111 protein-coding genes and 6 pseudogenes (1 of these 117 cut by a window edge) are annotated in these 112,723 nt (G+C 67.4%); 74 read left to right on the top strand and 43 right to left on the bottom strand.

Going from position 1 to position 112,723, the window contains the following annotated elements; translation table 11 throughout:
* Positions 1-1,331: the 3' portion of a [protein-PII] uridylyltransferase gene (locus AC5Y4F_RS23850; RefSeq protein ID WP_082947499.1), read on the top strand. It extends 1,141 nt beyond the left edge of the window; only the last 1,331 of its 2,472 coding nucleotides appear in the window; its start codon lies beyond the left edge, outside the window; it ends in the stop codon at positions 1,329-1,331.
* Positions 1,332-1,365: 34 nt separating this feature from the next.
* Here the strand turns inward: AC5Y4F_RS23850 and AC5Y4F_RS23845 are convergent, their stop codons facing one another.
* Positions 1,366-3,114, bottom strand: a complete 1,749-nt coding sequence (locus AC5Y4F_RS23845) for a DEAD/DEAH box helicase (protein WP_231986297.1) — start codon at positions 3,112-3,114, stop codon at positions 1,366-1,368.
* A gap of 107 nt (positions 3,115-3,221) precedes the next feature.
* Positions 3,222-4,016: an alpha/beta hydrolase gene (locus tag AC5Y4F_RS23840; RefSeq protein WP_067931947.1), complete on the bottom strand. Its 795-nt coding sequence runs from the start codon at positions 4,014-4,016 to the stop codon at positions 3,222-3,224.
* A 133-nt stretch (positions 4,017-4,149) separates the two neighbouring features.
* Between AC5Y4F_RS23840 and ffh the strand changes: the two genes are divergently transcribed.
* From ffh to AC5Y4F_RS23815, 5 genes and pseudogenes are all read left to right on the top strand, one after another.
* Positions 4,150-5,727 carry a signal recognition particle protein gene (ffh, locus tag AC5Y4F_RS23835; protein WP_067931945.1) on the top strand — a complete coding sequence of 526 codons (1,578 nt, stop codon included), beginning with the start codon at positions 4,150-4,152 and terminating at the stop codon, positions 5,725-5,727.
* Positions 5,724-5,819, top strand: a pseudogene (locus tag AC5Y4F_RS23830) (2-isopropylmalate synthase); the annotation flags it as partial. The gene ffh and the pseudogene AC5Y4F_RS23830, both read left to right, overlap by 4 nt.
* Before the next feature lie 34 nt (positions 5,820-5,853).
* Entirely contained in the window at positions 5,854-6,930 is a 1,077-nt protein-coding gene (locus AC5Y4F_RS23825) for a metal-dependent hydrolase family protein (RefSeq protein ID WP_156749955.1), read from the top strand.
* Between the two features lie 150 nt (positions 6,931-7,080).
* A pseudogene (locus tag AC5Y4F_RS23820) lies at positions 7,081-8,926 on the top strand (N-acyl-D-amino-acid deacylase family protein).
* Position 8,927: 1 nt separating this feature from the next.
* Positions 8,928-9,530: a TetR/AcrR family transcriptional regulator gene (locus AC5Y4F_RS23815; protein ID WP_067937353.1), complete on the top strand. Its 603-nt coding sequence runs from the start codon at positions 8,928-8,930 to the stop codon at positions 9,528-9,530.
* 7 nt (positions 9,531-9,537) lie between these two features.
* On the opposite strand, the gene AC5Y4F_RS23810 is transcribed toward AC5Y4F_RS23815, so the two are convergent.
* Both AC5Y4F_RS23810 and AC5Y4F_RS23805 read right to left on the bottom strand, forming a co-directional pair.
* Positions 9,538-10,419 (bottom strand): D-alanyl-D-alanine carboxypeptidase family protein, encoded by an 882-nt coding sequence (locus AC5Y4F_RS23810; protein WP_067937355.1) that lies wholly within the window; start codon positions 10,417-10,419, stop codon positions 9,538-9,540.
* Positions 10,420-10,474: 55 nt separating this feature from the next.
* Entirely contained in the window at positions 10,475-12,262 is a 1,788-nt protein-coding gene (locus AC5Y4F_RS23805) for an N-acyl-D-amino-acid deacylase family protein (protein WP_499999031.1), read from the bottom strand.
* A 93-nt stretch (positions 12,263-12,355) separates the two neighbouring features.
* Between AC5Y4F_RS23805 and AC5Y4F_RS23800 the strand changes: the two genes are divergently transcribed.
* From AC5Y4F_RS23800 to trmD, 7 genes are all read left to right on the top strand, one after another.
* On the top strand, positions 12,356-13,378 hold the full coding sequence (locus AC5Y4F_RS23800; protein WP_499999029.1) for an AraC family transcriptional regulator: 1,023 nt from the start codon (positions 12,356-12,358) through the stop codon (positions 13,376-13,378).
* Entirely contained in the window at positions 13,372-13,791 is a 420-nt protein-coding gene (locus AC5Y4F_RS23795; RefSeq protein ID WP_499999027.1) for a nuclear transport factor 2 family protein, read from the top strand. The genes AC5Y4F_RS23800 and AC5Y4F_RS23795 overlap by 7 nt, the downstream gene beginning before the upstream one ends.
* Positions 13,792-13,962: a hypothetical protein gene (locus AC5Y4F_RS23790; RefSeq protein ID WP_499999025.1), complete on the top strand. Its 171-nt coding sequence runs from the start codon at positions 13,792-13,794 to the stop codon at positions 13,960-13,962.
* A 124-nt stretch (positions 13,963-14,086) separates the two neighbouring features.
* On the top strand, positions 14,087-14,620 hold the full coding sequence (gene rpsP / locus AC5Y4F_RS23785) for a 30S ribosomal protein S16 (protein WP_067930555.1): 534 nt from the start codon (positions 14,087-14,089) through the stop codon (positions 14,618-14,620).
* 8 nt (positions 14,621-14,628) lie between these two features.
* On the top strand, positions 14,629-14,871 hold the full coding sequence (locus AC5Y4F_RS23780) for an RNA-binding protein (RefSeq protein WP_003878715.1): 243 nt from the start codon (positions 14,629-14,631) through the stop codon (positions 14,869-14,871).
* 24 nt (positions 14,872-14,895) lie between these two features.
* Positions 14,896-15,423: a ribosome maturation factor RimM gene (rimM, locus tag AC5Y4F_RS23775; RefSeq protein WP_499999023.1), complete on the top strand. Its 528-nt coding sequence runs from the start codon at positions 14,896-14,898 to the stop codon at positions 15,421-15,423.
* 14 nt (positions 15,424-15,437) lie between these two features.
* A complete protein-coding gene (gene trmD / locus AC5Y4F_RS23770; protein WP_067930549.1) occupies positions 15,438-16,145 on the top strand; it encodes a tRNA (guanosine(37)-N1)-methyltransferase TrmD in 708 nt (235 codons plus the stop codon).
* Positions 16,146-16,260: 115 nt separating this feature from the next.
* Here trmD and AC5Y4F_RS23765 read toward each other — a convergent pair whose 3' ends face one another.
* Complete coding sequence (locus tag AC5Y4F_RS23765) at positions 16,261-17,232, bottom strand: serine hydrolase (protein WP_067930546.1); 972 nt, start codon at positions 17,230-17,232, stop codon at positions 16,261-16,263.
* 341 nt (positions 17,233-17,573) lie between these two features.
* Between AC5Y4F_RS23765 and rplS the strand changes: the two genes are divergently transcribed.
* From rplS to AC5Y4F_RS23745, 4 genes and pseudogenes are all read left to right on the top strand, one after another.
* Positions 17,574-17,915, top strand: a complete 342-nt coding sequence (rplS, locus tag AC5Y4F_RS23760; protein WP_067304506.1) for a 50S ribosomal protein L19 — start codon at positions 17,574-17,576, stop codon at positions 17,913-17,915.
* Between the two features lie 207 nt (positions 17,916-18,122).
* Positions 18,123-18,914: a signal peptidase I gene (gene lepB, locus AC5Y4F_RS23755; RefSeq protein ID WP_369829664.1), complete on the top strand. Its 792-nt coding sequence runs from the start codon at positions 18,123-18,125 to the stop codon at positions 18,912-18,914.
* Positions 18,915-18,916: 2 nt separating this feature from the next.
* Positions 18,917-19,724 (top strand): annotated as a pseudogene (locus AC5Y4F_RS23750) (ribonuclease HII).
* Positions 19,725-19,728: 4 nt separating this feature from the next.
* The gene (locus AC5Y4F_RS23745) at positions 19,729-20,034 is read left to right on the top strand and encodes a DUF2469 domain-containing protein (protein ID WP_003875077.1); all 306 of its coding nucleotides are present in this window, start codon (positions 19,729-19,731) and stop codon (positions 20,032-20,034) included.
* Positions 20,035-20,040: 6 nt separating this feature from the next.
* Here the strand turns inward: AC5Y4F_RS23745 and AC5Y4F_RS23740 are convergent, their stop codons facing one another.
* Positions 20,041-20,811 (bottom strand): GAF and ANTAR domain-containing protein, encoded by a 771-nt coding sequence (locus AC5Y4F_RS23740; RefSeq protein ID WP_067930538.1) that lies wholly within the window; start codon positions 20,809-20,811, stop codon positions 20,041-20,043.
* 294 nt (positions 20,812-21,105) lie between these two features.
* Here AC5Y4F_RS23740 and AC5Y4F_RS23735 point away from each other — a divergent pair, with 294 nt between their 5' ends.
* The 7 genes from AC5Y4F_RS23735 to AC5Y4F_RS23705 all read left to right on the top strand — a co-directional run bounded on the left by AC5Y4F_RS23735 (position 21,106) and on the right by AC5Y4F_RS23705 (position 28,491).
* Entirely contained in the window at positions 21,106-22,086 is a 981-nt protein-coding gene (locus AC5Y4F_RS23735; RefSeq protein WP_067930532.1) for an NAD-dependent epimerase/dehydratase family protein, read from the top strand.
* A gap of 155 nt (positions 22,087-22,241) precedes the next feature.
* Entirely contained in the window at positions 22,242-22,619 is a 378-nt protein-coding gene (locus tag AC5Y4F_RS23730; protein WP_067930529.1) for a YraN family protein, read from the top strand.
* Complete coding sequence (locus AC5Y4F_RS23725; protein WP_067930526.1) at positions 22,619-24,130, top strand: YifB family Mg chelatase-like AAA ATPase; 1,512 nt, start codon at positions 22,619-22,621, stop codon at positions 24,128-24,130. The genes AC5Y4F_RS23730 and AC5Y4F_RS23725 overlap by 1 nt, the downstream gene beginning before the upstream one ends.
* Positions 24,131-24,308: 178 nt before the next feature.
* Positions 24,309-25,484: a DNA-processing protein DprA gene (gene dprA / locus AC5Y4F_RS23720; protein ID WP_067930523.1), complete on the top strand. Its 1,176-nt coding sequence runs from the start codon at positions 24,309-24,311 to the stop codon at positions 25,482-25,484.
* 34 nt (positions 25,485-25,518) lie between these two features.
* A complete protein-coding gene (locus AC5Y4F_RS23715; protein ID WP_499999018.1) occupies positions 25,519-26,376 on the top strand; it encodes a siderophore-interacting protein in 858 nt (285 codons plus the stop codon).
* A 24-nt stretch (positions 26,377-26,400) separates the two neighbouring features.
* The gene (locus AC5Y4F_RS23710) at positions 26,401-27,561 is read left to right on the top strand and encodes a lactate 2-monooxygenase (protein ID WP_067936172.1); all 1,161 of its coding nucleotides are present in this window, start codon (positions 26,401-26,403) and stop codon (positions 27,559-27,561) included.
* A gap of 33 nt (positions 27,562-27,594) precedes the next feature.
* Complete coding sequence (locus tag AC5Y4F_RS23705; RefSeq protein WP_067936169.1) at positions 27,595-28,491, top strand: tyrosine recombinase XerC; 897 nt, start codon at positions 27,595-27,597, stop codon at positions 28,489-28,491.
* 89 nt (positions 28,492-28,580) lie between these two features.
* Here the strand turns inward: AC5Y4F_RS23705 and AC5Y4F_RS23700 are convergent.
* Positions 28,581-29,051: pseudogene (locus tag AC5Y4F_RS23700) on the bottom strand (M23 family metallopeptidase); the annotation flags it as partial.
* A gap of 316 nt (positions 29,052-29,367) precedes the next feature.
* Between AC5Y4F_RS23700 and rpsB the strand changes: the two are divergent.
* From rpsB to AC5Y4F_RS23685, 3 genes are all read left to right on the top strand, one after another.
* Positions 29,368-30,201 (top strand): 30S ribosomal protein S2, encoded by an 834-nt coding sequence (rpsB, locus tag AC5Y4F_RS23695; protein WP_067936164.1) that lies wholly within the window; start codon positions 29,368-29,370, stop codon positions 30,199-30,201.
* Between the two features lie 12 nt (positions 30,202-30,213).
* Positions 30,214-31,029, top strand: coding sequence for a translation elongation factor Ts (gene tsf, locus AC5Y4F_RS23690; RefSeq protein ID WP_499999014.1), 816 nt, complete (start codon positions 30,214-30,216; stop codon positions 31,027-31,029).
* A 66-nt stretch (positions 31,030-31,095) separates the two neighbouring features.
* Positions 31,096-32,502 carry an amidase gene (locus tag AC5Y4F_RS23685; RefSeq protein WP_067936159.1) on the top strand — a complete coding sequence of 469 codons (1,407 nt, stop codon included), beginning with the start codon at positions 31,096-31,098 and terminating at the stop codon, positions 32,500-32,502.
* Between the two features lie 46 nt (positions 32,503-32,548).
* On the opposite strand, the gene AC5Y4F_RS23680 is transcribed toward AC5Y4F_RS23685, so the two are convergent.
* Entirely contained in the window at positions 32,549-32,968 is a 420-nt protein-coding gene (locus AC5Y4F_RS23680) for a MarR family winged helix-turn-helix transcriptional regulator (protein ID WP_067936264.1), read from the bottom strand.
* Positions 32,969-33,089: 121 nt separating this feature from the next.
* Here AC5Y4F_RS23680 and AC5Y4F_RS23675 point away from each other — a divergent pair, with 121 nt between their 5' ends.
* Complete coding sequence (locus tag AC5Y4F_RS23675; protein WP_067936156.1) at positions 33,090-33,503, top strand: ChaB family protein; 414 nt, start codon at positions 33,090-33,092, stop codon at positions 33,501-33,503.
* A gap of 166 nt (positions 33,504-33,669) precedes the next feature.
* Here the strand turns inward: AC5Y4F_RS23675 and AC5Y4F_RS23670 are convergent.
* Positions 33,670-33,817: pseudogene (locus AC5Y4F_RS23670) on the bottom strand (NAD(P)-dependent oxidoreductase); the annotation flags it as partial.
* A 12-nt stretch (positions 33,818-33,829) separates the two neighbouring features.
* Positions 33,830-34,006: a hypothetical protein gene (locus tag AC5Y4F_RS23665; protein ID WP_197520592.1), complete on the bottom strand. Its 177-nt coding sequence runs from the start codon at positions 34,004-34,006 to the stop codon at positions 33,830-33,832.
* Positions 34,007-34,290: 284 nt separating this feature from the next.
* On the opposite strand from AC5Y4F_RS23665, the gene AC5Y4F_RS23660 reads away from it, so the two are divergent.
* Together AC5Y4F_RS23660 and AC5Y4F_RS23655 are read left to right on the top strand one after the other, a co-directional pair.
* The gene (locus AC5Y4F_RS23660; protein WP_067936153.1) at positions 34,291-34,851 is read left to right on the top strand and encodes an MPT63 family protein; all 561 of its coding nucleotides are present in this window, start codon (positions 34,291-34,293) and stop codon (positions 34,849-34,851) included.
* A 93-nt stretch (positions 34,852-34,944) separates the two neighbouring features.
* Positions 34,945-35,883 carry a lysophospholipid acyltransferase family protein gene (locus AC5Y4F_RS23655; protein WP_067936150.1) on the top strand — a complete coding sequence of 313 codons (939 nt, stop codon included), beginning with the start codon at positions 34,945-34,947 and terminating at the stop codon, positions 35,881-35,883.
* 26 nt (positions 35,884-35,909) lie between these two features.
* Here AC5Y4F_RS23655 and AC5Y4F_RS23650 read toward each other — a convergent pair whose 3' ends face one another.
* Positions 35,910-36,665: a winged helix-turn-helix transcriptional regulator gene (locus AC5Y4F_RS23650; RefSeq protein WP_067936147.1), complete on the bottom strand. Its 756-nt coding sequence runs from the start codon at positions 36,663-36,665 to the stop codon at positions 35,910-35,912.
* A 193-nt stretch (positions 36,666-36,858) separates the two neighbouring features.
* Positions 36,859-37,098 (bottom strand): microaggregate-binding protein 1, encoded by a 240-nt coding sequence (mbp1, locus tag AC5Y4F_RS23645; protein ID WP_499999008.1) that lies wholly within the window; start codon positions 37,096-37,098, stop codon positions 36,859-36,861.
* Positions 37,099-37,436: 338 nt separating this feature from the next.
* On the opposite strand from mbp1, the gene pyrH reads away from it, so the two are divergent.
* The 6 genes from pyrH to AC5Y4F_RS23615 all read left to right on the top strand — a co-directional run bounded on the left by pyrH (position 37,437) and on the right by AC5Y4F_RS23615 (position 42,632).
* Entirely contained in the window at positions 37,437-38,270 is an 834-nt protein-coding gene (pyrH, locus tag AC5Y4F_RS23640; RefSeq protein WP_067936143.1) for a UMP kinase, read from the top strand.
* Positions 38,271-38,441: 171 nt separating this feature from the next.
* The gene (frr, locus tag AC5Y4F_RS23635) at positions 38,442-38,999 is read left to right on the top strand and encodes a ribosome recycling factor (RefSeq protein WP_499999004.1); all 558 of its coding nucleotides are present in this window, start codon (positions 38,442-38,444) and stop codon (positions 38,997-38,999) included.
* Between the two features lie 98 nt (positions 39,000-39,097).
* A complete protein-coding gene (locus tag AC5Y4F_RS23630) occupies positions 39,098-39,961 on the top strand; it encodes a phosphatidate cytidylyltransferase (RefSeq protein ID WP_197520598.1) in 864 nt (287 codons plus the stop codon).
* A gap of 33 nt (positions 39,962-39,994) precedes the next feature.
* Positions 39,995-41,089 carry a dual-specificity RNA methyltransferase RlmN gene (rlmN, locus tag AC5Y4F_RS23625; protein WP_067936134.1) on the top strand — a complete coding sequence of 365 codons (1,095 nt, stop codon included), beginning with the start codon at positions 39,995-39,997 and terminating at the stop codon, positions 41,087-41,089.
* A 171-nt stretch (positions 41,090-41,260) separates the two neighbouring features.
* The gene (dsbE, locus tag AC5Y4F_RS23620) at positions 41,261-41,770 is read left to right on the top strand and encodes a disulfide bond-forming protein DsbE (protein WP_067936133.1); all 510 of its coding nucleotides are present in this window, start codon (positions 41,261-41,263) and stop codon (positions 41,768-41,770) included.
* Position 41,771: 1 nt separating this feature from the next.
* Positions 41,772-42,632: a cytochrome c biogenesis CcdA family protein gene (locus AC5Y4F_RS23615; protein ID WP_067936132.1), complete on the top strand. Its 861-nt coding sequence runs from the start codon at positions 41,772-41,774 to the stop codon at positions 42,630-42,632.
* Between the two features lie 16 nt (positions 42,633-42,648).
* Here the strand turns inward: AC5Y4F_RS23615 and AC5Y4F_RS23610 are convergent, their stop codons facing one another.
* Positions 42,649-42,903 (bottom strand): DUF2631 domain-containing protein, encoded by a 255-nt coding sequence (locus tag AC5Y4F_RS23610; protein WP_067936130.1) that lies wholly within the window; start codon positions 42,901-42,903, stop codon positions 42,649-42,651.
* Positions 42,904-42,987: 84 nt separating this feature from the next.
* Between AC5Y4F_RS23610 and dxr the strand changes: the two genes are divergently transcribed.
* The 13 genes from dxr (at position 42,988) to AC5Y4F_RS23545 (ending at position 57,673) form a co-directional block, all read left to right on the top strand.
* Complete coding sequence (gene dxr / locus AC5Y4F_RS23605) at positions 42,988-44,235, top strand: 1-deoxy-D-xylulose-5-phosphate reductoisomerase (protein ID WP_499999001.1); 1,248 nt, start codon at positions 42,988-42,990, stop codon at positions 44,233-44,235.
* A 20-nt stretch (positions 44,236-44,255) separates the two neighbouring features.
* Complete coding sequence (locus tag AC5Y4F_RS23600; protein WP_067936261.1) at positions 44,256-45,479, top strand: M50 family metallopeptidase; 1,224 nt, start codon at positions 44,256-44,258, stop codon at positions 45,477-45,479.
* 20 nt (positions 45,480-45,499) lie between these two features.
* Positions 45,500-46,678 carry a flavodoxin-dependent (E)-4-hydroxy-3-methylbut-2-enyl-diphosphate synthase gene (gene ispG, locus AC5Y4F_RS23595; protein WP_067936124.1) on the top strand — a complete coding sequence of 393 codons (1,179 nt, stop codon included), beginning with the start codon at positions 45,500-45,502 and terminating at the stop codon, positions 46,676-46,678.
* 49 nt (positions 46,679-46,727) lie between these two features.
* Positions 46,728-47,582, top strand: a complete 855-nt coding sequence (locus AC5Y4F_RS23590) for a GNAT family N-acetyltransferase (protein ID WP_067936123.1) — start codon at positions 46,728-46,730, stop codon at positions 47,580-47,582.
* A gap of 174 nt (positions 47,583-47,756) precedes the next feature.
* Positions 47,757-49,571: a penicillin-binding transpeptidase domain-containing protein gene (locus AC5Y4F_RS23585; RefSeq protein ID WP_067936259.1), complete on the top strand. Its 1,815-nt coding sequence runs from the start codon at positions 47,757-47,759 to the stop codon at positions 49,569-49,571.
* Positions 49,572-49,606: 35 nt separating this feature from the next.
* Complete coding sequence (locus AC5Y4F_RS23580) at positions 49,607-50,191, top strand: DUF1707 SHOCT-like domain-containing protein (RefSeq protein WP_067936120.1); 585 nt, start codon at positions 49,607-49,609, stop codon at positions 50,189-50,191.
* A gap of 135 nt (positions 50,192-50,326) precedes the next feature.
* Positions 50,327-51,184, top strand: coding sequence for a type I methionyl aminopeptidase (gene map / locus AC5Y4F_RS23575; RefSeq protein ID WP_067936117.1), 858 nt, complete (start codon positions 50,327-50,329; stop codon positions 51,182-51,184).
* A 10-nt stretch (positions 51,185-51,194) separates the two neighbouring features.
* Positions 51,195-52,700 (top strand): cobyric acid synthase, encoded by a 1,506-nt coding sequence (locus AC5Y4F_RS23570; RefSeq protein WP_499998998.1) that lies wholly within the window; start codon positions 51,195-51,197, stop codon positions 52,698-52,700.
* A 130-nt stretch (positions 52,701-52,830) separates the two neighbouring features.
* Entirely contained in the window at positions 52,831-53,382 is a 552-nt protein-coding gene (locus tag AC5Y4F_RS23565) for an alpha/beta hydrolase (protein ID WP_067936111.1), read from the top strand.
* Between the two features lie 20 nt (positions 53,383-53,402).
* Entirely contained in the window at positions 53,403-54,797 is a 1,395-nt protein-coding gene (locus AC5Y4F_RS23560) for a glutamine synthetase family protein (protein WP_499998996.1), read from the top strand.
* Positions 54,763-55,524 carry a gamma-glutamyl-gamma-aminobutyrate hydrolase family protein gene (locus tag AC5Y4F_RS23555; protein WP_231986390.1) on the top strand — a complete coding sequence of 254 codons (762 nt, stop codon included), beginning with the start codon at positions 54,763-54,765 and terminating at the stop codon, positions 55,522-55,524. The genes AC5Y4F_RS23560 and AC5Y4F_RS23555 overlap by 35 nt, the downstream gene beginning before the upstream one ends.
* Position 55,525: 1 nt before the next feature.
* Positions 55,526-56,890, top strand: a complete 1,365-nt coding sequence (locus AC5Y4F_RS23550; protein ID WP_499998994.1) for an aldehyde dehydrogenase family protein — start codon at positions 55,526-55,528, stop codon at positions 56,888-56,890.
* 3 nt (positions 56,891-56,893) lie between these two features.
* Positions 56,894-57,673 carry a 3-oxoacyl-ACP reductase gene (locus tag AC5Y4F_RS23545; protein WP_067936256.1) on the top strand — a complete coding sequence of 260 codons (780 nt, stop codon included), beginning with the start codon at positions 56,894-56,896 and terminating at the stop codon, positions 57,671-57,673.
* On the opposite strand, the gene AC5Y4F_RS23540 is transcribed toward AC5Y4F_RS23545, so the two are convergent.
* From AC5Y4F_RS23540 to nicT, 22 genes and pseudogenes are all read right to left on the bottom strand, one after another.
* Complete coding sequence (locus AC5Y4F_RS23540; protein ID WP_156750097.1) at positions 57,670-58,623, bottom strand: PPE family protein; 954 nt, start codon at positions 58,621-58,623, stop codon at positions 57,670-57,672. The two genes, AC5Y4F_RS23545 and AC5Y4F_RS23540, sit on opposite strands and share 4 nt — an antisense overlap.
* A gap of 155 nt (positions 58,624-58,778) precedes the next feature.
* Complete coding sequence (locus AC5Y4F_RS23535) at positions 58,779-59,057, bottom strand: hypothetical protein (protein WP_499998991.1); 279 nt, start codon at positions 59,055-59,057, stop codon at positions 58,779-58,781.
* Positions 59,058-59,323: 266 nt separating this feature from the next.
* Positions 59,324-60,448 carry an alkaline phosphatase family protein gene (locus AC5Y4F_RS23530; protein WP_499998989.1) on the bottom strand — a complete coding sequence of 375 codons (1,125 nt, stop codon included), beginning with the start codon at positions 60,446-60,448 and terminating at the stop codon, positions 59,324-59,326.
* Positions 60,449-60,469: 21 nt separating this feature from the next.
* Positions 60,470-61,216 (bottom strand): DUF6390 family protein, encoded by a 747-nt coding sequence (locus AC5Y4F_RS23525; RefSeq protein ID WP_499998987.1) that lies wholly within the window; start codon positions 61,214-61,216, stop codon positions 60,470-60,472.
* Positions 61,213-62,343: a hydrogenase formation protein HypD gene (gene hypD / locus AC5Y4F_RS23520; RefSeq protein ID WP_067936097.1), complete on the bottom strand. Its 1,131-nt coding sequence runs from the start codon at positions 62,341-62,343 to the stop codon at positions 61,213-61,215. The genes AC5Y4F_RS23525 and hypD overlap by 4 nt, the downstream gene beginning before the upstream one ends.
* Positions 62,344-62,355: 12 nt before the next feature.
* Positions 62,356-62,628, bottom strand: a complete 273-nt coding sequence (locus AC5Y4F_RS23515; protein WP_067936095.1) for a HypC/HybG/HupF family hydrogenase formation chaperone — start codon at positions 62,626-62,628, stop codon at positions 62,356-62,358.
* A 65-nt stretch (positions 62,629-62,693) separates the two neighbouring features.
* Entirely contained in the window at positions 62,694-63,806 is a 1,113-nt protein-coding gene (hypE, locus tag AC5Y4F_RS23510; RefSeq protein WP_067936092.1) for a hydrogenase expression/formation protein HypE, read from the bottom strand.
* On the bottom strand, positions 63,806-64,480 hold the full coding sequence (locus AC5Y4F_RS23505) for a D-sedoheptulose-7-phosphate isomerase (RefSeq protein WP_067936091.1): 675 nt from the start codon (positions 64,478-64,480) through the stop codon (positions 63,806-63,808). Before AC5Y4F_RS23505 ends, hypE begins: the two co-directional genes overlap by 1 nt.
* A complete protein-coding gene (locus AC5Y4F_RS23500; protein WP_067936088.1) occupies positions 64,477-65,208 on the bottom strand; it encodes a HypC/HybG/HupF family hydrogenase formation chaperone in 732 nt (243 codons plus the stop codon). Before AC5Y4F_RS23500 ends, AC5Y4F_RS23505 begins: the two co-directional genes overlap by 4 nt.
* Positions 65,205-67,574 (bottom strand): carbamoyltransferase HypF, encoded by a 2,370-nt coding sequence (gene hypF / locus AC5Y4F_RS23495; RefSeq protein WP_067936085.1) that lies wholly within the window; start codon positions 67,572-67,574, stop codon positions 65,205-65,207. The genes AC5Y4F_RS23500 and hypF overlap by 4 nt, the downstream gene beginning before the upstream one ends.
* A gap of 1 nt (position 67,575) precedes the next feature.
* The gene (locus tag AC5Y4F_RS23490) at positions 67,576-67,842 is read right to left on the bottom strand and encodes a HypC/HybG/HupF family hydrogenase formation chaperone (protein WP_067936083.1); all 267 of its coding nucleotides are present in this window, start codon (positions 67,840-67,842) and stop codon (positions 67,576-67,578) included.
* A gap of 3 nt (positions 67,843-67,845) precedes the next feature.
* The gene (locus tag AC5Y4F_RS23485; RefSeq protein WP_499998983.1) at positions 67,846-68,340 is read right to left on the bottom strand and encodes a hydrogenase maturation protease; all 495 of its coding nucleotides are present in this window, start codon (positions 68,338-68,340) and stop codon (positions 67,846-67,848) included.
* A gap of 17 nt (positions 68,341-68,357) precedes the next feature.
* Positions 68,358-68,477 (bottom strand): DUF6893 family small protein, encoded by a 120-nt coding sequence (locus AC5Y4F_RS23480; protein WP_499998980.1) that lies wholly within the window; start codon positions 68,475-68,477, stop codon positions 68,358-68,360.
* Positions 68,465-69,821 (bottom strand): annotated as a pseudogene (locus tag AC5Y4F_RS23475) (hypothetical protein). Before AC5Y4F_RS23475 ends, AC5Y4F_RS23480 begins: the two are co-directional and overlap by 13 nt.
* Positions 69,818-70,459 carry a DUF6084 family protein gene (locus AC5Y4F_RS23470; RefSeq protein ID WP_499998978.1) on the bottom strand — a complete coding sequence of 214 codons (642 nt, stop codon included), beginning with the start codon at positions 70,457-70,459 and terminating at the stop codon, positions 69,818-69,820. Before AC5Y4F_RS23470 ends, AC5Y4F_RS23475 begins: the two are co-directional and overlap by 4 nt.
* An 11-nt stretch (positions 70,460-70,470) precedes the next feature.
* The gene (locus AC5Y4F_RS23465) at positions 70,471-71,115 is read right to left on the bottom strand and encodes a DUF5947 family protein (RefSeq protein WP_067936079.1); all 645 of its coding nucleotides are present in this window, start codon (positions 71,113-71,115) and stop codon (positions 70,471-70,473) included.
* Entirely contained in the window at positions 71,112-72,044 is a 933-nt protein-coding gene (locus AC5Y4F_RS23460) for a NifU family protein (protein WP_067936074.1), read from the bottom strand. The genes AC5Y4F_RS23465 and AC5Y4F_RS23460 overlap by 4 nt, the downstream gene beginning before the upstream one ends.
* Positions 72,045-72,047: 3 nt before the next feature.
* Complete coding sequence (locus tag AC5Y4F_RS23455; protein WP_067936071.1) at positions 72,048-73,847, bottom strand: nickel-dependent hydrogenase large subunit; 1,800 nt, start codon at positions 73,845-73,847, stop codon at positions 72,048-72,050.
* 103 nt (positions 73,848-73,950) lie between these two features.
* Complete coding sequence (locus AC5Y4F_RS23450; RefSeq protein WP_067936068.1) at positions 73,951-75,006, bottom strand: NADH-quinone oxidoreductase subunit B family protein; 1,056 nt, start codon at positions 75,004-75,006, stop codon at positions 73,951-73,953.
* A 264-nt stretch (positions 75,007-75,270) separates the two neighbouring features.
* Positions 75,271-76,044, bottom strand: coding sequence for a hydrogenase nickel incorporation protein HypB (gene hypB, locus AC5Y4F_RS23445; protein WP_067936065.1), 774 nt, complete (start codon positions 76,042-76,044; stop codon positions 75,271-75,273).
* A 12-nt stretch (positions 76,045-76,056) separates the two neighbouring features.
* Positions 76,057-76,392 carry a hydrogenase maturation nickel metallochaperone HypA gene (locus AC5Y4F_RS23440; RefSeq protein WP_067936062.1) on the bottom strand — a complete coding sequence of 112 codons (336 nt, stop codon included), beginning with the start codon at positions 76,390-76,392 and terminating at the stop codon, positions 76,057-76,059.
* A gap of 102 nt (positions 76,393-76,494) precedes the next feature.
* The gene (gene nicT, locus AC5Y4F_RS23435) at positions 76,495-77,607 is read right to left on the bottom strand and encodes a Nickel transporter NicT (RefSeq protein ID WP_499998973.1); all 1,113 of its coding nucleotides are present in this window, start codon (positions 77,605-77,607) and stop codon (positions 76,495-76,497) included.
* Between the two features lie 158 nt (positions 77,608-77,765).
* On the opposite strand from nicT, the gene AC5Y4F_RS23430 reads away from it, so the two are divergent.
* On the top strand, positions 77,766-78,257 hold the full coding sequence (locus AC5Y4F_RS23430) for a Fur family transcriptional regulator (protein ID WP_499998971.1): 492 nt from the start codon (positions 77,766-77,768) through the stop codon (positions 78,255-78,257).
* Between the two features lie 2 nt (positions 78,258-78,259).
* Here AC5Y4F_RS23430 and mtr read toward each other — a convergent pair whose 3' ends face one another.
* Positions 78,260-79,639 carry a mycothione reductase gene (gene mtr / locus AC5Y4F_RS23425; RefSeq protein WP_067936057.1) on the bottom strand — a complete coding sequence of 460 codons (1,380 nt, stop codon included), beginning with the start codon at positions 79,637-79,639 and terminating at the stop codon, positions 78,260-78,262.
* Positions 79,640-79,643: 4 nt separating this feature from the next.
* Positions 79,644-80,657 carry an alpha/beta hydrolase gene (locus AC5Y4F_RS23420; protein ID WP_499999049.1) on the bottom strand — a complete coding sequence of 338 codons (1,014 nt, stop codon included), beginning with the start codon at positions 80,655-80,657 and terminating at the stop codon, positions 79,644-79,646.
* A gap of 146 nt (positions 80,658-80,803) precedes the next feature.
* Between AC5Y4F_RS23420 and mqo the strand changes: the two genes are divergently transcribed.
* From mqo to AC5Y4F_RS23380, 8 genes are all read left to right on the top strand, one after another.
* Positions 80,804-82,294, top strand: coding sequence for a malate dehydrogenase (quinone) (mqo, locus tag AC5Y4F_RS23415; protein WP_499998969.1), 1,491 nt, complete (start codon positions 80,804-80,806; stop codon positions 82,292-82,294).
* A gap of 155 nt (positions 82,295-82,449) precedes the next feature.
* On the top strand, positions 82,450-82,920 hold the full coding sequence (locus AC5Y4F_RS23410) for a GNAT family N-acetyltransferase (RefSeq protein WP_067936052.1): 471 nt from the start codon (positions 82,450-82,452) through the stop codon (positions 82,918-82,920).
* Positions 82,917-84,758: a magnesium chelatase subunit D family protein gene (locus AC5Y4F_RS23405; protein WP_499998966.1), complete on the top strand. Its 1,842-nt coding sequence runs from the start codon at positions 82,917-82,919 to the stop codon at positions 84,756-84,758. The genes AC5Y4F_RS23410 and AC5Y4F_RS23405 overlap by 4 nt, the downstream gene beginning before the upstream one ends.
* 19 nt (positions 84,759-84,777) lie before the next feature.
* Positions 84,778-85,392 carry a cob(I)yrinic acid a,c-diamide adenosyltransferase gene (gene cobO, locus AC5Y4F_RS23400; protein ID WP_067936046.1) on the top strand — a complete coding sequence of 205 codons (615 nt, stop codon included), beginning with the start codon at positions 84,778-84,780 and terminating at the stop codon, positions 85,390-85,392.
* On the top strand, positions 85,389-86,816 hold the full coding sequence (locus tag AC5Y4F_RS23395) for a cobyrinic acid a,c-diamide synthase CobB (protein ID WP_499998964.1): 1,428 nt from the start codon (positions 85,389-85,391) through the stop codon (positions 86,814-86,816). The genes cobO and AC5Y4F_RS23395 overlap by 4 nt, the downstream gene beginning before the upstream one ends.
* Positions 86,817-86,825: 9 nt before the next feature.
* Entirely contained in the window at positions 86,826-88,031 is a 1,206-nt protein-coding gene (gene cobA, locus AC5Y4F_RS23390; RefSeq protein WP_067936039.1) for a uroporphyrinogen-III C-methyltransferase, read from the top strand.
* A gap of 33 nt (positions 88,032-88,064) precedes the next feature.
* Positions 88,065-89,681 (top strand): MFS transporter, encoded by a 1,617-nt coding sequence (locus tag AC5Y4F_RS23385; protein ID WP_067936036.1) that lies wholly within the window; start codon positions 88,065-88,067, stop codon positions 89,679-89,681.
* Positions 89,682-89,727: 46 nt separating this feature from the next.
* Entirely contained in the window at positions 89,728-91,476 is a 1,749-nt protein-coding gene (locus AC5Y4F_RS23380) for a proline--tRNA ligase (RefSeq protein WP_067936030.1), read from the top strand.
* A 164-nt stretch (positions 91,477-91,640) separates the two neighbouring features.
* On the opposite strand, the gene AC5Y4F_RS23375 is transcribed toward AC5Y4F_RS23380, so the two are convergent.
* Together AC5Y4F_RS23375 and AC5Y4F_RS23370 are read right to left on the bottom strand one after the other, a co-directional pair.
* Positions 91,641-92,087 carry a ferritin-like domain-containing protein gene (locus AC5Y4F_RS23375; protein WP_067936024.1) on the bottom strand — a complete coding sequence of 149 codons (447 nt, stop codon included), beginning with the start codon at positions 92,085-92,087 and terminating at the stop codon, positions 91,641-91,643.
* Positions 92,084-92,614 (bottom strand): hypothetical protein, encoded by a 531-nt coding sequence (locus AC5Y4F_RS23370; RefSeq protein ID WP_067936021.1) that lies wholly within the window; start codon positions 92,612-92,614, stop codon positions 92,084-92,086. The genes AC5Y4F_RS23375 and AC5Y4F_RS23370 overlap by 4 nt, the downstream gene beginning before the upstream one ends.
* A 216-nt stretch (positions 92,615-92,830) precedes the next feature.
* On the opposite strand from AC5Y4F_RS23370, the gene rimP reads away from it, so the two are divergent.
* From rimP to AC5Y4F_RS23340, 6 genes are all read left to right on the top strand, one after another.
* On the top strand, positions 92,831-93,364 hold the full coding sequence (gene rimP, locus AC5Y4F_RS23365; RefSeq protein ID WP_067936019.1) for a ribosome maturation factor RimP: 534 nt from the start codon (positions 92,831-92,833) through the stop codon (positions 93,362-93,364).
* Positions 93,361-94,416 carry a transcription termination factor NusA gene (gene nusA / locus AC5Y4F_RS23360; protein ID WP_067936016.1) on the top strand — a complete coding sequence of 352 codons (1,056 nt, stop codon included), beginning with the start codon at positions 93,361-93,363 and terminating at the stop codon, positions 94,414-94,416. Before rimP ends, nusA begins: the two co-directional genes overlap by 4 nt.
* Before the next feature lie 129 nt (positions 94,417-94,545).
* Complete coding sequence (locus tag AC5Y4F_RS23355) at positions 94,546-94,848, top strand: YlxR family protein (RefSeq protein WP_499998960.1); 303 nt, start codon at positions 94,546-94,548, stop codon at positions 94,846-94,848.
* Positions 94,849-94,933: 85 nt separating this feature from the next.
* The gene (gene infB, locus AC5Y4F_RS23350; protein WP_067936012.1) at positions 94,934-97,669 is read left to right on the top strand and encodes a translation initiation factor IF-2; all 2,736 of its coding nucleotides are present in this window, start codon (positions 94,934-94,936) and stop codon (positions 97,667-97,669) included.
* Positions 97,669-98,157, top strand: a complete 489-nt coding sequence (rbfA, locus tag AC5Y4F_RS23345) for a 30S ribosome-binding factor RbfA (RefSeq protein WP_067936009.1) — start codon at positions 97,669-97,671, stop codon at positions 98,155-98,157. Before infB ends, rbfA begins: the two co-directional genes overlap by 1 nt.
* Positions 98,132-99,142, top strand: coding sequence for a DHH family phosphoesterase (locus AC5Y4F_RS23340; protein WP_499998956.1), 1,011 nt, complete (start codon positions 98,132-98,134; stop codon positions 99,140-99,142). Before rbfA ends, AC5Y4F_RS23340 begins: the two co-directional genes overlap by 26 nt.
* A gap of 121 nt (positions 99,143-99,263) precedes the next feature.
* On the opposite strand, the gene AC5Y4F_RS23335 is transcribed toward AC5Y4F_RS23340, so the two are convergent.
* Both AC5Y4F_RS23335 and AC5Y4F_RS23330 read right to left on the bottom strand, forming a co-directional pair.
* The gene (locus AC5Y4F_RS23335) at positions 99,264-99,845 is read right to left on the bottom strand and encodes a hypothetical protein (protein WP_067936005.1); all 582 of its coding nucleotides are present in this window, start codon (positions 99,843-99,845) and stop codon (positions 99,264-99,266) included.
* 58 nt (positions 99,846-99,903) lie between these two features.
* Positions 99,904-100,653, bottom strand: coding sequence for an enoyl-CoA hydratase (locus AC5Y4F_RS23330; protein WP_067936000.1), 750 nt, complete (start codon positions 100,651-100,653; stop codon positions 99,904-99,906).
* Between the two features lie 101 nt (positions 100,654-100,754).
* Between AC5Y4F_RS23330 and AC5Y4F_RS23325 the strand changes: the two genes are divergently transcribed.
* Complete coding sequence (locus AC5Y4F_RS23325; protein WP_499998953.1) at positions 100,755-101,024, top strand: DUF2277 domain-containing protein; 270 nt, start codon at positions 100,755-100,757, stop codon at positions 101,022-101,024.
* Positions 101,021-101,590, top strand: a complete 570-nt coding sequence (locus tag AC5Y4F_RS23320; RefSeq protein ID WP_067935995.1) for a DUF1802 family protein — start codon at positions 101,021-101,023, stop codon at positions 101,588-101,590. The genes AC5Y4F_RS23325 and AC5Y4F_RS23320 overlap by 4 nt, the downstream gene beginning before the upstream one ends.
* Positions 101,591-101,617: 27 nt before the next feature.
* Here AC5Y4F_RS23320 and AC5Y4F_RS23315 read toward each other — a convergent pair whose 3' ends face one another.
* Positions 101,618-102,205, bottom strand: a complete 588-nt coding sequence (locus AC5Y4F_RS23315) for a DUF3558 domain-containing protein (protein ID WP_067935992.1) — start codon at positions 102,203-102,205, stop codon at positions 101,618-101,620.
* Between the two features lie 159 nt (positions 102,206-102,364).
* On the opposite strand from AC5Y4F_RS23315, the gene pptH reads away from it, so the two are divergent.
* The 5 genes from pptH to AC5Y4F_RS23290 all read left to right on the top strand — a co-directional run bounded on the left by pptH (position 102,365) and on the right by AC5Y4F_RS23290 (position 107,521).
* Entirely contained in the window at positions 102,365-103,342 is a 978-nt protein-coding gene (gene pptH / locus AC5Y4F_RS23310; RefSeq protein ID WP_067935989.1) for an ACP phosphodiesterase PptH, read from the top strand.
* Positions 103,339-104,019, top strand: a complete 681-nt coding sequence (gene pptT, locus AC5Y4F_RS23305) for a 4'-phosphopantetheinyl transferase PptT (protein ID WP_499998949.1) — start codon at positions 103,339-103,341, stop codon at positions 104,017-104,019. The genes pptH and pptT overlap by 4 nt, the downstream gene beginning before the upstream one ends.
* Positions 104,016-104,933 carry a tRNA pseudouridine(55) synthase TruB gene (truB, locus tag AC5Y4F_RS23300; protein WP_499998946.1) on the top strand — a complete coding sequence of 306 codons (918 nt, stop codon included), beginning with the start codon at positions 104,016-104,018 and terminating at the stop codon, positions 104,931-104,933. The genes pptT and truB overlap by 4 nt, the downstream gene beginning before the upstream one ends.
* Before the next feature lie 115 nt (positions 104,934-105,048).
* Positions 105,049-106,251, top strand: coding sequence for a lipid-transfer protein (locus tag AC5Y4F_RS23295; protein ID WP_499998944.1), 1,203 nt, complete (start codon positions 105,049-105,051; stop codon positions 106,249-106,251).
* Positions 106,252-106,258: 7 nt separating this feature from the next.
* The gene (locus AC5Y4F_RS23290) at positions 106,259-107,521 is read left to right on the top strand and encodes an acyl-CoA dehydrogenase family protein (RefSeq protein WP_499998942.1); all 1,263 of its coding nucleotides are present in this window, start codon (positions 106,259-106,261) and stop codon (positions 107,519-107,521) included.
* Positions 107,522-107,613: 92 nt separating this feature from the next.
* On the opposite strand, the gene mntR is transcribed toward AC5Y4F_RS23290, so the two are convergent.
* Entirely contained in the window at positions 107,614-108,306 is a 693-nt protein-coding gene (gene mntR / locus AC5Y4F_RS23285; RefSeq protein WP_067935978.1) for a manganese-binding transcriptional regulator MntR, read from the bottom strand.
* Between the two features lie 110 nt (positions 108,307-108,416).
* Between mntR and AC5Y4F_RS23280 the strand changes: the two genes are divergently transcribed.
* The 3 genes from AC5Y4F_RS23280 (at position 108,417) to AC5Y4F_RS23270 (ending at position 112,705) form a co-directional block, all read left to right on the top strand.
* Positions 108,417-109,391, top strand: a complete 975-nt coding sequence (locus tag AC5Y4F_RS23280) for a bifunctional riboflavin kinase/FAD synthetase (RefSeq protein ID WP_067935976.1) — start codon at positions 108,417-108,419, stop codon at positions 109,389-109,391.
* Positions 109,392-109,782: 391 nt separating this feature from the next.
* Positions 109,783-110,052, top strand: a complete 270-nt coding sequence (gene rpsO / locus AC5Y4F_RS23275; RefSeq protein ID WP_007775081.1) for a 30S ribosomal protein S15 — start codon at positions 109,783-109,785, stop codon at positions 110,050-110,052.
* Between the two features lie 397 nt (positions 110,053-110,449).
* The gene (locus AC5Y4F_RS23270; RefSeq protein ID WP_197520589.1) at positions 110,450-112,705 is read left to right on the top strand and encodes a polyribonucleotide nucleotidyltransferase; all 2,256 of its coding nucleotides are present in this window, start codon (positions 110,450-110,452) and stop codon (positions 112,703-112,705) included.
* The last annotated feature ends 18 nt before the right edge of the window (positions 112,706-112,723 follow it).

Below are 112,723 nucleotides of genomic sequence, written 5' to 3'. Positions count from 1 at the left end.
AGATGCCGGTGCCGTGGCCGCGAGAGTCGTTGGACGACTTGCTCGTTGTGCTGTCCGCTGGGCCGACGACAGTGGCGACGATCGAGGCGCTCGACCGCACCGGGCTGTGGGGCCGACTGCTACCCGAATGGGACGCCATCCGCGACCTGCCGCCCCGCGACGTCGCGCACAAATGGACGGTGGACCGCCACGTGATCGAGACGACCGTCAACGCCGCGCCGCTGTCCACCCGGGTGGCGCGGCCCGACCTGCTCGCGCTCGGCGCTCTGCTGCACGACATCGGCAAAGGCCGCGGCGTCGACCACAGCGTGCTCGGTGCGGGCCTGGCGCTCGAGATCGGGCCGAGGCTGGGCATGCCGCCGGCCGAGGCCGAGTTGCTCGCCCAACTGGTCCGCCACCATCTGCTGTTGCCGATGGTGGCCACCCGCAGCGACCTCAACGATCCCAATACCATTGAGCGCGTGGTGAAATCGCTGAGCGGGGACGCGCTACTGCTGGAAGTCCTGCACGCGCTGACCGAGGCGGACTCGAAGGCCACCGGCCCCGGAGTGTGGAGCGAGTGGAAGGCGTCGTTGATCGACGACCTGGTCCGCAGATGCCGGCTGGTGATGGCCGGCGAGCCCCTGCCCGAGGCCGAACCCGCTGCGCCGCAATATCTCTCGCTCGCCACCGATCGCGGCGTGCATGTGGACATCAAGCCCGGCGGTGGCGAACGCGTGGATGTGGTGATGGCCGCACCGGATCAGCGGGGGCTGGTGTCCAAAGCCGCCGCGGTGCTGGCGCTGAACTCGCTGCGCATCCATTCGGCCTCGGCCAGCACTCACGAGGGATTCGCGATCGTCGAGTTCGTGGTGTCGCCGTTATTCGGTTCACCGCCGGAGGCCGGCCTGCTGCGCCAGCAGTTCAACGGCGCGCTCGCCGGCGACGTCGACGTGCTGGGCACCTTGGAGAAGCGCGACGGCGACGCCGTCAGCGTCCCAACCAGCCGCGCCGGCGAGGTACAGGTCGGGGTGCCCGTCACGCGGTCGAGCGCACCGCCGCGCATCCTGTGGGTCGACTCGGCCTCACCCGACCAGTTGATCGTCGAAGTCCGCGCCACGGACCGCCTGGGGCTGCTCGCGCTGCTGACCCGCGCGCTGGAGCGCGCGGGCACCGACATCGTCTGGGCGAAGGTCAACACCTTCGGGTCGACGGCGGCGGATGTCTTCTGTGTGACGGTGCCGGCCGACGCCGACGCCGGGCACCGGGCGCGCGACGGGGTCGAGCAGAGCCTGCTGGCCGTGTTGGGCGGGCCGGCGGTCGAGGTGCTCGAGGAACCGGTCGGCGACTAGGGCTCAGCGCGCCGACCCGGCGCGCCGCGCTGGCTCAAGAATGCTCGGCATTGAGCCGGCGCACGGCGTCGATGCGCGCGCGCAGCTGCTCGCGGCTCGCCGCGGCGATCGGGGGGCCGCCGCAGCGGCGGCGCAGTTCGCTGTGGATCCAGCCGTGCGGCTTTCCGGTGCGGTGATGGGCGATCGAGACGAGGGTGTTCAGCTCGCGGCGCAACTCCCGGAGCTGGCCCTGCACGGTCGCCGGAGGTGTGCCGACGCCCGACAACAAGCCGCCTGCCTTTTGCAACTGGGCCCGCTTCTGCAGCTGTTCGTCCTGGCGCTGGTGCAGCAGGGTGCGCATCTGATCGGCATCGAGCAGCCCCGGGATCTCGAGGTAGTCCGCTTCCTCGTCGCTGCCGGCCGGAGCGGCGGTGCCAAACGATGATCCGTCGAAGATGAGCTGATCGAGTTCCGCGTCGGCACCCAACGAGGTGAACCCCTTGTCGAGGTCGCTCTTCTCGTCCTGCGCCTTGGTGGCGGGATCGCTCTCGAGCGGGTCACCCTCTAAGACGCGGTGCGGCTCGCCGAGCACGTGGTTGCGCTGGGCCTCCAGCTCACTGGCCAGCTGCAGCAGGTTGGGCACCGACGGCACGAAGATGCTTGCGATTTCCCCCGGACGACGCGACCGCACGAACCGGCCGACGGCCTGCGCGAAGAACAGCGGCGTCGAGGCGCTGGTGGCGTAGATCCCGACCGACAGCCGCGGCACGTCGACGCCTTCGGAGACCATGCGCACCGCGACCAGCCAGCGGCTGGTGCTCGCGGCGAATTCGCTGATCCGCGCCGACGATCCGGGATCGTCGGAGAGCACCAGCGTCGGCGTCTCGCCGGTCAGCTTCGTCAGGAGGGCGGCATAGGCGCGCGCCGCCGTCTGATCCGAAGCGATGATCATTGCGCCGGCATCGGGTATGTGCGTGCGCAGTTGGCGCAGCCGCAGATCCGCGGCCCTGATCACCGCGGGCATCCATTCGCCGGCCGGATCCAGCGCCGTGCGCCACGCGCGCGCCGTCTGCTCGGCCGACAGCGGCTCGCCGAGGCGCGCCGAGTGCTCCTCCCCGGCGCTGTCGCGCCACCGCGCCTCCCCGGAATAGGCGAGGAACACCACGGGACGGACCACGCCGTCGGCGAGCGCGTCGGTGTAGCCGTAGGTGTGGTCGGCTCGCGAACGCCGTATCCCGTCGGGACCGGCCTCGTAGGTCACGAACGGGATGGGGCTGTCGTCGCTACGAAAGGGCGTTCCCGTCAGGGCGAGTCGGCGGGTGGCGTCCGCGAAGGCTTCGCGGATGGCATCGCCCCACGTTTTGGCGTCACCGCCGTGGTGTATCTCGTCGAAGATGACCAGCGTTTTGCGTTGCTCGGTGCGCACCCGGTGCAACGTCGGGTGCGCTGCGATCTGCGCGTAGGTGACCATCACCCCGTGATACTCCGGCGCGATCCGCGGGTTGCCATTGGAGAACCTCGGGTCCAGGGCCAGGCCGTAACGCTGCGCGGCCTGCGCCCACTGCACCTTCAGGTGTTCGGTGGGCACGACGACGGTGACGTGCTCGACGGCCCGTTGGCCCAGCAGTTCGACCGCCACCCGCAAGGCGAAGGTCGTTTTCCCCGAGCCCGGCGTGGCCACCGCCAGGAAATCGCGCGGCTGACCGGCGAGGTAGCGCACCAGCGCCCTGCGCTGCCAGCCGCGCAGCACGCCGGTGTCGCTGGGATCGCTGTCGGCCCGCGCCTGGATGTCGCTGAGCGGCATCGACACAGGCCCCCCGTTCGTTGCTCGTCGACGCGGCTGACTCGATTGAGTCGCGGCTGTGAAATCTAGCACGCCAACGCTTTTCGGCGCACCAACGACTCGACTGGCTATCGTTTCGGGCTCACCGTTTCGCGGGTCTGGAGCCATTCGTGGATGCGCCCGGCAACGTCGGCCCAGCCCGGTTCGAGCATCATGTTGTGGCCCATGGAGAAGAATTCCGGCTCGGTGCGGTAGGCGCGCGCGGTGTTGCACACCTCACGGACACTGACGAAGCCGTCGTACTCGGCGCCCAGGACCAAGATCGGTGTGGTCACCCGCTTGGTTCTGACGCGGCGGACGATCGGGTCGGTCATGGCCGCGCGAACGCTCTCGGCCCCGGCGCGTTGCCGACAGGATTCGACGACGGCCTCGGGAGTGTCGGCGCAGAACAGGTACTCGCGGGCCAGCGCCGGGGTGGCGAGAAACTTCAGCAGCGTGGGATCGCTCCACGATTCCATCGTCATCGACGGTCGCCGCCGCCAGACCCGCAACGCCAGGGTGAGCACGCCCTGCGGCGGCACGGAGCCCACCAGCACCGCCGCCGGAGCGCTTCGATCCTCGAGGTAGCGCTGGATCACGAAACCGCCCAGGGAATGGCCGATCAGCACCGGCCCACCGCCCAGGTCGTCCGCCACGGAACGGACGTCGTCGATGTAGTCGGCGATGGACACCTTCGGCAGCGGTTTGGACGTGGGGCTCGCGCCGTGTCCGCGCAGGCTCATCGCGACCGCGCGGTAGCCGGCATCGGCGAAGAAGTCCAGAAAGTGTTCCCAGCACCATGCGCCGTGCCAGCCGCCGTGCACGAAGAGCAGAGGCACCGGATGCGCTTCGGTGCACGACCCCCTGTCGATCACCTCGAGCATGAGCCTGACCTTCCGCCGTCGACTTGCCGAAACATAAGCCACGAGGACGTCCTCCGGCGTGTCTTCTGCGTCATTTATGCGTCGCCGAACCTGCGCCGGGCGAGCAGCCTGAGCCCACCACTAGGCTGGCGGGGTGTTTGAATCGCTGTCCGACCGCTTGACCGGTGCCCTCGCAGGGCTACGCGGCAAGGGTCGTTTGACCGACGCTGATATCGAGGCCACCACCCGCGAAATCCGGTTGGCCCTGCTGGAAGCCGACGTGTCGCTACCGGTGGTGCGCGCTTTCGTCACCCGGATCAAGGACCGCGCCAAGGGCGCCGAGGTGTCCAGCGCTCTCAACCCGGCCCAACAGGTCGTCAAGATCGTCAACGAGGAACTGATCGGCATCCTGGGCGGCGAAACCCGCCAGCTGGCGTTCGCGAAGACGCCGCCGACCGTGGTGATGCTCGCCGGACTGCAGGGTTCCGGTAAGACGTCGCTGGCCGGGAAGCTGGCCGCCTGGCTGCGCGGACAGGGACACACCCCGCTGCTGGTGGCCTGCGACCTGCAACGCCCCGCCGCGGTGAACCAGCTGCAGGTCGTCGGGCAGCGCGCCGGGGTACCGGTCTTCGCGCCGCATCCCGGCACCCCCCCTTCCGGCCCGGATGCCGGTTCCGTCGGGGACCCGGTCGCCGTCGCGGCGGCCGGCCTCGCCGAGGCGCAGGCCAAGCATTTCGACGTCGTCATCGTCGACACCGCGGGCCGGCTGGGTATCGACGACGAGTTGATGGCGCAGGCCGCGGCCATCCGCGAGGCGATAAATCCCGACGAAGTCCTGTTCGTGCTCGACGCGATGATCGGTCAGGACGCCGTCACCACCGCGGAGGCGTTTCGCGAGGGCGTCGGCTTCACCGGGGCGGTGCTGACCAAGCTCGACGGTGACGCCCGCGGTGGCGCGGCGCTCTCGGTCCGCGAGGTGACCGGTGTCCCAATCCTTTTCGCGTCCACCGGCGAGAAGCTGGAGGACTTCGACGTCTTCCACCCGGACCGGATGTCCAGCCGCATCCTGGGCATGGGCGACGTGCTGAGCCTAATCGAGCAGGCCGAACAGGTCTTCGACGCCGAACAGGCCGAGGCCGCCGCCGTGAAGATCGGCACCGGCGAGCTCACGCTCGAGGACTTCCTGGAACAGATGCTGGCCATCCGCAAGATGGGCCCGATCGGCAACCTGCTGGGCATGTTGCCGGGCGCCGGGCAGATGAAGGACGCGCTGGCCCAGGTCGACGACCGCCAGCTCGACCGCCTGCAGGCCATCATTCGCGGCATGACGCCTGCAGAGCGTGCCGATCCGAAGATCATCAACGCGTCGCGGCGGCTGCGCATCGCCAACGGGTCGGGCGTCACCGTGTCCGAGGTCAACCAGCTGGTGGACCGCTTCTTCGAGGCCCGCAAGATGATGTCGTCGATGCTCGGTGGCATGGGCATCCCGGGCATCGGTCGCAAGTCCGCGACGCGAAAGTCCAAGGGGGCGAAGGGCAAGGCCGGCAAAAAGGGCAAGAAGGGCGGACGCGGGCCGACACCGCCGAAGGCGCGCAACCCCCTGGGAGCCGGGGTGCCGGGCATGCCGGTCGGGTTCCCCGACCTGTCGCAGATGCCCGAAGGGCTCAACGAGCTGCCGCCGGGGCTGGCCGACTTCGATCTGTCCAAGCTGAAGTTCCCGGGCAAGTCGTGACGATCGCGAGCGCGGCGGAGCCGGGCGAAGCGGGTCGTCACCATTGGGGCGCGATCGCGAGCGCGGCGGAGCCGGGCGAAGCGGGTCGTCACCATTGGGCCGGAAGCAGGTAGCCGCCCGGTGCGCATGCACGTGCGGGGCGTGGGGCTGCCCGACGAAACCAAGATCGAACTGTGGATAGTCGACGGCCGCATCAGCGCCGAACCCGTCGCGGGCGCCGAGACGGTCTTCGACGGCGGCTGGATCGTGCCCGGGCTGGTCGATGCCCACTGCCACGTCGGCCTGGGTGATCACGGCGAGATCCCGCTGGACGACGCAATCGCCCAGGCCGAGATCGAACGCGATGTCGGCGCGCTGCTGTTGCGGGACTGCGGGTCCCCGACCGACACCCGCAGCCTCGACGACCGCGACGATCTGCCCCGAATCATTCGGGCCGGAAAGCATCTGGCCAGACCCAAGCGGTATGCCGCGGGCTTCTCGCGTGAGCTCGAAGACGAATGGCAACTGCCGCAGGCGGTGGCCGAGGAGGCCAAGCGGGGCGACGGCTGGATCAAGCTGGTCGGCGACTGGATCGACCGCAGCGTCGGCGATCTGGCCCCACTGTGGTCCGACGACGTGCTCAAGGCCGCGATCGAAACCGCGCATGTCCACGGCGCCCGGGTCACCGCGCACGTCTTCAGTGAGGACGCGTTGCCCGGGCTGATCAGCGCCGGCATCGACTGCATCGAGCACGGGACCGGCGTGGACGACGACACCATTGAGCTGATGGTCGAGCATGGGACCGTCCTGGTCCCGACGCTGGTCAACATCGTGGAGAACTTTCCCGGGATCGCCGACGCCGCCTCGAAGTATCCCGCGTATGCCGCGCACATGCGTGATCTGCATGCGCGTGGGCTGTCCCGGATCGCGGCGGCCCGCGAGGCGGGCGTGCCGATCTACGCCGGCAGCGATGCCGGCACCATGGTCGCGCCCGGGCGCATCGCCGACGAGGTCGAAGCGCTCAAGAGCATCGGGATGAGCCCGACCGAAGCGCTGGGCGCGGCGTGCTGGGACGCGCGCCGCTGGCTCGGCCGGCCAGGGCTGGATCACGGCGCCTCGGCGGACTTGCTGTGCTACTCGACCGACCCGCGTTCGGGCGCCGCCATATTGAACAGTCCCGACCTGATCATGCTGCGCGGCAACATCTTCCGGTCACCGGCCTAGCCGCGCACTTGCGGGACGTCGCAGTGCTGCCCCGCCGCGCCGAGGTCAGCGCGATTGCGGCCGCGGCGCGGCGCAATGCCGCACACTAACCACCAACGCCGAATATTTCTCAACGTTCCGCGCCAAAAAGATTGCGAGTGCTTGCTATCTATGTTAGCGTTCCGCCATCAACGACATGGAGGAAACCATGGCCTACGACGTGATCATCCGCGACGGATTGTGGTTCGACGGGACGGGCTGCCCGCCCCTGACGCGCACGCTCGGCATTCGCGACGGCGTCGTGGCCACCGTGTCCACCCAGTCGCTGGATGAGACCGGGTGCCCCGAGGTGATCGACGCGGCCGGCAAGTGGGTGGTGCCCGGCTTCCTCGACGTACACACCCACTACGACGCCGAGGTGCTGCTGGATCCCGGGCTACGCGAGTCGGTGCGCCACGGCGTCACCACGGTGCTGCTGGGCAACTGCTCGTTGTCGACGGTCTACGCTGATTCCCAAGACGCCGCCGACCTGTTCAGCCGCGTGGAGGCGGTGCCGCACGAATACGTCTTCGGCGCACTGGATTCCAACCGAACGTGGTCGACGGCCGCGGAGTACATCAAGGCGATCGACGCCCTGCCGCTGGGTCCCAATATCGGTTCACTGCTTGGTCATTCGGACCTGCGGACCGCGGTGCTGGGACTTGATCGGGCCACCGACGCCGCGGTGCGGCCCACCGAGGCCGAGCTGGAGAAGATGGCCGAACTGCTGGACGAGGCCCTGGACGCCGGTGTCCTCGGCATGTCCGGAATGGACGCCCCCATAGACAAACTAGACGGCGAACGGTTCCGCTCCCGCGCCCTGCCGTCCACTTTCGCGACGTGGCGGGAGCGGCGCAAGCTGATCAAGGTCCTGCGCAAGCGCGGCCGAATTCTGCAAAGCGCCCCCAACGTGGCAAGGCCGTCGACCGGAATGCTCTTCTTCCTGGCCAGCAGCCGGCTACTCAACTGGGGCAAGGGCGTTCGGATGAGCATGCTGGTATCCGCCGACGCCAAGTCGATGCCGCTGTCGGTTTACGTGTTCGGCCCGGGGACTCGTCTGCTGAACAAGCTACTGGGCGCCAGCGTGCGGTTTCAGCACCTGCCGGTGCCATTCGAGTTGTACTCCGATGGAATCGACCTGCCGGTCTTCGAGGAGTTCGGCGCCGGAACGGCCGCCCTGCACTTGCGAGACCAGTTGGAGCGCAACGCATTACTGGCGAACAAGGAATACCGCCGCAAGTTCCGGCGCGAGTTCGACCGCATCAAGCTCGGGCCGTCGCTGTGGCACCGCGACTTCCACGACGCGGTCATCGTCGAATGCCCGGACCGCTCGTTGATCGGGAAGAGCTTTGGCGCGATCGCCAACGAGCGCAAGCTGCACCCGCTCGACGCATTCCTGGACGTGCTCGTCGAAAACGGTGAACGCAACGTCCGGTGGACGACCGTCGTCGCCAACCATCGGCCCAAGCTACTGAACGCGCTCGCCAACGAAGGCAGCGTGCACATGGGTTTTTCGGATGCCGGAGCGCACCTGCGCAACATGGCCTTCTACAACTTCGGATTGCGTATGCTCAAGCGCGCCCGCGATGCCTACCGGGCCGGCGCGCCCTTCATGTCGATCGAGCACGCGGTCTATCGGCTCACCGGTGAACTGGCGGAATGGTTCGGCGTCGACGCCGGCACGCTACGGCAGGGCGATCGTGCGGACTTTGTGGTGATCGATCCCGTCGGCCTCAACGATGCCGTCGATGCCTACCACGAGGAAGCCGTGCCGTTCTACGGTGGCCTGCGACGCATGGTCAACCGCAACGACGACGCAGTAGTCGCCACCGGTGTCGGCGGCGTGGTCGTCTTCGGCGGAAGTCACTCGAAAGGCGAATTTCGGGACGGCTACGGACAATCCGTGCGGTCGGGCCGTTACCTGCGGGCGGGGGAGCACGACCGCCGGGAGCGCAGCGCGGTGGGCGTCACCGCCTGACATGGCCAGGACCCAGCAGCAGCGCCGCGAGGAGACCGTCGGGCGGCTCATCGATGCGTGCATCGCCACCATCATCGAGGTCGGCTACGCCCGGGCGTCGGCCGCGGTGATTGCCAAACGGGCCGGGATGTCGGTGGGTGCGCTGTTCCGGCACTTCGACACCATGGGCGATTTCATGGCCGCGACGGCCTCGGAGGTGCTACGACGACAGCTGGAGTCGTTCACCAAGGGAGTCGCCGAAATACCGGCCGACCGACCGGCGCTGCAAGCGGTGCTGGAGATCCTGCGAGACATCACCGGCGGCCCCACCAACACTGTGATCTACGAGTTGACGATTGCCGCGCGTACCGACGAAAAGCTCAGGGACACCTTGCAACACGAGCTGGGACAATACGCCGCGAAGATCGACGACGTGGCGCGGGCGCTGCCCGGCGTCGAGGCCTTCCCCGAGGACACCCTCCTGGTTTTGGTGGCGCTGATGCGCAACGTGTTCGACGGAGCCGCGGTGATCGAGGGGGTCTTGCCGCAGCCGGAGATCGCGGCGCAGCGGATTCCGGTGCTGATGGCACTGCTGACCGCGGCGCTGCCGGACGCGGACTCCTGACGAATAGCTACAGCGAGCCGATGCTGGACTGCGGGCTCTGCGCGAATCCCCAGTCGAACAATGTCGCCGCCTGATCCCAGTACGTCGGTCCGCCCTCTTTGATCAGCCCGTACATCATGGCGATCACCAGCCGGCGGCCACCGCGCGCCGCGGCCCCGACGAAGGTCTTGCGGGCGGCGTTGGTGAAGCCGGTCTTGCCACCGATCGCGCCGGGATAACGCTGCAGTAGTTCGTCCTGGTTGGTGATCGGGTGATCGCCGTTGTCGCCGGGGAACATCGCCGACGGCTCGGCGGTGATCTGCGCGAACACCGGGTTGGCCATCGCCGCGCGAAAGATGACCGCCAGGTCGTGCGCCGTCGAGGAGCCCGAGCCCCCGGGGCCGTCCAGGCCGGACGGCGTCGCCGCGTGGGTGTTGGTGGCGCCCAGCGAGGCGGCCTTGGCGTTCATCTTGGCGACGGCGACCTCCGGCCCGCCCAGCATGTGTGCCAACGTGTTGGCGGCGTCGTTACCCGAGACCAGCAGCAGGCCATCGAGGAGTTGGCGTGCGGTGTAGGTCCGGCCCGGTTTGATGCCGACGCAGTTGCACTCCACCTGGGTGTCGGCGACGTCGGCGACGACGGTCGAGTCGAGGCTCACCGAGTCCAGGACGACCTGGGCCAACAGCGTCTTGATGGTGCTCGCCGGCGGGTGCGCCACATTCTGGTCCCGGCCGGCCAGCACCTGACCGCTGTCGAGATCGGCGATGATCCAGGTCTGCGCGGGGCCGTCGGGAATGGGGATCGAGCCGACCGGCTGCGTGTTGTCGGCCCAGGCGGTGGACATGGCGACGGTGGCGGTGCAGGTACCGAGCGCGAGCAGGGTAGCGGCTTTGGCCGTGAGCTTCCGCATGGCCGCAAAGTCTAACTTCGCCCCTGTTCGTAGCGGGACGGTTCCCACACGTCGGCTAGCCGGCAGTAGTCGCCGGCTCGGCCGCGGCCCAGGTGGTCGCCGCGTCAGCGCGCAGAAAGCTGCCGGTGCGCTCCGTGCCAAGCACCTCGGTGGGCCGCCCGTCAAGAAACACCGCTTGCCCGGCGACGAGCACGGCGCTGACGGTGTCGTCGTTGTGGTTGACCATCCGCGACAGTCCGCCGTACTGGTCGATCTTCTCTTCGGCGTAGTCGTCGAGCGAATCGTCCAGGTGCGCGGGGTCGACAATCACCAGGTCGCCGCGATCGCCCAGCCGCAGATGGCCGGCGTCGATCCGATACCAGTCGGCGAGTTCGCCGGTCATCCGGTGCACAGCGTGCTCGATAGTCATGAACGGCTTGCCGGCCTTTTCGGCGTCGTGGACGTGGCGCAGCAGCCGCAGCCCGAAGTTATAGAACGCCATGTTGCGCAAGTGCGCTCCCGCGTCCGAGAAGCCCATTTGGACGCCTGATTCACGGGCCAGCTTCTTGAGCAGCTCGGGACGGTGGTTGGAGATGGTGGTGCGCCACCGCAGCGCGCCGCCGTGCTCGACGACCAGGTCGAGGAACGCGTCGACGGGGTGCAGGCCGCCGCGGTCAATACCTACCTGCCCGAACGACTTACCGATCACCGACGGGTCGGGGCACGCCACGATTTCGGCATCGAAGAAGTCGCGGTGCCAGACCCGCAGCCCAAACTTGCTGTCGTAGTCCTTGCGGAACCATCGACGGTAGTCCTCGTCGCACAGGAGCTCATTGCGCGCGGCCACTTGTTCTTTCAGATGCATGGCCGCCGCGCCGGAACCGAACTCTTCGAAGATCACCAGATCGATGCCGTCGGCATACACCTCGAACGGCACCGGCAGGTGCTGCCAGCGAAAGTCCCCGCCCAGCTTGTTGATAAGGCGGGCCGCCGGGCCCATCACCGCGATCAACCAGGGGTTGGCTTTGATGTCGGCGGCGGAGAGCAGAGTGGTCTTCAGCTGCCTGCGGCCGATGCCCAGCGACTGCACTGCCTGTGATGCGATGTTGAGCGGGTTCTGAATGTCGGGACCCGCCTGCAAGACTCGCCCGCTGCGCCGCAGCAGGGATTTCAGCCTGCGCAGCTCTCGCGGCTTTGCATACGTGGACGGCAGGGTACGGGAGCGGCAGGCCTCGCCGTCAAGCTTGTCGAAAAGCAGTTGCTGCGAAGACATTCCGACGAACCCGGCCTGTAGGGCTGCGACGAGCATCTGCTCCATCCGTGTCTGCTCGGCCTTGTTCGGCCGCACGTCCTTGCGGGTGGCGCGGTCCAGACCCATTGTCGCGGCCCGCATGTCCGAATGCCCAATGAAGGCAGCCACATTCGGTCCCAAGGGCCGCGCCTCAAGGGCGGCGATGTACTCCTCGGCGGTGCTCCAGGTCTTGTGCCGGTTGACCGTGCCGATGACGTGCTCACGCGGGATGGCCTCGACGCGCGCGAACAAATCACCGGCAACTTCGCCGTCGACGTGAACGGTCGACAACGAACACGACCCCACCATCACCGTCGTCACGCCGTGCCGCAGTGACTCCGACAGCGACGGAGCGGCCAGCACCTCGACGTCATAGTGGGTGTGGATGTCGACCATGCCCGGCAGGACCCACTTGCCTGCGGCGTCAATCACCTGCTCGCAGCCCGTCTCGTCGAGCGCCCGCGGGCTGATCGCGGCGACACGGCCGTCGCGGATCCCGATATTGCGGATCGCCGATGGCGCGCCGGTGCCATCGAACCAGCGGCCGTTGCGGACTACCGTGTCGAAGCCCATGAGATTTCCTTTCCTGGTCGTTCTCTCACAGGATGCGGGCGCGGCAACGCCGGAGTCTTGACAATTGTGGACGATTATTTGACATTTTCTGACATGTCGGTGGTGCGGGGAACGTCGCTGTCGGGCTACCCCCGACTGGTCGCCGAACTGGGTGGCGATCCAATCGAGCTGCTTCGCGCCGCCGGCATTCGGCCCCAAGATGTCGGCGACCATGAAGTTTTTTTGCCTTACCGCAGCCTCATCGTGGCTGTTGAGACCGCTGCGGCAGCCACCTCAACTCGGGATTTCGGGCGGCGGTTTGCACTGCGGCAGGGCATCGAAATCCTTGGACCGGTCGGGGTGGCTGCGCGCACGGCGGCCACCGTCGGCGACGCGTTCATGATTCTCGAAACGTTCATAGCGGCCTACAGCCCAGCCATCTCCGGGCGAATCACCCCTGGCGCCAACCCCGAACAATTGTTCTACGCATTCGAGATCTTGATCGAGCGGCCGCCGCCGCACCCGCAGACCATCGAACTGTCCCTTGGGGTTTCGCTTGGGGTGATGCGGTTTCTGCTCGGCGCACAGTACGCACCCTTGGCGGTGCACCTTCCGCATCAGCCGCTGACGGCGACGGCCGACTATCTAACCTACTTCGGCTGCCGACCGCATTTCACACAACCGACAGCGGGCTTCACCCTCCGCACCGCCGATCTCGCGCGTCCCCTCAAACAGGACGCGCTCGCCCATCAAGCGGTGGTGCAGTACTTAACCGGGGTCACCACACATCAACCCGGCATGACTGAGTCAGTCCGCAGAATGGTTCGCCAACTACTACCGACCGGCACCGCTAGCCTCGAGTTGATCGCCGCCCAGTTCGATCTGCATCCCAGGGCGTTGCACCGCCGACTCGCCGCGGAGAAAACGACCTTCGGCGAACTCATTGATGGCGTGCGCCGCGAAACCGCCGAACACTACCTGCGCAACACCGACATGAGCTTGTCGCACCTCACCCGAGAACTCGGCTACGCCGAGCAGAGCGTGCTCAGCCGGTCGTGTCGACGGTGGTTCGGCTGCGGTCCCAGCAGCTATCGCCGTGGAGCCCGCTCGGATCGTGTTCAATCAACGAAATGTTGAGCTTGGAGGACATCTCGGACCGCCTGGAGATCCAGCAGCTGTTGGTGGACTATTCCACCGCCATCGACAACCGGCGATTCGACGACCTGGACAAGGTGTTCACACCCGACGCCTACATCGACTACACGGCGCTGGGCGGCATCAAGGGCCACTATCCCGAGGTGAAGAAATGGCTGGCCGAGGTGCTGCCCAACTTCCCGGTGTATGCACACATGCTGGGCAACTTCTCTGTCCAAATCGACGGGTACAAGGCCTCGTCGCGCGTGATCTGCTTCAACCCGATGGTGCTGGGCGGTGACAAGGACCAGGTACTGTTCTGCGGCCTTTGGTACGACGACGAGTTCGTGCGCACACCCGACGGTTGGCGCATGACGCGCCGGGCGGAGACCAAGGTCTTTCAGAAGGTGATGTGAGTGGCCGCGTTCGCCGCGTTCGCCGCGTTCGCCGCGTTCGCCGCGTTCGCCGCGTTCGCCCAGATTGCCGTCAGGGCTGTACCTGGCCTCCAGATCACGACCACGACGGCAATCTCGGTAACGCGACCGGCCGGTGAATTTCTGATCACCGCCCCTGTTCTGGCACAATAGGCGGCTGTCCGCCGAGCGATTACGCATCGCCGACCGGTCATACACGCGAGGCAAAACCGGATCGGGGCATCCCGCCCCGATCGCTGAATTGCAGCGTGACACACACAGGAGAAATCGCTTAACCATGGCTGTGAAGATCAAGCTCACTCGGCTTGGCAAGATCCGCAATCCCCAGTACCGCATCGCCGTCGCCGACGCACGGACCCGGCGCGACGGACGCTCTATCGAGGTCATCGGCCGCTACCACCCGAAGGAAGACCCGAGCCTCATTGAGATCAATTCCGAGCGCGCCCAGTACTGGTTGTCCGTGGGTGCCCAGCCCACCGAGCCCGTCCTCAAGCTGTTGAAGATCACCGGCGACTGGCAGAAGTTCAAGGGTCTGCCCGGTGCGGAGGGCCGCCTGAAGGTCGCCCCCGCCAAGCCCAGCAAGCTGGAGCTGTTCAACGCCGCGCTGGCCGAGGCCGAGGGCGGACCGACGACCGAGGCCGCAAAGCCGAAGAAGAAGGCCCCGGCCAAGAAGGCCGCGAAGGCCGCGAAGGCCGCGGACGAGTCAGCCGAACCCGAGGCCGCGGCCGAGGCCCCCGCGGAGACCGCCGCCGCTGAAGCCGAGGCGCCCGCCGAGACCGGCGAGCAGGCCGAGCCGACCACCGAAAGCTGATCGCGGCGATGAGTACGGTTGTCGTTGACGCTGTTGAGCACCTGGTTCGCGGGATTGTCGACAATCCCGACGACGTCCGGGTGGACATGGTGACCAGCCGCCGGGGGCGGACGGTCGAGGTCCACGTCCATCCCGACGACTTGGGCAAGGTGATCGGTCGCGGAGGTCGCACCGCAACCGCACTGCGCACGCTGGTCGCCGGTATCGGTGGTCGCGGCATCCGCGTCGACGTGGTGGACACCGACCAGTAGCGGGGCGCTGCTCATGGAACTCCCTTGGAGTTGACCGTCGGGCGCGTGGTGAAAGCCCACGGCATCAGCGGCGAGCTGGTGGTGGAGATCCGCACCGACGATCCCGATGCCCGATTCTCGCCGGGTAACACGTTGCGCGCCAAGCCGTCTCGAGGCGGTGCGGAACGCAACTGTGTCATCGAGAGTGTGCGCGAGCACGGCGGGCGGCTGCTGGTCCGACTGGCCGGCGTCACCGACCGTGACGCCGCCGACGCGCTGCGCGGGACCCTGTTCGTCGTCAATTCCGAGGATTTGCCCGAGATCGACGAGGCGGACACCTACTACGACCATCAGCTCGAAGGCCTGCGCGTGCGCACCGCCGCGGGCCAGCAGATCGGTGTCGTGGCCGAGGTGTTGCACACTGCGGCGGGTGAACTGTTGGCGGTGCGACGTGATGCCGGCGACGAGAAGCGGGAAGTGTTGGTGCCGTTCGTGACTGCGATCGTCACGGCGGTGTCGCTGGACGGCGGAACGGTTGAGATCGACCCGCCCGAAGGCTTGCTGGACCTGTAACGGGGATCTTCGAGATGAGAATCGACGTCGTTACCATCTTTCCGGCTTATCTGGATCCGCTGCGGCAATCGTTGCCGGGCAAGGCGATCCAGTCCGGCCTGGTCGATCTGCACGTGCACGACCTGCGGCGCTGGACGCATGACGTGCACCGCTCCGTCGACGATTCGCCGTACGGCGGTGGCCCGGGGATGGTGATGAAGGCGCCGGTGTGGGGGGAGGCGCTCGACGAAATCACCTCTGCCGAAACACTTTTGATTGTTCCCACCCCCGCGGGGCGGTTGTTCACGCAGGCGACGGCCGCGCTCTGGAGCGTCGAGACCCACCTGGTGTTCGCCTGCGGTCGTTATGAGGGCATCGACCAGCGGGTCATTGAGGATGCCGCGGGGCGGATGCGGGTCGAGGAGGTTTCGATCGGCGACTACGTGCTGCCCGGTGGCGAGTCGGCGGCCGTGGTGATGATCGAGGCGGTGCTGCGCCTGCTCGACGGAGTCCTTGGCAATCCCGCGTCGCACCGAGACGATTCGCACTCGCCGGCGTTGGACCGGCGCCTGGAGGGACCCTCCTACACCAGGCCGCCGAGCTGGCGTGGGCTCGACGTCCCCGAGGTGCTCCTGTCCGGTGACCACGCGCGAATCGCGGCGTGGCGCCGGGAGATCTCGCTACAGCGGACTCGCGAGCGCCGCCCCGAGTTGCTTGAGCCCGGCGACGATGCGGTCCGCTAGAGCGGACCGAGGAGGAGTTGGGCCATCGGGCTTGAGCCCGGCGACGATGCGGTCCGCTAAAGCGGACCGAGCAGGAGTTGGGCCATCGGGCTGAGCCCGGCGACGATGCGGTCCGCTAGAGCCCATGTCGGGGCACGTCGATTCGGCCCTCGGGAAAGATCGTCTTGACCGCGCGGGTGATGGTGTCGCGTGCGGTGGCGTCATCGGCGGGCTGCAGGGACTGGACCACCATGATGTAGCGGCGGTCGGCCCCGATCACCCCGGTCGAAAGATGCATCCAGTCACTCCCGATGCAGCACATCCAGCCCTGCTTGACGGCGACCGGCTCGGCATACAGGCCGTCGGGGATGCCGAATCGCTGCGGGTAGCCGTCGAGCCCGTTGGGGGTGGACTGCGACAGGTCGTTGACGATGATCTTGGCCTCATCTGCCGGCAGACCACCGGATCCGTCCAGCAGCATCTCGTAGTAGCGAATCAGGTCGGTCACCGAGCTCATGGTGTTCCACCACCGCCCGTCGCTGGGCGGGGTGGTGGAGGACAGGCCGTAGCGGGCGGCCACCTCCGTGATGATGGCGGCTCCGCCACCCTGACCCCAGAACCTCTCGGCCGCCCCGTCGTCGGATGACTGCAGCATCACGTCCAAGGCCTGGCGATCATCGGCGCTCAGCGGCGCCTTGCCCTCGCTCTCGTGCAGCAACAGATCGTCGGCGATGAACAACTTGGCCACTGACGCGGTGCCGATGATCTGGCTGTTTCCGTTGGCGATCAGCTGATGGGTGGTGCGATCGAGGATGGCCACCGACAGGGCGGCGCCACTGGCAGCGGCCTCGTCGGCGGCAAGCTGGACGCGGGCCTGCAGCTGACCGAATCCCGGACCCGGTAGGGCCTGTTGCGGGGGAGCGGCCGCCTCGAGCCTTAGCGCGGCCGACTGCGGGGCAGCGGAGGTGGGTGGCGCGGCGATGATCCGAACGGGCGCGCTGACCGGCAGGCTGTATACCTTGGCCTGGACCAGCGCCTCAGAACCGGCGGCAACCACCAACGTCACCGCCGCGGTGGCGGTGACCAGCGTCAGTGGACGTACCCGCATCCGTCTCCTCCGGCGTGACTTCGACACAGTGCAACAGCGGGACCATCGCGCTACCTGTACCGGCCATCACGCTCCTGCGCGGAAGCGCATTCTGACCCCAGTCATATGTACCATTTACCAGCGTGTTTGGCGCGCTACGAACCGCCGACTCGCTGTGATTTTCGCGGCACGCGCCCCGTCTGGCACAATTGACCAGTTGTCTCCAGCGGTTGCAGGCCGGTTGAGCGGTTTCCCGCCTGCTGCGAGATACGCCAGAAAGCCCGAAACCATCGGCTTGGCGACCGCCTCACACCTGCGTGTGGGTAGCTGCCGTCGGCCGCGACCTCAAGGAAGTGTCTCGCATGAACCGGCTGGACTTCGTCGATCAAGCGTCGCTGCGCGACGATATTCCGGTTTTCGGCCCGGGCGACACGGTCAACGTGCACGTCAAGGTCATCGAGGGCGCCAAGGAGCGAATCCAGGTGTTCAAGGGCGTGGTGATCCGTCGTCAGGGCGGGGGCATCCGGGAGACCTTCACCGTGCGCAAGGAAAGCTATGGCGTCGGCGTCGAGCGGACCTTCCCGGTGCATTCACCCAACATCGACCACATCGAAGTTGTGACCCGCGGTGACGTCCGCCGCGCGAAGCTGTACTACCTGCGTGAGCTGCGCGGCAAGAAGGCCAAGATCAAAGAGAAGCGCTGAGCGGGACGCCTTGGCGGCGCTGGTGATTCGTCCCATCCTTTCTCCGGTGCGCCGGTTGGCCGGGCCACCACGCGCGCTGGCTACGCTGATCTCGTGACCGATACCGCGGATTCATCGAAGCCCGAGTCCCACGCCGGCGAATCAGATCCGAAGGTCTTTACCCGCGCCCCGGAGACGCCCCCGGACGACGCCGGGACTTCGGGCGGATTGGTGCCCGAACGGCCGCCGGTGGCGGAGGCGCCCGACGAGGGCGAACCGGCGGACGCCAAGCATTCGACGTTGCGCGAATTCGCGCTGCTGGCGGTGATCGCCGTCATCCTCTACTACGTCATGTTGACCTTCGTGGCGCGGCCCTACCTGATCCCGTCGGAATCCATGGAGCCCACGCTGCACGGGTGTACCGGCTGCGTCGGCGATCGGATCATGGTCGATAAGGTCAGCTACCGATTCAGCGCCCCCCACCCCGGTGACGTCATCGTCTTCAAGGGCCCGCCCCCGTGGAATCTCGGCTACAAGTCGATCCGGTCCAACAACACCGTGCTGCGCTTTGTGCAAAACGCGCTGTCCTTCGTCGGCTTCGTGCCGCCCGACGAAAACGACCTGGTGAAGCGGGTGATCGCGGTCGGCGGCCAGACGGTGCAGTGCCGTGCCGACACCGGGTTGACGGTTGACGGCAAGCCGTTGAAGGAGCCGTACCTGGATCGCAACACCATGGCCGCCGACCCATCGGTGTACCCATGCCTGGGCAGCGAGTTCGGGCCCGTCGCCGTCCCGGCTGGGCGGCTGTGGGTGATGGGTGACAATCGGACGCATTCGGCGGATTCTCGGGCCCACTGCACTAGCGTCCCGACCGAAGCCCTCAAGGGTGTCTTGTGCACCGGCGACCCGACCTCGGGAACCGTGCCAGTGTCCAACGTGATCGGAAAAGCAAGGTTCATCGTGTGGCCGCCGTCCCGGTGGGGTGGTGTGGGATCGGTGAACCCGCAACAGAATCGGTAGCCGTGGTCACGACGTGGCCGCCGCGGACGGTGATCCGCAAATCGTCGGGGTTACGCACCCTGGAATCCGCGCTGTACCGCAGCGGTTTGGGACCGGTGGCCGGCGTCGACGAGGTCGGCCGCGGTGCCTGCGCCGGGCCCTTGGTGGTGGCAGCCTGTGTGCTCGGACCGGGACGACTGGAAAGCCTTGCCGCGCTTGATGATTCCAAAAAGCTGACCGAGGCTGCCCGGGAGAAGCTGTTCCCGGTGATCCGCCGTTATGCGCTGGCCTATCACGTGGTGTTCATCCCGCCGGGAGAGGTGGACCGGCGCGGTGTGCACGTCGCCAACATCGAGGGGATGCGCCGCGCCGTCGCCGGGTTGTCCGTGCGGCCCGGCTACGTGCTGAGCGACGGGTTCCGGGTGCCCGGGCTGGCCGTCCCGTCGCTGCCGGTCATCGGTGGCGATGCGGTCGCGGCGTGTATCGCGGCGGCCAGCGTGCTGGCCAAGGTCAGCCGGGACCGTTTGATGGTCGCCATGGAGACCGACCATCCCGGCTACGGCTTCGCCGACCACAAGGGCTACAGCACGCCGGCGCACAGCGCGGCGCTCGCCCAGCTGGGTCCGTGCGCGGAGCATCGTTATTCCTTCATCAACGTGCGGCGCGTGGCCGACGGGTCCGGCGGCCGGGTGGTGGCCGACTGCCAACCGGACCCACCGCTGCAGCGCGACGGATATCGGTGAGGAAAGATGGGTTCCGGATTGCCGCCCCGGCGAACGGCAGCTAGCGCCGGGATGCCCGGGGAGAGCTGTCTGGGAGAAGGACGTCTGAGCAGATGAGTGCAGAAGATCTCGAAAAGTATGAAACCGAGATGGAGCTCTCGCTGTACCGCGAATACAAGGACATCGTCGGCCAGTTCAGCTACGTCGTGGAGACCGAACGGCGGTTCTACCTGGCCAACAGCGTGGAGATGACGCCGCGCAACGCCGACGGTGAGGTGTACTTCGAGCTGCGACTGTCCGACGCCTGGGTGTGGGACATGTACCGGCCCGCGCGGTTCGTCAAGCAGGTGCGGGTGGTCACCTTCAAGGACGTCAACATCGAAGAGGTCGAAAAGCCCGAGCTGCGGCTTCCCGAGTAGCGGGGGCTAGGTATTCGGCGGCAGCTGGTTTTCGCCGGGGATGGGCAGCTGGCCGCGCTTCTCGATGACCTCGCGGGCAACGTCGGCCAGCTTCACGTTCAGCGCCTGAGAGTGGCGCCTCAGCAGGTCGAACGCCTGGTCCTCGCTCATTTGGTGCAGCATCATCAGCATGCCGACGGCCTTGCCGATCTCGCGGTTGCTGAGCAGGCCGCGTCGCAGGCTTGCCGAGTCCTCGCCCTTGGCGACCGCGTTGATGGCGACGCTGGCGAACGCCGCCAACACCGCCGCCCGCCCCGCGGACTCGGCGTCGAACATGTTCGGGGTGTCGCTGAATAAGTTGAGCGCCGCCGCTTTGCGCTTGTCGACCAGAAGCCGAAATCCCATCGCGCCGCGCACCGGGGTCTCTGCGACCAAGACCTCGGCGAGCTTTGGCCACAGCGACGGCGTGGTCAAGTCCGTGTCGATCTGCGGTGTCTCTTCCTCGATGGCGTCGATGCATGGGCCGTCGCCGGCCCGGCGTTCCAGGTCGTCGATGGTCTGCGCCAGACGGTCGCTGGCACCGACGGTGATGTATCTGTCGTTCTCGCGCACCAACAGGCTGGCGTGGTCACAGCCACGGACGATCAGGGTGGCGGCCACGCAGATGGCGGCATATATCTGGTGGACATCCGAGCCCTGGTAGATGATCTCGGCAAGGGCGGCGAAAACCGTCGCGGGGTCAGCCTCCTCCCCGGCAGTCGCGGGTGCATCCGCGTCGGTATTCGATTCGTCCGCCATGCTGCTGCCTCGATTCGGTGTCGGCGGTGTGATCCGCTTTCGATCGCCGTAAATTATGGGTCGCCCACGACAGCCTTGCATGCTGTTCCGTCGGGTTGCGGCCGATCTGGGCATCTTGCCGCTCGCCGTTGATCGCCAAGCCTTCGCTGATTGTGCGAAGTGTCCGCACGCCCAACCGCTCGGGGATCGCGAGACGCTGGAAAAATGGTGCTACCACGCCGAAGGCGCGCGCTGGGTCTTGGTGATGTTCGGTCGCGGGGTTTCGGCTGGCCGCGGGAGGGAAGGACGTTCTGAATGGGAGTGACCGTCGCGGTGACCGGACCAACCGGGGAGATCGGTATCTCCGCGGTGACGGCGCTGGAGCGCGAACCGGCCGTCGACGCGATCATCGGCATGGCCCGCCGGCCGTTCGACCCGTCGTCGCGCGGCTGGCAGAAGACCAGCTATCAGCAGGGCGACATCCTGGACCGCGACGCCGTCGACGCCTTGGTCGTGCAGGCCGATGTGGTGATCCACCTGGCCTTCATCATCATGGGCTCGCGCGACGAAAGCGCCCGCGTGAATCTCGAAGGAACCCGCAACGTATTCGAGGCGACGGTGGCCGCCGAGCGGCCCCGGCGCCTGGTGTACACCTCGTCGGTGGCGGCGTACGGCTACCACTCCGACAACCCCGTCCCGCTGACCGAGGACGTGCCCACCCGGGGATCGGCGGAGCACTACTATTCCGAGCAGAAGGCGGCCTGCGAGGAGCTGCTCGCCGACATCACCAAGGATTCCGCCCTCGAGGTGTTCGTGCTGCGGCCCTGCGTGGTCGCCGGGCCCAACGCCACCGCGCTGGCCGACGCCATGCCGTGGAACCAATTGCCGGGCCCGATGCGTGCTGTGGTCAAAGCCGTCCCCATCCTGAAGCCGGTGGTGCCCGATCCGGGCTACCCGTTGCAACTGGTGCACCACGACGACGTCGCGACGGCCGTCGCGCTGGCGGCCACGGCCCCGGCTCCCCCGGGGGTGTACAACATCGCCGGTGACGGAGTGGTGACGGTGGCCGACGTGGCCAGGGCGTTGGGCGGGCGCCCGGTGCGGGTCCCCGCCGTGGCGGCCACGGCGGCATCGGCCGCGATCGCGCGGGTGCCGGGGGTGCCGTCCATGCTGGAATGGCTGCACACGGCGCGGACGTCGATGGTGATGGACACCACCAAGGCCAAGACCCAACTGGGCTGGCGTCCGCTGCACTCTTCGGCCGAGACGCTGGAAGCGCTGGCCGCGGGGGCGTGAGGGCGCACGGGGCGAGCGACCCGGTCAGTTCTCCGCATCCGGGTGTCGCCGGCGGCTGTGGATGGACTTGGCACTGGGGGTAACTCGCCGGCGCGGGCCGTCGCGGGGTGCGATGACATCACGTCTCGTCGGGGGCGCGGGGCACCTTCATCCACATGACAACCGAAACGACGATGACCCGGATCCAGCTGGGGGCAATGGGTGAGGCGCTCGCCGTGGATCATCTGACGCGGATGGGATTGCGGATCCTGCAGCGCAACTGGCGTTGCCGCTACGGCGAGCTCGACATCATCGCTCGCGACGACGCGACTTCGACGGTGGTGTTCATCGAGGTGAAGACCCGTACCGGGGACGGATACGGAGGACTGGCGCATGCTGTCACCCCGCGCAAAGTTCTCCGGTTGCGCAGGCTGGCCGGGCTGTGGCTGGCCGGCCAGGACCAGCGCTGCGCGGGAATCCGCATCGACGTGATCGGCGTGCGGGTCGGGCGGCGCCGCACTCCCGAGATCACCCACCTGCAAGGGATCGCCTGATGGCGCTGGGCCGCGCGTTCTCCGTCGCGGTGCGCGGCGTGGATGGACAGATCGTCGAGATCGAAGCCGACATCACCTCCGGGCTGCCCGGCGTGCACCTGGTGGGCTTGCCCGACGCCGCCCTGCAGGAGTCCCGCGACCGTGTCCGGGCGGCCGTCACCAACTGCGGTAACACCTGGCCCATGGCGCGGCTGACGTTGGCGCTGTCGCCGGCGACGCTGCCCAAAATGGGGTCGGTCTACGACATCGCCCTGGCCGCCGCGGTGTTGTCGGCGCAGCGCAAGAACCCGTGGGACCGACTGGAGAAAACGGTGCTGCTCGGGGAGCTGTCGCTGGACGGGCGAGTCCGGCCGGTGCGCGGGGTGCTGCCCGCCGTGCTGGCCGCCAAACGCGACGGCTGGCCGGCCGTGGTGGTTCCGTTGGACAACCTAGCCGAGGCCAGCCTGGTCGACGGGATCGACGTATGGGGCGTGCGCACGTTGCGGCAGCTGCAGAAGTGGCTCAGCGGCGGCGGCGCCCTGCTCGGCAGGATCGATGTGAAGCCCACCGACGGTGAGCCCGAGGCGGATCTGGTCGACGTGGTAGGGCAGACGCAGGCGCGGTTCGCGGTGGAGGTGGCCGCCGCCGGAGCGCACCACCTCATGCTCACCGGGCCGCCCGGAGTAGGCAAAACCATGCTCGCCCAACGCCTTCCGGGGTTGCTGCCACCGCTGACGGAGGCCGAGTCCCTGGAGGTCACCGCGATTCACTCGGTGGCAGGCTTGCTGTCGGGAGAAACGCCGTTGATCACCAGGCCGCCTTTTGTGGCGCCACACCACAGTTCCAGCGTCGCCGCGCTGGTAGGCGGAGGGTCCGGGATGGCCCGCCCGGGCGCCGTCAGCCGGGCGCATCGCGGGGTGCTCTTTCTCGACGAGTGCGCCGAGATCCGCGTCAGCGCGCTGGAAGCTCTGCGAACACCGTTGGAGGACGGCGAGATTCGCCTGGCGCGCCGCGATGGGGTGGCGTGTTATCCCGCCCGGTTCCAGCTGGTCCTGGCAGCCAACCTGTGCCCGTGCGCCCCGGCCGACCCGCAGGACTGCATCTGCGCGGCGGCGGCCAAACGGCGCTACCTGGGCAAGCTTTCGGGGCCGCTGCTGGATCGGGTAGACCTACGCGTGCAGATGCATCAGGTGAAGGCGGGGGCGTTCGCCGGCGGAAGCGGTGAATCGACGGGGCAGGTCCGCCATCGTGTGGAGCTGGCGCGCGCGGCCGCCGCCCAGCGCTGGCTGCCGCACGGATTCCGCACCAACGCCGAAGTCAGTGGGACGCTGCTGCGCCGAAACTTCCGCCTCAGCAACGCGGCAATGGAGCCCCTACAACGGGCGCTGGACCGCGGACTGCTCAGCATCCGTGGACTTGACCGCACGTTGCGCGTCGCGTGGAGCCTGGCCGACCTGGGCGGCCGCACGTCTCCCGGAACCGACGAAGTCGCTGCCGCACTCAGCTTCCGCCAACCCGGGGCGCAGCGATGAGCCCCTCGACCCGTCGGCCCGGCGCGTTAGCAGCGCGCCGTCGTCGGCCGGTCAGTGTGCCCCCCACGCAGCGCCATTGTCACGGTCACCGGTATCGCGAGCGCTCGGACGAATCGCGCCATGCCGCGGCCTTTTTCACCTCGCGATTGCATCGCGCGCAACCCGATGGAGGCCGGCGATGACGCCGGCGCTCGACGATCCCACGCTGCGCGCATGGGCCTATCTGTCGCGGGTGGCCGAGCCGCCCTGCGCCGAACTTGCCGCCGTAGTGCAGCGCGCCGGCCCCGTCGAGGCCGCCGAGCGGATCCGGCGTGGAATGGTCGACGACAACGTTGCCCGCCGTACCGAAGCTCGGCGCGAAATTGACTGCAGTGCAAGTGATCTCGAGATGCTTGCCCGGCGCGGCGGACGGTTGATCACCCCGGACGACGACGAGTGGCCGCTGCTGGCGTTCGCCGCATTCCGCGGCGCACTTCGACCCGGCGGCGGTGCGCCGATGGTTCCGCCGATGGTGTTGTGGGCATTGGGGCCCGTGCGGCTCGACGAGGCCGCGCACCGGGCGGCGGCCGTGGTCGGAACGCGCGCTTCGACCACTTACGGTGAGCACATCGCCGGCGAACTGGCGGCCGGGTTGGCGCAGCGCGACGTCGCCGTGGTCTCGGGCGGCGCCTACGGCATCGATGGCGCGGCCCACCGCGCCGCGCTGGACTGCGAGGGCGTCACGGTGGCCGTCCTGGCCGCCGGGCTCGACGTTCCCTACCCGAGCGGTCACAGCGCACTGCTGCACCGGATCGGCCAGCAGGGCCTGTTGTTCACGGAATACGCGCCCGGGATTCGCCCGGCCCGCCACCGGTTCCTGACGCGCAATCGGCTGGTTGCCGCCGTGGTAGGGGCCGCCGTAGTGGTCGAAGCGGGTCTGCGTAGCGGCGCGGCCAACACCGCGTCCTGGGCGCGGGCGTTGGGGCGGGTCGTCGCGGCGGTACCCGGGCCTGTCACGTCGTCGGCGTCGGCAGGCTGCCATGCCCTGCTGCGCAACGGCGCCGAGCTGGTCACCCGCGCCGACCACGTCGTCGAACTCGTCGGCCACATCGGAGAACTGGCCCGCGACGAGCCGCATCCGACGACGCCGCTGGACGGCCTCAGCGACGCCGAACGCCGGGTTTACGAGGGGCTGCCGGGCCGCGGCGCCGCCACGGTGGACGAGATCGCGGCCGCCTCGGGAATGGTTCCTGAGCAGGCGCTGGGGCCGCTGGCGATGCTCGAGCTGGCTGGGCTGGTGCAGCGCCAGGACGGGCGGTGGCGCATTGTTCGGGTCACCGCAGGTCAGGCCGCGTCGACGACGCGACTCGTATAGTCGACCAGGGGTTGGGGTTTGGACAGGAGGACAAGTGGCGGGTCGACCACTGCAACGCTTCGAGGTTGTCGGTACCGAACAACTCACACCTCACATGGTGCGGATAGTGCTCGCAAGCAAGGATTTTGGTGCTTTTGTGCCGAGCAAGTTCACCGACTCCTACGTCAAGCTGGCGTTTGTCGCCGACGACGTCGACGTGGCTACACTGCCCGCGCCGCTGACCCTCGACAGCTTCGCGGACCTGCCGCCGGAGAAAAAGCCTTCGGTGCGCACGCTTACCGTCCGCCACGTCGACGTCGAGACACGCCGCATCACGCTCGACATCGTTGTGCACGGAGAGCACGGCGTAGCGGGCCAGTGGGCGTCCACGGCCCAACCCGGTCAGCCGATCTACCTGATGGGCCCCGGCGGCGCGTACACACCGGACCCGGCCGCCGACTGGCACCTGCTGGCGGGCGACGAATCGGCGCTGCCGGCCATCGCCGCGGCGCTGGAAGCGCTGCCGCCCAGCGCGGTCGGCAAGGCGTTCATCGAGGTTGCGGGCCAAGAGGACGAGATCCCACTGACCGCACCCGAAGGTATGGAGGTGCGCTGGGTCTATCGCGGCGGCCGTGCCGACCTGGTTCCCGAGGACCGTGCCGGCGACCACGCGCCACTGATCGAGGCCGTCACCAGCGCCTCCTGGCTGCCTGGGCAGGTGCACGTCTTCATCCACGGCGAGGCCCAGGCCGTCATGCACAATCTGCGCCCCTATATCCGCAAGGAACGCGGTGTGGATGCGAAATGGGCGTCGTCGATCTCGGGGTACTGGCGCCGCGGTCGCACCGAAGAGACCTTCCGGCAATGGAAGAAGGAACTGGCGCAGGCAGAGTCGGCCAACTCGTCAGCCTGACGACCGCCTGGCATTGTCTACCGCATGGCATTTGGCGACTACCAGAACGAGATCTACTTCAAGGGCCTGGGCGGGGTGGCGCCCGCGCTGCCGATGGTCTTCGCGGAGCTGGAGGCGCGGGCCGAGCGGGCCATGTCGCCGTCGGTCTGGTCGTATGTCACCGGCGGCGCCGGCGACGAACGCACGCAGCGGGCCAACCGGGAGGCGTTTGATCACTGGGGCCTGATACCGCGCATGTTCGTCGGTGCCGCGGCTCGCGACCTGTCGGTGCAGATGTTCGGCTTGACCTTGCCGTCGCCGGTGTTCATGGCGCCGATCGGCGTCATCGGCATCTGTGCCCAAGACGGCCACGGCGACCTGTCCACCGCGCGCGCCGCGGCGACCACCGGCGTCCCGATGGTGGTGTCCACCCTGACCGCCGACCCGATGGAAGACGTCGCCGCGCAGTTCGGTGACACGCCCGGCTTCTTCCAGCTGTACACGCCCAAGGATCGAGACTTGGCCGCCAGCCTCGTGCACCGGGCCGAAGCCGCCGGTTACAAGGGCATCATCGTCACCCTCGACACTTGGATTCCCGGGTGGCGGCCGCGCGACCTCACGACGGCCAACTTTCCCCAGCTGCGGGGGCTGTGCCTGAGCAACTACACCAGCGATCCGGTTTTCCGCGCCAGCTTGCAGCGTCCGCCGGAGGAGGACCCGCAGGGCACCGTGCTGCAGTGGGTGACGACGTTCGGGAATCCTTTGACCTGGGACGACCTTGACTGGTTGCGGTCGCTGACCGACCTGCCACTGATCATCAAGGGCATATGTCACCCCGACGACGCGCGGCGCGCCAAGGACGGCGGCGTCGACGGGATCTACTGCTCGACGCACGGCGGTCGCCAGGCCAACGGCGGCCTGCCCGCCCTCGCGTGCCTGCCGGGAGTCGTAGAGGCGGCCGACGGGTTGCCGGTCTTGTTCGATTCGGGGATCCGCAGCGGCGCCGACGTCGTCAAGGCGCTCGCGCTGGGGGCCACGGCCGTGGGGATCGGCCGGCCGTACGCCTACGGCCTGGCGCTCGGGGGCGCCGACGGCATCGTGCACGTGTTGCGATCGATCCTGGCCGAAGCGGACCTCATCATGGCCGTCGACGGCTATCCCGCGCTCAAAGATCTCACCCCGGACACACTTCGGCGCGTCGACTAGAGCGCCCCGGCCCGGGCCTGCGACCGTGGGCGAGTGCAGGCGATCCTCGAGGAGTTCGACGAATACCTGGACTTGCAATGCGGCCGTTCAGCCCACACCCGCCGCGCCTACCTCGGCGACCTGCGCTCGCTGCTCGCCTTCATCGGAGACCGCGGGACAGGTCTGGACGGGCTGAGCCTGCCCCTGCTGCGCTCCTGGCTGTCGGCCGCGGCCGCGGCCGGTGTCGCCCGCACGACACTGGCCCGGCGCACCTCGGCGGTCAAGGCCTTCACCGCGTGGGCCGTGCGGCGTGGGCTGCTGACCGCAGACCCGGCCGGCCGGCTGCAGGTCCCCAAGGCACACCGCACCCTGCCCTCGGTGCTGCGCCAGGACCAGGCCGCAGAGGCCATGGCCGCCGCCAAATCCGGTGCGCAGCAAGGAGATCCGCTGGCGCTGCGTGACCAGCTGATCGTGGAGCTGTTGTATGCCACCGGGATCCGGGTCAGCGAACTGTGCGGCCTGGACATCGACGACGTCGACACCCGGCATCGGCTGCTGCGCGTGCTCGGCAAGGGCAACAAGCAGCGCAGCGCGCCGTTCGGCAGACCGGCGGGCCAGGCGCTCGACGCGTGGCTGGCCGACGGCCGTCCGGAGCTCGCGACAGCGGAGTCGGGCCCGGCGCTGCTGCTGGGCGCGCGGGGCCGCCGGCTCGACGTCCGCCAGGCGCGCACGGTGGTGCATCAAACCATCGCCGCGGTAGACGGGGCACCGGACATGGGACCGCACGGCCTGCGGCACAGCGCGGCCACGCACCTGCTTGAAGGTGGGGCTGACCTGCGCGTTGTTCAGGAGTTGCTCGGCCATTCGAGCCTGGCGACCACCCAGCTGTACACCCACGTCGCGGTGTCCCGGTTGCGCGCGGTGCACGATCAGGCCCACCCCCGGGCGTGAGCGTGAGCTGACGGCGGCGAGCGTGCCGCCAGGGCGGCGCAGAAGCACACCCGCTGCCAGAAGCGCACACTCAAGCGGAAGACTCAGCGGTTCAGCGGTTTGAGCCGGATCGGCGTGGACTTCAGCAGACCCAGCGGATCGACGTAGTCCGCGCCCGACGCCGGGCCCCACATCGCGCCCCAGTGCAAACACGCTGCTACCGGGCACCCGGCATGCCCAGCCATCAGTTCGCCGATCACGGTTGCGGCCGTCACCGGCTGGCCGACCCGCACGGCCGCCCGGACCGGCTCGTAACTGGTGTGCAAGCCACCGGGGTGGGCCAGCGACACCACTGGCCGCCCGGCCAGCAGCCCGGCGAATACCACGGTCCCGCGCCCCGCGGCGTACACGGGCTGACCAGCGTTGCCGGCCAGGTCCACGCCCCGATGTCCGGGATTCCAGTTGGGCGATGGGGCGTTGAACGTCCGGGCGACGGCCGGAGGCGGGCGCAGCGGCCAGTCCAGTCGATCCTCGGCGGCGACCGCAGGCACCGCGTTGACCAGGCCAGCGCACAGCAGCAACGCTCTCCACCGCATCCGGGCAGTTCAGCGCTCCAGCGCCGGTCTGGCCACCCGGCCCCGCCGGTTTTGTGGACGAGCGGCCCGGTTGGGGAAGCGTGGCAAAAGCACCTGCTGAGTCGGTGTAAACTGCTGGTCGCAGCTCGTTCGCGGGCTGACTTCGCGCGTCTGCATCGCGTCTCTGGTTCCACTAGGAGTTCGCATTGCGTGCCGGGCGGTCCCGACCGGGTTTTACCCGGGCGGGTCCGGCATCGCAGCAGCCGCCAGGGCCCGGCCTCACCCGATGCCAGGCGACAACCGACACACGTAAGGCACAACCATGGCCGTCGTAACCATGAAGCAGCTGCTGGACAGCGGCACCCACTTCGGGCACCAGACCCGTCGGTGGAATCCCAAAATGAAGCGGTTCATCTTCACCGACCGCAATGGCATCTACATCATCGACCTGCAGCAGACGCTGACCTTCATCGACCAGGCGTACGAGTTCGTCAAGGAAACCGTCGCGCACGGCGGAAGCGTGCTGTTCGTCGGCACCAAGAAGCAGGCGCAGGAGTCCGTCGCCGCCGAGGCGACCCGCGTCGGCATGCCGTATGTGAACCAGCGCTGGCTGGGCGGCATGCTGACCAACTTCTCCACGGTGCACAAGCGGCTGCAGCGCCTCAAGGAGCTCGAGGCGATGGAGCAGACTGGTGGCTTCGAGGGTCGCACCAAGAAAGAGATCTTGATGCTGACCCGCGAGAAGAACAAGCTGGACCGCAGCCTCGGCGGTATCCGCGACATGGCCAAGGTGCCGTCGGCCATCTGGGTCGTCGACACCAATAAGGAGCACATCGCCGTCGGCGAGGCCCGCAAACTCGGTATCCCGGTCATCGCGATCCTGGACACCAACTGCGACCCCGACGAGGTCGATTACCCCATCCCGGGCAACGACGACGCGATCCGTTCGGCCGCATTGCTGACCAAGGTGATCGCTTCCGCGGTCGCCGAGGGGCTGCAGGCCCGCGCCGGAGTCGGCCGCGGCGACGGCAAGCCCGAGGCCGAGGCCGCCGAGCCGCTCGCCGAGTGGGAGCAGGAGCTACTGGCCTCCGCTACCGCCACCGCCCCCACCGACGCCGCTGCGGGCACCCCCGAACCAACTACTGAATCCTCATAGGAAGGCTGACCATTGGCGAACTTCACCGCTGCCGACGTCAAGCGGCTTCGGGAACTCACCGGTGCCGGCATGCTCGACTGCAAGAACGCGCTGGCCGAAAACGACGGCGACTTCGACAAGGCCGTCGAGGCGCTCCGCATCAAGGGCGCCAAAGACGTCGGCAAGCGCGCCGAGCGTGCGACCGCCGAAGGTCTGGTCGCGGCCCAGGGCGGCGCGCTGATCGAGCTGAACAGCGAGACCGATTTCGTTGCCAAGAACGCGGAGTTCCAGGCGCTGGCCGACCAGATCGTTGCCACGGCCGCGTCGTCGAAGGCCAAGGACGTCGACGAGCTCAAGGCCGCCACCGTCGGTGACAAGACCGTCGAGCAGGCAATCGCGGAGCTGTCGGCAAAGATCGGCGAGAAGTTGGAGTTGCGCCGCGTCGCGAACTTCGACGGCACCGTCGAGACCTACCTGCACCGGCGGGCGGCCGACCTGCCGCCCGCGGTCGGCGTGCTGGTCGAGTATGAAGGCTCGGACACCGAGGCCGCCCACGCCGTAGCGCTGCAGATCGCCGCGCTCAAGGCCCGCTACCTATCCCGCGACGATGTGCCGGAGGACGTGGTCGCCAGCGAGCGCCGCATCGCGGAGGAAACCGCCAAGACGGAGGGCAAGCCGGAGCAGGCCCTGCCCAAGATTGTCGAGGGCCGGCTGAACGGCTTCTTCAAGGACGCCGTGTTGCTCGAGCAGCCGTCGGTGTCCGACAGCAAGAAGACCGTCAAGGCGCTGCTCGACGACGCCGGTGTCACGGTGACGCGGTTCATCCGCTTCGAGGTGGGTCAAGCCTGACACGCCCGAGCCGACGACAGACGGGTCACCTCTCGGCGGCGCCGGGCGCAGGCTAGCGTCAGTGCCATGCGACACGTGCACGCGTTCGGCGACGATGCCCTTGGTGATTTGGATGCGGTCGGCCTGGCCGATGCCCTGAAATCCGGCCAGGTCGGCAGGGCCGAGGTGGTCGAGGCGGCGATCGCGCGCACCGAAGCCGTCGACCCGCTGCTAAACGGGTTGGCGTACGCGGCTTTTGACCAAGCGCGGGCGGCCGCGGCGGGCGCTCCCAGCGGGTACTTCGGCGGCATTCCGACCTTCATCAAGGACAACATCGACGTCTCCGGACAGCCCACCATGCACGGCACCGACGCGTGGACGAGCCGGAATGCCGTCGCAGACAGCATCTTCACCCGGCTGTTCTTGGGCACTGGGCTGACCTCGGTGGGCAAGACGCAGTTGTCCGAATTCGGGTTCAGCGCATCCGCCGAGCACCCGCGGCTGGGCCCGGTCCGCAACCCGTGGGACACCGAGTACACCGCCGGAGCGTCGTCGTCGGGTTCCGGCGCGTTCGTCGCCGCCGGCGTGGTGCCGATGGCGCACGCCAACGACGGCGGCGGTTCGATCCGCATCCCGGCCGCGTGCAACGGGTTGGTCGGACTCAAACCGTCGCGTGGTCGGCTGCCTCTGGACGCGACGCTGCGCCGGTTACCGGTCGGCGTCGTCGCCAACGGCGTGGTCACCCGCTCAGTCCGTGACACCGCGGCCTTTTACCGCGAGGCCGAGCGCATCTGGCGTAACCCCAACCTGGCGCCCGTCGGGGACGTCACCGCACCCGGCAGGCAGCGGTTGCGCATCGCGGTGCTGACCCGGTCGGTGCAGCGCGAGTGCAGTCCGCACATTCGGGAACTGACTTTGAAGTCCGCCGGTCTGCTCGAGGAGCTGGGCCACCGTGTCGAGCACGTCGAAGAGCCCCCAGTCGCGGCCAGTTTCGCCGACGACTTCGTCATGTATTGGGGATTCCTGGCGCTGGCCCAGGTCCGCGGGGGCCGCCACCTGTTTGGCGAAACATTCGATTCCAGCAAGCTGGACCAACTGACGCTGGGTCTTCTTCGTCATACCAGCCGCAACATTCACCGCCTCCCGACGGCCATCGTGCGGTTGCGCCGGGCGCGCAGACGTACCGCACGGTTCTTCCGTACCTACGACGCGGTGCTCACTCCGACACTCGGCGGCGAGACGCCCCGCATCGGATTCCTGGCGCCCACCGATTACCAGCAGGTCATCAGCCGGCTGATCGACTGGGTCTCGTTTACCCCCGTGCACAACGTCACCGGCGAACCCGCGATCTCGCTGCCGCTGGCGCAGTCGGCCCACGGCATGCCGGTGGGCATGATGCTGTCGGCGGATATGGGGCAGGAATCGCTGCTGCTCGAATTGGCCTATGAGCTCGAAGAGGCCCAGCCATGGGCGCGTATTCACGCCACCGGCTGATTGACCTGGCGCGGCCTGGTTTCACGCGCCCGCGCCGCGCTAGCCCCTAGTCGGAGCCGAGCTTCTCGAGCATTCTTTTGAACTCACGCTGCTGAGTTTCGGTGAGCCGGGACAAGATGCGGGTGTCGGCGCCGCGGACCGCTCCTTCGGCGCGTTTGAGCAGGGCGCGGCCCTGGCCGGTCAGGTTAGCCGGCAGCGCGCGCCCCGAGGACACCGACGACGGCCGCGCCACGGCGCCGACCTCTTCCAGCTTGCGCAGGACCGTGTTCATCGCCTGCGGGGTGACATTGGTGTGGCGGGACAGCTCGGCGCTTGACGTCCCCGGGAACAGTGAAAGTATGCGCAGGCAAACGAATTCGGGCAGGGTCAGGCCCAGCGGACCCAACGCGGTGGCAACCTCTGGTCGCAGCACCGCCCCAACCCGGTAGAGGAGGTATCCCAGCGGAGCGTCGTCGGCCTGACTCATGTCAACGATATTGACATATTTGTACCGGCCGATGCGTGCATTGCTCAGACCGTGATTGTTGGCGCCCCGAAGGGGTAACCGACCGGTTACCCGCAGCGCTTGCGGCACATGAGGAGGTTCGATGCCGAAGACGACGAAAGGCGGCGCGGCCAAAAAGAGCGAGTTGCCCAGTACGTTGCAACGTTCCAGCGCCAAAGCCCAACGTACGTTCGCGAAATCCCATGACGCGGCCGCCGACCAGTACGGCAGCGAGGAGCGCGCCCACCGGGTGGCGTACGCCGCTGTCAAGCACAGTTTCGAAAAGGTCGGTGACCACTGGGAGTCCAAGGACGAAAAGGGCCCATCCGATGCGCGAGCCGAGAGCGGCGGCCTGCGGCCAACGGGGGAGTCGGCCGAGGGTGTCGATGCCAACGCCAGCAAGAAGCACCTGCTCGACCTGGCCCGCCGTCTTGACATCGCCGGTCGGTCCAGTATGAACAAGTCGGAGTTGGTCGACGCGATCAAGAAGCACAACCGCCGGGTTCGGGGCCGCTGAAATCGCGTCACGCCAGGCAGAGCCTGACCGTAGAGTGAGCCGGGAAGAGAATCGGGATGGTGAGGGTTCTGGATGACTGGCCCACTGCAACGGTTTTCGCTACAGAATCGGTCGCCCGCCGGTGACCGCCACCCGCGCCCCGGAGATGTAACTCGCATCATCTGAGGCCAGCAGCACGTATGCCGCCGGTGATGATCGCCTTTTTGCCCAGCAGTTTTCCCGATCCCTGGTAACTGTTTTCACCACAATCAGGAATCGGGTCCATCTTCGCCTGTACACCGGGAACGGATTGTTTGTTGCGCCACAAAGCCCATGTCATTTCCTTTTTATGATTCGCGCGGCACCGGGCCCGCCGTCGGAACATCCGGGTCGTCGTCGGCCGGCGGCTCGGGATCGCGCCATTCCTCGCTGCGACTGGACCGATTGCCGCGGACCGTGCCTTCCAGTTCTTCCTTGAGCGCGTCGTCCTCGCGCGAACCATGCTTGGAGTTTCCGCGTTGCACGTGATCGCCCCCCTTCGCGGCTGTTTGGGATTGGGCTGTCCTGACACGCCTAGCCCAGCGAGCGACTACCCGTCAGCACACGACCTAATCGCGGGCCATTTGTGAGCAATGAGGCAGTTGTTATCATTGATGCGTAAGATGCTCCGTCAGAATGCGACGGTATTTGCCTGGTAAATCGACCCAATATGGGTGTCGATGTTTAAAGCCCCGGCCGGCTGGCTATTTGCTGCATATCTCTATGCCCTTTACGGGGGGCCAATTGTTCGAAACGAAAGGAATGGACAATGCGAGTCACCAAGACTGCCGTTGCGACCGCTGCCGCCGCGGGGGGGATAGCAGTGGCAACGATCTTCGCGACGCCCGCTTCTGCTGCGCCCAACATTCAGGGGTTCGGCACCAGCGAGCAGCTCGTCGATGGGCCGTTGATCACCAATTACACGGTGAGCAACCTGCAGCCCAGCAACGTCTCCATCCCCGGGTACACGCCTAAGGGCACGCTGTACCAGGCCGACGTCAGCGTCCGGTCGGATGGCGGGCTCGTGACCCCGATGGTCAACGACTTCGTCGCCCGCGGCCCCAACGGACAGAACTACCGGGTGATCGACAAGGTGGGGGTTCCCAATGGGCTCAACCCGGCACCGATTGCCCAGGGCAGTGAGTCGACGGGCACGCTGTATTTCGACGTGACGGGCGCGCCGCCGAACGGCGTCGTCTACAACGACGGGATGCAGGACATCCTGATGTGGACGTCAAACGTGCAGGGTGGCTCGGCTCCTGGCGAGGCTCCTGGCGCGCCGAACAGCCCGGCACCGGGTGCCCCGCCCGCGCCGGCGCAGCACACCTAAACCCGTTGTGAAATCTCCCCGCGCCATGCGAGTGGCGCGGGGAGATCCGCATTTGGGGAATCGTGTGCGCTCGAATCGGGTACCCGACCAAGCATGAGTAACCCCGACCACAGACCGGCGCGGGTGCGTGCCCAAGCGCAGCGGCAAGCCAAAGAAGCCCGCGCAGCAATGGAACAACGACGCGACAGCCAAGGCGGGGGGCTGAGTGGCTGGGTGGCCGAGCGTGCGTCGCGATGGGACCTGTCCGGCCAGGACGAGACCACACTGCAGCGCCAGAAGTATCTATGGAATGTACTGGTGGACTATTGGTTTCGGATGGAGATCGACGGCTGGGAGAACATTCCCGAGAAACCACCGGCACTTCTGGTGGGGATCCATTCCGGTGCACCATTCGTCTGGGATGCATGGACCGTCGGCCTGCAATGGTGGCGCCGGTTCGGGCAGGAGCGCGCCCTGCACGGCACCGCTCACGATGCGCTGATGGCAATTCCTTTATTCGGGCGCTATTTCCGGTCGATGGGAGTGCTGCCGGCCGCGCCCGACGCGATTGCCACCGCATTAGCGGAAGGGCGCGACGTTGCGCTGTGGCCCGGTGGGGAAGTGGACTCACTGCGCCCGTGGACCGAGCGCGATCGGGCCAACCTGGCGGGAAGGACCGGCTTCGTCAAGATGGCGATCCGTGCCGGCGTTCCAATCGTGCCGATCGCGACCGTTGGCGGCGCCGACGCGATGCCTGTGCTGATCCGTGGCGACCGGTTGTCGAAAGCGCTGCGCTTGGACCGAATTTTGCGGCTCAAGGTGTTCCCGATGGCCGTCTCGTTGCCGTGGGGGATCGCACCGGCGGCGCTTCCGCAGCTGCCCTTGCCGGCCAAGATCAGAACCCGGTTCATGCCGGCCGTGGAACTCGACAACGATCCCGCGCGGGCGGACGACGAGCAATACGTCGACCGCAAATACCACGAGGTGCAGGACGCCATCCAGGAAGGAATGAATGCGCTGGCGCGCAAGCGTGCATTTCCGTTGTTCGGTTGATCGCGAACTGAAGCGAGATCGCCCGGTTACAGCTCCGACGCTTCCCTCACGCTGGGTGCGGGCGCCGTAGTAGACGTCCAGATCGGCGTCAGCCTCGAGTCCGTGACTACCCATTCCGGCTGCGGTGGCGTTGCCGCCCGGTAGCCGACTCCGCGCACGGTGTCGATCAAGAATTGATGCCGGCTGCCCAGTTTGGCGCGTAGCCGCCGAATATGCACGTCGACGGTTCGCACCTTGCCGGTGCTTTCGGGTCCCCACGCCTCTTGCATCAGCCGGGTTCGGGTGAACGCCTGACCGGCGTGCTGCACAAGGAAATTCAGCAACTTGAACTCGGTGAGCGTCAAACCTAGGTCGCTGCCTTGCAGCGAGGCAGTGAAACTGGCCGGACGCAACAACAGATCGCCGAACTTCAGCGTGCCGTTGACCGCGCTGCGCCTGCGGCTGATCGCAAGGCGCAACCGGGCCTGCAACTCTTCGGCGCCGGTGCCGGGCAGCATCACGTCATCGAAATTGCAGTCGGCGTCGACGGTGGCACAGTCGCTCGGCGCCACCAACGCCACCACCGCGGTACCGGGGTTGTCGCTGGACAGCCGATGGCCGACGACCTGAGCCATCGCCATGTCATTGCGCGCATCGATGATTGCGATGTCGGCCATGGCGTGCTGCCCGTCGGTCCCGGCCGTCAGGGTAGTGCGGTGCATCGACTGCGCGAACGTCGCCAAGCACGGTAGAGCCGATTCGAAGTCATCCTCATCGCTGAGCACCATCACGTCCAACGGCATCTCCAAACCTCTCGACGTCCCGGCTTCCCCCCGGTCCGTAGGCACCTCTGCGGAGATGTCGTACAGCGCTAGGCGTGAATACCCGCCGAGTCGGAAACTATGCAAAGCTATGCAAACTTCGAACGACCGATGCGGCTCAGAAAGCGATGGGCCCGGCCCGTTTCCACGGACCAGGCCCATCGGCTATAACGTGCTACTGGTTGTCTTTCTGGCGCTCCTCGGCCGCCTTGGCGCCGCCGCGCGCGGCTTCCGCTTCGGCTTCCTTCTTCGCCGCGTCACGCTGCGCTTCGGCCTTGTCTTGCTGCGCCTGGCCCTCGCGCGTGAGGTCATCACGACCCGCTACGGCGCCTACGGCCTCTTTGGCCTTTCCCTTGACGTCCTCGACGACGCCTTTCACAGCTTCGGCAGGTCCCGACTTGTTTTCTTCGGCCATGGAAATGCTTCCTCCTCGTTGGCGTACTCTGAGCGATCCAACGCTCAGCGGCGATCGCGAGCGATCGACCCGGTCATACGGCGAGGCCGGTCCTCATTGCTTGAGACCGCATACGTCTGCCGCGTTGATCCGGATTCCCATGCCAACCGCGACTCAAACGCGAGCCCGAAGAGCGGTGACACAGATCCCAGTACCGGAAGCCTCGAAAATTGGGCCGGCACGCCAACTACGCGCATAATGCACCCCGCGGACGCCGCATTGTGCTGCGATGGGGCAGGATGTGAAATGCCGTTCCGGATGGAGATCACCCGGGATGGCACTCTCATGCGAGGAGTCTGATGACGGAGTCCAGGGAGCCCCAAGTCGCCCGCTCGGCGGCTCCGAGTTCGGAGCCCGAAAGCGCCGGCAACGGCGCATCGACATCTGCACCCGAAAATGGACTGGCTTCAGGTCGGCCGCCGAGCCGACCCAGGTATTCGCGGGTGTTGCTCAAGCTCGGCGGTGAGATGTTCGGCGGCGGCCAGGTCGGCCTGGATCCCGATGTCGTGGCGCGGGTGGCACGACAGATCGCCGAGGTCGTTCGCGATGGTGTCCAGGTCGCCGTCGTGATCGGCGGCGGCAACTTCTTTCGGGGCGCGCAACTTCAACAGCGCGGCATGGAACGCACCCGTTCGGACTACATGGGCATGCTGGGCACTGTCATGAATAGCCTTGCGCTGCAAGATTTTTTGGAGAAAGAAGGCATTGTCACCCGGGTCCAGACCGCGATCACCATGGGCCAGGTCGCCGAGCCTTATCTACCGTTGCGTGCCGTACGCCACCTGGAAAAGGGGCGCGTGGTGATCTTCGGAGCCGGCATGGGGTTGCCGTACTTCTCCACCGACACCACTGCCGCGCAGCGCGCCCTAGAGATCGGCGCCGAGGTGGTGTTGATGGCCAAGGCCGTTGACGGCGTGTTCGACGCGGATCCGCGCCAGCATCCCGATGCCGAGTTGATCGCCGCGATCAGTCATCGTGAGGTCATCGACCGCGGGCTGCGTGTAGCCGATGCGACCGCGTTCAGCCTGTGCATGGACAATGGCATGCCGATCCTGGTGTTCAACCTGCTGACCAACGGCAATATCGCCCGAGCCGTCGCTGGTGAGAAAATCGGGACTCTGGTCACCACCTGAACCGAGGACGCGATGGTTGGCGCGTGCGAGGATGCGCAGCGCAGCGATGAGGAGGATCGGCGCACATGATCCGCGGCGGCGACGATGCAGAGCGAAGCGATGAGAAGGAGCGACGCACATGATCCGCGGCGGCGACGATGCAGAGCGAAGCGATGAGAAGGAGCGACGCACATGATCGACGAGGCTCTCTTCGACGCGGAAGAGAAAATGGAAAAGGCCGTAGCGGTTGCCCGCGACGACCTGTCGACCATCCGGACCGGGCGCGCCAACCCGGGCATGTTCTCGCGGATCGTGATCGACTACTACGGCGCGGCCACGCCCATCACGCAGCTGGCCAGCATCAACGTGCCCGAGGCGCGCCTGGTCGTCATCAAGCCCTACGAAGCCAGCCAGGTGGGCGCGATCGAGACGGCGATCCGCAACTCCGACCTCGGCGTCAACCCCACCAACGACGGCACCCTGATCCGGGTGGCCGTGCCACAGCTCACCGAGGAACGCCGCCGAGAGCTGGTCAAGCAGGCCAAGGGCAAGGGGGAGGACGCCAAGGTCTCGGTGCGCAACATCCGCCGCAAGGCGATGGAGGAGCTGCACCGCATCCGTAAGGACGGTGAGGCCGGCGAGGACGAGGTCGGCCGGGCCGAAAAGGATCTGGACAAGACCACCCACCAATACGTCAACCAGATCGAAGAGCTGGTCAAGCACAAAGAAGGCGAACTGCTGGAGGTCTAGCGACCGCTCAGCAGCGAAGTACATCCACGCCAGTGGCTACCCCAGAACCCGGCTCAGGCGACCCGCCCGGCGATCGGGAGTCCGCCAACAAGGAAACGATCCAGCAGTCGGCCAAGAAGACATCCCGGGCCGGGCGCGACCTGCGCGCCGCCATCGCGGTGGGCGCCGGTATCGGCGGCGTCCTGATCGTGACGCTGGTGTTCGCCCCGCGCTTCTGGGTTCTGATTGTCGCCCTGGCCATCGTCGTGGCCACCCACGAAGTGGTTCGGCGACTGCGCGAAGCCGGCTACGTCATCCCGATCATCCCGTTGTTGGCCGGAGGGCAGCTCACCGTCTGGCTGACCTGGCCGTGCCACGCGGCGGGCGCACTGGCCGGCTTCGGCGTCACCGTGGTGGTCTGCAACGTGTGGCGCTTGTTGATGCAGGACAACAGCAAACGGCCCGAGCCTTTCGACGGCTCGCCGTCGGCTAACTACCTCAGGGACGCCTCGGCAACCGTGTTCCTGGCCGCGTGGGTGCCACTGTTCGCGTCGTTCGGCGTCCTGCTGGTCTATCCGCATGACGGGGCCGGGCGGGTGTTCTGCCTGATGATCACTGTCGTCGCCTCCGACACCGGCGGATATGCCGTGGGGGCGCTCTTCGGTAAGCACCCGATGGTCCCGGCGATCAGCCCCAAGAAATCCTGGGAGGGATTAGCCGGGTCCTTGGTGTTCGGAATCACCGCGGCGACGCTGACGGCGACGTTCCTGGCGGGCAAACCGCCTTGGACCGGCGCTTTGCTGGGCGTTGTCCTGGTGTTGACCAGCACGCTCGGCGATCTGGTGGAATCACAGGTCAAGCGCGATCTCGGTATCAAAGACATGGGCCGGTTGTTGCCCGGCCACGGTGGTCTGATGGATCGGCTCGACGGCGTCCTGCCGTCAGCGGTCGCAGCCTGGACGGTGCTGACACTCGTTCCCTAGGTCGGCCCGAACGTGACCGATACTGGTTAGGTCATGGTTCAACAATTGGTTTTCTCCGAGCCGCGCCCCCGCAGGCCCCCGCGGCACCTGGCCGACCTCGACGAGGACGGTCGCGCGGCCGCCGTCGCGGAGCTGGGCCTGCCGGCGTTTCGCGCCAAACAGTTGGCGCATCAGTACTACGGCCGGCTGATCGCCGATCCGCGGCAGATGACCGACCTTCCGGCGGGATTACGCGACGCCATCGCCGAGACGATGTTCCCCATCCTGCTCACCGCCGCGGCCGACGTGACCTGCGATGCCGGCCAGACGCGAAAGACATTGTGGCGGGCCCCCGATGGAGTCACCGTCGAGTCGGTGCTGATGCGCTATCCACACCGCAACACCGTCTGCATTTCGTCGCAGGCCGGCTGCGGCATGGCCTGTCCGTTCTGCGCGACGGGCCAGGGCGGGTTGACCCGCAACCTCTCGACAGCCGAAATCCTCGAGCAGGTGCGCGCCGGCGCCGCGGCCCTGCGTGACGACTTCGGGGACCGGTTGTCCAACGTCGTGTTCATGGGCATGGGGGAGCCGCTGGCCAACTACGCCCGCGTGGTCGCCGCCGTGCGGCGCATCATCGCTGCGCCGCCGCAGGGATTCGGTATCTCGGCCCGGTCGGTGACGGTGTCCACGGTGGGCCTGGCTCCCGCCATTCGTAAGCTCGCCGACGAACGCCTCGGCGTCACGCTGGCGCTGTCGCTGCACGCACCCGACGACGAACTGCGCGACACCCTGGTGCCGGTCAACAACCGATGGAAAATCAGCGAAGCCCTCGACGCCGCAAGGTATTACGCCGACGTCACCGGGCGGCGGGTGTCGGTGGAGTATGCGTTGATCCGCGACGTCAACGACCAGCCCTGGCGCGCAGACCTTTTGGGGCAGCGGCTGCATCGCGCGCTCGGACCGCTGGTGCACGTGAACCTGATTCCGCTCAACCCCACCCCGGGGAGTGAGTGGGACGCCAGCCCCAAGGCCGTGGAGCGGGAATTCGTCCGGCGGGTGCGCGGCAAAGGGGTTTCTTGCACCGTGCGCGACACTCGCGGCCGCGAAATCAGCGCCGCCTGTGGACAGCTGGCCGCCGAAGGCGGGTAGCTGGAGCGCAGGCGAAATCAGCGCCGCCTGTGGACAGCTGGCCGCCGAAGGTGGGTAGCTGGAGCGCAGGCGATTCAGCCGGGCCTGTGGACAGCTGGCCGCCGAAGGTGGATGAACCGGACGAGGCGCTGCCCCGTCGACAAGGCATAACTGAAACAAATGAGGTGTGTCATGAGTATTCGCTTGTCAGCCCTGAACACAGCGTTTGCCGCCGTACTGATTGCTGCCACGGTGCTGGCCGGCGTCGGCAACGCCCCACGCGCGCTGGCCGCCGATGACCGGCTGCAATTCACCGGGACGACGCTGAGCGGTGCGCCTTTCAACGGCGCCAGTTTGCAGGGCAAGCCCGCGGTGTTGTGGTTCTGGGCGCCGTTCTGCCCGTTCTGCAATGCCGAAGCGCCGGGCGTCAGCCAGGTGGCGGCCGCCAACCCCGGTGTCACCTTCGTCGGCGTGGCCGGGCGCTCGGACGTCGGCGCGGAGCAGAACTTCGTCTCCAAGTACGGCCTGAACTTCACAAACCTCAACGACGCCGACGGATCCATCTGGGCCCGGTACAACGTCCCGTGGCAGCCCGCCTATGTGTTCTACCGCGCGGACGGCAGCTCCACGTTCGTCAACAACCCGACCTCGGCGATGTCGCAGCAGGAGCTCTCCGATCGGGTCGCCGCGCTGAGGTCCTGAGTTGGTAGACCACGGTCTGGTCGGCCTGGCCTTCGCAGCGGGACTGGTAGCCGCGCTGAACCCGTGCGGGTTCGCCATGCTGCCCGCCTACCTGTTGCTGGTGGTGCGCGGTCAGCGTTCGCAGGCATCGTCCGGCGTTGCTGTCGCCGGTCGTGCGCTGGTGGCGACCATCGGGATGGCGCTGGGCTTCCTGACGGTGTTCGGCGTGTTCGGCGCGCTGACCGTCTCGGCGGCCACGACGGTGCAGCAGTACCTGCCGTACGCCACCGTGGTCGTCGGGGTGGTGCTGATCGGGCTGGGGGCGTGGCTGCTGTCGGGCCGAGCACTGTCGGCCCTGACCCCGCGGTCGCTGGGTCCGCGGTGGGCCCCCACCGCCCGGCTGGGTTCCATGTACGGGTACGGCATCAGCTATGCGATCGCCTCACTGTCGTGCACCATCGGGCCATTTCTGGCCGTTACCGCCGCCGGCCTGCGCGGCGGATCGGTCCTCACCGGGTTGATGATCTACCTCGCCTACAGCGCGGGGCTGACCCTGGTGGTCGGGGTGCTCGCGGCCGCTGCCGCGACGGCGAGTTCGGCGGTGGTGGAGCGGCTGCGGCGAATGCTGCCGTTCGTCAACCGGATCGCCGGCGCGCTGCTGGTGCTGGTCGGGCTGTACGTGGCCTACTACGGTAGCTACGAGGTGCGCCTGTTCGGTGCGAACGGCAACCCGCAGGACGCGGTGATCATTGCGGCCGGACGGCTGCAGGGCGCGGTGGCCGGCTGGGTACAGCAGCACGGGATATGGCCGTGGGTGATCGCCGTGCTCGCGTTGGCGATCGTCGCGATCGGCGGCGCATGGCGGCGCCGAGCGCACCGCTAGGGCAGACGCGCGGTGGCTACCTGATCCAGCCGCGGCGGCGGCCCCACAGGTCGCGGATCAGCACCACGAGGGTCAACGTCGCAAACCCGATCAGGAACCAGTTCTCGATGTTGCCGACGTGGTTGCCGCGCAGCATCGCCAGCAGGAAGCCGAACACGAACAGGCCGGTGATGTGCCAGGTGCGGTGGTTGATCCTGCTCCAACCCCACGCTGCCGACGGCACCTCGACGGCGTCGACGCCGGTGAAGTGCTCCACCTCGGTACTGGCCACGGCGAATCCCCTTCGGATCGGATCGGCTTGTCCTGAGAATTCTGGCACACCCCCCGGCGGGCTTGCGGGGCATGGCCGAAGGAGATGGCCCCGGCCGGTGCCGGGCGGCACAATGAATGGGTGACCAACCCGACGACCGACTGGCAAACGCGGGACCGGCTCCGCGTGCTGGTGCTGGGCAGTACGGGCTCCATCGGCACCCAGGCGCTGGACGTCATCGCCGCCAACCCGGACCGCTTCGAAGTGGTCGGCCTTGCCGCCGGAGGCGCCAACCTGGACACGTTGCTGCGGCAGCGCGCCGATACCGGTGTGACCAACATCGCGATCGCTGACGAGAAAGCGGCCCAGCGGGCCGGCGACGTCCCCTTCTCCGGGCCCGAAGCCGCAACCCGGCTGGTCCAGGAGACCGACGCCGACGTCGTCCTCAATGCGCTGGTAGGCGCGTTGGGTCTGCGGCCCACACTTGCCGCGCTGGAGTCGGGCGCCCGGCTGGCGCTGGCCAACAAGGAATCGCTGATCGCCGGCGGTCCGCTGGTGCTCCAGGCCGCCAGGCCGGGACAGATCGTGCCGGTCGACTCCGAGCATTCCGCCCTGGCGCAATGCCTGCGCGGCGGATCCGCCGAGGAAGTCGCCAAGCTGGTGCTGACCGCCTCCGGCGGCCCGTTCCGCGGCTGGACGACCGCCCAACTCGAGGACGTCACCCCGGAACAGGCCGGCGCCCATCCGACGTGGTCGATGGGCCCGATGAATACGCTGAACTCGGCCTCGCTGGTCAACAAGGGGCTGGAGCTCATCGAGACCCACCTGCTGTTCGGTGTTCCCTACGACCGCATCGAGGTGGTCGTGCACCCCCAGTCGATTGTTCATTCGATGGTCACCTTCGTCGACGGTTCGACCCTTGCCCAGGCCAGCCCCCCGGACATGAAGCTGCCGATCTCGCTGGCCCTTGGCTGGCCGCAGCGGGTCCCCGGCGCGGCCGCCAGCTGTGACTTCAGCACGGCGTCTAGCTGGGACTTCGAGCCGCTGGACGACGACGTTTTCCCCGCCGTGGAGCTGGCCCGGCATGCTGGGCAGACCGGTGGCTGCATGACCGCCGTCTACAACGCGGCCAACGAGGAGGCGGCGGAGGCCTTCCTCGCGGGTCGGGTCGGGTTTCCCGCGATTGTCAAAACCATCGCCGACGTGCTGCACGCCGCGGACCAATGGGCCGTTTCACCCGCTAACGTGGATGAGGTACTCGACGCGCAGCGCTGGGCACGTGAGCGGGCGCGACGCGCCGTCGCACAATCCCAGCCCGCCGCCGTGTCGGCAAAAGCCCCCGAAGTGGTGTGAGAAAGGTCCTCGCAGCGGAGATGATGTTTGTTATCGGCATTGTGCTGTTCGCACTGGCCATCCTGATCTCGGTGGCCCTGCACGAGTGCGGGCACATGTGGGTCGCACGCGCGACCGGCATGAAGGTGCGGCGCTACTTCGTCGGCTTCGGCCCCACCCTGTGGTCGACGCGGCGCGGTGAAACCGAGTACGGCATCAAAGCGGTTCCGCTGGGCGGCTTCTGCGACATCGCCGGCATGACCTCGGTGGAGGAGTTGGCTCCCGACGAGGCCGACCGCGCCATGTTCAAGCAGGCGGCGTGGAAGCGGGTGGCGGTGCTGTTCGCCGGTCCCGCCGCGAACTTCATCATCTGCCTCGTGCTGCTCTACGGCATCGCACTGATCTGGGGCCTGCCGAACCTGCATCCGCCGACTCGGGCGGTCGTCGGCGAAACCGCCTGCGTGGCACCGGAAGTTGCGCCGGGCAAGATCGGGGACTGCACCGGACCCGGTCCGGCGGCGCTCGCGGGAATTCGGCCCGGCGACGTCATCGTCAAGGTCGGCGACACCCCGGTGTCGACATTCGAGGACATGGCTGCCGCCATCCGCAAGGTGCGCGGCAACATCCCGATCGTCGCCGAGCGCAACGGCACCACGATCACCACTTACGTCGATGTCGCACCCACCCAGCGCTACCTGGCATCCGGGTCCAACGCGCAGGGCGGTCAGCAGCAACCCTCGACAGTCGGCGCCATCGGCGTCGGCGCGGTCAAGGTCGGGCCCACGCACTATGGACCACTCACGGCGATCCCGGCCACCATCGGCTTCACCGGTGACCTCACCGGCGAGGTCGGCAAGGCGCTCGTCGCGATCCCTACGAAGGTCGGTGCGCTGGTGCACGCCATCGGCGGCGGTCAGCGCGACCCGGAGACGCCTATGAGCGTCGTCGGGGCCAGCATCGTCGGCGGCGACACCGTCGACCACGGGTTGTGGGTGGCGTTCTGGTTCTTCCTGGCCCAGCTGAACCTCATTTTGGGCGCGATCAACCTGGTGCCGCTGCTGCCGTTTGACGGCGGCCACATCGCCATCGCGGTATTCGAGAAGATCCGCAACCTGATTCGGTCGGCACGTGGCATGGTCGCAGCCGCGCCGGTGAACTACCTCAAACTCATGCCCGCGACGTACGTCGTGCTGGTGTTCGTGGTCGGCTACATGCTGCTGACTGTGACCGCCGATCTGGTCAATCCGATCAGGCTCTTCCAATAACGAGACCGAAGGAATCAACAGTGACCATTGGCCTGGGCATGCCGCAGACGCCGGCGCCCACGCTCGCTCCCCGGCGTACCACGCGCCAATTGATGGTCCGCGACGTCGGGGTCGGCAGCGACTATCCGATCTCGGTGCAGTCGATGTGCACCACCAAGACGCATGACGTCAACACGACGCTGCAGCAGATCGCCGAACTGACCGCGGCCGGCTGCGACATAGTCCGGGTGGCCTGCCCGCGTCAGGAGGATGCCGACGCGCTGGCCGAGATCGCCCGGCACAGCCAGATCCCGGTCATCGCCGACATCCACTTCCAGCCCAAGTACATCTTCGCCGCCATCGACGCGGGGTGCGCCGCGGTGCGGGTAAACCCGGGCAACATCAAGGAATTCGACGGCCGCGTGGGCGAGGTCGCCAAGGCTGCCGGTGCGGCCGGCATCCCGATCCGCATCGGCGTCAACGCGGGCTCGCTGGACAAGCGGTTCATGGAGAAGTACGGCAAGGCCACCCCTGAGGCGCTGGTCGAGTCGGCGCTGTGGGAGGCCTCGCTGTTCGAGGAGCACGGCTTCGGCAACATCAAGATCAGCGTCAAGCACAACGACCCGGTGGTGATGGTCGCCGCATACGAGCAGCTGGCAGAACAATGCGACTACCCGCTGCACCTCGGGGTCACCGAGGCCGGCCCCGCCTTCCAGGGCACCATCAAGTCCGCGGTCGCTTTCGGCGCACTGCTGTCGCGCGGCATCGGCGACACCATCCGGGTATCGCTGTCGGCGCCGCCGGTCGAGGAAGTCAAGGTCGGCATCCAGATCCTCGAGTCGCTGAACCTGCGGCCGCGCGGGCTCGAGATCGTGTCGTGCCCCTCGTGTGGACGCGCGCAGGTCGATGTCTACACCCTGGCCAACGCGGTCAGTGCCGGCCTGGACGGTCTGGACGTGCCGCTACGCGTCGCCGTGATGGGGTGCGTCGTCAACGGTCCAGGGGAGGCCCGCGAGGCCGACCTTGGCGTCGCGTCGGGAAATGGCAAGGGTCAGATTTTCGTGCGCGGCGAAGTGATCAAGACCGTGCCTGAATCCCAGATCGTCGAGACCCTGATCGAGGAGGCAATGCGGATCGCCGCCGAAATGGATACCGAGGCGGACATCGACCGCGGACCGGAAGCAACATCGAGCGGTTCGCCTGTTGTCACCGTAAGCTGATAACGCCAGCGCCCGGTCGAAGAGTTCGCACCACAAGAGAGTTCGCCATATGTCGGCTCCGCCCCTGTTCCGCCTTGTCGGTGAGCGACGGGTGTCCGTGGTGCGCGACGCGGCCGCCGTCTGGCGGGTGCTCGACGACGATCCCGTCGCGTCATGCATGGTCGCGGCCCGAGTGGCCGACCACGGCATCGACCCAAATTCGATCGGCGGCGAATTGTGGACGCTGCGCGGTGCCAACGAATCGCTGTGCTTCGCCGGGGCCAATCTGATCCCGCTGCGCGGCGCGCCGGCCGATCTGAGCGCCTTCGCCGACGAGGCCATGCGCGGGACGCGACGCTGCTCGTCGCTGGTCGGCAGGGCCGAGCTGGTGATGCCCATGTGGGAGCGGCTCGAGGCGGCCTGGGGCCCGGCCCGTGACGTGCGCGACCACCAGCCGCTGCTGGCGTTGTCCACTCACCCCGGCTGCGATCTCGACCCCGGCGTGCGACAGGTCCGGCCCGAAGAGCTGGACGCCTACCTGGTGGCCGCCGTCGACATGTTCATCGGAGAAGTGGGCGTCGATCCGCGGCTCGGCGACGGCGGCCGCGGCTACCGACGGCGGGTGGCCAGCCTGATCACGGCCGGACGCGCCTGGGCGCGGTTCGAGCACGGCCAGGTCGTGTTCAAGGCCGAGGTCGGCTCGCAGTCTCCGGGCGTGGGCCAGATCCAGGGGGTGTGGGTGCACCCGGAGTGGCGCGGGATCGGCCTGGGCACCGCCGGCACCGCGACGGTCGCCGCGGTGATCGTCGGCACCGGACGGACCGCCAGCCTGTACGTCAACGACTTCAACACGGTGGCGCGTGCCGCGTACGCCCGTGTGGGTTTCACCGAGATAGGCACCTTCGCGACGGTGCTGCTCGACTAGTCTCCGCCTTCGGATCACCACTTCCGAGCGAGTGTGCGGGTGGCCGCACGCTCGGCACCGAATGTGCGGGTGGCCGCACATTCGCCAAGTAGCACGCTCTCGATTCACGCATAACGGTCCGGTCTCGGTGTGTCGGCGGTGCTGTTCTGGCCGCAGTTCTTAACATTTGCACCGATGGCAACTAGAACAACAATAGCCTCATCCGTATCAGGTTTGCTGCTGGTCGCAGTGATCGTTCTGTCCGGTTGCACTCCCCGGCCCGACGGCCCGGGCCCGGCGGCGGAGAAATTCTTCCGCGCCCTGGCCATCGGCGACACCGCGACCGCCGCGCAGCTCAGCGACAGCCCCAACGACGCCCGCGAGGCGCTCAACGCGGCCTGGTCCGGCCTGCAGGCATCCCATCTCGACGCTCAGGTCCTCAACGCCAAGTACGCCGAGGACAGCGGCACCGTCGGCTACCGCTTCACGTGGCACCTGCCCAAGAACCGGACCTGGACCTACGACGGCCAGCTGAAGATGGCGCGCGACGAGGGGCACTGGGCGGTCCGGTGGACCAGCGCCGCGCTGCACGAAAAGCTGGGCGAGCACCAGACGTTCGCGTTGCGCGCCGACCGGCCGCACCGCGCGTCGGTGAATGAGCTCGGTGGCAGCGACGTGCTGGTGCCGGGCTACCTGTACCACTACACGCTGGACGCCGCCCAGGCCGGACCGGCCCTTTCCGGCACCGCACACGCGATCGTCGACGTGCTGCACCCTTTCAACGGGACCCTCAACGATCCGCAGCTGCTCGCCGAGCAAGCCAGCTCGACGCCCCACCCGGTGGACCTGGAAGTGACGCTGCAGCCCGACGACAACGACAAGGTGTTCCCCCTTCTCGGGCACCTGCCCGGCGTTGTGGTCACTCCCCAGCCCGAAATGCTGCCCACCGACCCCCATTTCGCGCCGGCGGTCATCGCCGCGGTGAAGAAGGCGGTGGTCGACCAACTCGACGGCGAGGCGGGCTGGCGGGTGGTGAGCGTCAATCAGAACGGTGTCGAGGTCGAGGTGCTGCACGAGGTCCAAGGGTCGCCGGCGCCGTCGGTGTCGATCACCCTGGACCGGGTGGTACAGAACGCCGCCCAGCGCGCCGTCGACAACAAGGGCGGCAAGGCGATGATCGTCGTGATCAAGCCGTCGACCGGAGAGATCCTCGCGATCGCACAGAATGGCGGCGCTGACGCGGACGGTTTGCCCGCCGCCAACGGCCTGTTTCCGCCGGGGTCGACGTTCAAGATGATCACCGCGGGCGCGGCCGTCGACCGCGACATGGCCACCCCCAACACCATGCTGGGCTGCCCGGGCCGCCTCGACATCGGGCACCGCACCATCCCCAACTACGGCGGTTTCGATCTCGGTGTGGTGCCGATGTCGCGCGCGTTCGCGAGTTCGTGCAACACCACCTTCGCCGAGCTCAGCAGCAAGATGCCGCCGCGCGGCCTGTCGCAGGCGGCCACCCGCTACGGCATTGGACTGGACTATCAGGTCGACGGCATCACGACGGTGACCGGGTCGGTGCCACCGACGGTGGACCTGGCCGAACGCACGGAGGACGGTTTCGGCCAGGGCAAGGTCCTGGCCAGCCCGTTCGGTATGGCCCTGGTGGCGGCGACGGTCGCCGCCGGCAAGACGCCCGTCCCGCAGCTGATCGTGGGCCGCCAGACGGCCGTTCAGGGCGACACCACGCCTATCAGCCCGAAGATGATCGATGCGCTCCGCCCGATGATGCGTCTGGTGGTGACCAACGGCACCGCCAAGGAGATCGCCGGCTGCGGCGAGATCTATGGAAAAACCGGTGAGGCCGAGTTCCCGGGCGGATCGCATTCCTGGTTCGCCGGCTACCGCGGCGATCTGGCCTTCGCCTCGCTGATCGTGGGGGGCGGCAGCTCCGAGTGGGCGGTTCGGATGACCAAGTTCATGTTCGAAGCGCTGCCGCCGAACTTCTTGGCCTAGCGGTCCCCGTGCCGCTTCAGCGGTAAATTGCGAACATGACCGATACCGGTGGCGACATGGTGGCGTTGCGCGTCTCCGACGCCGACCGCAACGGCACGATGCGGCGACTGCACAACGCGGTCGCGCTGGGGCTGATCGATATCGACGAGTTCGAGCAGCGCTCGTCGCAGGTGTCTTACGCGCGCACACGCGGCGAACTGGACGGCTTGGTCGGTGATCTGCCCGGACCGGGCGCCATCGTCACCTCCGCGGCCGACCGGGTGGAACTGCGCGGCTGGGCCGGTTCGCTGAAGCGCCACGGTGAATGGACGGTGCCCACCCGACTGGCCCTGGTCCGCCGGCTGGGCTCGGTGGCACTCGACCTCACCAAGGCCCGGTTCGCGGGGCCGGTGGTGGTCATCGAACTCGACATGAGATTCGGCTCGGTGGAGGTTCGATTGCCGGACGGGGCGAGCGCGTCCATCGATGACGTCGAGGTGTACGTCGGCAGCGCCAGCGACCGGCGCAAAGACCCGCCCGGTGAGGGCCGGCCGCACGTGGTGCTGACCGGGCGGGTGGTGTGCGGCTCGGTGATCATCCGGGGACCGCGCCGCTCGCTGCTGCGCCGCCAGCGGCTCTAATCGCCGGCCCGCCCTCGTCGAGTGTGCGTTGAGGGCGGGGAAACCCGAGAATTCCCGCCGTGACGACACACTGAACGCCGTCGATGCGCACTCGACGCACGGTCGGGTCGCGCGGCCTGCGATTAAGCTGGCGCCATGCCCGCTCGCACCGCACTCGCTCCCGGAGAGTTGTCCCCGACTCTGCCGGTGCCCAGCCGCATCCCGCGCCCGGAATACGTCGGCAAGTCCACGGCCCAAGAGGGCAGCGAGCCGTGGGTGCAGACCCCCGAGGTGATCGAGAAGATGCGCGTCGCCGGCCGGATCGCGGCCGGCGCGCTGGTGGAGGCGGGCAAAGCCGTCGCGCCCGGGGTGACCACCGACGAGCTGGACCGCATCGCCCACGAGTACATGGTCGACCACGACGCTTACCCGTCGACGCTGGGTTACAAGGGCTACCCGAAGTCGTGCTGCACGTCGCTCAACGAGGTCATCTGCCACGGGATCCCCGACTCGACCGTGATCGAAGACGGCGACATCGTGAACATCGATGTCACGGCCTACATCGACGGGGTGCACGGCGACACCAACGCGACCTTTTTGGCCGGCGACGTCTCCGAGGAACACCGGCTGCTGGTGGAGCGCACCCGCGAGGCGACGATGCGCGCCATCAACGCCGTCAAGCCCGGTCGTGCGCTCTCGGTCGTCGGCCGCGTGATCGAGTCGTATGCAAACCGGTTTGGCTACAACGTTGTTCGTGACTTCACCGGGCATGGCATCGGTACCACATTCCACAATGGCTTGGTCGTCCTGCACTACGACCAGCCGTCGGTGTCCACCATCATCCAACCGGGGATGACGTTCACCATCGAACCGATGATCAACCTCGGCGGTCTGGACTACGAGATCTGGGACGACGGCTGGACGGTGGTCACCAGGGACCGCAAGTGGACCGCGCAGTTCGAACACACGCTGCTGGTCACCGACACCGGCGCCGAAATCCTCACCTTGCCATGACGTTTGCCGGATGACCGGAGCGTTGCTGGTCGCGGGCACCAGCTCCGACGCCGGGAAATCGGTGGTGGTGGCGGGCCTGTGCAGGTTGTTGGCCCGCCGCGGGGTCCGCGTCGCCCCGTTCAAGGCACAGAACATGTCCAACAACTCGGTGGTGACGGTTGAAGGCGGTGAAATCGGGCGCGCCCAGGCGATCCAGGCGCGCGCGGCGGGCCTGGAACCCAGTGTGCGATTCAACCCGATCCTGCTCAAGCCGGGCAGTGACCGCACCTCGCAGTTGGTGATCAAGGGTCGGGCCGCCGACTCGGTCAGCGCGGAAAGCTATGTGCAGCAACGTGACCGGCTGGCATCCATCGTATTTGAGGAAGTGAGTTGTCTGCGCGCGGAATTTGACGCGGTGATCTGCGAGGGCGCCGGTTCGCCGGCCGAGATAAATCTGCGCGCCACCGATTTGGCCAACATGGGGCTGGCCCGCGCCGCGAATTTACCGGTGCTCCTGGTCGGGGACATCGACCGGGGCGGCCTGCTGGCGCACCTGTTCGGGACGGTCGCGGTGCTCGAGCGCGACGACCAGGCACTGATCGCCGGCTTCATCATCAACAAGTTTCGCGGTGACCCCGCGCTGCTCGAACCCGGGTTGCGCCAGCTGCACGACATGACGGGCCGCCCCACCTACGGGGTGCTGCCGTACGTCGACGAGTTGTGGCTGGACGCCGAGGACTCGCTGTCGGCAGTCGCGCACCGCGTGATCGGCACGCCGACGCCCCCGCGCGGTGATCAGTGGCTGCGGGTGGCCGCCATTCGGCTGCCCCGGATTTCCAACTCCACTGACGTCGAGGCGCTGGCCTGCGAACCGGGGGTGCTGGTTCGCTGGGTCACCGACCCCGCCGACCTCACCGACACCGACCTGATCGTCATCCCCGGCAGCAAAGCCACCGTCACCGACCTGTCTTGGCTGCGCGATCACGGGCTGGCCGACGCGATCACCACGCATGCTCGTGCCGGCAAGCCAGTGCTGGGAATCTGTGGTGGATTTCAGATGCTGTGCGACCGTTTAGACGATCCGGTGGAATCCGGGATCGTGGGCGTACCCGGGCTTGGGCTGCTGGACGTCGACATCACCTTCGATCCCGACAAGACCTTGCGTCGCTGGCAGCAACCGCTCACCGGCTACGAGATCCATCACGGGCGGGTCGCCCGCTGCGGGGAACAGGGTTGGTTCGCATCCGAAGCGGATCCGCACCCGCAGGGGGTGGTGCGCGGCGCGGTCTTTGGGACCCATTGGCACGGCTTGCTCGACAACGATGATTTCCGGCGCGTGTGGCTCGATCGGGTCGCCGACGCCGCCGGCCGCGCCGGCTTCGAGGTCGCCGATGTCAACGTCGCCGCGCGCCGCGACGCCCAGCTCGACCTCGCCGCCGATCTGCTGGAGTCCCATCTCGACATCGACGGTATTCTCAGCTTGCTTGACGGTCCGCCGCCACAACGGCCGCATCTCGTAAGTGGGTTGCGGCCGTAGGTCATTCGCCATCAAGGCGGCGCAAATGCCGCGGTTTACGGCGCGGTCAAAAAGCTGGGTCCGCGCATCAAAATGCCCAGAATCATCGCGTTCGTATGCCGTTTGGCTGTAGCGTGCTGGGGTGTCCTCGATGATGACCACCTTGGACGGTTTCCCCGTGCCGGTGGTTATAGCCGGCCCGGAGACCGGCGTCGTCGTCGTCATATTGGGCGACGAGGACCGTATCCCGGCGGCGTACGACGCCGTTTGCGAACGCTTGCACACCGCGTCGCTTCGGACGGTCGTGATCGGCTTCGATCACCGCCTGACTCCCAAGTCGGTGATCGGCATCCTCGACGCGCTGGGCATCGGGTGGGCCGTGGTGATGGGGGACCGCGCCGGAGGAGAACTGGCGTGGGAACTGACGGCAACCCGGCTGGGCCGTTTCGTCGGACTGGTGGTGATCGATCGCGGCCATCCCCAGGCCACCGCTTACGAAGGCGCCTTCACCGACGGACATTGCCCGCCCGTCGAGGTCGGCACGACGGTGTTGGTCAGCTCGCCGGCCGCGCGGGCCGTGGCACAGGCCAGCCAGCGCTACGTCTACGCCGAATACCGCGTGGTGCAGCTGGGTCGGCGCAGCGTGCAGGAGTCGACGGCGCAACTGGCCGCTGAGATCATTTTGCGCGCCAGTACCTGGTAGCGCCTGGTTGACTGACGGTCATGGCCAGTGAAGAAAGTGCTGTGACCGAACCGAATGCCGCGATGTTGTCATTGACCGCGCTCGAACGACTGGCCGGCACCGGCGAGGTGGACACGGTCATCGTGGCGTTCGCCGACATGCAAGGCCGGCTGGTCGGGAAGCGGATCGACGCGCGGCGGTTCGTCGACGACGTGGCCGCACACGGCGCCGAGTGTTGCGGCTACCTGCTCGCCGTCGACGTCGACATGAACACCGTCGGCGGTTATGCGATCTCGAGTTGGGACACCGGTTACGGCGATACGGTGATGACGCCCGACCTGTCCACCCTGCGGCGCATCCCATGGCTGCCAGGGACGGCGTTGGTGATCGCCGACGTGGGCTGGCCCGACGGCAGCCCCGTGACCGTGTCGCCGCGGGCGATTTTGCGACGCCAGCTTGGCCGGCTGGCCGAACGCGGCCTGGCCGCCGACGTCGCCACCGAGCTCGAATTCATCGTGTTCGACGAGCCCTACCGGCAAGCATGGGCCAACGGATACCGGGGGTTGACCCCGGCCAGCGACTACAACATCGACTACGCGATCTCGGCCTCGTCGCGCATGGAGCCGCTCTTGCGCGCCATCCGCCAGGGAATGATCGGCGCCGGTCTGCAATTCGAGGCCGTCAAGGGCGAATGCAATAAGGGGCAGCAGGAAATCGGTTTCCGGTACGCCGACGCTTTGGTCACCTGTGACAACCACGTCATCTATAAGAACGGTGCCAAGGAGATCGCCGACCAGCACGGCAAGAGCCTGACGTTCATGGCCAAATACGATGAGCGAGAGGGGAACAGCTGTCACATTCATCTATCGCTGCGCGATCCGCAGGGCGGCGCGGTGTTCGCCGGTCCCAGCCGGCCGCACGGCATGTCATCGGCGTTCTGTGGGTTTCTGGCCGGCCTGCTGGCCACCTTGAGCGACCTAACCCTGTTCTACGCGCCGAACATCAACTCCTACAAGCGATTCGCCGAGGGCAGCTTCGCGCCCACCGCGCTGGCGTGGGGACTGGACAATCGCACCTGCGCGCTGCGGGTGGTCGGTCACGGGCCCAACACCAGGCTCGAGTGCCGGGTGCCGGGCGGCGACGTCAACCCGTATCTGGCAGTGGCGGCGATCGTCGCCGGCGGGCTGTACGGTATCGAACGGGGTCTGGAGCTGCCGGATCCCTGCGCGGGAAACGCCTACCAAACCCCGGGCGTCGAGCGGCTGCCCGCCACGCTCGCCGAGGCGGCCTCGGTGTTCGAGCACTCGACGCTGGCTCGAGACGTGTTCGGCGACGACGTTGTCGCCCACTACCTCAACAACGCCCGAGTGGAGTTGGCGGCGTTCAACGCGGCGGTTACCGATTGGGAGAGGATGCGTGGGTTTGAACGCCTCTAGATCGCCGCGCCCGGTGGTCGGCCTGACGACGTATCTGGAGCAGGTGCAGACCGGAATCTGGGATATTCGCGCCGGATTCCTGCCGGCCGACTACTTCGAAGGCGTCATCCGGGCCGGCGGGATTGCGGTGTTGCTGCCGCCGCAGCCGGTGGTCGCCGAGATCATCGAATCGGTACTGGACGGCCTGCATGCGCTGGTGATCACCGGAGGGTATGACCTGGACCCCGCCAGCTACGGCCAGCAACCGCACCCCACCACCGACCCGCCCCGCACCGACCGCGACGCGTGGGAGTTCGCGCTGTTGCGGGGTGCGCTGCGGCGTGGCCTGCCGGTGCTGGGCGTCTGCCGCGGCGCACAGGTGCTCAATGTCGCGCTCGGCGGCACCCTGCACCAGCACCTGCCCGACGTGCTCGGGCACAGTGGGCATCGCGCGGGCAATGGGGTGTTCACCAGGCTGCCGGTGCGCACCGTGGCGGGCACCCGGCTGGCCGCGTTGATCGGAGAATCCGTCGATGCGCCGAGCTATCACCATCAGGCCGTCGACAGCGTGGGGGAGGGCCTGATGGTCAGCGCGCGGGACGCCGACGGTGTCGTCGAGGCACTGGAGCTGCCCGGCGAGCGTTTCGTCCTTGCGGTGCAATGGCATCCGGAACAGTCGCTGGAAGACCTGCGGTTGTTTGCCGCGATCGTGGACGCTGCCCGGTCGTATGCGGGACGCGTGAGCTGAGTTGAGCGCAGTGCAGCTGATCAACCCGGCGACAGAGGAGGTGTTGGGCTCGGTCGAGCAGGCCGACACTGCCGCGGTCGACGACGCGGTCGGGCGGGCGCTGGCGGCGCAGCGGCGGTGGGCGCGATTGTCGCCCGCCGAGCGAGCCGCCGGCTTGCGGGCCTTCGCCGCCGCCGTCGACGCCCACCTCGGCGAGCTGGCGGCACTCGAAGTCGCCAACTCGGGGCATCCCATCGCGGCGGCCGAATGGGAAGCCGGTCACGTCCGCGACGTGCTGAACTTTTACGCGGGAAGTCCGGAACGCCTGTCCGGCAAGCAGATTCCCGTGGCCGGTGGCCTGGACGTTACGTTCAACGAACCGATGGGCGTGGTCGGTGTCATCACCCCGTGGAACTTTCCGATGCCCATCGCATCGTGGGGTTTCGCACCCGCTATGGCCGCGGGCAACGCCGTGCTGATCAAACCCGCGGAGGCCACGCCGCTGACCACGATCCGGCTCGGTGAGCTGGCGGCGCAAGCCGGACTCGACGCGGATCTGCTGCAGGTGCTGCCGGGGCGGGGCGCGGTGGTCGGGGAGCGGTTCGTCACCCATCCCGACGTCCCCAAGATCGTGTTCACCGGGTCCACCGACGTGGGCAAGAAGGTGATGGCCGGTGCGGCCGCTCAGGTGAAGCGGGTGACCCTGGAATTGGGTGGCAAGAGCGCGAACATCGTTTTCGCCGACTGCGACCTCGAGCGCGCTGCCGCGACCGCACCGGCCGGGGTGTTCGACAATGCGGGGCAGGACTGCTGCGCTCGCAGCCGAATCCTGGTGCAGCGCAGTGTCTATGATCGGTTCATGGAGCTGCTCGAGCGGGCCGTCACCAGCGTCGTCGTCGGTGACCCGGCATCCCGCGACACCGAGATGGGTCCGCTGGTGTCGGCCGCGCATCGCGACAAGGTGGCGTCGTATGTGCCTGACGACGCCCCCATCGCGTTCCGTGGCACCGCGCCAGCCGGCCGCGGATTCTGGTTCCCGCCAACCGTTCTGACGCCGCAGCGCACCGACCGGAGCGTCACCGACGAGATATTCGGCCCGGTGGTCACGGTGTTGGCCTTCGACGACGAACACGACGCCGTCAGCTTGGCCAACGACACCAGCTACGGACTGTCCGGATCGATCTGGACCGATGACCTGTCCCGTGCGCTGCGCGTCTCCCGGGCGATCGAATCCGGGAACCTGTCGGTGAATTCGCACTCGTCCGTTCGGTACAACACGCCGTTCGGCGGGTTCAAGCAGTCGGGGCTGGGCCGCGAATTGGGCCCGGACGCGCCGCTGCACTTCACCGAGACCAAGAACGTGTTCATCGCGATAGCAGAGGAGTAGGTGGTGGCGGTCGATCTCACGCAACGATTGGCGGGCCGCGTGGCCGTCATCACCGGCGCCGGCGGCGGTATCGGGCTGGCCGCGGCACGGCGGATGCATGCCGAGGGTGCCGCGATCGTGGTCGGCGACATCGACGGCGAGGCGGGTGTCGCCGCGGCCGACGAGCTGTCCGGCTTGTTCGTGCCCACCGATGTGTCCGACGAGGCCGCGGTCAACGCGCTGTTCGACACCGCGGCGCGGACTTACGGTCGCATCGACATCGCGTTCAACAACGCCGGCATCTCACCACCCGACGACGACCTCATCGAGAACACCGAACTGCCGGCGTGGCAACGCGTCCAAGACGTCAACCTGAAGTCGGTATATCTGTGCTGCCGGGCGGCGTTGCGGCACATGGTTTCCGCGCGGAAAGGCTCGATCATCAACACGGCGTCGTTCGTGGCCGTACTGGGGTCGGCGACGTCGCAGATCTCATACACCGCCTCAAAGGGCGGCGTACTCGCGATGTCGCGTGAGTTGGGTGTGCAGTTCGCCCGGCAGGGCATCCGCGTGAACGCGTTGTGCCCCGGTCCGGTCAACACCCCGCTGCTGCAGGAGCTTTTCGCCAAGGACCCCCAGCGGGCGGCTCGCCGGCTGGTGCACGTCCCGGTCGGCCGCTTCGCCGACCCCAGCGAAATCGCCTCGGCGGTGGCATTTTTGGCGAGCGATGACGCGTCATTCATCACCGCTGCTACGTTCATGGTCGACGGCGGCATCAGCGCGGCCTATGTCACCCCGCTTTAACCGCCGTACTTGTCGGCCGCATGTGAGCCGGGCGGCTCGCTGACCGCGACCAGGTGGGTTGGCTCGCCGAGCCGGTCCCCGCGCAGCCGGTCCATCGTGGGGGCGGCGGCCGCCCAGGTGCGCGGTACCGACAGCCCACCGACGGGCGCCGCGCGACCCAGGCCCGCGCACACGCGGTGGGTGGCGGCCGGCTTGGGGAACAGTAATTGCAGGGCCGCCCTTTTGTTCATCGAATTGAGGTGGCCGATCGCGTAGTCCGACGGCGCGGTCACCGAGTTCAGCTTGGACAGCGCCGGGGTGACCGTCGATAGGGACGCTTCCAACGTTGTCAGCGACGACGCGAGGCGTCTGAGGGCCTCTGGTATCACCGACATCACTTCGCAGCCGGCCGTTATGACGTCCGGCGCAGACTGGAGGGTCCAATTGCGTTTTGTCACATCAAAATCGCCAGCCGGAGCGGGGAAGGGAGCCAATGCGACCGCACCGGCGGCGGATTCGGCGTAGGCGTGCATGGCTGCGGCGTTTTGCGCCCACATCGCGTCATACTCGGCATCGACGTTCGCGATCGCCGCGCTCTTCTGGGCCAGACAGTTCCTCGACACCAACAACATCCGTTGCGTGCGGTTGCCGGCGATCGTCGCTGGCGCCACCATGGCCGTGAAGGCCGACTGATGCGCGCAGGCTGCCGCCTCGAGCTGGGTGGCCGCGTGCTCACTACGGGCCGCGACGGTGTCGAGCCAGTCCACATACCGCGTCGCGGCTTCCGTCAGGGCCGAGCCCACGCCGCTGGCCGCCAGCTGCGCGGTCATCGCCCGGTAGTCGGCGGCCGCGGTGAAGAGCCGCGCTGCCAACGTTTTCCACGCGGCAGCGGCCCACATCATCGATCCCGTGCCGGGACCGGCATACATCCGCCCGGAGTTGATCTCCGGAGGTCGCGTCGCGAAATCCATTACAGCCTCCGGCTGCCTGCGACGGTGTCAGTGGTGCCCGACAACATGAAGGTCTTCTTTCACAAGATTGACACGATGGTTACCAGCCTTGGGGCGGCTACGTGTCGCGGAAACCCACCATGCATCGACAGGACACGCGCAGCCCGGGCGCACGATCAGCGGCGGGCGACGCAGATCTCGGTCAAGATATCTCGGTCGGACGCGATGGCCGCGGGCGCGCGGGCTGGAACGCCGCCGGTGGCAAACCCTATCGGCGTGAACGACGATGGCGCGGGCGGCAGCACCGATTGTGCTGACAAGCGGTTCCACGTCATGGGGCGTTCTTTCGTCGTCCACGCGCTGCGGAAGGGCTTCTTGTTGGTCTGGTTCGCCGGTCCCAAAGGCTGCGAAACGGTCAGGGCGGGCCGGCTGAGGGAGCCGGGGAGATCGAGCATCTGTCCGGGGTGCGGGCCGCTCGTTGCCTCCGACCAAGCCGCCGGCTCCGGTGGCGCCGCCGCCGCGAAGCCGGGCCGCAGCGCTGAGCCCGTGATCAGGGCGATGAATACCCCGAGAGCTGCGGCAACCGCGATGGCCCGCTGCCATCGCCGAGTTTCGCCAACACCCCCGAAAACCACAGTGCACCGAATGTACCGCGGGAAAATTCGGTAAAGGGTCGTAGCAACCTGTGAACTCGATCCGAGTCCGGTGTGTGTTTGCGCAGCTATGGCCGGAAAACGATGAGCGGAATCGCCATCTCCGCCGCCGTGCCACCACCGTGAAAGCCGACCAGGAGAGCGGCTTCCGGCGGCTCATGCGCGCTGGCCAGCACCGCGGTGTCGCCCGAACAGACGACGACCACGTCGCCGAGGCGCTGGCTGTGTCGCACGGTGACCCGCCCGAACATGCCGGTCGCCGTCGCCTGCTCGCGGCTGTATACGGTGGCGCGGCCGTCCAGCAGCTCGCCCCACGCGGCCTGCACGTCGCGTGCGGCGCCCGCCTCGGTGTGCAGATACCGCACCCGCGGCTCGCCGGCCACCACCCGGATGCCCTCGGCCAGCCTGGGGTCGGTGTCGAGGTCGATGCGGGCCTCGGGTGGGACGTTGAGGCCGCCGTGATCGGCGGTCACCAGCACCGCCGTGTTCGCGGGCAGCGTGTCGAGCAGGCGGGACAGCAGTGTGTCGACATTGGTCGCCGCGGCGTGCCACTGCTCGGAGCCGATACCGAAGACGTGGGCGGCGGTGTCGAGCTCCGCGGTGTAGCCGTAGACCAGCCCGGGCGCCGCGCGCAGCTCGTCGGCCAGCAGCCGCGCGTAGTTGTCGGTGGGGCCGGCCGGGTGGAATTCGGCGCCGCGGTACGCCGCCTCGGTCAGCCCGCTGCCGATGAACAGGGCGGGTAGCACGGCGCGCGCGCTGACGCCGGCGTTTTTGAGCCGTTCGAACCACGTCGGCACCGGCTGCCACACGGCGGGGGACGGGTCGGCACGCCAGTGGACGTGGCTGAGCACCCGGTCGGTGCCGGGCACCCTGACGGTGAAGCCCAGGATGCCGTGCTCGCCCGGCAGCGCGCCGGTACCCAGCGACACCAGGCTGGTCGGCGTGGTCGACGGGAAGGTGCAGTCCAGCCGCGTCAGCCGCCCGGTGCTGCCCCTCAGCACGGCTTCCAGCAGCGGCGCGCTACCGGCCAGCTGCGGAAGCAGGTGCCAGCCCAGCCCATCCACCAGCACGACCAGCACGCGGTCGATGCGGTCGGCGCCAACCCAGTCCGCCACCGCCAGCTTGTCGACGGCACCTTCGATTTCGAGCAGGGCGGCCGCCGCGGGCAGCACGTCGCAGAGAGAACCGGGCACCGGGCCAGTCTGGCGGCGAAGTCAGACGCGCGCCAGTCGCTGGCCGGTCACCAGCAGCTGCCGACTGGTGCTATCGGTCAGCGCACGAAGCTGCGCCGGCGACAGCCGGCCGCACAACCGGCCCCAGTGCATCGCGACCACGTCGCCGGCAGCCACGTCGGGCACCCCGCTGTACCCGTCAGTCCACACTTCGAGCACGCGCGCCGACGGCTTGGACAGCGTGAGGGCCTGACCATCCCACGCCAGCCTTTGGCACAACACCTCGACGCGATCGCCGTCGCGGGAAACCACTGTCCCGGAAGTGATTCGGCAGTTATCGAGCACGTTCAGCGGCTGCTCGACATCAATTTTGCGGCCTCCGCCGCCTAAGAACCGCGTCCACGGGTACACCCCGAACACGTGGAAGCAGTGATTGCCGGCGGCCTCGCACGCCAGCTCCGTGGTGAGATGCGACCAGTAGTGGCCCGCCTGCGGGCCGATGATCGCGAGCAGCGCGTCAAAGAATTCCTGCGGGTCCAGGCCTGCGGCGACGCCGCCGCCGAGCCAATACGACTCGACCAGACGATAGTCCAGCGGGTCGGCGATGCCGGTCAGTTTCGACAGCACCCGCAGATACGGCCACGCGCCGGAGAATCTCGTCGCTGCCCGGCGCACCTCGTCGACCGAGCCGTCCCGCAAGGTCGCTCCCAACGGCGGACCGCAATAGCCGAGCGCATTGGGCGCATATGCGTAGCGGGCGAACATCTCTGCGCCCTTGTCACAGGTCAAGTGCGCCCCACCAGCTTGACGGCGTCCCGGTGCATGCGGCCGAAGTTGTAGTACGCCGCACAGGCGCCCTCCGGGGACACCATGCACGTCCCGATCGGGGTCTCCGGTGTGCATGCGGTGCCGAAAACCTTGCATTCCCAAGGCTTGAGCACACCCTTGAGCACCTCACCGCACTGGCAGGCTTTGGGGTCGGCGACTCGCACGCCGGGCATCGCGAACCGCAGCTCGGCATCGAACTCGGCGAAATCGTCGTGTAGCCGCAGCGCGCTCTGCGAGATGAATCCCAGCCCACGCCATTCGAAGTGCGGGCGCAGCGCGAATACCTTGCCCATCAGCGCCAGGGCCGCCGGGTTACCGTGCTCGGGGACCACCCGCTTGTACTGGTTCTCCACTTCGCAGCGGCCCTCGCGGATCTGACGCAGCAACATCGCTACCGAGGCAAGGATGTCCAGCGGCTCGAAACCCGCCACCACCAACGGTTTTCGATACACCTCGGGAACGAAGCGGTACGGCCGGTTGCCCACCACGGTGGACACGTGCCCGGGGCCGATGAATCCCGACAGCCGCAGGTCCGGCGACTCCAGGATGGCCCTGATCGGCGGCACGATCGTGACGTGGTTGCAGAAGACGCTGAAATTGCGCAGGCCCAACTCACGCGCCCGCACCAGCGTCACCGCTGTCGACGGCGCGGTGGTCTCGAAACCGATGGCGAAGAAAACCACTTGTTTGTCGGGATGGTCGACCGCGATCTTCAACGCGTCCAGCGGCGAGTAGACGAATCGCACGTCGGCCCCGCGGGCCTTGGCGTCCAGCAGGCTGCCGTGCGAACCGGGCACGCGCATCATGTCCCCGAAGCACGTGAAGATCACGTCGGGTTGGCCGGCCAGCCACATCGCGTCATCGATGCGTCCCATCGGGATCACGCAGACCGGGCAGCCCGGGCCGTGCACCAGTTCGACGCTGTCCGGCAGCAGATGTTCGATGCCGTGCCGGTAGATGGTGTGCGTGTGCCCGCCGCACACCTCCATGAACTTGAAGTTTTCACCGCCCGTCCCGGCCAGATGCTCGATGGCCGCCAGCAGCTTGCGCGCCGCGGCCGGGTCGCGGAATTCGTCAACGAATTTCATTGCCGCTCCTCGTCAAACGATGGCCGACGAATCGAAGGCCTGCATTTCGGTCGTGTAGGTGTCGCCGAGTTTCTTGATGGCGGCCAGGGTCAGCAGCGCCTCGGTCTCGTCGATCTTGGCCATCGCGAACCCGACGTGCACCAGCACCCAGTCGTCCGGTGCGGGCATGTCGTCCTCCAGCAGCCGGACGCTGATCACCCGCTGCACGCCACTGACGTCGACCTTGGCCAAACAGTTGGCGGGATCGGTGATTTCCACGATCCGGCCCGGAATCCCCAGACACATGGCCAGCTCCTTTCTCTTGTGGCGACCCGCTGCGCCCGGCTTTCGCCGCGCTTGCGATCGCCACGTCAGCAGATTCGCGGCAACGGATCCCCGACGAGCATGTCGACGATTCGGGTGCCGCCGAACCCGGTACGCAGCACCACGCTTTCGGCGGGTTCGGCAACGATTTCCCCGACCTCGGCCGCACCGGCGCCCAGCGGATGCGACCGCAACGCCTCCAGTCCGGCCTGGGCTTCCTGCGGCGCAACGACGGCAACGAACTTGCCCTCGTTGGCGACGTAGAGCGGGTCGATGCCGAGTAATTCGCAGGCGCCATTGACCATGGGAGCCACCGGAAGTCGCTCCTCGTCGAGCAGCACCCCGAGGCCGCAGGCTTGCGCCAATTCGTTGCATACCGTTCCCACGCCGCCGCGCGTCGCGTCCCGCATCCATCGCGTGGACGGGGCGGCCGACATCAACAACTCCACCAACGGGCTGACCGACGCGGTGTCGGAGGCGATGTCGGCCTCGATGGCCAGATCGCCCCTGGCGAGCATCACCGCCATGCCGTGATCGCCCATCGACCCCGACAGCAGCACCTTGTCTCCGGCGCACACCGCCTGTGCCGACAGCGTGCGGCCCGCGGGGATGACGCCGGCTCCGGCGGTGGTGATGAACAGCCCGTCGGCCGCACCCTTGGGTACCACCTTGGTGTCACCGGTGACCACTTGCACGCCGGCGGCGGCGGCCGCGGTGGCCATGTCGGCGACGATCTCCCTCAATTCCGCGATGGGGAAACCCTCTTCGAGCACAAACGCCGCCGAGATCCAGGACGGTACGGCACCGGCCACCGCCAGGTCGTTGCAGGTGCCGTGGACGGCGAGTTCTCCGATGGACCCGCCGGGAAACCGCCGGGGCTGCACCACAAACGAGTCCGTCGACATCGCCACCCGCTCACCGCTCGGCAGGGTCAGGACGGCGCCGTCGCCCAGCGATTCGAGCAATGGATTGCGAAACGCCTCCACGAATACGGCGTCCACCAGCGCCGCCGACGCCTTGCCGCCCGCGCCGTGCGCCAGGGTCACATGGTCGTCGAGGAGTCGGGGGCGACGCCGGCGGAACGACTCGATCCGCTCGATCACATCGCCTTCGCCGAATCGCGGTCCCGACGACAGGTAGTCACCCGCCGACTTGTTCATCATGCCGCCCCCAAACCTTGATCGTCGCCGAGACATTCGTGAACTGACAGCCACAACTGATAACCCAGCAGCGCCTGAGACTCCTGGATCCGGTGCACGCTTTGCGAACGAACGACGAAGCAGGCATCCACGTTGGGGTTGTCAACGAAGGCGCCGCCGTCGTAGCCGGCGAAGCCGACGGTGTACAGGCCGCGGTTGCGGGCTTCGGCCAGCGCGGTCAGTAAGTTGGGTGAATTGCCGCTGGTCGACATCGCGATCGCGATGTCGCCGTCCCTCGCCCGGGCGATGAGCTGGCGGGCGAACACCAGCTCGAAACCGACGTCGTTGCCCAGGGCCGTCAGAATCGCCTGATCGGCGGTCAACGACCACGCCGGAAGCGGCTTGCCGAGCGGTGGCCGCGCGAACAATCGCGCCAGCGTGGTGCAGTCGGTGCAACTGCCGCCGTTGCCGAAGGTGAACATCCTTCCGCCGGCGGCGAATCGGCGCGCCGACTCGGCGGCGGCCACCGCCAGCAGGCCGGCGTTGGCCTCCAGCGTGGCGCGCCGTAGCGCGAGGCTTTCGGCCGCCTTGGCCTGTGCGGACGCGGCAAGGTCGGCGAGCAGTGCTGAGGGGTCGTCCTCTTCGGCGTCGATGAACGGATACAAGAAGTTGGTGGGCTCGTCAGCGGCGCTCATGAAACACCTTCTTGCTCTTCGTCGTCGATGCGGCTGATCGCCGTGCCGGCATGCACCAGCACCAGCTCGCCGGGCGTGACGGGCTCGACAAGTGTGGTGACCACATCCTCTATGCCCCGCGCGGTGCGTACCCTTGCCTGACCGTCGACCGAAGCGCTCACTACTTCACCCAGTCGGCCTTCGTCGCTGCACGTGACACACACTCCGTCGTCGTCGCTCTGGGGTTTGAGCAACCCTGAATGCTCGAAACACACATGGGTCAGCTCCCACAACAGGTGGTAGAAAAGCACGAAGCCGCCGGTGGCGGGCACGCGCGGGTCCGGATCATCGAGCCACAGCACGTGATCGGCCGCGGCCGCCGCAGGTGGCTCGCCGCTGCCGATCCAGATCGTGGTGGCGCCCCAGGCCGGGCCGCGGCGCATCACCGAGCGCACGTCCGCATTGTCCGCACCGGAGATCGCGACCACGATGTCGCCGGGCCGCACCGACACCCGCACCAGATCCACCAGATTGGGTCCGGTCAGGGCCACGGCAGGCAGGGCCCGCTTGCCCATGATCACCGGATGGACGAATTCGACCGCGATGTGCAGCGCGTGGGGCTCCCACGACGGCGCGATGGACCACATCGTGGCGCCCGCGGCGAATCGCTTGGCCAGCGTCAAAGCGGTGGCGGCCAGGTCCTCAGCCAGTTCGGCACTCAGCCCGCGATCGATGGCGGTGGTGATCATCGTGTCAACGCCTCCTCCCGCCCGGTCAGCGCCGCGACCGCGGCCTGGCCCAGGGCCAGCCCCCCGTCGTTCGGCGGCACGGTGTGATGGGTGAGAACCTCAAACCCGTTCTGCTGCAGTTGCGAACGGCAGGCGTCCAATAACAGAACGTTCTGGAAAACCCCGCCGGTGAGACCCACCAGCGCAATGTCGCCCGCCACCTGGGTGACCACCTCTGTGACGGCGACGGCGACCGCCCGGTGAAACGCCGCGGCGAGCACCGCCGGTGCCGTTCCAGCGTAGAGCGCCGCAACCATGGTCTGCACCATCGGGGTTGGGTCGATCACCCCATCGGGGCACACCGCCAGCGGCAACGCCGGCTGTGTTCCTGCTTGACCCGCCGACTGCGCCAGCGCCTCGAGCTCGATCGCGGCCTGCCCCTCGTAGTCGATGCGGTGTCGCACCCCGAGTAGGGAGGCGACCGCGTCGAACAGGCGGCCCATGCTCGAGCACGGCACGCAACCCGCGCCGGTCTCCAATTGCGAACGGACCAGGCGCAGTTCGTCGGCGGTCGCGGCGGCCACCGGCGCCAGGTCGGGGGTCCAGTCGATCTCGGCCCTCCGCAACTGGGACAGCGCCATCCGCCACGGGTTGCGCACCGCGGCGTCGCCACCGGGCAGCGGCACCGCCAATAGGTGTCCGGACCGAACGAAACGGTGGCTTCGGGTGTCCAGGGTGAGAATCTCACCACCCCAGATCGTTTCGTCGCAGCCGTAACCGGTGCCGTCGAAGGAGACCCCGACGATGGGTTCGCCGAGGCGCCCGTGCTCGGCCAGCAGCGACACCACGTGGGCGTGGTGGTGCTGGACCAGATCCAGCGGCCGCTCGTCCGCCTGGCGCTCGGCCCAGCTTCGGGTGTGATAGCCGGGATGCAGGTCGGCGGCCAACCGCACTGGGCGGCCGCGGATCTCGCTGAGCTGGCTCACCGCCCGCTCGAACGCCCGCAGCGTCTCCCAGGTGGCCATGTCGCCGATGTGGCCGGACAGGTAGGCCCGGTGGCCATCGGTAAGGCAGAAGGTGTTCTTCAGTTCGCCGCCCACCGCCAGCACGGCTGGGGCGTCGAGCTTCAAGTCAATCGGCAGCGGTGCGTAACCACGGGACCGGCGGATCGGCAGCTCGTGTGGCCCCCCCTCATCGTGGACGACGCGCACCACCGAGTCGTCGCACGGCACGTGAATCGGGCGGTCGTGATCGAGCACGGCGTCGCATAGCGGCGAAAGCCGATGTCTAGCATCGCTATCCGTGAAGCAGATGGGCTCATCGGAGCGGTTGGCACTGGTCAGCACCAGCGCGTCGGGCACCGGCGCGGGGTTGTCGGGAACCGGCGCCAGGAGCAGGTGATGGATGGGGGAGTAGGGCAGCATCAGACCCAGCAGCGGGCTGCCGGGCGCGACGGTCGGCGCGACCGGGGCGCCGGCACGTCGCTGCAGTAACACGATCGGGCGGGCCGGACCGGACAGCACCGCGGCCTCCGCGTCATCGACGTGGGCGTAGCGGCGCGCCACGTCGAGATCGCGAACCAGCATGGCGAACGGCTTGGCGCCGCGCGCTTTGCGCGCTCGTAATGCGTCGACCGCCGCTGAGTTGTCGACGGTGCAGGCCAGATGGTAGCCGCCGATTCCCTTGATGGCCACCACGGCGCCGGATGCCAGCGCGACCTGAGTGGCGGCCAGCGCCGAGTCCGAGCCGCTCACCCGGCCGGCCGGCGATGCGAACCACAGGCTCGGCCCGCAATCCGGACAGGCGATCGGCTGAGCGTGGAATCGGCGATTCGCCGGATCGTGGTATTCGGTGGCGCAGCGCGCACACATGCCGAAGCCCGACATCGTCGTCGCCGGGCGGTCGTAGGGCAGCCGCGTGATGATGGTGAACCGAGGTCCGCAGTTGGTGCACGTCACGAACGGATGCCGATAGCGGCGGTCGTGCGGGTCGAACAGTTCGGCGATGCAGTCGTCGCACACCGCGATGTCGGGCGGGATCGGGGTGGTGGTGCCGGCGGCCAGTTGGCTTGGCACGATGCGGAATTCGGGTGGACACGCGGGGCTGGCGGCGACGTCGGCGACGCGCACGTCGGTGATCCGTGCCAGGGGTGGCGCCTCTGCGCGCAGTCGCCGCCCGAACTCCGCCACGGAGGCGGGCCGGCCCTGCACCTCGAGAAAGACCGCAGCCGAGTCATTACCGACGAATCCGGCGAGGCCCAGTTCGGTCGCGATCCTGTGTACGAACGGACGGAAGCCGACCCCCTGCACCACGCCGGTCACCATCACCCGTTGCCGCACTTGGGTATCAGGGGGGCCGGGCCGCGACAGCAAAGGGGTATCGGTCATATCAACCGGCCTCCGGGGGCGATGGTTCGCCGGTGCTGCCGCGGCCCATCAGCTCCAGGCCGGCCATCGCCTGTTCGGCCCCGGCCTGATCGGTTTTCTCGACGACGAAGCCCATGTGGATGATCACCCAGTCGCCGGGCGCGAACGTCTCGTCCGGCAACATGCCGACATTGACCTTGCGTTGTTCGCCGGTGACCTCGACGAGTGCAAGCTGTCCCTCGAAACCGTCCAACATTCCGATGACCTGCCCCGGTATGCCCAAACACATGGCTCAGTGCCCCTTTTCGGCCGCAGCAGGCGCGTCATGCAGCGCCGCGACGATCTCTTCGACCGCCCGCGCCGCCCGGGGGACGGCCCGTGCGACCGGTTCGGTCAGACCAATGCCCTCCGAGACGCTGCCGGCTTCGCAGCCGACCACCACGGTGTAGGGCGGATGGCCCCCCAGCGCTCGCAGGCTGGCGAAGACAGCGGCCGGGTCCATGCTGTGCCCATCCAGGCCGTTCGGCGCGGGTGAGGACTCGTGGTCGGCCTGAAAGACGTGCAACGTGCCGGGATGGCCCCGGCTCGGCACGGCATCGACCAGGACCAGCGTGTCCCACTCTTCGAGCAGGTCATATGCCAGGTGCATGCCCCGGATTCCGTAGTCGATCACCTGGACGGTCGGATCATCCTGGGGCAGCTCGGCGTTGCGAACCACCTCCGAACCGAACCCGTCGTCACCCAGGAAAATGTTGCCGATCCCGGCTACCAGGATGCGCGTCGTCATGGTGACACCCGCATCGGTTACATGCGCCTCAACTTGAGATAGCGGCGGGCATCCGGCACCGACATCGCGCCGAGCGCCAGCCCGATCGCTACCACCAGCGCGACAATGGCGATGAAGATCCAACCTAGGACTTCCATAATGAACTCCTTTCAGGGGTTCGTGCTGTGCTGCGACTGCAGCGGTTCGACTTCGTCGGGGGAGAAGTACAGATAGCGTCCGTACCAGTCGTGCAGGTCAGCGGCCGGGTCCTCGTCGACGACGACGCCGACGTGCTTGTTGCCTTCGACGTCCTCGTGTACCGAGGTGACGCGGGCGGTCTTGCCGGCGACGAAGATGTCCTGGGCGTCGGCGTTGCGCCGCGGGCGCAACCGGACCTTGCTGCCTCGCGCGATCCGGACCCCGTTCACCAGCACCGCGTCGATCTCAGGGCGAACGGCATTGTCGGCCAATGGATCCCACCACTCTACTCCGTCGGGGATCTCGGGTAGAAGTCCAGCGGAGACATTGAGCCCGTGCGGATCGCGCAGCGCCCCGTGCAGTCGTGCCATGGCCTCCGGCGACATGGCGTCGCATTCGTCGATGATTCGCGCGGCCCGCGGATCGGTCGCGCGGGCCTGCGCCTTCTCGTCATCGGTCATGGTCATCACGCGCAGGGTGAGGATCTCGTCGATCTCCGTGCAGTCGTACAGGGCGGTGTCGCTCTGTTCGGCGACCTCGGGATGATCGTAGAGGATGATCGGCGAGATCAGCAGCGTGTTGTCGGTGCCCGGGGCGCCGGCCAGCACCGGGAAGGAGCGATGCCGGCCGCACCGGGCCACCGCATCGACCGCGGACTGTGGCGGCTCGAGCAAGGAAATAAACCGGCCGCCAACGACTTCGGCGATAAGGTGCGTTCCGATCATGGATCGCGCGATCGCGTCCCCCTTATCGCGTGCGGGCGCACCGGTGTTGGCGACCCGAACCGAAACCCGGCGTAGGTCGCCGTCGGGTTCGCTGGCGACGGTCAATACGCCGCGTATCTCGTGTCGTTCGCGAACCAGTCGGCCGCCGTCGAGGAACTCGAGGTCGGTCGCCGCGTCAGCCGTCACCGGCAGCGACCAGGGTTGATCGCCGAACGCAAGGGGACCGAAGGAGATTTCGCATTCCACCGCTTCGTCCCAGGTCAGCCACGACCCGGCCGCGGTCCGCAGTTCATCGACGGGTCTGAAATCGCCCCCACCGATGGCTCGTTCGGCGCGTCGGTGCTGCAGCTGCAGAAACCGCACCACCAGCGTCAGCGCCTGGGCGCCGTCGACAAGGAAATCCGCGGACACGGTGTCGTCTTCGCCCAGGCCGGATTCGACGGCACCGGGGGGGCCCAAAACGCCGAATTGCCAGCGTGATTGATTCTTGCTGGACGTCCCTCGGTAAGGGTAGAGCAGGTAGCCTTCGTAGAGCACCGCATCGGCGACGGCGCGGGCCCGGTCCCAGCTCGACGTCATCGCGTCACCTCCCGATCGGTGACTTCGAGCAATGAGGTGACCGCGTGGTCGAAGTCGAGCATCCCGTGGGACGACTTGTAATCGGCCAGTTGCGCGATGGTCTCGTGGCTCAACCGAATCCAGCCGCTGTTGGGATAGTGCTGCGCAATCAGGTCACGCCAAACCGTGACCGGCATGGCGTAGTTGTCCTCGCAGTCCCACGGCACCGGCTGAACCGAGAATCCCCGCTCGGACTTGACGAAAATCGTGCCGCTGAACAGGAACTGCAGCGGCAGCGCACCGTCGCGCAACGCATGCAGGTATTTGGCGGCGGCCACCTCGAAGTCGTACGTGCATTCCAGGGGCAGGGTCGCGGTCGTGTGACCGGTGAACCCCGGCACCATCGTGGCGCAATGCTGCCAAAGGAAGGTGCGTTGGGTGCTGGCCCAGCGTTCGCGCCCGCCGAACAAGTCCGTCAGCCCGGCCGCTTCGGCGTCCGAGTAGGAACGGCGCAGCGGTTCGATTCTTACCTGGCACCGCAGGGCAATGGCGTGCACGGGATCGTCGCCGCTGGCGGTGACCTCGACGCGGGCGGTGAGGATCGGGCTGACGCTGTAGGGTTCGGCGGTCACGTCCAGGACCGCGAAGCTCACGTTCATCGGCGGGCCGTTCATCGCGGTGTCTCGGTGGCCCGGGTGGCGAGCCGGTCGAAAAAGCCGTCAATGAATTCGCGGGCCTGCTGGCCGCCGTCGAAGCCGCGCCACATCATGCGCAGGCGTCCGACGAATTCGTAACAGGCGTCGATGGGTACCAGATATGTTTGTGGCTGCGACAATTCGCCATCCTGGGCACTGTCGGCAACCCGGACGAGCAGGGCCTCCACGTCGTCGGCGAGTAGGCCCACCCGCGGGTCGGCGGTGCGGATGGTGTCCCAGACCTCCATGTCCAGCTCGGATTCGGTAGCCCCGGCCGGACCCGGGTAGAAGGCGACGGTGTGCCCGAGGGCGGAATTGGTGAAGAAGAAGGCGACCCCGACCGGGATCTGCAGTGCCTCCCACACCAGGCGATCCAGGGCGAAGTCGGGAAACGACAGATACCGGTCCGGCACCGCGCGGTAACGCAGGTCGGCTTCGGTGTCGGTGAACAGCAGATAGCAGGCGCGGCAGACGCACATCAATTGGCGTCCGGCCACGTTGACCACGTGCTGGTGCTCGTCGGCGATCGCCTCCGCGCACATCTCGCAGCGCTCGCCCGCGGGTTCAGGCGCGCGCCGGTCGCTCCTGATCCGGGCCAAAACCTCGAACGGGGTGCTCATGCCGGTGCCCCCATCACGTCGGCCTTCAACGCCACCGAGAGCAGGCCGTCGCGGCTCAGCAGTGGAATCGGATCGAGATGGCCCGCCGAGCCACCGGTCGCGGCGGCTCCCGCACCAACGACGTCGAAATCCGTCCCACAGCCCGCACAACGCAGCATTCGATCGTGCAGTTGCGAACCGGCCAGCGAATCCTCACACACCGGGCAGTGATCCCGGTAGGTGAAGGTCTGGTCGCCGACACGGCAAGCCAGCACCATTACCCCGTCGATCGCGAATCCCGCGACTTCGCCGGCTGTCAGCTCGGCCAGTTCGGGTGCCGGGTGCCAGACCGTCGGCCCATGTCCGTTGGAATGCAGGCGCGCCAGCAGCGATTCGGCGGGAATGACACTCGCGGACGTGGTCGCGGCTTCGGCGGTCACCACCTCGATCGAGGAGACCTCCGGTGCGGCCGCGCGGACCGCATCCTGCACGGCCAGCTCCAGTGTCACCGTTGACGACGGGCAGCTCTTGCAGCTGCCCTTGAAGGCCAGCCGCACGGTGAATTCCTCCGGACGTTCGCCCAAAACGACCTCGAGCAGGTCGACGTCCCCGCCGTGCGAACCCAGGTAGGGTCGCACCCGGTCCAGCGCGTCGGACACCCTGCGGTGCACGTCATGCGGATGCAGACCGTGCACAAGGAGCAGGCTGGCCACCAGGTCGTCGGTGGCCAGCCGCTCGACCAGCCCCCCTTCCGGTACGGGATCGCCGGCCATCCGCACGATCCGCTCCAGTCCGGCGCCGTAAAGCCCGACTACTTCGCGAACCAGTTGCTGTGCACGGTCATACGCGGCGGTCCCGCCTGCTGCGCAGGAATCGAGCAGTGTCTGGATCCGATCGCCCGCCTCACGCCACTGCGCGTCATTCGCGGACTTGTCCGGGCGATCCGCCATGTGTCACTCCCCGACGGGTGACTGGGTCGGCGTGTGCAGTCTGTCCAGGGATTTGCCCTTCCCCAGGTACATGTGCACGCCACACGGCAGGCATGGATCGAAGCTGCGCACCGTGCGCATGACGTCGATGCCCTTGAAGTTGTCCCGGCCGTTCTCCTCGAAGATCGGCTGCCCTTGAACCGCGTCCTCATACGGACCCGGTGTGCCATAACTGTCGCGCGGGTTGGCATTCCACGGTGTGGGTGGGTACGGGTGATAGTTGGCGATCTTGCCGTCCCGGATCACCATGTGGTGGCTGAGCACACCGCGCACCGCCTCGGTGAAGCCGCATCCGATGGCCTCATCGGGCACCTCGAACTTCTCCCACGTCTTGGTGCGCCCGGCGCGAATCTCCTCGAGCGCCTTCTCGGCGAAGTGCAAGGCGCACGCCGCCGCGTAGGCCTGGAAGTAGGTGCGCGCCCGGTCGCGTTCAATCGTGTTGCTGCCGTACTTGGGGATCTTCCACTCCAATTCGACGGGCCCCTTCAGGGCCGTCTTGGGCAGGTTGATCTTGACGCTGTCGCCGGTCGCCTTCACGTACCCGATGTCGACCAGGCCGGCCAGCGCCGTCGACCACAGCCGGGCCAGCGGTCCGCCGCCGGTGTCCAGCGCGAGGTGGTCCTTGCCGTCGAACCAACGCGGTGACATCACCCAGCTGTACTTGCCGCCCTCCATATCCCGCTTCTGCGGGTGCGGGTTGGTGTGCTGGTTCCACGGATGGCGCCGGTCCACCGGGTTGCCCAGCGGGTCGGTCTTGACGAACATCTCCTGGTCTGTCCAGTCGTCGTAATATGAACTGCCCAAAAGGATTCGGATGCCGAGGTTGATGTCCATCAACGAGTGGGTGACCAGCTTGCCGTCGACCACCACGCCCGGCGTGACGAACATCGCGTTACCCCAGCGCTCCATGTCCTTGTATTCGAAGTTGCACACCTCCGGGTCCTGAAAGGACCCCCAGCAACCGAGCAGGGTGCGGCGCAGCCCGACGTTCTCGTAGCCGGGCAGGGCCTCGTAGAAGAAGTCGAACAGGTCGTCGTGCATGGGCACGACCTTCTTCATGAACTCGACGTAGCGCATCAGCCGCGTCATGTAGTCGGTCATCAACTGAATGGTCGCCACGGTGCCGACGCCGCCGGGGTACAGCGTGGACGGGTGCACGTGGCGGCCCTCCATGAGGCAGAACATCTCTCGCGTCCAGCGACTGACCACGAGCGCCTCGCGGTAGAACTCGCCGCTGAACGGGTTGAGCGAGCGCATGATGTCCGCGATCGTCTTGTAGCCGTGGGCGTCCGCGTGCGGCGCCGGCGTCTTCTCGGCCAGCGATAGGACACTCGGGTTGGTCTCGGAGACCATCTTTTCGCAGAAGTCCACGCCGACCAGGTTCTCCTGGAAGATGTTGTGGTCGAACATGTATTCCGCTGCCTCGCCGAGGTTGACGATCCACTCACCCAGATGCGGCGGCTTGACCCCGTAAGCCATGTTCTGCGTGTAGCACGAACACGTGGCGTGGTTGTCGCCGCAGATGCCGCAGATGCGGCTGGTGATGAAGTGGGCGTCCCGGGGGTCCTTGCCCTTCATGAAGATCGAGTAGCCGCGGAAGATCGACGAGGTGCTGTGACACTCGACGACTTCCCGGTTCTCGAAGTCGATCTTGGTGTAGATGCCCAGGCTGCCCACGATCCTGGTGATGGGATCCCAGGCCATGTCGACCAGTTGGCCGGGCTCCCGCTTGGCGTGGGTGGGGTCAGGAATGATGGTTGTCATCGCGCTACTTCTTCCCGCTTTGGCTGCTGTCAGCGTTGGCTGATGCGGCGAGGGCTCTTCGGCTACGAGTTTTGGCGTAGGAGCGCGCCGACCGGTAGGTGACCTACCAGGTGCGGCGCGCTCCGGTGGTGAGTTGATCGCCGTTGTGGCGCCACCGCGGCTCCTTGTCGACGGTGCGTTCCGTGATACCCCTCAGACTGCGAATCACGGCCCCGTACAGACCCGATGCGGTGCTCGAGATCTTGCCGCCGGGTGGCTCATCCATGAACGGCATGAACTTGTCCGGGAAGCCCGGCATCGTGCAACCGATGCAGATTCCACCAACGTTGGGGCAGCCCCCGACGCCGTTGATCCATCCGCGCTTGGGCACATTGCATTTGACGACTGGACCCCAGCAGCCAAGTTTCACAATGCATTTCGGTGACCCGTACTCGGTGGCGAAGTCACCCTGCTCGTAGTAGCCGGCTCGATCGCAACCCTCGTGCACGGTGTTGCCGAATAGCCATTGCGGGCGCAGCGCGTCGTCGAGCGGGATCATCGGCGCCTGAGCGGTCGCCATGTAGAGCAGGTAGGTGAGCGTCTCCGACAGGTTATCCGGTTGGATGGGGCAGCCGGGCACGCACACGATCGGAATGCCGGCCTTGCTCTTCCAGTCCCAGCCGAGGTAGTCCGGCACGCCCATCGCCCCGGTCGGGTTGCCCGCCATCGCGTGAATTCCTCCGTAGGTGGCGCAGGTCCCGACCGCCACGATGGCGGTGGCCTGGGGCGCCAACCGGTCGAGCCATTCGCTGGTGGTCATCGGCTGCCCGGTGGCCGGGTCGTTGCCGAAGCCGCACCAGTAGCCCTCGTCCTTGATCTTCTCGTTCGGGATGGATCCTTCGACAACGAGCACAAACGGTTCCAACTCGCCGCGGTCGGCCTTGAAGAACCACTCCAAGAAGTCGTCCGCCCCTCCGTTGGGTCCGCATTCGAAGTCGATGAGGGGCCAGTGCACGGCGATCTGGGGGAGTCCGGGCAGGGCACCCAAAGCGATCTCCTCGACGCTGGGCTGGGTGGCAGCAGTCAATGCCACCGAATCACCGTCACAACTGAGGCCCGCGTTAATCCATAGAACATGGATCAATGTTTGTTCTGCCTTGACTGCTGCTTCTGTTGGCATGCTGCAGCTTTCCGGAGCCGGGCTGGGGCTCCTGCGCCACCGGAGTCGACCGTCGGCCCACTTGCGCAGCGCTATTTTTTGGGTCTACTCCCGCTATCGGGCGTTGTCAACGGTTCGCCGGTACTCGCTACTGTCCGCGGGTTGCACAGCGGCGAAAAGCCGTGTCGTGCCTGGCCGATCAGTGGCGTTCGGCAGCATCGAATTAGCGAGTCTTGCGAATGTTTCGCAGGAGCGATCGCACCGGCCCGAGCCCACGCGCGCCGTTCAGGCCGCGTCAGTGGCGAAGCGCCGCAGCCAGCCGAACCAGGCACTCATGCCATCGCCGGTGCGCGCGCTGACCGGCAAAATCGTCGCTGTCGCATTCACTTTGCGGACATGGGCGATGTACGTGTCGACATCCACCTCGAGGTGGGGCACCAAGTCGATCTTGTTGAGCAGCACCACGTCCACGGACCGGAACATCACCGGATACTTTAGTGGCTTGTCTTCGCCCTCGGTCACCGAATACACCATCGCCTTGGCGTGCTCGCCGACGTCGAACTCCGCCGGGCAGACCAGATTTCCGACGTTCTCGATGACCACCAGGTCCAGCGCGGCGAGGTCGAGACCTGACAGCGCGCGGTTGATCATGGGAGCGTCGAGGTGGCATTCGCCGCCAAATCCGTTGCTGGTATTGAGCAGTGAGACCTGGGCGCCGCGCCCGATGAGCTTTGCCGCGTCCAGGTCGGTGGCGATATCACCTTCGATCACCCCCAGCGCCAGTTCCCCGGCGAGTTCGTCGAGCGTTGCCTGCAAGATGGTGGTCTTGCCCGACCCCGGGGAGCTCATCAGGTTGAGGGTGCGAACCCCATTGCTCTCGAAGGCCGCCCGGTTGGCGTCGGCGAGCACGTCGTTCTCCGCGAAGATCGCTTCCAGCACGTCGATGCGCTGACTGCCGGTTTGATAGCGGCTGTGATCGCCATGTTCGTGATCGTGGGGAAGGTGATCGTGTTCGTGGGCGTGCACGGTTCCGTCGTCGTGTCGATGAAATCTACCCATCGTCAACGCCTTTCACGAGACATCCAATGATGTCACCAAGAATTCGTTGCCGCGCAGCACCTCGACGTCGGAGCTGTCACACCGGGGACACCAGATCGACCACGGCGAGGTGATGTCGGATTGCCCGCCGCATGCCCGGCACTTGACTTCGGCGCCGACGCACTCGAGTTCCAGTTCGGCGTCCGGCATGTCCTCGGCGTCGCGGACCAGCGTCCAGCAGAAGGACAGCGACTCCGGCACCACCTGCCGAAGGGCGCCCACGCGCACCCGCACCACGTCGACGTGCCGACCGTCGGCGTGATCCTTGACGACACCGGCGATCGCTTCGCACAGCGACAGCTCATGCATTGCCGGTCACCGCCGATCCGTGAGCTGGGCGCAGGCCAACGAGCCCATGAGCACTGTTCTACACCCGAAGGGCGGTTTGTGGTCAGCCCTTTGCCGGCCGGCTCACGCGGTCCACTTTTCTTCGATGCGCCCGTAACGCCACACGAGTAGAGCGACCGCCCACGTCGCGACGAACATGCCGACCACGAAATAGCCGACGGTGTTGAGGTCCAGCCCGCCGATCCAGTTCCAGAACGAGCCTCGCCAGCCGAACTGGTCGGCCAACAGGGCGAGCAGTTCGACGCTGCCGATCACCCACGCGACCGCCACCGACAGCGCTGTGATGGTGATGTTGTAGTAGATCTTGCGCACCGGGTTGGAAAACGCCCAGCCGTAGGCGAAATTCATGAACGAACCGTCGATCGTGTCCAGCAGGCACATGCCGGCGGTGAACAGCACCGGCAGGCAAACGATGGCATACCAGGGCAGCCCGGCGGCGGCGCTGGTGCCGGCCAGCACCAGCAGCGCGATCTCGGTGGCGGTGTCGAACCCGAGCCCGAACAGCAAGCCGACGGGGTAACAGTGCCAGGACCTGGTGATCGACTTCGTGAAGCGGCCGAGCAGTCGGTTCATCAGACCACGGTTGTCCAGATGCCGCTCCAATTCGGCCGCGTCGGTGCCGGGGTCGTATTCGCCCCGGCGTAGCCGCGCCAAGACGCGCAGTATGCCGACCAGAACGATGACGTTGAGAAGCGCGATCGCGTACAGAAACACACCCGAGACACTGGTGCCGATCAGCCCGGTGTAGTGGTGCAGTGTCGAGGAGTCGTCGCTGACCGGTCCGACAACCGTCTTCACCCCGCACGCCAGCAGCACCGCCAGCCCGAAGACCACCGTCGAGTGGCCCAGCGAGAAGAAGAAGCCAACGGCCAGCGGTCGTTGCCCGTCGTTCATCAGCTTTCGAGTGGTGTTGTCGATGGCGGCGATATGGTCGGCGTCGAAGGCATGGCGCATGCCCAGGGTGTAGGCCGTCAATCCGATTCCGACGCCAAAAGCTTTGCCGCCCAGGCTGTATTGGGCCGGTGCGACGAAGACCACCAGGGTGAGCCAGCCGAGCAGGTGCAACGCGACGATCACCGCTAGCATCGATGCAAGTCGGCCCCATTCCGCGGGCGTCAGGGCGCCGAGAGGCCCGGTGGTCCTTGACGGCCGCCAGGCGATCTCGGTACTGGCCACTGGGGTCCTTCCGGCGCGTCCTTGCGGTATCGGCTGAGAACAACCGGCACGACTGTAAGTTCCACGGCTTGCCAGATGCAAGCGAGTCGCAGGAACCGCGGAGTCTAGATTGCGTCGAACACTGGCGATCCGACCGCTTGGGCGCGACACTGAAACGCGTGGCGCCCAAGCCGTCGGCACTGGATGCGTCGGTCACCGAGAGGATCGGCGATTTTCTGCGCGCCCGGGGGCTGCGGCGAATGGCCTCCCGCATCCAGGTGCTGGCGGTGCTCGAACCCGTCAACGGTCACCTCCCGGTCGCCGAGATCTACCGGCGGCTGCGGGAGTGCCTGCCTACCGGGGCCCACGCACCCGACGTGGCGACCGTCTACCGCACCGTGACCACCCTCGTCGATCAGGGTGTGCTGCACGCATTGACACTCGACGGCGGTGTGACTACCTACGGGTTGGCCACTGTGCCGCATCATCACGCGGTGTGTACCAACTGCGGCACCATCATCGAGGTGCCCGCCCGGCAGCTGAGTTCGGCGCTCGAACACGCGATGGCGGGCAGCTCGTTCGCGCTCTCGGAGGCCGCCGGGCTGACGCTGCACGGCCTGTGTCCGCAATGCCAGGACGACAAGTCCGACCGCCGGCCGCGCCGGGGCTGAGGTCAGCGCAGACCCAGTAGCGCGTTCTCCAGCGCTTCGGGCAGCGCCGGATGGATCCAGTACTGTCCGCGAGCCATCTCCGGCGTGGTGAGGCCGAAGCTCATCGCCTGGATCAACGGCTGGATGATGGATGAGGCCTGATGGCCCATGATGTGTGCGCCCAGCAGCCTCCCGGTGCCGCGCTCGGCGACGAGCTTGACGATCCCGGTGGTGTCCTCCGACGCCCAACCGTAGGCGACGTCGCCGTAGTCCTGGATCTTCACCGAAACTTTGAACCCCTTTGCGATGGCTTCGTTTTCGGTCAATCCGACGGAGGCGACCTGTGGATCGGTGAACACCGCCGCGGGCACGTAGCGATGGTCGGTGACGGCCATCGACTCGGTGTCGTCCCAGTCACACAACAGGTTGTGCTGCACGACGCGCGCTTCGTGATTAGCGACGTGCTTGAGCTGATACGGCGACGAGACGTCGCCGAGGGCGAAAACCCCGCGCGCCGTGGTTCGCTGGTACTGATCGACGGCCACCAGGCCGTCCTCGACGGCGACGCCGGCCTGCTCGAGGTCGAGTTGATCCGCGTTGGGCACCCGGCCGGTCGCCACCAGCAGCGCATCGGCGTGCACGGTGCGCCCGTCGTCGAGTTGCACCGCGACGCCCGAACCTTGATTTTCGGCGCCCACGACGTTGCGGTGGGTGTGCAATTCCCATTTGCTCGACGCGATCCGGGTGAAACGTTCGCTGACGACGTCGTCGAGATGCCGCAGCAGTGTGGCGCCCCGGACCACCAGGGTGACGCGCGAGCCCAGGGAGGAGAAGATGTGGGCGAATTCGGCCGCCACGAAACCGCCTCCGACGATCACCAGATGCTCTGGCAGTTCTGGGATGCGCATGATCGTGTCGCTGGTGTGGTACCGGGCGCCGCACTCGAGGATCGCCGGGGGCACCACGGCCCGCGCCCCAGCGGCGATCACCACCTGGTCGGCCGTGAACTCGTCGCCGGCATCGGTGCGCAACAGGTAACGCCCGTCGGATTGGACCCGACCGAACCGGGTGTGTTGCTTGTAAACGTCGACGTTCGGCGCGGCGCTGCGATAGTCCTCACCGCCGACTCCTATCGGATCGATGCGCCCGAAAATGCGCGAGACGATGTCGTCCCAGCGCACCCTGTCGATGTGTGCGTCGATGCCAAAGCGCGCCGCGTCCCGGATCGTCTGGGCGACCTCGGCGGCGTAGACGAACATCTTGGTCGGGATGCACCCGACGTTCAAACAAGTGCCACCGAAGGTGCCCTCTTCGCAGATCGCCACTCGTTTTTCGTCGAAGCGGTCATCGAGAATGCTGTTGCCCGAACCGGTTCCGATGATCGCGAGGTCGTAGGTCTCCAAGCCGTCACCCCTTTCGCAGCGACGCCGAGGCATCATCTTTGGTGCACAGGTAGCCGTCCAGCCACAGATCCAGTTCCCGATAGGCGACTTCGCGCGGCCCGGGCAACGACAAGAACACGTCGTGCTTGGCGTCGGTCACCGGGACGACGGAGGTGCGGTTGCCGATGCAGCCCGCCCAGCGGGCGATCTGGGTGACGTCGAGAACCGCGTCGCCGCACTGCATGGACGCCGGATCGGAGCTCTCGTGCACGCTGTGATCCGATCGCAGGATCAGATTTGGCACGCCGACGTCGAGACCGCGATGCAGGCGGGCCTGGCCGCGGCGGATGGCGTGCAGCCAGCCGAAGGTGATGGGGAACCCGCCCACGGGTTTCCATTGCAGGTTGTAGTCGAATTCGCCGGCATAGGCGCGATGCAAGGTGGTGCCGTAACCACCCTCACCGGGCGAGCGGGCCACGCCCTTGGACCGCACGCGCGACAGGCCGGCGATCAGCGCCACCGTCACGGAATGCCGCAGGATGGGCGGCCCTGGCAGCTCCAAGAACGGGCTGTTGAGCACCAGGCCGCCCACGCGGGCGTGCGCGGTAGGGTCTCGCCGGCGCAACCGGTCCAGCCACAGCGGCACGATGAGCCCGCCCGCGGAATGCGCGTACAGCAGCACCTGGCGGTGTTCCGCGATGCCGGCCAGCGCCTGATCGAGTTCGGTCTCGTAATTCTTGAGGTCGGTGATGAAGTGCGGCGTCTGCCCGTCGCGATGCGATCGCCCGCACTTGTGGAGGTCCAGCGCGTAGAAGGCGAAGCCGCGAGCCGCGAAGTGATCGGCCAGCTCGGTATGGAAGAAGTAGTCGGTGTAGCCGTGCACCGCGAGCACCGCGTGCGTTGCGGGCGCCATTTCGCCGCTCGCCTGCTGCGGTTCGGGTCCGCGCCGTATCAGCGTCGCGACGATGTCGCCCTCACCCGCCGGGTCGGCCCCGAGCGCAATGTTGCGTTGCTGGTAACCGGGGAGGACATCGGGCACCCAGCCGGTCACTTCGGCGGTCACCCTGCCAGTCACGAGGCCAGCTTAGAGCTTTTGCTGGGTGCGGGGCGGCGCACGTGGTTCGCGGCTCGTTGCCTCGGGATAGCCTGGGGATCGGCCCAGTCGAGGGAAGGACCAGCAAGCCGGTGTCATCGCTAGCCAAAGCCACGTCAGCGGACGTCGTGCTGGTAGGCGCGGGCATCATGAGCGCGACGCTGGGAGCCTTGCTGCGCCGGTTGCAGCCGGATTGGTCGATGACCTTCGTGGAGCGTCTGGACGCCGTCGCCGCCGAGAGCAGTAGCCCGTGGAACAACGCGGGCACCGGGCACTCGGCGCTGTGCGAGCTGAACTACACCCCGCAGCGCGCCGACGGCTCGATCGACATCAGCAAAGCGGTGCGCATCAACGAGCAATTCCAGGTGACCCGCCAGTTCTGGGCCTACGCCGTCGAGAACGGGATTTTGACCGACCGACGCTTCGTCACCGCAGTCCCGCATGCGAGCTTCGTGCGTGGCGCGCAGCGGGTCGACTATCTGCGGCGCCGACAGCAGGCATTGGCGCCCAACCCGCTGTTCGCCGGCACTGAGTTGATCGACGACCCGGGCGAGTTCGCCCGCCGGTTACCCTTCATGGCGGCCGGACGTGACTTCTCCGAACCGACGGCGCTCAACTGGGCGCCCAACGGCACCGACGTCGACTTCGGCGCCCTGTCACGACAACTCGTAGGTTTCTGTGTACGCAGCGGCGCGACCGCGCTGTTCGGCCACGAGGTCCGCAACCTGTCAAGGCAGTCCGACGGCACGTGGACGCTATCGATCCGCAACCGGCGCACCGGCGAAAAGCACCGCCTGAACGCTAAATTCGTCTTCGTCGGGGCCGGCGGTGATGCGCTGCCGCTGCTGCAGAAGTCCGGCATCGACGAGGTCAGGGGTTTCGCGGGATTCCCGATCGGCGGTCGGTTCCTGCGCGCCGGCAACGCGGCGCTCACCGCCGCACACCGGGCCAAAGTGTATGGCGTGCCCGCACCGGGTGCCCCCCCGCTAGGGGCGCTGCATCTGGACCTGCGTTACGTCAACGGCAAGCCTTGGCTGGTGTTCGGCCCGTACGCCGGCTGGTCACCGAAGTTCTTGAAACACGGGCACTTCACCGATCTCCCGCGCTCGGTCAAGCCGGACAACCTGGCCTCACTGCTCGGTGTCGGCGTCAGTCAGCTGACGCTGCTCAGATACCTGATCGGCCAGCTGCGGCTGTCCGAACCGGGCCGGCTTCGCATGCTGCGCGAATTCGCTCCGACCGCGGTCGCTCCGGATTGGGAGCTGACGCTGGCCGGCCAGCGCGTGCAGGTGATCCGGCGGGACAAGCGCAAGGGCGGTGTGCTCGACTTCGACACCACCGTGGTGGGCGCCGCCGACGGCAGCATCGCGGGCCTGCTCGGCGGCTCCCCGGGAGCGTCGACGGCGGTGCCTATCATGCTCGGCGTCCTGGAACGCTGCTTTGGCAACCGCTTTGCCTCGTGGCTGCCCGCGCTCAAGGAGATGGTTCCGTCCCTGGGGGCGACGCTGTCGGATGAACCGGCGCTGTACGACGAGGTTTTCTCCTGGGGAACGAAGACGCTGGGGTTGGGCGCCGCCCCATGACACGCGCTGACGACGATGCAGAGCGCAGCGATGAGGAGGAGCGGCGCCAGTGACATGCGCTGACGACGATGCAGAGCGCAGCGATGAGGAGGAGCGGCGCCAGTGACACGCGCTGACGACGATGCAGAGCGCAGCGATGAGGAGGAGCGGCGCCAGTGACAGAAGCACTGCGACGTATTTGGGCCAAAGACCTTGACGCCCGGACACTCTACGAGCTACTCAGGCTCAGGGTGGAGGTTTTCGTTGTCGAACAGGCGATCCCGTATCCGGAGCTGGACGGGCGTGACCTGCTCGCGGAAACCCGGCACTTCTGGCTGGAAACGCCTGCTGGCGAGGTGATTTCGACCCTGCGGCTGATGGAGGAACATGCCGGGGGAGAAAAGGTGTTCCGGATCGGGCGGTTGTGCACCAAGCGCAATTCGCGCGGTCAGGGTCACACCACCCGGCTGCTGCGCGCGGCGCTGGCCGAGGTGGGTGACTACCCGTGCCGGATCAATGCGCAGACCTATCTGGCGGAGATGTACGCCCAGCACGGATTCGTCCGCGACGGAGACGATTTCCTCGACGACGGTGTTCCGCACGTGCCCATGCTGCGGCCCGGTTCGGGTATGGCGGAGACGCCGTGAAGCCCTACCCGTTCAGCGCGATCGTCGGGCACGACCAGCTGCGCCTGGCCCTGCTGCTGTGCGCCGTGCGCCCGGAGATCGGTGGCGCACTCATCCGCGGCGAGAAGGGCACCGCCAAGTCGACCGCCGTGCGTGGCCTGGCGACGTTGCTGTCCGAGGCCACTGGCAGCGACGCCGGCCTGGTCGAAATGCCGCTCGGGGCAACCGAAGACCGGGTGATCGGCTCGCTGGACCTGCAGCGGGTGCTGCGCGACGGCGAGCACGCGTTCTCGCCTGGCCTGCTCGCCCGCGCGCACGGCGGCGTACTCTATGTCGACGAGGTCAACCTGCTGCACGATCACCTGGTCGACGTGCTGCTCGATGCCGCGGCGATGGGGCGGGTGCACATCGAGCGCGACGGTATCTCGCATTCGCACGAGTCCCGATTCGTGTTGATCGGCACCATGAATCCCGAAGAAGGCGAACTGCGTCCGCAGCTGCTGGATCGGTTCGGGCTAACCGTCGACGTCCACGCGTCGCGCGACGTCGAGGTGCGGGTGCAGGTCATCCGGCAGCGGATGGCGTACGAGGCCGACCCGGACGGTTTCGCCGAGCGTTATGCCGACGCCGATGCCGAGCTGGCCCGTCGGATCGCTACGGCACGTGCGCTCCTCGACCGTGTGGTCTTGCCCGACAACGAGTTACGCCGCATCGCGGCGTTGTGTGCGGCGTTCGACGTCGACGGCATGCGCGCCGATCTGGTGGTCGCTCGCACCGCCGTCGCGCACGCGGCTTGGCGCGGCGCCGACAGCGTTGTGGAAGAGGACATCCGGGTGGCCGCCGAACTGGCGCTGCCGCACAGGCGCCGCCGAGATCCCTTCGACGACCCGGGCATCGACCGCGACCAACTGGACGAGGCCCTGGCGCAAGCCGGTTCCGATCCGGACCCCGATCCCGACCCCCCAGGCGGCGGTCAGCGCACCGAGCCGGAACAGGATGCTCCGCAACGCAATTCACCGGAAAACGCCAAGGCGCAGCGGCCTAAGACCCGGCCCAGCGCGCCGCCGTCGAGAACCTTCCGCACCCGCGCGCTTCGCGTTCCGGGTCTGGGGGAGGGGTCGCCCGGACGGCGGTCACGGGCCCGAAACGCGAGCGGCAGCGTGATCGCCGCCGCCGACGCGGACGACACGAGCTGCGCCGGGCACGGGCTGCACCTGTTCGCCACCCTGCTCTCGGCCGCCGAAAGTGCCGGCGCCGGACCGCTACGACCGCAGCCCGACGATGTGCGGCGCGCCGTGCGCGAGGGACGCGAAGGCAATCTGGTGATCTTCGTCGTTGACGCATCGGGTTCGATGGCCGCGCGCGATCGCATGGCGGCGGTAAGCGGCGCCACGCTGTCGCTGCTGCGCGACGCGTATCAGCGTCGCGACAAGGTCGCCGTGATCACCTTCCGCGAACAGCAAGCACGGCTGTTATTGCCGCCGACCTCCTCGGCGCACATCGCCGGGCGGCGACTGGCGCGGTTCGACACCGGCGGAAAGACTCCACTGGCCGAAGGCTTGCTGGCCGCCCGTGAACTCATCGTCCGGGAGAAGGCGCGTGACCGAGCCCGGCGCTCGCTAGTGGTGGTGCTGACCGACGGCCGCGCCACGGCCGGCCCGGATCCGTTGGGCCGCAGCCGTACCGCGGCGGCACGGTTGGTCGCCGAAGGTGCCGCCGCCGTCGTCGTCGACTGTGAAACATCTTTTGTGCGGCTGGGCCTGGCCGAGCAACTGGCCCGCCAACTCGGCGCGCCGGCCATTCGGCTCGAGCAGTTGCACGCGGATTCCTTGACGCGCGCGGTGCGCGACGCGGCGTGAGCGGAAAGGATAAGCGCTGATGCCACAGGGCGTTCCACTGCAAGTTCCCGATGACGGCCTGACTACGCGGGCGCGCCGTCACACGCCGGTACTGGCTGTCCATACCGGCGACGGCAAGGGGAAGTCCACCGCGGCATTCGGAATGGCGTTACGGGCCTGGAATGCCGGGCTGTCGGTGGCGGTGTTCCAATTCGTCAAAAGCGCTAAGTGGAAAGTGGGCGAGGAGGCGGTTTTCGGCCAGCTGGGCCAGTTGCATGACCAGCACCAGATCGGTGGACCCGTCGAATGGCACAAGATGGGTGCGGGCTGGTCCTGGACGCGCAAGGCGGGCAGCGACATCGATCACGCGGCCGCGGCGGCCGATGGATGGACGGAGATCGCGCGCCGGCTGGCCGATCAGCGACACGACTTCTACGTCCTGGACGAGTTCACCTATCCGCTCAAGTGGGGTTGGGTGGACGTCGATGAGGTGGTGCAGCGGCTCACCTCCCGACCCGGTCATCAGCACGTGGTCATCACGGGACGCGACGCGCCGCCGCGTCTGATCGACGCGGCCGACCTGGTGACCGAGATGGCCAAGGTCAAGCATCCGATGGATGTCGGGCGTAAGGGGCAAAAGGGCATCGAGTGGTGAGTGTTCCCGCTGTCGTCATCGCCGCTCCGGCATCAGGTAGCGGAAAGACTACGGTGGCAACGGGTTTGATGGGAGCTCTGCGGCGCGCGGGCCACACCGTGGCGCCGTTCAAGGTCGGCCCGGACTTCATCGATCCCGGCTACCACGGTCTGGCCGCCGGCCGGCTCGGCCGCAACCTCGATCCCATCCTGGTGGGCGAGGACCTGATTGGCCCGCTGTACGCCCACGGTGCAAATGGCGCCGACATTGCGGTGGTCGAAGGGGTGATGGGACTGTTCGACGGCCGGATCGGGCAAACCGCCACGACTCCCGCGCCGGGGTCGACGGCCCACGTCGCCGGCCTGCTGGGCGCGCCCGTGGTCCTGGTCGTCGATGCGCGCGGCCAAGGCCAGAGCATCGCCGCGTTGTTGCATGGCTTTTCGACGTACGACACCGCGACCCGCATCGCCGGTGTGATCCTGAACCGGGTCGGATCGACCCGGCATGAGCAGGTGCTGCGGCAGGCCTGCGAGCAGGCCGGTGTTCCGGTGTTGGGCGCAATCCCGAGACAGGACGAATTAGGGCTGCCGACAAGGTATTTGGGCTTGATCACCGCAGTGGAGTACGGCCAGCGCGCGCGATCGGCGGTGGATGCGATGACCGCCTTGGTCGCTCGACACGTCGATTTGCCGTCCCTGGCCGCGATCGCCGGCAGCCGAATTGCCCAGCCGCCGTGGGATCCCGCGGCGGCGGTCGGCGAGACGCCCGGGGGATGTGCCGGTGTCGCGGTGGCGTCGGGGAAGGCATTCAGTTTCGGCTACGCCGAACACGCGGAGCTGCTGAGGGCCGCGGGCGCCGAGGTCACCGAATTCGATCCGCTCGTTGATGTGTTGCCCGACGGCACCGACGCGGTGTTGCTGCCCGGCGGTTTCCCCGAACAGTTCACCGCGGAGTTGTCGGCCAATGAGATCGTGCGCCGGCAGATCAACGAACTCGCCGCCGCCGGTGCGCCGATACACGCCGAGTGCGCCGGGCTTATCTATCTGGTCTCCGAGCTCGACGGCCATCCGATGTGCGGCGTGCTGGCGGGGCAGGGGCGATTCACGTCGCACCTGGCCCTGGCGTATCGCGATGCCGTCGCCGTGGCGGATTCGTCGTTGTACACCGCCGGCCAGCGTGCGGTGGGGCACGAATTCCACCGCACCACAGTCACATTCACTGAGGACTATCAACCCGCCTGGATGTACCAGGTCCACGACGGCGACCGGGCGGGCGGTTGGGTGCGCGACGGCGTCGTGCACGCCGGAGTGCACGCGTCATATCTGCACACCCATCCGGCCGCCGCGCCGCAGGCGGTGGCGCGCTTCGTCGCATACGCCAGCGCCACTAGATCGATGGTGGCGACCCGCAGCGCCCGGCTTCGCCGCGCTCGCGATCGCCACTAGGCTTGCCGGGTGACCGAGAGCGCCTACCTAGCTGGGCTGCGGCTGGCGGGCAAAAAGGTCGTCGTGGTCGGCGGCGGCACCGTTGCCCAGCGGCGGCTGCCCTTGCTCATCGCCAGCGGCGCCGACGTTCACGTCATCTCCCGTAGCGCCACCAGGTCGGTCGAAGCGATGACGGGAATCACCCTGGCACTACGCGAATACCGCGAAGGCGACCTCGACGGAGCCTGGTACGCGATCGCGGCCACCGACGACGCACAAGTGAACGAGGCCGTGGTCGCCGAGGCCGAAAGCCGCCGCATCTTTTGCGTCCGCGCCGATATCGCGGTCGAGGGGACCGCAGTGACCCCAGCGTCTTTCGACTATGCCGGGTTGTCCGTCGGCGTACTGGCCGGCGGCGACCACCGCCGGTCGGCGGCGATCCGCTCGGCCATCCGCGAGGCGTTGCAGACCGGGCTCATCACGCCCGACAGCCCGGTGGGTTCGGACGCGGTCAAGGGCGGCGTCGCGCTCGTCGGCGGCGGGCCCGGCGACCCCGAACTGATCACCGTGCGCGGCCGGCGGCTGCTGGCCCAGGCCGACGTCGTGGTCGCCGACCGTCTCGCCCCACCGGAGCTGCTGGCCGAGCTGCCCCCACATGTCGAAGTCATCGACGCCGCCAAGATCCCATACGGGCGGGCCATGGCCCAGGACGCCATTAATGACGTCATGATCGAACGCGCCCGCGCCGGCAGCTTCGTGGTGCGTCTCAAAGGCGGCGATCCCTTCGTGTTCGCTCGCGGATATGAAGAAGTGCTGGCGTGCGTCGAGGCCGGAATCTCGGTGACGGTGGTGCCCGGTGTGACAAGTGCCATAGGAGTGCCCGCTTTGGCGGGCGTTCCGGTCACTCACCGCGCGATAAATCATGAGTTCGTGGTGGTCAGCGGCCATCTGCCGCCCGGCCATCCCGAATCGTTAGTGAATTGGGATGCACTGGCCGCAATGTCAGGCACGATTGTTTTGCTGATGGCGGTCGAACGCATCGAACTTTTCGTCGACGCCCTGCTCAAAGGCGGACGACCTGCGGATACTCCGGTGCTGGTGGTTCAGCACGGAACAACTGCCGCTCAACACACTTTGCGGGCTACCCTGGTCGACACGCCGGAGAAGATGAGTGCCGACGGTATCCGACCTCCCGCGATCATCGTGATCGGTGCTGTGGCGGCCTTCGGGCTTTAAACGGTTCTTAAGATTACTGTAAGGTAACCCTTTATGACGGCTCTCAACGATGCAGAGCGCGCAGGGCAGAAACTGGCCTCGGCGCGCCCCGATCGTCCGGCCCCGGCGAGCACTGCGCTCCCGGCGGAGACCGCCTCCAAGCCCCCGGCGGAGACCGCCCTGAAGCGCATCAGCAAGTACTACCCGGCGTGGCTGCCTTCTCGACGCTTCATCGCGGCGGTCATCGCGATCGGCGGTATGCAGCTGCTCGCGACGATGGACAGCACCGTCGCCATCGTCGCGCTGCCCAAGATCCAAAACGAACTCAGCCTTTCCGACGCCGGCCGCAGCTGGGTCATTACCGCCTACGTGCTGACGTTCGGCGGGCTGATGCTGCTGGGCGGTCGCCTCGGCGACACCATTGGGCGCAAGCGCACATTCATCGTCGGTGTTGCGCTCTTCACCATCTCATCTGTGCTGTGCGCGGTCGCCTGGGACGAGGCGACCATGGTCATCGCGCGGCTGTCACAGGGCATCGGGTCGGCCATCGCGTCGCCGACCGGTCTGGCGCTGGTGGCGACCACCTTCCCCAAGGGGCCCGCCCGTAACTTCGCGACTGCGGTGTTCGCGGCGATGACGGCGGTCGGGTCGGTGATGGGTCTGGTGGTCGGCGGCGCCCTCACCGAAGTGTCGTGGCGGCTGGCGTTCCTGGTGAATGTGCCGATCGGCCTGGTGATGATCTACTTGGCCCGCACCGCGCTGCGCGAAACCAACCGCGAGCGAATGAAGCTCGACGCCACCGGTGCCGTGCTGGCCACCCTGGCATGCACCGCGGCCGTGTTCGCCTTCTCGATGGGTCCGGAAAAGGGCTGGGTGTCGATCACGACGATCGGGTCTGGCGTGGTGGCGCTCGGTGCCGCCCTCGCCTTCGTCATCGTCGAGCGCACGGCCGAAAACCCCGTCGTCCCGTTCAACCTGTTCCGTGACCGCAACCGGTCGGTCACCTTCACCGCCATCTTCCTGGCCGGCGGGCTCATGTTCAGCCTGACCGTGTGCATCGGTCTGTACGTACAAGACATCCTCGGTTACAGCGCGCTGCGCGCCGGCGTTGGCTTCATCCCGTTCGTCATCGCAATGGGAATCGGCCTCGGCGTTTCCTCGCAGCTGGTGTCGCGGTTCTCGCCGCGGGTGCTGACCATCGGGGGCGGGATCCTGCTGTTCTGGGCGATGCTGTACGGCTGGGCATTCATGCACCGCGGTGTCGCGTACTTCCCCAACCTGGTGCTGCCCATCGTGGTCGGCGGGATCGGCATCGGTATGGCCGTCGTCCCGCTGACGCTGTCGGCCATCGCCGGCGTGGGCTTCGATCAGATCGGTCCGGTATCGGCGGTGACGCTGATGCTGCAGAGCCTGGGCGGCCCGCTGGTGCTGGCCGTCATCCAGGCCGTCATCACCTCTCGGACCCTGTATCTGGGCGGCACCAACGGACCGGTGAAGTTCATGAGCGATGCGCAGTTGTCCGCGCTGGACCACGGCTACACCTATGGGCTGCTGTGGGTGGCCGGCGTGGCCGTAATCGTCGGCGGCGCAGCGCTGCTGATCGGCTATACCCCCGACCAGGTTGCGCACGCGCAGGAGGTCAAGGACGCGATGGACGCCGGGGAGCTCTAGCTCACCCCGCACGGACCCTCTTCGCAGCACGCTAGGCTGGCCCGCTGTGATCACCCGGATGTCCCAGTTGTTTTTGCGCACCTTGCGCGACGATCCCGCCGACGCCGAAGTCGCCAGCCACAAGCTTTTGATCCGGGCAGGTTACATAAGGCCCGTCGCGCCGGGGCTGTACAGCTGGCTGCCGCTGGGATTGCGGGTGCTGCGCCGGATCGAGCGCATCGTCCGCGAGGAGATGGACGCCATTGGCGGACAAGAGATTTTGTTTCCCGCCCTGTTGCCGCGCGCACCCTATGAGACGACGAACCGGTGGACCGAATATGGCGACTCTGTGTTCCGGCTGCAAGACCGTCGCGGCAATGACTACCTGCTGGGCCCCACCCACGAAGAGCTGTTCGCCCTGACCGTCAAGGGTGAATACAGCTCCTACAAAGACTTTCCTGTCCTGCTGTATCAGATCCAGAACAAATATCGTGACGAAGCGCGGCCGCGGGCCGGCATCCTGCGGGTCCGTGAGTTCCTGATGAAGGACTCCTACTCGTTCGACATCGACGACGCCGGCCTCAAGGCCAGCTACCACGCGCACCGCGAGGCCTATCAGCGGATCTTCTCGCGCCTGCAGGTCCGCTACGTCATCGTGTCCGCCGTGTCGGGCGCCATGGGCGGCAGCGCATCGGAGGAGTTTCTGGCCGAAAGCGCGGTCGGTGAAGACACGTTCGTGCGGTGCCTGGAGTCCGGGTATGCGGCCAACGTCGAGGCCGTCGTCACCGCCCGCCCGGAAGCTCAGCCCATCGATGGGCTGCCCGAGCCGGTTGTGCACAACACCGGCGACACCCCGACCATCGCCACCCTGGTGGACTGGGCCAACCAGGCGGACTTGGGGCGCACCGTCACCGCGTCCGACACGCTGAAGAACGTCCTGCTCAAGGTCCGCCAGCCCGGCGGGGAGTGGGAGTTGCTGGCCATTGGGGTGCCGGGGGACCGTGAGATCGACGACAAACGGCTGAGCGCGGCGCTGGAACCGGCCGAATACACGCTGCTCGACGATGCCGACTTCGCCAAGTACCCCTTTCTGGTGAAGGGGTACATCGGGCCGAAAGCGTTGCAAAGCAACGGCGTTCGCTACCTGGTCGATCCGCGGGTGGTGGAGGGCACCAGCTGGATCACCGGGGCCGACGAAACCGGGCGGCACGTCGTCGGATTGGTGGCTGGCCGGGACTTCACCGCCGACGGCACCATCGAGGCCGCCGAGGTGCGCGACGGTGACCCGTCGCCGGATGGCGCGGGCCCGCTGGTCTCGGCGCGCGGTATCGAGGTCGCCCACATCTTTCAGCTCGGCCGTAAATACACCGACGCCTTCACCGTCGATGTGCTCGGTGAGGACGGCAAGCCGGTCCGCCTGACCATGGGCTCCTATGGCCTGGGGGTGTCGCGGATGGTGGCCGTCATCGCCGAGCAGCACCACGACGAACTGGGTTTGCGCTGGCCGTCGGCCGTCGCACCGTTCGACGTTCATCTGGTGATCGCCAACAAAGACGCGGAAGCCCGTACGGGTGCCGGTAATCTCGCCGCCGAGTTGGACGGGTTGGGCATCGAAGTGCTGCTCGATGATCGCCAAGCCTCACCCGGCGTGAAGTTCAAGGACGCGGAACTGCTCGGCGTGCCGTGGATCGTCGTGGTGGGGCGGGGCTGGGCGGACGGCGTGGTGGAGCTGCGCAATCGCTTCGGCGGCCAAACCCGCGAACTGGCGACCGGACCGTCGCTGGCCGCCGACATCGCGGCGGCACTGGGCGGCTAGTCCCGATGGTGGCGACCCGCTTCGCCCGGCTTTGCCGCGCTCGCGATCTCCACTAGTCCCGATGGTGGCGACCCGCTTCGCCCGGCTTTGCCGCGCTCGCGATCTCCACTAGTCCCGATGGTGGCGACCCGCTTCGCCCGGCTTCGCCGCGCTCGCGATCTCCACTAGTCGTTGCCGCCGGGGAAGCTGGTCGTGATGGGCCAGGCGCCCAGCACGCGGTTCCACCGGGCGGCCATGACCGCGCTCTGTACCAAGGCCGTCGACGCGAACGCACGGTCGGCGCCGGTCTCCGCGTGCTCGGCGACCACGCGCCACGCCCCCGCGCCGTCGTTCTCCATCCGTGCGGCCAGCCGCGCGGCATCGGCCGGACCGCCCACCACCATGGGCAGCTGGTAGCCGGGCGCGGCGATCGGGGCGGTCACCTTGCGGGCGTTCAGCATCGCGATGACGTCGTCGCGGCGCTGGCGGTGCTGCGTGAGCGCCTCCACCACCATGTCGTTCACGCTGGGCGGCGACAGCGCGGAGACGATGCCGTAGCCGTAGATCGTCGAATGCTCGATGGCCAGCGCGTCGCACAGAGCCGTGTTGTCGGCGTCCTTACCGGAGGTCATATCGACGGCCCCCCGGGCACTAGCGCAACCGTGTAAGACGCCGTGCAGGATGCGACGATCGAGGCGAGCAGCCCGGCCCGGTAGCCCGATTCGGTGCCCACCAATCGACTCGCGCTGTCGGCGGAGGCGCGCAACGCGTCGATCACGTCTGACACCGGCGGCGGGGGCGGTGGCGGCCCGGCCGGTTGGGCCTGGCTGGGGGTGGGCGTTTCGCTCGAGGACGACGTGGCGAGCTTGCCGGTCGCGCGCGCGATCTCCGCGGACAGCGCGCGGGCATGCGCGGCGCGCTGGTTGGCCACGACCGCCAGCGCGGCGGCGACCTGCGGCGGGTTCCCGACGGCCGCGGCGGCGGCGCCCGCCAGCGCACTGTCGTGGCGGGCCTGATCGAGCGGCCCCAGCAGTTGCTCGACTGGCGGGGGCTTGGGCGCGGGCTTGCCACAGGCGGTCGGCACGGCCCCGAGCGCAGCCAAAGCCACACCACCGGCGAGGATGTCTCGCCTGCTGATGAACGGAACTGCGCTAGGCACAAGGACATCCTGCCATCGGGGCGAAGACGGGCGAGACGCCAGGACGCGATCACGCCGTCAACCGCGAATCCTGGCGTATCGTTGATAGCTGGTTCGCGCAGAGGGCAGCCACTGACAGCAACGGTCGGAACCGCCGGACACCGGAAGTCATCTGCGAAGCCAACGGGGCGCCGACATCCGCCAGATGACCGGACAACTCAAGATGAGGAGCTCGCCGTGACCACCGGGCTACCGTCGCAGACGCAGGTGATCGAGCTACTCGGTGCAGAGTTTGCGCGCGCCGGCTTCGAGATCGAAGACGTGGTCATCAACGCCCGGACCCGCCCCCCGCGAATCATGGTGATCGCCGACGGCGACGACGGCCTCGATCTGGACACTGCAGCCGCGCTGTCCCGCTCGGCATCGGCGTTGCTCGACGGCGTGGACACCATCTCCGACCACTACGTGCTCGAGGTCTCCTCGCCGGGCGTAGACCGCCCGCTGACCAGCGCGAAGCACTTCCGCCGGGCCCGCGGCCGCAAGGTCGACGTCGTCCTGTCCGACGGATCGAAGCTGACCGGCCGGGTCGGTGCAACGACCGACGGGGCGATCTCGCTGGTGGTCCGCGCCGGGCGGGACTGGGCGGTGCGCGAGATCCCACTCGGTGACATTGCGAAAGCTGTTGTCCAGGTGGAGTTTTCGCCTCCTAACCAAGCGGAGCTGGAACTGGCGAGTATGGGTCAGGCCCGGAGGACGGAGACCGGAGCATGAACATCGACATGGCCGCACTGCACGCGATCGAGGTGGATCGGGGCATCTCTGTCAACGAGCTGCTCGAGACGATCAAGTCGGCGCTGCTCACCGCCTACCGGCATACCGAAGGTCACCAGAACGACGCGCGGATCGAAATCGACCGCAAGACGGGAGTCGTCCGGGTGATCGCCCGGGAGACCGACGAAGACGGCAACGTCATCAGCGAGTGGGACGACACCCCCGAGGGTTTCGGGCGAATCGCCGCCACCACCGCCCGCCAGGTCATGCTGCAGCGCTTCCGCGACGCGGAAAACGAGCGGACCTATGGCGAGTTCTCCACCCGCGAGGGGGAGATCGTCGCGGGCGTCATCCAGCGTGACAGCCGGGCCAATGCGCGCGGCCTGGTCGTGGTCCGGATGGGCACCGAGACGAAGGCGTCCGAGGGTGTGATTCCGGCGGCCGAGCAGGTTCCGGGCGAAAGCTACGAGCACGGCAACCGCGTTCGGTGCTACGTGATCGGGGTGACCCGCGGGGCTCGGGAGCCGTTGATCACCCTGTCGAGGACCCACCCGAACCTGGTTCGAAAGTTGTTCTCGCTGGAAGTTCCCGAGATTGCCGACGAATCGGTGGAGATCGTCGCCGTGGCCCGGGAAGCCGGCCATCGTTCCAAGATCGCGGTGAAGTCCAACCTTCCCGGCCTGAACGCCAAAGGCGCCTGCATCGGTCCCATGGGGCAGCGGGTCCGCAACGTGATGAGCGAGCTGTCCGGCGAGAAAATCGACATCATCGACTACGACGAGGATCCCGCGCGCTTCGTCGCCAACGCGCTGTCGCCGGCGAAGGTGGTGTCGGTCTCGATCATCGACCAGGCGGCTCGCGCCGCTCGCGTGGTGGTACCCGACTTCCAGTTGTCGCTGGCCATCGGCAAGGAGGGCCAGAACGCGCGCCTGGCGGCCCGGCTCACCGGCTGGCGCATCGACATCCGCGGGGACTCGCCCGGCGGTCCCGGGGGGCATTCGGAGAGCCAGTCCGAACACGGTGCCACCCACGGAATGGCGCACGACCGCTAGCGCCCGGGCGGGCCTGCAGCTGCCCACCCTCGGGTGGTTCTGACCATCGATTCGGTGACGCTAGACTGAGCCGTGATCCAGCGTGAGCCTTCGACCTTGGCGCACCGTCATGCGGGTGGACCCGTACGGATGTGTGTCGGGTGCCGGAAGCGAGAGCTGGCCGTCGAGCTGCTTCGAGTGGTGGCTGTGCCGAACGGGAACGGTGGCTTCGCCGTGATCGTTGACACAGGTAACAGCCTGCCGGGGCGGGGTGCGTGGCTGCATCCCGGACCGCAGTGCGCACAACAGGCAATCCGGCGGCGGGCTTTCACAAAAGCGCTGCGCATCACCGGTTCACCGGATACATCCGCGGTGGTCGAGCACATAGAGTTTCTCTGTGCGTCCGGCCGCCCGGCAACAGAACAGGTAGCAAAGAACATGAGCACACCGTGAAGTCCCGATGACTCGCATTCCTATGCGTTACAGCTAATCCCCGAGGCGCGGCCCCACAACTGTCGCCTCATAGACAGGAGATGTAGTGGCAGGTAAGGCCCGCGTACACGAGTTGGCTAAGGAACTCGGTGTCACCAGCAAGGAAGTTCTCGCCCGGCTGAATGATCAGGGCGAATTCGTCAAATCCGCATCGTCGACGGTAGAAGCCCCGGTGGCTCGTCGGCTGCGCGAGTCCTTCGGCGGCGGCAAGGCCGCCGAGAAGGCCCCCGCGAAAGCCGCGGCCAAGGCCGCCAAGGCCCCCGACAAATCGCTCGACAAGGCCCTCGACAGCGCCATCGGCAGCGCGGGTGGCAACGGCGAAGCGACGGCGACGCCCGCCAAGCCCGCCGGTCCCCAGGCCTCCGCCGAGGCCCCGGCGCGCCCGGGCCCCGCTCCCACACATCCGTCCGCGCCGTCCCCGGGGCAGCCGAAACCGCCCGCGCCTGGGCAGGCGCCGCGCCCCGGTATGACGCCGGGCCCGCGCCCGGGCCCGATGCCCAAGCCCCGCGCCCCGCGCGTCGGCAATAACCCGTTCTCGTCGGCGCAGCCCGTCGACCGGTCCATCCCGCGTCCGCAGGCGCCCCGTCCGGGAGCACCCCGCCCCGGCGCGCCGCGGCCGGGCGGCGCTTCCCCGGGCAACATGCCGCCTCGACCCGCCGGTGCCGGTGGGCCGGGCCGCCCGGCTCGGCCCGGCGCGCCGCGTCCCGGCGGTGGCCGTCCCGGTGGTCCCGGCGGTCGTGACGGAGGAGGCGGCAACTACCGCGGCGGCGGTGGCGGTGGAGTCGGTGCCCCGCCCGGAGGCGGCGGCGGTTTCCGTGGCCGTCCCGGTGGTGGCGGCGGTGGCCGTCCCGGCCAGCGCGGCGGTGCCGCCGGCGCTTTCGGCCGTCCCGGCGGTGCGCCGCGACGGGGCCGCAAGTCGAAGCGGGCGAAACGCGCCGAATACGAGAACATGCAGGCGCCGGTGGTGGGCGGAGTGCGGTTGCCACACGGCAATGGCGAGACCATCCGCCTGGCTCGCGGCGCGTCGCTGAGCGACTTCGCCGACAAGATAAACGCCAACCCGGCTTCGCTGGTGCAGGCGCTGTTCAACCTCGGCGAGATGGTCACCGCCACGCAATCGGTTGGCGACGAGACGCTCGAGCTGCTGGGCAGCGAGATGAACTACGTCGTCCAGGTCGTCAGCCCCGAGGACGAAGACCGCGAGCTGCTGGAGTCCTTCGATCTGAGCTACGGCGAGGACGAGGGCGGCGAGGAAGACCTGCAGACCCGGCCGCCGGTGGTGACCGTGATGGGTCACGTCGACCACGGTAAAACCCGACTGCTGGACACCATCCGGAACGCCAGCGTGCGGGAAGCCGAGGCGGGTGGCATCACCCAGCACATCGGTGCCTACCAGGTGGCCGTCGAACACGACGGGGTCGAACGGCCGATCACCTTCATCGACACCCCGGGTCACGAGGCGTTCACCGCCATGCGTGCCCGCGGTGCGAAGGCCACCGACATCGCCATCCTGGTGGTCGCCGCCGACGACGGCGTCATGCCGCAGACGGTGGAGGCCATCAACCACGCCCAGGCGGCCGACGTGCCGATTGTAGTGGCGGTCAACAAGATTGACGTTGAGGGTGCCGACCCGGCCAAGATCCGCGGGCAGCTCACCGAATATGGTTTGGTGGCAGAGGATTTCGGTGGCGATACGATGTTCGTCGATATCTCCGCCAAGCAGGGCACCAACATCGAGCAGCTGCTCGAGGCGGTGCTGCTGACTGCCGACGCGGCCCTGGACCTGCGGGCCAACCCCGACATGGAGGCCCAGGGTGTGGCGATCGAGGCGCACCTGGACCGCGGTCGCGGTCCGGTCGCCACGGTGCTGGTGCAGCGCGGCACGCTGCGGGTCGGCGACTCGGTGGTCGCCGGCGACGCGTACGGCCGGGTTCGTCGCATGGTCGACGAGCATGGCGAGGACGTCGAAGAGGCGCTGCCGTCGAGGCCGGTGCAGGTCATCGGTTTCACGTCGGTGCCCGGGGCGGGTGACAACCTGCTCGTCGTCGACGAGGATCGCATCGCCCGCCAGATCGCCGACAAGCGCAGCGCCCGCAAGCGCAACGCGCTCGCCGCGCGTTCCCGCAAGCGGATCAGCCTGGAGGACCTGGACTCGGCGCTGAAGGAAACCAGCCAGCTGAACCTGATCCTCAAGGGCGACAACGCCGGTACGGTCGAGGCGCTGGAAGAGGCCCTGATGGGCATCCAGGTCGACGACGAGGTGGCGCTGCGCGTCATCGACCGCGGCGTCGGCGGCATCACCGAGACCAACGTCAACCTGGCGTCGGCCTCGGACGCGGTGATCATCGGCTTCAACGTGCGTGCCGAAGGCAAGGCCACCGAGCTCGCTAACCGCGAGGGTGTGGAGATCCGCTACTACTCGGTGATCTACCAGGCGATCGACGAGATCGAGAAGGCCCTGCGCGGCATGCTCAAGCCGATCTACGAGGAGAACCAGCTGGGTCGCGCCGAGATTCGGGCGATCTTCCGGTCCTCCAAGGTCGGCATCATTGCCGGTTGCATGATCAGCAGCGGCATCGTGCGCCGCAACGCCAAGGCGCGGTTGCTGCGGGACAACATCGTGGTCACCGACAACCTCACGATCACCTCGCTGCGACGGGAGAAGGACGACGTGACCGAGGTCCGCGAGGGCTTCGAGTGCGGTATGACGCTGGGGTACTCCGACCTCAAGGAAGGCGACATCATCGAGTCCTACGAGTTGGTCCAGAAGGAGCGCACCTGATGGCCGACCCGGCCCGGGCGCGCCGTTTGGCCAAGCGGATCAACACGATCGTCGCCTCGGCGATCGAGTTCGAGATCAAGGATCCCGGGCTGGAGGGGGTCACCATCGTCGACGCGAAGGTGACCGCCGATCTGCACGATGCCACGGTTTTCTACACGGTGATGGGACGCACGCTGGACGACGAGCCGGATTACGGGGCTGCTGCGGCCGCGCTGGAACGGGCCAAGGGCGCGCTGCGCACGATGGTCGGGGCCGGCACCGGCGTGCGCTTCACGCCCACACTGACGTTCACCCGCGATACCACGTTGGACAACGTGCAGCGAATGGACGAGTTGCTCGCGCGGGCGCGCGCGGCGGATGCTGATCTGGCGCGGGTCCGTTCGGGGGCCAAGCCGGCTGGGGAGGCCGATCCATACCGGGAGAGCGGATCGGGTGGGGAGCCCGGCTTCGACGGGAGTATCGGTGACGACAACGAACACGAATACTGAGCTGGGCGGCGGCCCCAGGGTGGGGGCGCGCGTCGACGCCGCAGGCGCGGTCGAATTGCTGTCGCACGCCGACACGGTCGCGGTGATCGCACACGTGCATCCCGATGCCGACACCATCGGCGCTGGGCTGGCGCTGGGGCTGGTGCTGGACAAGTGCGGCAAGCACGTCGAGGTGAGTTTCGCCGAGCCGGCGGGACTGCCCGAGTCGTTGGCGTCGTTGCCCGGCTGCCGGCTGCTGGTCAGTCCCGATGCGATGCGTCGCGACGCCGATTTGGTTGTCACCGTTGATGTTCCGAGCGTCAAGCGGCTGGGCGCGCTGAGCGACTTGGCGGTGGCGGCCGACGAGGTGTTGGTCATCGACCACCACGCCTCCAATGATGTCTTCGGCACCGCCAATTTCATTGACGTGTCTGCCGATTCGACGACGATGATGATCGCCGACATTCTCGACGCCTGGGGCAAGCCCATCGATCCCGATGTCGCGCACTGCATCTATGCCGGACTGACCACCGACACCGGCTCGTTCCGCTGGGCCAGCGGGCGAGCCCTGCGGCTGGCCGCTCGGCTGGTCGACGGCGGCGTCGACAACGCCGCGATCAGCCGCACCCTGCTGGACAGCCACCCGTTCGGATGGCTGCCGTTGCTATCGCGGGTGCTGGCCTCCGCCCAGCTGTTGCCGGAGGCCGCGGGCGGCCGCGGGCTGGTGTATGCCGTTGTCGACCACCAGGATTGGGTCGGTTCACGGCCAGAGGAAGTCGAAAGCGTCGTCGACATCGTGCGGACCACGCAGCAGGCGGAGGTGGCCGCGGTATTCAAAGAGGTCGCGCCGCAGCAGTGGTCGGTGTCGATGCGGGCCAAAGCCGCGGTGGATTTGGCGTCGGTCGCGTCCGGGTTCGGCGGCGGGGGGCACCGGCTGGCGGCCGGCTACTCGACCAGCGGCTCGATCGAGGCCGCGGTGGCGTCGCTGCGCACCGCCCTCGACTAGCAGCATCTGGTTCGTGGTGATCGCAAGCGCGGCGGAGCCGGGCGCAGCGGGTCACCACCATGTGAGTTCGTGGTGATCGCAAGCGCGGCGAAGCCGGGCGCAGCGGGTCACCACCATCTAATTAAAACGCCCAGCTTCCCGAGCGCTGGACGACGAATCCGTGGTCGCCGCTGGTGGTGTCCAGGCAGGCGACGAGGTCGTCGGCTCCCACCGCACAGGTGACGTTGAGGTAGGTCAACTTCTGGCCCACCGCCAGCGCCTTGCCCCCGGCCGGTAACTGGGCCGGGTTGCCGTCACATCCGCCGTAGGACATGCGGCTCAACTGGTATCCGGGGCCCTTGAAGTCCACCGAACCCACGAGACAATCGCCGGGTCGTGGACGGCCGCCGGGGACGGGTACGTCGTCCATCCCCACCATGTCGCCCTTGCACTTGATGTCCTGCGACGGCTGGGGTACGGGCGGCGGTCCGCCGTAGAAGTCACAGACCAGGGCCGGGCCCGCCGAGAAACTGACCCGTGGCGGGCTCCCCGGCGCGCCGGCGACCAGGTAGCCGTCGGCCGGTACGGCGGTGAAGGTGTCGAGGTTGGGAAATCCCGGTGGCGGCAGCGCGCCCGCGTGCGGCGCGAACACCGCGATCGCCGACGCGGCCGCCAGCGTCAGGCCGCACAGCATCCGCGCGGCGATTCCGACGACCGTATTCATCAGCTGATCGTATGGGGTGGGCCCGATCGGCGGGGGCGGACTGGCGCAGATCGCGACGTCAACGCACCTGCGAGCGCCCGCGTTGCAGCACGGCCTCCCGGTTGGCGGCGATATCGTCCCCGCTGGTCCGGAACTGCCGGGCCGCCGTGGCCTCTTGCCACAGCCCCGCGCTGATCTGCGCGTCGTCGATGCGGTGATAGGACGCCAGCAACGCTCGCACCGCATCCTGGTTGTTTCCGACGATCGACGCCGCCACCGCCCGCGCGGTGGGCAGCAGCTGGTCGTGGGGCACCACCTCGGTCACCAGCCCGGCACGCAGCGCGTCACCGGCCGACAGATAGTCACCGGTCATGCTCATCCGCCGGGCCAGCCCGACTCCCACCTTCTGCGGCAACCGCACGCTCAAACCCCAGGTGGGCAGCAGGCCCACCCGTGCGTGCGTGTCAGCGAAGCGGGCGTTCTCCGAGGCGATCAGGATGTCGCAGTACAACGCCAACTCCAACCCGCCGGTCACCGCGGCGCCGTTGATCGCACCGATCACCGGCTTGGTCAGCGCCGGCCACCGCGGCGAGATGTCAGGAAGCGCCGAGGAGCCGCCCAGTTCTTTGAGATCCAGTCCCGCGCAGAACACCGGGTCGGCGCCGGTGACGATGACGACGTCGACCTCCTCGTCGGTTTCGGCGTCGGCCAATGCGCCGAAGAAGCGGTCCCGCAATGCCGAAGACAGGGCGTTGCGCGACTGGGGCCGATTGAGGGTCAGGGTGCGCACTCGTTCGTCGGTGTCGATCAGCAGGATCTCGTCGGTCATCACATCACCGTAGCCAGGCGCCCGGATCAACCGGGCGCCGCCTCGCCGCCGGCGGAACCGTCGGGAAGCGGTGGCGCCGAGCAGCGCTTATCGTGGAAAAGATGTGCCGGAATATCACCGAACTGCGCGGTCTGCAGCCAGCGGCCACCGCCGAGGAAATCGCGGCGGCGGCCCGACAATACGTGCGCAAGGTCAGCGGCATCACCCACCCCTCGGCCGCTAATGCCGATGCGTTCGAGGTGGCGGTCGCCGAGGTCACCGAGACGACGACGCGGTTGCTGGGGCAGCTGCCTGCGCGGCGCCAGCCGCCCAAGACGGTTCCGCCGCTGCGCCGTGCCGAGGTGGTAGCGCGGATGGCGGCCGCGAAATGAACGTCGCCACCGAATCTCCCACAATTCCCGCGCTCAAGGAGTGGAGCGCTGCGGTGCATGCCCTGCTGGATGGCCGCCAGCGAGTGTTGCTGCGCAAGGGCGGCATCGGCGAGAAGCGATTCGAACTGGCCGCGCGCGAATTCCTTCTGTTCCCGACGGTCGCGCACAGCCATGCCGAGCGGGTGCGCGCCGAGCACCAGGACCTGCTGGCACCCGCCGCCGCCGACAGCACCGACGACGAGTTGGTGATCCGGGCCGCCGCGAAAGTTGTTGCGGCGGTGCCGGTTGAGCGCCCGGACGGCCTTTCGGCCATCGAAGATCTGCACATCTGGACCGCCGACTCGGTACGAGCCGACCGGCTCGACTTTCGTCCCAAGCACAAACTGGCCGTGCTGGTGGTGTCGGTGAGACCGCTGCTCGATCCGGTGCGCATCATCAGGACTCCGGAATACGGCGGCTGCAAGAGCTGGGTGCAGCTACCGGTGCGGGCGCCGTCGGCGGCGCCGGTGCACGACGACGTGGCGCTAGCCGCGGTCGCCGCCCGGGTCCGCGCCGCGGTTGGGTGACAACTCCGCCGGGGGTACGCGACCGGATCAGAACTTGTAATACGGGGCGAGGTCGTTGGCGCGTTGCAGATTGGTCTGCATGCAATCGACCTCGGGATTGGAATAGACGGTCGAGTAGTAAAGCGCCTGCTGCAGCACCCCGTAGCTGGTCCTGAAGACGACCATGCACGAGTAGTACCAGTAGCTGTTGTGGTAGGTCGGTTTGAGCACCCAGTACTGCGCGGCGCGGTGACCCGCGATCGTCGTCTCGACGGCGTCGGCGGGCAATGACTGCTCGTAGGTGCGCCAGATGATCGGCTCGACGGCCACCTGATAATTCCCTGCGTCGAAGTGGCAGCGCAGCCCGTCTTCGTGCTCGGGCGGCGTGAATCCCAGCCCGAGCCGCTGGATGACATCGAACGGAATGTCTTCGCACGCGTCGAAGGGGCGCGGATCGGTGGTCGCCACGATCGGGCTCTTCATGGTCGTTTCCATCGGCTGGGCGGTCGACCTCAGTTCGACGGGCCGATCGCCGACGCCCGACCCTGCCGGGGCGGTCAACAGACCCATCGTGCCCCCGATGGCCGCTGTGAGCAGCGCACCCAGCGCGCCCATCAGACGAACATTGGCGAACACGACACCCCCTGACGCCCCAGCGGCCCTTTCGGGGGAGTGTACAAGTCCCGCGCGGGACGTCACAGGCAAACCTGAACTTGTTCTAACTCGCCCGCTGGCCGGTCGAGATGACGCCCACGACACGGGCTTGCTCCGTTGGGGTCGTTAGGGTGGTTAATCGTGGCTGGGCATACATCGGGACGGGAACCGACCAACGGTGGGCAACCGACACTGTGGGCGGTGTCCGACCTGCACACCGGTCACCTTGGCAACAAGCCGATCACCGAGTCGCTGCATCCGTCCCATCCGGACGACTGGCTGATCGTCGCCGGGGATGTCGCCGAGCGCACCGACGAGATCCGTTGGGCGCTTGACCTGCTGCGACGGCGCTTCGCGAAGGTGATCTGGGTGCCGGGCAACCACGAGTTGTGGACCACCACCCGCGACCCGGTGCAGGTCTTCGGCAAGGCGCGCTACGAGTACCTGGTCAACATGTGCGACGAGATGGGTGTGGTCACGCCAGAGCACCCGTTCCCCGTCTGGACGGAGCGCGGCGGCCCGGCCACGATCGTGCCGATGTTCCTGCTCTATGACTACAGCTTCTTGCCGGAGGGGGCCACGAGCAAAGCCGAAGGCCTGACCATCGCGCGTGAGCGCAACGTGGTGGCCACCGACGAGTTCCTGCTCTCCCCGGAGCCGTACGCCACCCGTGAAGCGTGGTGCCGCCAGCGTCTCGAGATCACCCGTGCCCGCCTGGAAGAACTGGACTGGATGACACCGACCGTCCTGGTGAACCACTTCCCGCTGGTCCGCGACCCCTGCGACGCTCTGTTCTACCCGGAGTTCTCCCTGTGGTGCGGAACCACCAAAACCGCCGACTGGCACACCCGCTACAACGCTGTCTGCTCGGTCTACGGCCACCTGCACATCCCGCGGACCACCTGGTATGACGACGTGCGCTTCGAGGAGGTGTCGGTGGGCTATCCGCGGGAATGGCGGCGCCGCAGGCCGCCAAGCTGGCTGCGGCAGGTGCTGCCGGATCCGCAGTATGCGCCCGGGGACCTCAACGACTTCGGCGGCCACTTCGAGATCACTCCCGAGATGCGGCGACAGGCCGCGCAGTTCCGGGAACGGTTGCGGCAGCGGCAATCACGATGACGGAAGACACGCTGGTTTCCGCGGTACTGCCGGTGACGGACGGTCTCGCCTACTCCGAGGTGTATTCCGATCCGCCCGGTCTCGCGCCGCTGCCCGAAGAAGAGCCGCTGATCGCCAGGTCGGTAGCCAAGCGCCGCAACGAGTTCATTACCGTCCGGCACTGCGCCCGAGTCGCGCTGGGCGAGCTCGGCCTGCCACCGGTGCCGATCCTCAAGGGCGAGAAGGGAGAACCCTGCTGGCCCGAGGGCGTGGTGGGCAGCCTCACCCACACCGCGGGTTATCGGGGTGCGGTCGTGGGCCGCACCGACGCGGTGCGCTCGGTGGGCATCGACGCCGAACCGCACGACGTGCTGCCCGACGGTGTGCTGGACGCGATCACGCTCGAAGAGGAGCGACACGAGATCTCCGCCTTGCCCGCCGGGCTGCATTGGGACCGAATCTTGTTTTGCGCCAAGGAAGCGACCTATAAGGCCTGGTTTCCGCTGACCAAGCGATGGCTGGGTTTCGAAGATGCTCATGTCGTGTTCGACCTCGACCCGCCCGATGGGGGAACGACCGGAGTGTTCGTCTCCAAAATCCTGATCGATCCGGAGGCGCGGTCGGGTCCGCCGCTGACCGCGCTCAGGGGTCGATGGTCGGTCGAGCGCGGGCTGGTGCTCACCGCGATCGTGCTATGAGCGAAAGCCCCAGCGGGCCCGGAATAGTCGTCATCGACAAGCCGCCCGGGATGACCAGTCATGACGTGGTCGGCCGCTGCCGCCGGATCTTTTCCACGCGCAGGGTGGGGCACGCGGGGACTTTGGACCCCATGGCCACCGGCGTGCTGGTGATCGGCGTCGAGCGCGCCACCAAGATCCTCGGCCTGTTGACCGCGACCGAAAAGTCCTACACCGCCACCATCCGGCTGGGGCAGAGCACATCCACCGACGATGCCGAGGGCGAACTGCTGCACTGTGTCTCGGCGCGGCACCTGACGAGCGAGGCGATCGAATCCGCCGTGGGCGGCCTGCGCGGTGACATCGAACAGGTGCCGTCGACGGTCAGCGCTGTCAAGATCGACGGCAAGCGCGCCTACCGGTTGGCCCGCGAGGGCCAGGCCGTCGAGCTCAAGGCCCGGCCGGTGCGCATCGACCGGTTCGAGGTGTGCGACATCCGGCCCGGGCCCGCCGGCCAGGACGTGGTCGACCTGGACGTCGAGGTCGACTGCTCATCGGGAACCTACATTCGCGCCCTGGCCCGCGATGTCGGCGCCGCGCTGGGGGTGGGCGGGCATCTGACGGCGTTGCGGCGCACCCGCGTCGGGCGCTTCGTGCTCGATCAGGCGTACCCGCTCGACGAATTGGCGGAGCGCCCGCGACTCACTTACAGCCTGGACGAGGCTTGCCTGGCGATCTTCCCGCGCCGCGACCTGTCCGCCGAGCAGGCCGAGGCGACCGCCAACGGTCGGCCCCTGGCTCCGGCCGGGTTCAACGGTGTCTACGCCGCCTGTGACCCCGGCGGCCGGGTGATGGCGCTGCTGCGCGACGAGGGCGCGCGCACGAAGTCGGTGGTGGTCATCCGCCCGGCGACGATGCGGGACGGGACGTCCTGAGGAGGAGTCGGGCCTTTGGGTTGCGTCCGGCGACGATCTAACGGCCCCCGGCCCAACGGTTGGTTGGGCTACGTTGCACACTGAGGTATCTAGGCGGCCTACGGAAGGGGCTGAAATGTCCACCAAAACGTCCAACAAGGTCTACGTCGTCGGCGTTGGCATGACGAAGTTCGAAAAGCCGGGGCGCCGTGAGGGCTGGGATTATCCCGACATGGCCAGGGAATCGGGAACCAATGCCCTGAAGGACGCTGGCATCGATTACCGCGAGGTTCAGCAGGGCTACGTCGGCTACGTCGCCGGTGATTCGACGTCCGGACAGCGGGCGCTCTACGAGCTGGGCATGACCGGCATCCCGGTCATCAACGTCAACAACAACTGCTCCACCGGTTCGACGGCGCTCTTCTTGGCCGCGCAGGCCATTCGCGGCGCAACCGTCGACTGCGCGATCGCACTCGGCTTCGAGAAGATGCAGCCTGGCTCCCTAGGCGGGGGCGCCCAGGACCGCGAATCGCCGATGGCCAAGCACGTCAAGGCGATGGCCGACATCGACGAGTTCGCCATGCCCGTCGCCCCGTGGATGTTCGGCGCTGCCGGGCGCGAGCACATGAAGCAATACGGCAGCACCGCAGAGCATTTCGCCAAGATCGGTTACAAGAACCACAAGCACTCGGTCAACAACCCGTTCGCCCAGTTCCAGGAGTCCTACACGCTCGACGACATCCTGGCGGCGCGGATGATCTCCGACCCGCTGACCAAGCTGCAGTGCTCGCCGACCTCGGACGGTTCGGGCGCGGCGATCCTGGCCTCGGAAAGCTTCGTTGAAAGCCACGGTCTGGCCGGCCAGGCAGTGGAGATCATCGGCCAGGCCATGACCACCGACTTCGCGTCGACGTTCGACGGCAGCGCGAAAAACCTCATCGGCTACGACATGAATGTTCAAGCCGCACAACAGGTCTACGACCAGTCCGGGCTCGGGCCGCAGGACTTTCAGGTAATCGAGCTGCATGACTGCTTCTCGGCCAACGAACTGCTGCTCTATGAGGCCCTCGGCCTGTGCGGTCCGGGCGAGGCGCCCAAGCTGATCGATAACAACGACACCACCTACGGCGGTCGTTGGGTGGTCAACCCGTCCGGCGGCCTGATCTCCAAGGGGCACCCGCTTGGCGCGACCGGGCTGGCGCAGTGCGCCGAGCTCACTTGGCAGCTACGCGGGACAGCGGACAAGCGCCAGGTCGACAACGTCAGCGCCGCACTGCAACACAACATCGGGCTGGGCGGCGCCGCTGTCGTCACCGCCTATCAGCGCGCCGAGCGTTAAGGGCGCCATGATCGAGTGGTCCGACACCGACCTGATGGTCCAGAATGCCGTCCGCCAGTTTGTCGACAAAGAGATCCGCCCGCATCTGGACGAATTGGAAACCGGCGAAATGTCGCCGTATCCGATCGTGCGCAAGCTGTTCAGCCAGTTTGGCCTCGACACCATGGCCGCCGAGTCGGTCAAGAAGATGCTGGACCGCGAGCGCGCCAAGCAGAACGGCGAACAGGTCGACGATGAACGCGACGAAATGCCGGATGAAGCAGGCGGTTTCGGTGGCGGCGCGCAGGGGTCGATGATCGCGGTGTTGGTGTCCGAAATCGCCCGGGTCAGCATCGGGTTGCTCAGCACTGCGTCGGTGAGCCTCGGCCTTGGCGCGGCGACCATCATGAGCCGCGGGACGCTGGCGCAGAAGGAACGCTGGCTGCCGGAGCTGATGACGCTGGAAAAGATTGCGGCGTGGGCTATCACCGAGCCGGACTCGGGCTCGGACGCCTTCGGCGGCATGAAAACCTACGTCAAGCGCGACGGCGAGGACTACATCCTCAACGGGCAGAAGACCTTCATCACCAACGGACCATGCGCCGACGTTCTCGTCGTCTACGCCAAACTCGACGAGGGTGACCCCGGTGTCGACAAGCGCAACCGGCCGGTGCTGGTCTTCGTGCTCGATGCCGGCACGCCGGGCCTCACGCAGGGCAAGCCGTTCAAAAAGATGGGCATGATGTCCTCGCCGACCGGCGAGCTGTTCTTCGACAACGTGCGGCTGAGCCCGGACCGGCTGCTCGGCGAGTGCGAACAGCACGCCGACGGCGACGGCCGCGACAGCGCTAGGGCCAACTTCGCCGCCGAGCGGATCGGGATCGCGATGATGGCGTTGGGCATCATCGACGAATGCCACCGCTTGTGCGTGGACTACGCCAAGAACCGGACATTGTGGGGCAAGAACATTGGGCAATTCCAACTGATCCAGCTCAAGCTGGCCAAGATGGAGATTGCCCGGATGAACGTGCAGAACATGGTCTTTCACACCATCGAGCGCCAACAGGCCGGCAAGCCGCTGACACTGGCCGAGGCCTCGGCGATCAAGCTGTACTCGTCGGAGGCGGCCACCGAGGTGGCGATGGAGGCCGTACAACTGTTCGGCGGCAACGGGTACATGGCCGAGTACCGGGTGGAACAGCTGGCCCGCGACGCCAAGTCGCTGATGATCTACGCGGGCAGCAACGAGGTTCAGGTCACCCACATCGCCAAGGGGCTGCTGGCCGACTGAGCGTCTGTTCGCCGAGCGTGACGTCAGGGCGAAAAATGTCGCGAAAACTCGCCATGAGTTCACGCTGGGCGCGAGATGGAAGATCGGCGCCGCTAGGCCGTCACCCAGATGGCCCGGGCGGCCGGGCTGCCCAGGTCGACCGTCGTCTCGGCGCCGTCGCCGGAGTCGATCGCGACCGAAATCATGCCGGCGAATTCGCGACGGGTCAGGACCCGCAGGCGGGAATCGAGGTTGATGCCGACATCGGTGAAATAGCGCAACATCTCGGGGTCGGCGTCGGAGATGCGGGCGACCGTGCCGGTGTCACCGTCGTCGCACGCCCACAGCTGGCGGGCCGGCGGGGTGGGCACCTGGCCGTCGGAGGCCGGGATCGGGTCGCCATGGGGGTCGCGCTGCGGGAAGCCCAGTTTCGCGTCGATGCGGGCCACCAAGCGATCGGACACTGCGTGCTCGAGCACCTCGGCCTCGTCGTGCACCTCGTCCCAGGCGTAGCCGAGCTCGTTGACCAAGAAGGTCTCCAGTAGTCGGTGCCTGCGCACCATCTCCAGGGCCGCCCGCCGCCCCGCCTCGGTCAGCGTCACCGCGCCGTACTTCTCGTGGTCGACGAGGCCCTGCTCGGCGAGCTTGCGGATGGACTCCGAGGCGGTGCTGGCCGACACCCCGATCTTCTCGGCCAGCATCTTGGTGCTGACCTTCTCCCGTGACCACTCTTGGGCATTCCAGATGACCTTGAGATAGTCCTGGCCGACCGCGGTGATACCGCCACGCTCTTCGTCAGGCCTCACAACCAGAAGTTTAGGCAACCCACGCCTGATCCGGCCGCTCCCCGACATCATGGCGGGGCTCAGGCCCTCTGGATCTCCCGGCGGATCACTCGGCGCCGTAGGCTTGCGGCGTGCAGCGGTGGCGCGGCCAAGACGAGATACCCACGGACTGGGGCAGGTGTGTGCTCACGATCGGTGTGTTCGATGGCGTGCATCGGGGCCACGCCGAGCTGATCGCGCATGCCGTGAAGGCGGCGCGGGCCCGCAACGTCCCGACGGTATTGATGACGTTTGACCCACATCCCATGGAAGTGGTCTACCCCGGCAGCCATCCCGCGCAATTGACGACGCTGACCCGGCGCGCCGAACTGGTCGAAGAGCTTGGCGTCGACGTCTTCCTGGTGATGCCGTTCACGACCGATTTCATGAAGCTCACCCCGGAGCGTTACGTGCACGAGTTACTGGTGGAGAACCTGCACGTCGTGGAGGTCGTGGTGGGGGAGAACTTCACCTTCGGCAAGAAAGCGGCGGGCAACGTCGAGACCCTGCGGCGCGCGGGGGAACGCTTCGGGTTCGCCGTGGAGTCGATGTCGCTGCTGTCAGAGCATCACAGCAACGAGACTGTGACCTTCTCGTCCACCTACATCCGGTCCTGTGTGGACGCCGGCGACATGGTGGCGGCCACCGAAGCGCTGGGCCGCCCGCACCGCGTCGAAGGTGTGGTGGTGCGCGGCCACGGGCGCGGCATCGAGCTGGGTTACCCGACCGCCAACGTGGCGCCGCCGATGTATTCGGCCATCCCGGCCGACGGCGTTTACGCCGCGTGGTTCACCGTGCTCGGCCACGGACCGGCCACCGGCACCGTCGTCCCCGGTGAGCGCTACCAGGCGGCGGTGTCCGTCGGCACTAACCCGACCTTTTCCGGGCGCACCCGCACGGTCGAGGCGTTCGTCCTGGACACCACGGCCGATCTCTACGGCCAGCATGTGGCCCTGGATTTCGTGGCCCGGATCCGCGGTCAGCACAAGTTCGACTCCGTCAAGGAACTCGTGGCCGCGATGGGTCAGGACACCGACCGGGCTCGGGCTTTGCTGTCCGCGGGTTAACCCGCTGCGCTGTCCGCGGCTTGACCCGCTGCGCTGTCCGCGGCTTGACCCGCTGCGCTGTCCGCGGGTTGACCCGCTGCGCTGTCCGCGGGTTGACCCACTGCGGTCACATCCGCCACACCAGTCTCTGCGCAGGGGTACTCGATGTGCCCGCCTTCCAGCGACAACGCGTAAGCCCGCGGTTGTCGCTGAAAGGTGGGCAAAACCAGTGTTCTCCAAGGCAGGGACCAATGGGGCGGATGGGGCTCACGCGGCCAGTGCGGGCGCCGCGCCGTTTGTGCCCGGTGGCTGCGCCGCTGCTAAACTGCCGGACGACATCGGCGCGTGCTGCGGTTCGCGGTGGCCGCGCCTTGAACACTGCCTTTCGCGGACCGATTGATGGAGATAGTTCGTGGCGCTGACAGCCGAGCAGAAAAAAGAGATCCTGGGCAACTACGGCCTGCATGGCACCGACACCGGTTCGCCCGAGGCGCAGGTCGCGCTGCTGACCAAGCGGATCGCCGACCTGACCGAGCACTTGAAGGTGCACAAGCACGACCACCACTCGCGGCGCGGGCTGTTGCTGCTGGTCGGACGCCGGCGCCGGCTGCTCAAGTACGTCGCTCAGATCGATGTCGAGCGGTACCGCTCGCTGGTCGAGCGGTTGGGCCTGCGTCGCTGACACAACCTCTGCCGGGGCATCCGCGCCCCGCACGTTCCGAGCAATATGGCGGGCAGGGGTGGCCCGTGTAGAGTGAGGACGTTCTGGGCCTGTTCGGCCCGAACGAACGGTGCGGTCACGCAGATCCGCGTGTGCCGTTCCAGCGTGTCACTACGCACCCCCGAGGGAGCAGCCCAGTCTGCATCGGGCGGTCTTCGGTAGTGGCTGCCGGGCTCTCCGGATCTGGGGCAGGTCGGCCGCTTCGATCGATGGCCGTAGCCGTATACAGACTGCTCTTCTCCGAAAGCTCTCCAGGGTGATCGCGGACCCAACGGGTCGGTGAGCAACCCTGCGGGGCCTCTCCAGGTTGCGCGTGACGACGCGAAACAGCCGAATAAGAGAGGCCGTACGGACGTCCATGTCTGTCGCTGAAATTGAAGAGGGCGTGTTCGAGGCGACCGCCACCATCGACAACGGGAGCTTCGGCACCCGCACCATCCGTTTCGAGACCGGCCGGTTGGCCCAGCAGGCAGCTGGTGCCGTGGTCGCGTACCTCGACGAGGAGAACATGCTGTTGTCGGCGACCACCGCCAGCAAGAGCCCCAAGGAGCACTTCGACTTCTTCCCGTTGACCGTCGATGTCGAGGAGCGGATGTATGCCGCCGGCCGCATCCCCGGTTCGTTCTTCCGTCGCGAGGGTCGTCCCTCCACCGACGCGATCCTCACCTGCCGGCTCATCGACCGGCCGCTGCGCCCGTCGTTCGTTTCCGGGCTGCGCAACGAAATCCAGGTCGTGGTCACGGTCATGAGCCTGGATCCCAATGACCTGTACGACGTGCTGGCGATCAACGCCGCGTCGGCCTCGACCCAGCTAAGCGGCCTGCCGTTCTCGGGTCCCATCGGTGGGGTGCGGGTCGCGCTCATCGATGGCACCTGGGTGGCGTTCCCCACCGTGGAGCAGCTCGAGCGCGCGGTGTTCGACATGGTGGTGGCCGGCCGCAAGGTCGACGGTGACGTCGCGATCATGATGGTCGAGGCCGAGGCCACCGACAAGGTCATCGAGCTTGTCGAGGGCGGCGCCCAGGCTCCGACGGAAACCGTTGTGGCCGAGGGGCTCGAGGCCGCCAAGCCCTTCATCGCTGTGCTGTGCACCGCGCAGGAGGAGCTGGCCGGGGCCGCCGCCAAGCCCGTCGGCGAGTACCCGACGTTCCCGGACTACCAGGAAGACGTCTACTACTCGGTGGCCTCGGTGGCCACCGACGAGCTGGCCAAGGCGCTGACCATCGGCGGCAAGGCCGAGCGCGACGCGCGCACCGACGAGCTCAAGGCCGAGGTGCTGGAGCGGCTCGCCGACACCTACGAGGGCCGCGAAAAAGAGGTCAGCGCCGCCTACCGGTCACTGACCAAGAAGCTGGTGCGCCAGCGCATCCTGACCGACCACTTCCGCATCGACGGCCGCGGCATCACCGACATCCGCGCGTTGTCGGCCGAGGTCGCCGTGGTGCCGCGGGCGCACGGCAGCGCGCTGTTCCAGCGCGGCGAGACCCAGATCCTGGGTGTGACCACCCTGGACATGGTCAAGATGGCTCAGCAGATCGACTCGCTGGGACCGGAAACCACGAAGCGCTACATGCATCACTACAACTTCCCGCCGTACTCCACCGGCGAGACCGGCCGGGTGGGCTCACCCAAGCGGCGCGAGATCGGGCACGGCGCCTTGGCCGAGCGTGCCCTGCTTCCGGTGCTGCCCAGCGTCGAGGAGTTCCCGTACGCCATCCGTCAGGTGTCCGAGGCGCTGGGCTCCAACGGCTCGACCTCGATGGGTTCGGTCTGTGCGTCCACCCTGTCGCTGCTGAATGCCGGTGTGCCGCTGAAGGCTCCGGTGGCCGGCATCGCGATGGGTCTGGTGTCCGATGACGTCGAGGTCGACGGCAAGACCGAGCGCCGCTTCGTCACCCTGACCGACATCCTGGGCGCCGAGGACGCGTTCGGCGACATGGACTTCAAGTGCGCCGGCACCAAGGACTTCGTCACCGCGCTGCAGCTGGACACCAAGCTCGACGGCATCCCGTCGCAGGTGCTGGCCGGCGCGCTGGGGCAGGCCAAGGACGCGCGGTTGACCATCTTGGAGGTCATGGCCGAGGCGATCGACGCTCCCGACGAGATGAGCCCCTATGCACCGCGGGTCACCACCATCAAGGTTCCGGTGGATAAGATCGGCGAGGTCATCGGGCCCAAGGGCAAGGTCATCAACGGCATCACCGAGGAGACCGGCGCCCAGATCTCCATCGAGGACGACGGCACCGTGTTCGTCGGCGCCACCGACGGGCCCTCGGCGCAGGCCGCGATCGACCGCATCAATGCCATCGCGAACCCGCAGCTGCCGACGGTTGGCGAACGGTTCCTCGGAACCGTGGTAAAGACAACGGATTTCGGTGCATTCGTGTCGCTGCTGCCCGGGCGTGACGGCCTGGTGCACATCTCCAAGCTAGGCAAGGGCAAGCGGATCGCCAAGGTCGAGGACGTGGTGAACGTCGGCGAGAAGCTGCGCGTCGAAATCGCCGACATCGACAAGCGTGGCAAGATCTCGCTGGTTTTGGTGGAGGAAGACAACGCGGCTCCCGCCGATGCTCCGGCGGCCGCCCCTGCCGATGCCGCAACGGCGAGCAGCTGACTCGTCGGCCGGGACGCG

This window comes from Mycobacterium sp. NGS56 (genome assembly GCF_059812425.1).
This window is presented reverse-complemented; position numbering and strand designations above follow the sequence as displayed.

What these genes read in the sequence shown, in the direction of transcription:
- AC5Y4F_RS23845 (WP_231986297.1), bottom strand. Translation starts at nt 3,114, where the DNA reads ATGCCGCTCAGCGACATCCAGGCGCGGGCCGACAGCGATCCCAGCGAC.
- AC5Y4F_RS23840 (WP_067931947.1), bottom strand. Translation starts at nt 4,016, where the DNA reads ATGCTCGAGGTGATCGACAGGGGGTCGTGCACCGAAGCGCATCCGGTG.
- AC5Y4F_RS23825 (WP_156749955.1), top strand. Translation starts at nt 5,854, where the DNA reads ATGCACGTGCGGGGCGTGGGGCTGCCCGACGAAACCAAGATCGAACTG.
- AC5Y4F_RS23815 (WP_067937353.1), top strand. Translation starts at nt 8,928, where the DNA reads ATGGCCAGGACCCAGCAGCAGCGCCGCGAGGAGACCGTCGGGCGGCTC.
- AC5Y4F_RS23810 (WP_067937355.1), bottom strand. Translation starts at nt 10,419, where the DNA reads ATGCGGAAGCTCACGGCCAAAGCCGCTACCCTGCTCGCGCTCGGTACC.
- AC5Y4F_RS23805 (WP_499999031.1), bottom strand. Translation starts at nt 12,262, where the DNA reads ATGGGCTTCGACACGGTAGTCCGCAACGGCCGCTGGTTCGATGGCACC.
- AC5Y4F_RS23800 (WP_499999029.1), top strand. Translation starts at nt 12,356, where the DNA reads ATGTCGGTGGTGCGGGGAACGTCGCTGTCGGGCTACCCCCGACTGGTC.
- AC5Y4F_RS23795 (WP_499999027.1), top strand. Translation starts at nt 13,372, where the DNA reads ATGTTGAGCTTGGAGGACATCTCGGACCGCCTGGAGATCCAGCAGCTG.
- rpsP (WP_067930555.1), top strand. Translation starts at nt 14,087, where the DNA reads ATGGCTGTGAAGATCAAGCTCACTCGGCTTGGCAAGATCCGCAATCCC.
- AC5Y4F_RS23780 (WP_003878715.1), top strand. Translation starts at nt 14,629, where the DNA reads ATGAGTACGGTTGTCGTTGACGCTGTTGAGCACCTGGTTCGCGGGATT.
- trmD (WP_067930549.1), top strand. Translation starts at nt 15,438, where the DNA reads ATGAGAATCGACGTCGTTACCATCTTTCCGGCTTATCTGGATCCGCTG.
- AC5Y4F_RS23765 (WP_067930546.1), bottom strand. Translation starts at nt 17,232, where the DNA reads ATGCGGGTACGTCCACTGACGCTGGTCACCGCCACCGCGGCGGTGACG.
- rplS (WP_067304506.1), top strand. Translation starts at nt 17,574, where the DNA reads ATGAACCGGCTGGACTTCGTCGATCAAGCGTCGCTGCGCGACGATATT.
- AC5Y4F_RS23745 (WP_003875077.1), top strand. Translation starts at nt 19,729, where the DNA reads ATGAGTGCAGAAGATCTCGAAAAGTATGAAACCGAGATGGAGCTCTCG.
- AC5Y4F_RS23740 (WP_067930538.1), bottom strand. Translation starts at nt 20,811, where the DNA reads ATGGCGGACGAATCGAATACCGACGCGGATGCACCCGCGACTGCCGGG.
- AC5Y4F_RS23735 (WP_067930532.1), top strand. Translation starts at nt 21,106, where the DNA reads ATGGGAGTGACCGTCGCGGTGACCGGACCAACCGGGGAGATCGGTATC.
- AC5Y4F_RS23730 (WP_067930529.1), top strand. Translation starts at nt 22,242, where the DNA reads ATGACAACCGAAACGACGATGACCCGGATCCAGCTGGGGGCAATGGGT.
- AC5Y4F_RS23725 (WP_067930526.1), top strand. Translation starts at nt 22,619, where the DNA reads ATGGCGCTGGGCCGCGCGTTCTCCGTCGCGGTGCGCGGCGTGGATGGA.
- dprA (WP_067930523.1), top strand. Translation starts at nt 24,309, where the DNA reads ATGACGCCGGCGCTCGACGATCCCACGCTGCGCGCATGGGCCTATCTG.
- AC5Y4F_RS23710 (WP_067936172.1), top strand. Translation starts at nt 26,401, where the DNA reads ATGGCATTTGGCGACTACCAGAACGAGATCTACTTCAAGGGCCTGGGC.
- rpsB (WP_067936164.1), top strand. Translation starts at nt 29,368, where the DNA reads ATGGCCGTCGTAACCATGAAGCAGCTGCTGGACAGCGGCACCCACTTC.
- AC5Y4F_RS23685 (WP_067936159.1), top strand. Translation starts at nt 31,096, where the DNA reads ATGCGACACGTGCACGCGTTCGGCGACGATGCCCTTGGTGATTTGGAT.
- AC5Y4F_RS23680 (WP_067936264.1), bottom strand. Translation starts at nt 32,968, where the DNA reads ATGAGTCAGGCCGACGACGCTCCGCTGGGATACCTCCTCTACCGGGTT.
- AC5Y4F_RS23675 (WP_067936156.1), top strand. Translation starts at nt 33,090, where the DNA reads ATGCCGAAGACGACGAAAGGCGGCGCGGCCAAAAAGAGCGAGTTGCCC.
- AC5Y4F_RS23660 (WP_067936153.1), top strand. Translation starts at nt 34,291, where the DNA reads ATGCGAGTCACCAAGACTGCCGTTGCGACCGCTGCCGCCGCGGGGGGG.
- AC5Y4F_RS23655 (WP_067936150.1), top strand. Translation starts at nt 34,945, where the DNA reads ATGAGTAACCCCGACCACAGACCGGCGCGGGTGCGTGCCCAAGCGCAG.
- AC5Y4F_RS23650 (WP_067936147.1), bottom strand. Translation starts at nt 36,665, where the DNA reads ATGCCGTTGGACGTGATGGTGCTCAGCGATGAGGATGACTTCGAATCG.
- mbp1 (WP_499999008.1), bottom strand. Translation starts at nt 37,098, where the DNA reads ATGGCCGAAGAAAACAAGTCGGGACCTGCCGAAGCTGTGAAAGGCGTC.
- pyrH (WP_067936143.1), top strand. Translation starts at nt 37,437, where the DNA reads ATGACGGAGTCCAGGGAGCCCCAAGTCGCCCGCTCGGCGGCTCCGAGT.
- frr (WP_499999004.1), top strand. Translation starts at nt 38,442, where the DNA reads ATGATCGACGAGGCTCTCTTCGACGCGGAAGAGAAAATGGAAAAGGCC.
- rlmN (WP_067936134.1), top strand. Translation starts at nt 39,995, where the DNA reads ATGGTTCAACAATTGGTTTTCTCCGAGCCGCGCCCCCGCAGGCCCCCG.
- dsbE (WP_067936133.1), top strand. Translation starts at nt 41,261, where the DNA reads ATGAGTATTCGCTTGTCAGCCCTGAACACAGCGTTTGCCGCCGTACTG.
- dxr (WP_499999001.1), top strand. Translation starts at nt 42,988, where the DNA reads ATGGCCCCGGCCGGTGCCGGGCGGCACAATGAATGGGTGACCAACCCG.
- AC5Y4F_RS23600 (WP_067936261.1), top strand. Translation starts at nt 44,256, where the DNA reads ATGATGTTTGTTATCGGCATTGTGCTGTTCGCACTGGCCATCCTGATC.
- AC5Y4F_RS23590 (WP_067936123.1), top strand. Translation starts at nt 46,728, where the DNA reads ATGTCGGCTCCGCCCCTGTTCCGCCTTGTCGGTGAGCGACGGGTGTCC.
- AC5Y4F_RS23585 (WP_067936259.1), top strand. Translation starts at nt 47,757, where the DNA reads ATGGCAACTAGAACAACAATAGCCTCATCCGTATCAGGTTTGCTGCTG.
- AC5Y4F_RS23580 (WP_067936120.1), top strand. Translation starts at nt 49,607, where the DNA reads ATGACCGATACCGGTGGCGACATGGTGGCGTTGCGCGTCTCCGACGCC.
- map (WP_067936117.1), top strand. Translation starts at nt 50,327, where the DNA reads ATGCCCGCTCGCACCGCACTCGCTCCCGGAGAGTTGTCCCCGACTCTG.
- AC5Y4F_RS23570 (WP_499998998.1), top strand. Translation starts at nt 51,195, where the DNA reads ATGACCGGAGCGTTGCTGGTCGCGGGCACCAGCTCCGACGCCGGGAAA.
- AC5Y4F_RS23565 (WP_067936111.1), top strand. Translation starts at nt 52,831, where the DNA reads ATGATGACCACCTTGGACGGTTTCCCCGTGCCGGTGGTTATAGCCGGC.
- AC5Y4F_RS23560 (WP_499998996.1), top strand. Translation starts at nt 53,403, where the DNA reads ATGGCCAGTGAAGAAAGTGCTGTGACCGAACCGAATGCCGCGATGTTG.
- AC5Y4F_RS23540 (WP_156750097.1), bottom strand. Translation starts at nt 58,623, where the DNA reads ATGGATTTCGCGACGCGACCTCCGGAGATCAACTCCGGGCGGATGTAT.
- AC5Y4F_RS23535 (WP_499998991.1), bottom strand. Translation starts at nt 59,057, where the DNA reads ATGCTCGATCTCCCCGGCTCCCTCAGCCGGCCCGCCCTGACCGTTTCG.
- hypD (WP_067936097.1), bottom strand. Translation starts at nt 62,343, where the DNA reads ATGAAATTCGTTGACGAATTCCGCGACCCGGCCGCGGCGCGCAAGCTG.
- AC5Y4F_RS23515 (WP_067936095.1), bottom strand. Translation starts at nt 62,628, where the DNA reads ATGTGTCTGGGGATTCCGGGCCGGATCGTGGAAATCACCGATCCCGCC.
- hypE (WP_067936092.1), bottom strand. Translation starts at nt 63,806, where the DNA reads ATGAACAAGTCGGCGGGTGACTACCTGTCGTCGGGACCGCGATTCGGC.
- AC5Y4F_RS23505 (WP_067936091.1), bottom strand. Translation starts at nt 64,480, where the DNA reads ATGAGCGCCGCTGACGAGCCCACCAACTTCTTGTATCCGTTCATCGAC.
- AC5Y4F_RS23500 (WP_067936088.1), bottom strand. Translation starts at nt 65,208, where the DNA reads ATGATCACCACCGCCATCGATCGCGGGCTGAGTGCCGAACTGGCTGAG.
- hypF (WP_067936085.1), bottom strand. Translation starts at nt 67,574, where the DNA reads ATGACCGATACCCCTTTGCTGTCGCGGCCCGGCCCCCCTGATACCCAA.
- AC5Y4F_RS23490 (WP_067936083.1), bottom strand. Translation starts at nt 67,842, where the DNA reads ATGTGTTTGGGCATACCGGGGCAGGTCATCGGAATGTTGGACGGTTTC.
- AC5Y4F_RS23485 (WP_499998983.1), bottom strand. Translation starts at nt 68,340, where the DNA reads ATGACGACGCGCATCCTGGTAGCCGGGATCGGCAACATTTTCCTGGGT.
- AC5Y4F_RS23480 (WP_499998980.1), bottom strand. Translation starts at nt 68,477, where the DNA reads ATGGAAGTCCTAGGTTGGATCTTCATCGCCATTGTCGCGCTGGTGGTA.
- AC5Y4F_RS23470 (WP_499998978.1), bottom strand. Translation starts at nt 70,459, where the DNA reads ATGAACGTGAGCTTCGCGGTCCTGGACGTGACCGCCGAACCCTACAGC.
- AC5Y4F_RS23465 (WP_067936079.1), bottom strand. Translation starts at nt 71,115, where the DNA reads ATGAGCACCCCGTTCGAGGTTTTGGCCCGGATCAGGAGCGACCGGCGC.
- AC5Y4F_RS23460 (WP_067936074.1), bottom strand. Translation starts at nt 72,044, where the DNA reads ATGGCGGATCGCCCGGACAAGTCCGCGAATGACGCGCAGTGGCGTGAG.
- AC5Y4F_RS23455 (WP_067936071.1), bottom strand. Translation starts at nt 73,847, where the DNA reads ATGACAACCATCATTCCTGACCCCACCCACGCCAAGCGGGAGCCCGGC.
- AC5Y4F_RS23450 (WP_067936068.1), bottom strand. Translation starts at nt 75,006, where the DNA reads ATGCCAACAGAAGCAGCAGTCAAGGCAGAACAAACATTGATCCATGTT.
- hypB (WP_067936065.1), bottom strand. Translation starts at nt 76,044, where the DNA reads ATGGGTAGATTTCATCGACACGACGACGGAACCGTGCACGCCCACGAA.
- AC5Y4F_RS23440 (WP_067936062.1), bottom strand. Translation starts at nt 76,392, where the DNA reads ATGCATGAGCTGTCGCTGTGCGAAGCGATCGCCGGTGTCGTCAAGGAT.
- cobO (WP_067936046.1), top strand. Translation starts at nt 84,778, where the DNA reads ATGCCACAGGGCGTTCCACTGCAAGTTCCCGATGACGGCCTGACTACG.
- AC5Y4F_RS23385 (WP_067936036.1), top strand. Translation starts at nt 88,065, where the DNA reads ATGACGGCTCTCAACGATGCAGAGCGCGCAGGGCAGAAACTGGCCTCG.
- AC5Y4F_RS23375 (WP_067936024.1), bottom strand. Translation starts at nt 92,087, where the DNA reads ATGACCTCCGGTAAGGACGCCGACAACACGGCTCTGTGCGACGCGCTG.
- nusA (WP_067936016.1), top strand. Translation starts at nt 93,361, where the DNA reads ATGAACATCGACATGGCCGCACTGCACGCGATCGAGGTGGATCGGGGC.
- AC5Y4F_RS23355 (WP_499998960.1), top strand. Translation starts at nt 94,546, where the DNA reads ATGTGTGTCGGGTGCCGGAAGCGAGAGCTGGCCGTCGAGCTGCTTCGA.
- rbfA (WP_067936009.1), top strand. Translation starts at nt 97,669, where the DNA reads ATGGCCGACCCGGCCCGGGCGCGCCGTTTGGCCAAGCGGATCAACACG.
- AC5Y4F_RS23335 (WP_067936005.1), bottom strand. Translation starts at nt 99,845, where the DNA reads ATGAATACGGTCGTCGGAATCGCCGCGCGGATGCTGTGCGGCCTGACG.
- AC5Y4F_RS23330 (WP_067936000.1), bottom strand. Translation starts at nt 100,653, where the DNA reads ATGACCGACGAGATCCTGCTGATCGACACCGACGAACGAGTGCGCACC.
- AC5Y4F_RS23325 (WP_499998953.1), top strand. Translation starts at nt 100,755, where the DNA reads ATGTGCCGGAATATCACCGAACTGCGCGGTCTGCAGCCAGCGGCCACC.
- AC5Y4F_RS23320 (WP_067935995.1), top strand. Translation starts at nt 101,021, where the DNA reads ATGAACGTCGCCACCGAATCTCCCACAATTCCCGCGCTCAAGGAGTGG.
- pptT (WP_499998949.1), top strand. Translation starts at nt 103,339, where the DNA reads ATGACGGAAGACACGCTGGTTTCCGCGGTACTGCCGGTGACGGACGGT.
- truB (WP_499998946.1), top strand. Translation starts at nt 104,016, where the DNA reads ATGAGCGAAAGCCCCAGCGGGCCCGGAATAGTCGTCATCGACAAGCCG.
- AC5Y4F_RS23295 (WP_499998944.1), top strand. Translation starts at nt 105,049, where the DNA reads ATGTCCACCAAAACGTCCAACAAGGTCTACGTCGTCGGCGTTGGCATG.
- AC5Y4F_RS23290 (WP_499998942.1), top strand. Translation starts at nt 106,259, where the DNA reads ATGATCGAGTGGTCCGACACCGACCTGATGGTCCAGAATGCCGTCCGC.
- AC5Y4F_RS23270 (WP_197520589.1), top strand. Translation starts at nt 110,450, where the DNA reads ATGTCTGTCGCTGAAATTGAAGAGGGCGTGTTCGAGGCGACCGCCACC.